The sequence below is a fragment of the Streptomyces sp. NPDC021224 genome, assembly GCF_044332905.1.
Classification (GTDB): domain Bacteria; phylum Actinomycetota; class Actinomycetes; order Streptomycetales; family Streptomycetaceae; genus Actinacidiphila.
Genome location: NZ_JBIRPW010000006.1, coordinates 113,831 through 229,173 on the forward strand (window position 1 = coordinate 113,831; position 115,343 = coordinate 229,173).

The window sequence follows — 115,343 nt, forward strand, 5'->3', positions numbered from 1 at the left end:
GGCGTGCAGTGGGAGCAGTGGAAGAGCAAGCGCTACACCGCGCTGGTGCACCAGGAGCAGGGCCACACCACGGTCGTGCTCGGCACCGGCTCGCTGTCCCAGATCACGTCGGTGGCCGCCCTCGTCAAGGAGAGCGGCGGCGCGCAGGCGCAGTAGGCACCGGGAACGACGAAGCGCCGCCCGCGCGGGGGAACGCGGGCGGCGCTTCGGTGCGGGGCCCCGTACGGATACGGGGCCCCGCGGCACGTGGGACGGCGCGGTGCGTCGGACGGTGCCGTCCGCCAGACGGTGCGGTACGTCAGACGGTCGTGACGACCTGGTCGTACTCCAGGCGCGGGTTGCGCGGGAACCAGGCGTCCTCGCCCGGCTTGCCGATGTTGACCACGGCCAGCACCGTGTGCTCGCCGTCGGCGAAGAACTCCTTGTTGATGCCCTCGGCGTCGAAGCCGGTCATCGGGCCGGCCGCCAGGCCCGCCGCACGCACGCCGATGATGAAGTAGCCCACCTGGAGCGACGCGTTCAGCGCGGCGGAGGCCTCGCGCACCGGGCGCTCGCTGAAGAAGACGTCCTTGGCCTGCGGGAAGTGCGGCAGGACGGTCGGCAGCTCCTCGTGGAACTCGTTGTCCGCGGCCAGGATCGCCACCAGCGGGGCGGTGGAGGTCTTCGGCTGGTTGCCCTCGGACATGTGGCTCACCAGGCGCGCGCGGGCCTCGGTGGAGCGGACCAGGACGACACGCAGCGGCTGCTGGTTGAAGGCCGTCGGGGCGTACTTGACCAGGTCGTAGATGGCCTGGACCTGCTCGTCGGTCACCGGTTCGTCGGTGAAGGTGTTGGCGGTGCGGGCCTCACGGAAGAGCAGGTCCTGGGCGGCGGAGTCGAGTGCGAGCGTCATGGTTTACCTCTTGGGGGGAGAGTCGTTCTGAGCAGTCGGTACGCGGTGTCCCTGGGCGGGACACCGGATCCAACATGTGTGAACACTCAACCATTCCGCGTTCAACTGTGACGCCGGTCACGTCCTCCGCGGGTGTGACCAGGCCTTTTGTGGCTCAGCGGGCCCCCCGAGCCGGCTGCGGCTCATCCCTCGCCGGACTCCGGGTCCTCCCCGCCGTCCCCGGCGCCTCCGGCACCCCCGGCGTCCTCCGCCTCCTCGGCGGCGAGCGCCGCGTCCAGCCGCTCGCGGGCCCCCTCCAGCCAGCGCCGGCACACCCGCGCCAGCTCCTCGCCGCGCTCCCACAGGGCGAGCGACTCCTCCAGCGTGGCGCCGCCCGCCTCCAGCCGGCGTACGACGTCGATCAGCTCGTCCCGGGCCTGCTCGTAGCCCAGCGCGGCGGTGGTGGTGTCCTGGTCAGCTCCCATGCGCCCAGCCTAGGGGCGCCCACGGACAGCCCCGCCCCGCCCGGGGCCCGCGGCCCCGCGTCCGGCCCCGCCTCAGCCGGCCGCCGCGTCCCGTCCGCCGTCCGGGCCCGTCACCCGTACCGCGAACTCGCCCTCCGCGACCCGCGCCCGCAGCGCGTCGCCCGCCGCGACCTCCGCCGGGTCGCGGACCGCCGCGCCGTCCGGGCGCTGGAGCACCGCGTAGCCGCGGCGCAGCGTCGCGGCGGGGGAGAGGGCGACGACCCGGGCCAGGGTGTGCGAGAGGTCGGCGTCCGCGCGGTCCAGCGCGTGCCGCAGCGAGCGGCGGGCCCGCTCCAGCCGGTCGGCCACCTCGTCCGCCCGCTCGTCGATCATCCGCTCGGGCCGCGCCATCACCGGCCGGCTCAGCGCCGCCGCGAGCCCGCGCTCCTCGCGGTCCAGCAGCCCGCGCATCACCCGCAGCGCCCGGTCGCTCACCAGCCGCACCCGGGCCAGCTCCTCGCGCACGTCGGGCACGACCCGCTTGGCGGCGTCCGTCGGCGTCGAGGCCCGCACGTCCGCGACCAGGTCCAGCAGCGGGGAGTCCGGCTCGTGCCCGATCGCCGAGACGACGGGCGTGGCGCACTCCGCGACCGCGCGCACCAGCTGCTCGTCGGAGAAGGGCAGCAGGTCCTCGACGCTGCCGCCGCCGCGCGCCACGACGATGACGTCCACCTCCGGATGCGCGTCCAGCTCCCGTACCGCGGCGATGACACGCGGCACCGCGGTGGCGCCCTGCACCGGCACGTTGCGCACCTCGAAGCGGACCGCGGGCCAGCGCAGCCGCGCGTTCTCCCGTACGTCCCGCTCGGCGGCCGAGGCGCGGCCGGTGACCAGGCCGACGAGCTGCGGCAGGAAGGGCAGCGGGCGCTTGCGGTCGGCGGCGAAGAGCCCCTCGCCGGCCAGCTGCCGCTTGAGCCGCTCCAGCCGCGCCAGCAGCTCGCCCACGCCCACCGGGCGGATCTCCACCGCGCGCAGCGACAGCGTGCCGCGCGGCCCGTACCACTCCGGCTTGGCGTGCAGCACGACCCGCGCGCCCTCCCCGACGACGTCCGCGACCTGGTCGAAGACGGCGCGGAAGCACGTCACGGTGAGGGAGATGTCGTGCGAGGGGTCGCGCAGCGTCAGGAAGACCACGCCCGCGCCCGGACGGCGGCTGAGCTGGGTGATCTGCCCCTCGACCCATACCGCGCCGAGCCGGTCGATCCACCCGCCGATCAGCCGGGACACCTCGCCGACCGGGATCGGCGCTTCCGCCGAGGTGCTGAGAGCCATTCCCCGACCTTAGCGCCGCCCTCCGACACCCCGGCCTGAGCCGGGGAGCGCGGGAGCGCGGACGGCGGCCGGCCGGCGCGCGGGAGCACGTGGGTCGGCCCGCGAAACCCCGAGCGCCCACGTGTCCGCCAAGAGCACCCCCGTACGATGGTCGGCATGACGACCGAAGCCAGCCGCCGCGTCCTGCTCGCCGCCCCCCGCGGGTACTGCGCGGGCGTCGACCGGGCCGTGATCACCGTCGAGAAGGCGCTCGAGCAGTACGGCGCCCCCGTCTACGTGCGCAAGCAGATCGTGCACAACAAGTACGTCGTGCAGACCCTGGAGAAGAAGGGCGCGATCTTCGTCGACGAGACGGAGGAGGTGCCGGAGGGCTCCATCGTCATCTTCTCCGCGCACGGCGTCGCGCCCGTCGTCCACGAGGAGGCCGGGGCCCGCCGCCTCGCCACCATCGACGCGACCTGCCCGCTGGTGACCAAGGTCCACCGCGAGGCCGTCCGCTACGCCGACTCCGACTACGACATCCTCCTCATCGGCCACGAGGGCCACGAGGAGGTCATCGGCACGATGGGCGAGGCACCCGAGCGCACCCACCTCGTCGACGGCCCGGCCGACGTCGCGGGGCTCACCGTCCGCGACGAGAACAAGGTCGTGTGGCTGTCCCAGACCACGCTCTCCGTCGACGAGACGATGGAGACGGTCGACGCGCTCAAGGACCGTTTCCCCAACCTGCTCTCGCCGCCCAGCGACGACATCTGCTACGCCACGCAGAACCGGCAGGTCGCGATCAAGCAGATCGCGGCGGACGCCGACCTCGTGATCGTCGTCGGCTCGCGCAACTCCTCGAACTCCATCCGGCTCGTCGAGGTCTCGCTGCAGGCCGGCGCGGACGCCGCCCACCTGGTGGACTTCGCCGACGAGATCGACGAGGCCTGGCTGGAGGGCGTCGGCACGATCGGCGTCACGTCCGGCGCGTCCGTGCCCGAGATCCTCGTCGACGGGGTGCTGGAGTGGCTGGCCGCGCGCGGCTACGGCGACGTGGAGGTCGTCACCTCGACCGAGGAGCACATCCAGTTCTCGCTGCCCAAGGAACTGCGGCGGGATCTGCGTGCGGAGGCCACCGCCGGGGAAGCCTCGTAAGGACTGCGGCTGTTTTCCGCCGCGTCCGCTGTTCGCTTGCTGCTGTTCGTTCGCTCGCTGCTGTTCCGCCTCCCGCGGGGGGAGCCACGAGAGGTGAGGTCCGCGGCCCGCCTCTAGCCTGGAGGTCATGAACGTGTTCGGTGTGGACATCGGCGGTACGGGCATCAAGGGCGCCCCGGTCGACCTCGACAAGGGCGACCTGGCCGACGCGCGGTACAAGGTGCTCACCCCGCACCCGGCCACGCCCGACGCCGTGATCGACGGCGTGGCCGACGTCGTGCGGCACTTCGGCTGGTCCGGCGCGCTCGGCGTGACCTTCCCCGGCGTGGTGGTGGACGGCGTGACGCGCACCGCCGCCAACGTCGACAAGGGCTGGATCGGCGTCGACGCGCGCGCGGCCCTCAGCGACAAGCTCGGCCTGCCGGTCGTCGTCATGAACGACGCGGACGCGGCCGGCGTCGCCGAGATGACCTTCGGCGCCGGACGCGGCCGCGGCGGCACGGTCATCGTCCTCACGCTGGGCACGGGCATCGGCAGCGCCGTCTTCGTCGACGGCCGCCTCGTCCCCAACACCGAGCTGGGCCACCTGGAGCTGCACGGCCACGACGCGGAGTCGCGCGCCTCGGTCAAGGCGCGCGAGGACGAGGACCTGAGCTGGGAGCACTGGGGCCACCGGCTGCGCAAGTACCTCGCGCACGTCGAGATGCTCTTCTCGCCGGATCTGTTCGTGCTGGGCGGCGGGGTGAGCCGCAAGGCCGAGAAGTTCCTGCCCTACCTGCACGGACACGGGCTCACCGCGGAGATCGTTCCCGCGGAGCTGCAGAACAACGCCGGGATCGTCGGCGCCGCGATGGCAGCCGCAAAGCTCTGACGGCGACGATCACGGCCGCGGCGACGGTCCCGGTGTAGAGCCAGCCCGTCATCAGGGCCAGCCCCGTGAAGAGCCCGAGCAGGTGGCCGACGAAGCTGCCGTCACCGCTGTCGGCGGTCAGCGCGATCCCGACGGCGAAGGCGATCGGCGCCGACACCGGGGCGGCCACCAGGTCGTACGGCCGTACGTACACCGCCGCGGTCATGCTCACCAGGACGAAGACGACCCCGAAGAAGACACCGGGCCCGTCGAAGAGCAGGGCGTCCAGGCCACCCGCGAGGACGGTCACGAGGGTGGTGAGCACGCCCGTGCCCAGGCCCGTCAGGCGCGGGCGGGGGCGGCGCAGGGCGCGCAGCCGGCGCAGGAGGGCGGCGGCTGCGGCCGCGCCGCCGCCCCTGCCGGGTCTGCGCGGTCTGCCGTCCCCACCGCCGCCCTTGCCGTTCTTGCCGCCTCCCGCCTGGCCCCTGCCACCCTTTCCGCCCTTTCCGCCGCCCGCGGGGCGTGCGGGAGCGGGCCGCGGGGCGACGGGTACGTTGGCACCGCCGCCGGGCCCGCCCGTGCGCGCGCTGTGTTGATCCACCTACTCAGCGTATTTGTATCCCGTCCGGAAATCCGGCAGCGTACGACGACATTCCCCCGCCTGGGCGCCGGTGTTCGAAGCGGGGGCGGGCCGCCCGGCCCGCGCCCCGTAGACTGGCGTGGCGCCCGCCCAGGGGGCGCGCGGCCCGTCACGGGGCCGCCGCGGAAGCAACGGGAAGTCGCCAGTGTCGCTCACCATCGGAATCGTCGGCCTGCCGAACGTCGGCAAGTCGACGCTCTTCAACGCCCTCACCAAGAACGACGTGCTCGCGGCCAACTACCCGTTCGCGACGATCGAGCCCAACGTCGGTGTCGTCGGTGTCCCGGACCCGCGCCTGACCACGCTCGCCGAGGTCTTCGGCTCCGCCCGCGTCCTGCCCGCCACGGTCGACTTCGTCGACATCGCCGGCATCGTCCGCGGCGCCTCCGAGGGCGAGGGCCTGGGCAACAAGTTCCTGGCGAACATCCGCGAGTCCGACGCGATCTGCCAGGTCATCCGGGCCTTCAAGGACGAGAACGTCGTCCACGTCGACGGCAAGGTCTCGCCCAAGGACGACATCGAGACGATCAACACCGAGCTGATCCTCGCCGACCTCCAGACCATCGAGAAGGTCCTCCCGCGGCTCCAGAAGGAGTCCCGCATCAAGAAGGACGTCGCCCCGAAGGTCGCCGCCGTCGAAGAGGCCCAGGCCATCCTGGAACGCGGCGACACCCTCTTCTCCCAGGGCATCCTCCAGGGCACCGAGCGCGCCGCCCTCCTGCACGACCTGCACCTGCTCACCACCAAGCCCTTCCTCTACGTCTTCAACGTCGACGAGGACGAGCTGACCGACGACGCCTTCAAGGCCGAGCAGCGCGCCCTGGTCGCCCCCGCCGAGGCGATCTTCCTCAACGCCAAGCTCGAAGCGGATCTCGCCGAGCTCGACGAGGCCGACGCCCTCGAACTCCTCGAATCCGTCGGCGCCACCGAACCCGGCCTGGCCACCCTCGCCCGCGTCGGCTTCGAGACCCTCGGCCTCCAGACCTACCTCACCGCCGGCCCCAAGGAATCCCGCGCCTGGACCATCAAGCGCGGCGCCACGGCCCCCGAAGCCGCCGGCGTCATCCACACGGACTTCCAGAAGGGCTTCATCAAGGCCGAGGTCATCTCCTTCGACGACCTCACCGAAGCCGGCTCCGTCACCGAAGCCCGCGCGAAGGGCAAGGCCCGCATGGAGGGCAAGGACTACGTCATGCAGGACGGGGACGTGGTGGAGTTCCGCTTCAACGTGTGAGCGAGCACCTACGGGTGCCCTGACCTGCGGGGAAGCGATTTGTGCTGCCTTGCAGTCCGCAGCGGTCCGCAAGATTTCAGATCCGACTTCTCTGCGGGTGCTGTCCGACTGTTCCCTGCTCGACTGACCCCGAGAATGGTACGTTATTCGGTACCACTCGGCGAAGGGTTTCCTGTCATGTCCATCACCGCGAGCGAGGCCCGCAGGGATCTGTTCCCGCTCATCAAGAAGGTCAACGACGATCACGAGGCCATCGAGATCGTCTCCAAGCACGGGAATGCCGTGCTCGTCTCCGCCGAGGATTACGCCGCCCTGCGTGAGGGCTCTTATCTTCTGCGCTCGCCTGCGAACGCCCGCCGCCTCCTCAAGGCCTACGAGAACGCTCTCGGTCGCATCAATCTCTCCGAGCGTGAGTTGATCGACCCTGACGCGGCGGATGCGGGGTAGGGCGCCGCGTGAGGCTCGTGTTCGAGGACCAGGGCTGGGAGGACTACACGTCCTGGCTCAAGAACGACCGCAAGATGCTCGCCCGGATCAACAAGCTCATCGAGGACATCAAGCGTGATCCCTTCACGGGAATCGGCAAGCCCGAGCCGCTGAAGTACCACCTGGCCGGCGCCTGGTCGCGGCGGATCGATGACGAGCACCGCCTCGTCTACCTCGTCACGGACGAAGAGGTCATCATCCTCGCCGCCCGCTACCACTACTGATCGTCCTCTAACGACTGCCCCGGCTCTCGGTCCACCCGCAGGGAGCCGCGAACGCCTGTCGAGGCCCGGTGAGGGCGGTGGGAGGATGCGAGGGGGTCGGAGAGGGGCGGGGAGCGTGGGGCGTGGCGAGCGGGACACGGTTGCGAGGGGAGCGCGACTGCATGAGGCGGTTCAGGCCGTGGTCGGTGATCACGGAAGGGCAGTGGAGGCGGTACGGGCGGCACTGAAACCGATGCACGACGCGGCGGTGAAGCGGGAGCTCGACACCATTCCCGTCGCCCGGTTGCAGGACGTCACCGAAGGGCGGCTGCGGCTGGGGAGCGTCGAGAAGAGCGGACTGCGCACCCTGGGCAGTGTTCTCGACGCGGGCCCCTACCGCTTGCGGCAGATTCCCGGTGTCGGGCAACGCACCGTCGACCAGATGCTCGCCGCTGCCCGCAGGCTCTCGGAGGCTGTGCACGAGACCGTGGCCGTCCACATCGACGTGGACCAGCCGGAGCCGCGCACCACCGCGCTCGTCATGGCCCTGCACGTCCTGGTGGAGGCCGGCCCGGACGCCCGGCGCGCGGTCGACAGGGCCACCGTCCTGGCAGAACGGCTCGGTCCGTTGCTGGCCGACGCGAGGCCCGCCGCCGGAAGGGTCAGGATGCTTCTGGCCGGCCGGGAGAAGAAGGCTCGCGCGTGGGCGGCGGTCGCCGGGATCCGGTCGCTGGTGGACGAGGCGGAGCGGGCCGGTCTTCCTGAGCTGCTCGCCCAGGCGTCGGTGGACCTGCTCCGGGGGCTCTCGTCCGACGTCGCGGCCTGGGTGGACTTCGAACTCCGCTCCGCGGAGTACTACAGCCTGCTCGCCGAGATCTCCGGGCGGCTGCCGGACGCGGCTGCCGCGGAGGGCTTTCTGCCGGACGAGATTGCGGAGCGGGTGCGGACCCAGCACCTCGACGACCGGCACCGGCGGGTCTCCCTGCGCGGTTACCAGGCGTTCGGCGCACGGTTTGCGCTTGTGCAGCGCAAGGTGATACTCGGCGACGAGATGGGCCTCGGGAAGACCATCCAGGCGATCGCCGTCCTCGCCCACCTGGCTGCCGAGGGACAGAGTCACTTCATGGTCGTGTGCCCGGCGAGCGTCGTGGTGAACTGGACTCGGGAGATCGAGGACCGCAGCGCCCTGCGCGTCACGGTGCTCCACGGTCCTGACCGGCACTACGCGTTCGCCGACTGGAAGGGGCGGGGCGGGGTGGGGGTGACCACGTTCGACGCACTGAGCGGATTTCCGGCGCCGGGCGGCGGGGAGGTCGGACTCCTCGTCGTCGACGAAGCGCACTTCGTGAAGAACCCGAAGACCAAGCGGTCCCAGTCGGTCGCCCTGTGGACGGAGCGTTGTGAGCGCAGCCTCTTCATGACCGGGACCCCGATGGAGAACCGGGTCGTGGAGTTCCGCAACTTGGTCCGGATGCTCGATGGCGACGTCGCGGACTCCCTCGGTGAACGGGACGCCTTGGCCGGATCGGTCGCCTTCCGCAAGGCTGTGGCCCCGGTCTACCTGCGGCGCAACCAGGAGGACGTCCTGACGGAACTCCCGAGCCTTCAACAGACCGACGAGTGGGAGGAGCTGAGCGCTTCGGACGAGGAGGCGTACCGCGAAGCCGTGCGCGCGGGCAACTTCATGGCCATGCGGAGGGCCGCGTACATGCGCCCTGAGAAGTCGGCCAAGCTGGAACGGCTCCGGGAGATAGTTCAGGAGGCCGGCGAGAACGGGCAGAAGACAGTGGTCTTCTCCAACTTCAAGGACGTACTGGGCGTGGTGAAGGAGGCCCTCGTGGCCGGCACCACCGGTGCCACTCCGGTCTTCGGTCCGCTGACCGGCGGCGTCCCGGCCCAGCGTCGCCAGGAGATCGTCGACGACTTCGCCGGTGTCCAGGGCCCGGCTGTGCTCCTGGGGCAGATCCAGGCAGCGGGTGTCGGGCTCAACATGCAGGCCGCCTCCATCGTCGTCATCTGCGAACCCCAGATCAAGCCGACCATCGAGCATCAGGCGGTGGGCCGGGCCCATCGTATGGGCCAGGTCAGGCCGGTTCGCGTACACCGTATCCTCGCCACCGGAGGCGTGGACGAACGCATGGTGAAGATGCTGGAGACCAAGGCGCGCCTGTTCGACGCTTACGCCCGCCGCAGCGCCGTGGCCGAAGCCACCCCGGACGCGGTCGACGTGTCGGACACCGAGCTGGCACGTCGCATCGTCGAGGAGGAACAGGCACGCCTGGGTATGACGGACGAGAGGCCCACGTCGTCCGAGTGAGGGTGTCCCCGGTCCGCAGCCAGTCCGCAGGACACTCGTAAACGCCTGTCGAGAGCCAACCCGTGCCAACGACGAAATTCCAGGTCAGCGACACGTGGGAGGCTCCGCCGCAGGTCAGATGGGGTCGGCCCGAGTGGGGCCGGCCCGTCGGCGTGCCGCGCGCTGGATCTGCGCTGGATCCGTGGCGGATGAACTGACGTCTCGTCATCTGTCGTCATCCGTGGTTATCGGTACGGATGCTGGGTTGGTGCAGGATGACGGGTGGGTGTCCGCGTGGTGTCGCCCCGTCTTTCTGCCCAGGTGAGGGAGCTGGGCAGAACCCAGTTGGTGCGGCATGCCCGCGAACGTGACCGAGTGATCGGCGCGGGCCGTGCAGGGGCATGCCGTGCAGATCCGAACTAGGGTCTGTCAAACGAGCGGTGTAACTTGGGTTGTTGAGGGCTACTGTCGGGCTGCGGAGAGCCGGCCGTCGAAGGTGATGTCGAAAGCGTTGAGGGCGGTTTTCCAGCGCATGGTCCAGCGGGCCTGGCCCTTGCCGGTCGGGTCCAGCGACATGATCGCCATGTAGACGCACTTCAAGGCGGCCTGCTCGTTCGGGAAGTGGCCGCGGGCCTTGACTGCCGTCGGATCCGCGCGTTGACGTACTCGATCGCGTTCGTGGCGCAGACGATGCGGCGGATCTCGGTGTCGAAGCGGAGGAACGGGGTGAACTCCTCCCACGCGTTCTCCCACAGCTTCACGATCGCCGGGTACTTCTTGCCCCACGTGCCGGCGAACTCGGCGAACCGATCGAGTGCCGCGTCCTCGGTCGCCGCCGTGTAGACGGGCTTGAGGAGCTTGGCGATCTTGTCCCAGTCCTGGCGGGCGGCATAGCGGAAGGAGTTCCGCAGCAGGTGGACCACGCAGGTCTGCACGATCGTCTTCGGCCATACGGTCTCGACGGCGTCGGGCAGGCCTTTGAGCCCGTCGCAGACGAGCATGAGGACGTCGTTCACGCCGCGGTTCTTGATCTCGGTGAGGATGTGCATCCAGTGCTTGGCGCCTTCTCCGCCATCACCGGCCCACAGCCCGAGGATGTCCCGCCGGCCCTCGGTCGTGACGGCCAGAGCCACGCAGACGGGCCGGTTCGCCACGGCGCCGTCGCGGATCTTCACGTGGATCGCGTCGATGAAGACCACCGGATAGACGGTGTCCAGGGGCCGGTGCTGCCACTCGGCCATGCCGTCGAGGACCTTGTCGGTGATCGTGGAGGTCGTCTGGCGCGACACCTCGGCGCCATAGACCTCCGCGAGGTGGGCCTGGACCTCACCGGTCGTCAGGCCCTTCGCGGCGAGCGAGATGACCATCTCGTCCACGCCGGACAGCCGCTTCTGCCGCCTCTTGACGATCTTCGGCTCGAAGGTGCCCTCGCGGTCGCGAGGCACGGATATCTCCACCGGGCCGACATCGGTCAGCACGGTCTTGGCCCGGGTCCCGTTGCGGCTGTTGCCGCCGTTCTTCCCGGCGGGATCGTGCTTGTCATAGCCGAGGTGGTCGGTGATCTCACCCTCAAGGGCGGACTCCAGGAGCCGCTTGGTCAGCTGCTGGAGCAGCCCGCCCTCGCCGGTCAGCTGCAGGCCCTCGGCCTGGGCCCGAGTCACGAGCTCGTCGATCAGCCGTCGTCCATGGACGTCGGCACCACGGCCTCAGACAGCTCGACGGTCTCGGCCTCGTTCACGTTGTTGCTGGTCATCGATGCATCTTCCATGATCGGGAGTTACACCGAACGTTTTACAGTCCCACCTGTCCGTCCACACCCGCGAGCACCTCGACGCCGTCGCCGCACAACTCAGCGGTCGACCACGCAAAACGCTGGACTGGGAAACCCCAGCCGAGCGCCTGCACAAACTACTCGCCGTCTGAGCAGCCCCGACCGCGCATCGCGACGCTCGCAAGAACTACGCTCGCCCCTGCCGCCCTGCCGCCCTGCCGCCCTGCCGCCCTGAAGGCAAGGGTTCGCACCGAACCTTGGTGTCCCGGAGGCCGACCTACCGCAACGTGAGATGCTGCGATTCCTCGTTCGCGGCGGCTATCCGGAACTGCAACCAAGATCCGGAGTACGCGACATCAGGGGGATGACGGTCTTCGCGGAGAATTGGGCCGTCCGCGGCGCTGGCGACCACGCCGGGCCAGAACATAGCGGCGCTGTGGTTGGCATGGTCGAAGGCGAGTGTCCATCGGCCGGGGTGCCGACGGAACATGAGGCAGGCAGCGGTCCGGCCCGCACCCAGCCGGCGGTGCCGGCGCAGGACGAAGAACTCGCTCACCTCCCGGACGCCGTCATCGAGCCCTCGCGTCATAGTGAACCCGGCCAGGGCGCCGTTGATGCGGATGAAGCACGCTTCCCTGTCGTCCTCCGTGAAGTAGTGGTCCAGGAAGCGATAGACGAACGTGCCGTGCGCCGTCACGTCGTATCCCCGCACGTCGGAGAAGTCGTACTGGTAGAGCTGCACCAGGTTCCCCAGGACGGTCTTGTCCTCCGCCGCCACTGGAATCATCTCGATCACCATGGACGACAGTGTTCCGCAGACCGAAGCGCTCTCCCGCGGGGCCGCAGCCGCCCGGCTGCGTGATCGCAACCGAGCGACTGCTTAACTGCCTGTGCAACACGTCAGAGATCACGTGTCGCGACGACCACTGGAATCCGCCGCCCGAAGAGGCTCCGGGGCTTCGTGCACGTTGAGCCGTACCTACCGACCAGTCCGTTTCACCTTTCACCACAGGATGAGGGGGCTCACGGCTCAGGCTGCGGTGTCCCGTGACAAGAGCGATGTCACAGCGGAGGGGGTACCGCGAGGAAGTTCTCGCCGCCGTAGAGCGACTCGTAGCTGATCTCGATCCGCAGGCGGTGGGCGACCACGTCCCAGAACCATGCGTCGGCGGCGTCATCGTACGAGTCGAGGAGCAGGAGATAGTCCTTCTGACCGGCAAGAAGTGTGGAGCCGGTGAAGAGAGCCGAGATCACTGGCTCCTTCGGTGCGCCCGTGAAGATGTGGCGAAAGGCCGTGAGGTTCCACTGCCCCAGGTGCGCGCCGTCGAAGTAGACCTCGGTGCGGACGACCAGAGCGGGTCCAAGTCCCGCGTTCACGGCCAGGAGGCCGGCTCGGCGCTGAGGGGTAAGGCGCACTTGGCGCAACTGAATCAGTGGTCGCACCGATTCCCGGTTGTGCCGGATGGCGCTCCGCGACTGCACCACGGACACCCACAGCGAACCTAGTGCGATGACGGTGGCGGATCCGGCCGTCAGCGTCTCAGCGTTCATAAGCCCCCCACGCTGCCTTTCGATCGTTCATTCCCCGCTTGAGGCCAGTTGATTCGCACAGGTGCCCGGGTGTGATGAGAGCTGCGCCTTGTGATCACCTGCCCTGACCTTGCGTGCCCCGGCGGCGTATCGGTGTGCGCGGGAGGAGGAACTGCGACGATCTGAGCTGCTGGTCAAGCTTGCTGCTCCCGGAAGGGGCGAGCGTGCGCCCGGCTGTCAGTTGCCGGAGATGCCGGGACGGGGTCGGTGCTGTTGGGAATACTGGGGACAGAGTCGCATGGAGTGACTCCCGAGATCTCGGGGTCAAGGCCCAACCTCACTCGGCCGACTCACACCCGTCGAGTACGAGACCGTCATGACCACACCGGGCCTCCCAGGCCGCGTGGTCAAACCTGTCACCCAACCCTGCGCCGGACCCCATGGGCCCACCGTGGATCCAGGGCATACCGGACCCTGGCTGTTACGAGCAGGTTCGGGGCCTGGGCTCAAAGGTCGAGGTGGATCGGAACCGGGAGCAGGCTCTTCGGTGACTTGTACCGACCAGGAGGGCGTTCCGGTATCTTCAACCCGCTGGGGGTAAGGCCGGTTTCGGCTGGAGCGCTCGCAACTTCAAAAGGTTTGGGGCCTGAAGATGCCGCGGACCGTGTTCCGGTTGAAGGTCGGGAGGTGGCTCTTCGACCTCCTCCACGGAGGGATCGTGTGACAGATCAAGAATCGCTCCTCTCCTGGCCGGTGGAGATCGCCGCAGGGCTGCGTGAAGTCGATTCCAACCCGTCTGCTGTCACCCACCGCGAAATTAATCTGGGCGGAATGATGGCTGAATGGGATGGAGGATTCGAAGGCGAGGAGTTCTTCGTCCAGGTTTTCTACGGGAGTCCTGAAAACGCCTTCTGCGAGGTCCGTCTGGATGGCTGGATCTTCGAGGCAGTTCGCCTGGAAGACGTGCGCGAGTTGCTCGCCACCTTCTTCGGCGGTGACGTCGCACTCCACAAGTCGCTGCTCGGTGCCTGGACGCTGACCGCTTCTGGACCGGACGTCTCCCATACCAATTCCGGCAGAGACCGAGGGCCGGTGCCCAGTTCCGAGTGGGAGCGGAGAGCAATCGCACGAGGGAAACGCAAGAGGTAGAACGAGGGAAGCTGGGGCACTCCGGCATGCCATGCCGGAGTGCCCCATGCCGTCGCCGGACGCACTTCCGTCGGCGCTGGTCGCGGGCACCGAAGTCCTGGTGGCTGCGCTGCGCCTCGACGAGCGAGACGCAAGTTCGCTCCGCACGCGGGAGTGGGCCAGGAAGCGCCTGGCCGGAGCCGTGATCGGCGCACCGCCGCAGTTCAGATCCGGCCCGGATGCGTTCCGCTTCAACGTGTAGCGGGTGCGCGTGGCGCGGGCAGCGTCGTTGCGCAGGGCCGCAGGTCAGATGGGGTCGGCCCGAGTGGGGGTCGGCCCCGTCGGCGTGCCGCGCGCTGGATCCGCGGATCCGCGGCGGGCCAACTGACGTACCCTCACCTGTCGTCAGTTGTGGTCATCGGTACGGGTGCTGGATCCGCGCCGGACGCCGCGCGGGCGCCCGCGTGGGGGTCTGACCAGCCGGCGGTGTACATCGTCTGGTGTGGGTCAGGGCCTGTCGTGTGGATCTCCGTGGCGGAAGGAGCGGGGTCCGGCGCTCCCCCAGAGCTTCGCCCGGGAGGTACCCCCGGACGCAAGGCGGAGGAGGAAGACAACGCGGCGGGGCCCCATGGCGAAGCTCTGGGGAGTTGTCGACCGACGACAACGCCGGGGGCACCTCCCGCCGATGGCAGGCGGAAGATGCCGTGCCGGGGCACGCGACGCCGCGGAGATCCACACGACAGGCCCCGGCGGCAGCCGGTGGTGAGTCCGCCGGTGAAGGCGATGGCGAAGGCCTGAAGTGCGGGTCTCCCTCTGACACCGGCCGGCCGCGATACCGCCGTCAGAAGACGAACGGGCCGGGGTTCTGCAGCGAGGTGGCCGTGCAGTGCATGGTGAATGTCCCGTACGTGCTCGTGAGGGATTCGACCTCCAACGCCTCGCCCGGGGTGACGGTGCCCGTCAGCGGGCCGGAGTTGTAGCTCTGCCCGAGTAACGTCCAGGCCGGGTTGGACTGTCCGGTGAAGGTGACCTCGGCGCCGTGCGCGTCGGACAGCGTCAGCGTCGTCCGCATCGAGTTGGCCGGGAAGGAGTGGGTCGCCCACACCACGGGTGTGGAGAAGGTGATGGCCGCCGCCGTGCCGTTCTGCCGGACATCGAGCCCGGCCTGGCCGGAGCCCCAGTCCCCGCAGTTCACCTGGACGGTGGCGGTGGTGGGCACGACCGCGGAGGCCGACGGCGCCACGAGCAGCGCGCCCATGGCCAGGGCCGCTGCCGCGCCTGCCACGCTGGTGCCGAAGGTGCTGAGTTTCATGTCGGCTGCCTTTCTGTGTGGGGGTCCGTCGGCCTGTCGCCTCCAGCGTGGCCGCACATCCCCGCACCGGCGTCGGCGAGACCCGTCGGGGCGGCAGCGCGGCGCAAGGGGAGGCCGCAGGTGCGGTGGCGGGTACTTCGCCGGGGCCGGCTCCGCAGGGTCGGTCCCGGTGCGGCGCGCGGGCGCAGACCCCTCGGGCGGACGGGACGGGCGTCAGGCCAACGGCTAGTGATTGACGCTTGAAGTATATGGAGGGGGGCGGAACACCCGCGGTCTGGTTCGAGCCATTTGCGGCACACCGACGGCGCCGCCCTCGACACCGCGGCCGGCACCCGGCCCGCTGTCCGCGGCCCCGCCGTTCCCCTGTCGACGACGCACCCGCCGTGGAGCGCCGGCGCGGAGTGCACGGCCACGACGGCCGGAGTTCCGCGTGACCGTCCGCAGAGGTGAGCACCTGTATTCGCCCGGCACGGACGCCCGGACAACGCCTTCTGCGAGGTCCGCCTCGACGGCTGGGTCTTCGAGGCAATTCGCCTCTGGGAGACGTGCGCGAGATCCTCGCGACCTTCTTCGGCGGTGATGTTGCAGTTCGCAGGTTGCGCTTCGCAGGTCGCTGCTCGGTGCGTGGACGCTGACCGCTTCAGGGTGTTCCGGCGGCGCCACCACGCCTCATTCCGGTTCGTGGTCCGGGCCGCCCAGGTCGGGGGTGGCGAAGTCCGGGCTGGTGAACCGTGGTTCGGTGGGACGTCGATGCGGGTCCTGCGGCGCGGAGAAGTCGGGTCGTGAGTAGCCCAGACGAGGGCTGCGCGGTGCGGAGGACGGTGTCGCGGGGGCGGCGGGGTCGTGCAGGGCGTCGTCGAGGAAGGGCAGCAGCCCGCGGTCGAGCAGCGCCTGGTGCCATGCCTCGCGGGCTGCGTGTACGTCGGGGGGCATGTCGTCCGGCGCCACGTGGATCGTGGTGGGGCGGTCGCGTAGCGCGGTCACCAGTAGTCCCACGGCGCCGAGCAGGATCGAGGCCCCGGTGACGGCGGCGAAGAACCACCCTGTGGTGCGCAGGGGTGCGGCGACGCCCGGCTGGGGGTGTACGGCGGACATGGCGTAGCCGGTGATCAGGAAGATCAGTGCCACCGTTCCGGCGAGAAGCGGCACCAGGACCGCTACGACGGCGACGAGTCCGGCGCCGAGGTCGGCGCTTGCGGCGATGCCCGCCGCGGCGTAACCGCGTGCGCTGTCGTCCCGGGTATGCGCGGTCTCCCGAAGCGTGCGGTACGTGTCGTACTCGGCGGCGGCCCGCACGCTGATCGGATCGGCGGCCGACAGCGCGAGCGCACGCAACTGCTCGGCGTCGAAGGGCGTTGCTCCGGACGCCGAGCCGTCGTCGTATCTCAGGCCCGTGCCCGTGGCCCTCCCGGTGTGACCCCGGCCGAGGACGATGCGCAGAGCCTCATCGAGCACGTTCTCGAAGTCAGGACGGTCTTCGTCCAGCAGGTGGGGCACCGCCCCGAGTGCGGTGGCGGGGCGGGTCCGTGTGGAGACGGCCCGCGGTGCGGGGTGCCGGTACGGCGGGCGGAACCCAGGGGAGCGGCGGGAGAAGGCGGCCAGGACGCGGCCCGTGAAGGACTCCGCGGTGAGCGTCATCCCGCACCTCCTGGGTTCGTCGTGCCTTCCTGGGGCGCTGGAGCAGTGTTCGCGGGTGGTTCGGCCTGCTGTGGCGGTGCTTCCTCCACTATGCCGCTCAAGGCGGCGCGACCTATGCTCTTGACCGCCAACGGGACGAAGCTGACCGCCTGCTGGATGATGGCGAGGGATCCGAGGCCGACGAGGTAGGCCACGAGGGCGTTCATACGATGCGGGTACGCAGCGGTGACGACGCCGGTCAGGGTTCCGCTGACAAGGAGACGCAGGACTCCGGCGACGCAGTATGCCTTCCATCCGGGAGCAGGCAGTTCTTCCTCGCCTGGGCGCAGTTCGGGGCGGTGCCGGGGCGGGTCGACGCTGTCGGGCCGTACGTCCCAAGGCATCTTCTTGTGCCATTTGACGGCCTTGATCACATCGATGGCCTCCATGGAGGCCCCGCCGGCTGCTCCGATGACGGCGGCCGCTAACCAGTGCATGGACCGAGGCTAGTTGGGGTGGACGGTGCGGGAGTGGGCCTTGCGTGTTTTCGGCCCGCGCTGCGCAGTCGGCCTTCAGCGCGCAGCCGCGTCGGGCGGCGGCCCCCGGCTTCCCCTTTCCTGGACAGGCTGAACCCCAACGGCAGTGGGTGACGGCTCGGACGCCGTGCCGGTTCCCGCGGGGCAGGCCGTGCCGGTCGGGATGCCGGGTGGATGCACGTCGAGCAGGCCGGGGGAGGTGGATCCCGCTGGAGCGGTGTGCGAGGTGCGGCTGGTGGGCCGAGCCCGCCTGCAGGCGTTACCGCGCCCGCGACGACCGTCCCCCTTCGTCGCCACCGGTCACGAACCTCAGCAGGCCCTGTCGGCGGCGTGGAGTGCGGTGGTGCGAGCCGGGGCCGGGAGGCTCTTGACGAGGTGGGTCGTTCCCGGATCGCCACCGGGTACCGGGCGGTAGCCCTCGCTTTCGTAGAGGGCGATGTTGTGGCGGCTGGCGGCGCCGGTGGCGAGGACCACGCGGTCGCACTCGCCCGCTGCGGACTCGGCGGTACGCAGCATCCACCGGCCGAGGCCGCGTCCGCGCAGGTCGGGGGCGACGGCGAGCCGCCCGATGTGCCACTCGTCGCCGTCGCGCCGGGCACGCACCATCGCCAGCAGCCGGCCGTCGAGGAAGAGGCCGGTGGCCTGCCATTCAGCCAGCCCTGCGCGTACCTCGTCGAGCGATTCGCGGAGGGCGGGTACGGCCAGGGTGTCGTTGGCCAGGGCCTCGTCGACCCAGCAGCACCGCTGCAGCACCGTGACGTCGGGAGCGTCGGCGGTGGTCAGGGGACGTACGTAGGACCCCGGCAGCGGCCCGGGCGACGTGCCCGCTGCGGCGCGTTCGCGCATCGGCCGCAGGGCCTGGGCTGTCCGCACCACCTCGTCGAGGACGCCGACGGCCGCTCCTGCGAGGGCGTCGTCCCCCTGGACCTGCCCGTCGTGCACGGTGTCGGCGAGGCGGATCGCGACGGTGGCGCCGACGGGCACCAGGCGGAGCGTGGTCACCACCTGTTTGGCGTGCTGGACTGCCCGGGTGCCCGCCGAGGTGTTGCCGTAGCTGACGAAGCCGACCGGTTTCCAGGCCCATTCGGGGCCCAGGTAGTCGAGCGCGTTCTTCAGCGTCGCGGGCATCCCGTAGTTGTACTCCGGCGTCACGATGACGAAGCCGTCGGCGGCCTCGACGGTCGCGCTCCAGCGCCGTGTGTGCGCATGCCGGTAGATGCCGGTGGACGGGTGCGCCTCCTCGTCCAGGAAAGGCAGGCCGAGGTCGCCGAGGGCCAAGGACATCAGGTCCACGCCGAGGTCGCGGGCACGGGGGGCGATCGTCCGGGTCAGCCAGTTGCCGATCGCCGGGCCGAGGGCGCCGGGACGGGTGCTGCAGACGACGACGAGGATGAGCGGCCTTTTCGTTGACATGTAAACGAGACTAGCTGCTAGATTGGTTACATGTCAACGAGATCGTCGGGGCGGGGCGACGCCCGGTGGCTGGCCCCCGAGGAAGAGCGCGCCTGGCGGGCGTACCGTCGCATGGCGACCGCGGTGCAGGTGGGCACGTCGCAGGACCTCGCCGACCACGGACTGTCGGAAGCGGACTACGAAGTACTAAGCACGCTCTCGGAGCGGCCCGGGAACGCCAGTCCCCTGCATGAGCAGGCGGCGAAGATGGGGTGGTCGCGCAGCCGGCTGTCCCGCCACGCCACGCGCATGGAGTCACGCGGTCTCCTTGGGCGGACGCCGGATCCGGCGGACGGGCGCGGGTGCATCCTGGTGCTCACCGGCCAGGGCCTGGAGGTGCTCAAGAGTGCCGCCCCCGCCCATCTGGCTTCCGTGCGGCGCCACTTCGTCGACCGGCTCGCCCCCGAGGATCTCGCCGCCCTGGAGCGCATCGCCGCCAAGGTCGACCCCATCGCGGACTGAGCGGTTCGCGGAGCGGAGCGCGCAGCGGGCGACGGTGCCGATCGGGCCGACGTCCGGCGCGCCCGGCCGTCCACGCCGGCGGAGGGCCGTCCGGTACGGGTCCCTGGGGGAGGAGTGGGTGGCGGGCCGTGACGCGTACGGCGCCGCCGCCAGGGCCGCCTGGCCGCCGGGCCGCACGGACCGCGGCCGGTGTGCCGCGGTAGGCCGCGGAGCACCGGCCGGGTTCTTCTCCGGGACGGGGTCAGACCTGCCCGCGCCACGCCCCGGTCTCCAGGCCTCTGGACTCGATGTACTGCTTGAACCGGTTGAGATCGCCCTTGGCCTGCCGCCGGACGAAGCCGAGCTTGTCGCCGACCGTGTCGGTGATGCCGCGCGGGTCGTGCTCGAGCTGCAGCATCACCTTGGTGCGGGTGGCGTCGAGCCGGTGGAAGGTGACCACGCCGGCCTGGCGTGCCTCGCCCGCGACGGTCGTCCAGGCGACCCGCTCGTCCGGTATCTGCTCGGTGATCTCCGCGTCGAACTCCCGCTTGGCCCCGGCGACCTCGGTCACCCAGTGGGTGAGGGTGGCCGTGCGCTGCTCGATGCGCTCGACGCCGTCCATGAAGTGCGGGAACTCCTCGAACTGCGTCCACTGGTTGTACGCGGTGTGGACGGGCACATCGACTTCCACCGATTCCTCGACCGTGGACATGGCCGAACTCCTCCCTGTCGTCGGATCGGTACTCCGGTGCGAGTGCCCGCTCGGCGGGGATCGACACATATGCGTCCGCAGCCGGCTGCTCGGCGGCCGGACGCAGTCGCCCGGCTGTCGGCCGCGCACGGCGGCGTCGCCGCCGACGCGGCAGGGGTGCCCACCGCCGGCGCCGGGCGCGCCAGTTGATCCGCCTGGCGGGCCCGCCGGGTGCCGGCCGGGCGGGTGCGATCCGCGCTGCTCGCCATCGGCCGTGCTGCTGGGCCGCCTGCTGCGAGGGGACCGCGAGCGGTGTGGTCGGACGTGCCGGGTCAGCCGAGCGGGATGAGGATCTCAGCGCGGTGCGCAGGCGCCTCCGCCTCGTCGATCAGGAGGGCCGCGAGCGTGTCGCGGGTGATCCGGGGAGGGAGGAAGGGCCGCGGGTAATCGGCCAGGCGCAGGATGCGTCGAGTCGGGCTGACGGGTCCCTTGGTGACGTCCGGCGCGTGGAGGACGGTGGCCCCCCCGGCCAGTGCGATGCCGTCGGCAGCGGCCTTCTCGGCCAGCTCCTTGCCCACGAACATCCGCATCACCGCTTGGTAGATCGCTCCGCCTGCGCCGGTGGAGACCCCGGAGCCGAGGGCGCCGAGCCAGATCGTGCGGACCTTCGCGGCGACAAGACGTTCCGCCCCCGCCTCCAGGACGCCGGGGCCCTCGCCCTTGCTGACGCCGAGGGCGGAGATGACGACGTCCACGTCGGAGAGGTCGGGGAACGCAGCCGGTGCGGCGACGTCGGCCCGCCTGATCCCGACCCGATGGGCGGCGCCGGGATCGGAGACGGTGAACGCTTCGGGCCGGCGAACCAGAGCGACCACCTGGTGGCCACGGGCGAGGGCTTGTTCCACGACGGTGCGGCCGGTCCTGCCGGTGGCCCCCAATACGGCGATGCGCATGACTTCCCCTCTGACCGAACAACTGTTGGTGACATGAGTGAACAAGTGTTGGTTAAGGATGTCAAGCCGGTGCGGCGGGTAAGGTGAACAGGTGTTGCTCTGGAATTCGGGCGGACCCGGGAGGGACGCGCATGGCTGCTGGTGACCCGGCGCCGGTACGCCGCCGCAACCCGCGCGGGCAGGGGCAGGTGCTCAGGGCGCAGCTGATCGAGGCGGCCGCCCACCTGCTGGCGACCCTGGATCGGCCCGAGACCTTGACACTGCGACGGGTCGCACGTGAAGTCGGGGTGGCTCCGGCGAGCATCTACAGCCACTTCCCGGACCTGGGTGCCCTCGTCGACCACGTTCTGCGCCAGCGGTACGAGGAGCTGGCGCGTCTGATGGACTCGGCCGAGGCTTCGGCCGCGGACCCGCTGGATGCGCTCGTCGCCCGCTGCGCCGCCTACGTCCGCTGGGGCGTGGAGCAGCCGGGCCACTACCGGACGCTCTTCGGCGGACGGATGCCTCGCGATCCGGCGCCCCACCCGGACGCAACGCCCGGTACCGGCGCGGAGGCCGAAGCGGACGGCGGCTCCGTCCACGAAGCCGGGGCCGGCCTGCTGGAGGCGCTGATCGCCGCACTGGCAGAGGTCACCGGCACGCCCGGCACGCCCGGCACGTCCGACGCGCCCGGCACGTCCGACGCGCCCGAGCGGCGATGGCAGGCCGGGCTGCTCCTGTGGATCGCCATGCATGGCCTGATCGGCCTCTACAACGACCACGGCGACCTTCCCTGGCCATCGCTGGACGACCTGCTCGCCGACCTGCTCGCCCTGCACACGGCGCGGTCCGTGAAGGAGATCGCAGCCGCACTCGTCCGCGCAACGGAGCAGTCCCTCACGGCCTCACCTTGACCGTGGCCTCGGTGGGGCGGTCGGTGCCGGGACAGCCCGACGCCCTCGGCGCACGACGACGGCGGCGGCCGATGGCGAGCGGACGGCTGACAGGGGTCCTGGTCGTCGACGACGACCCCGGTGCCCGGCAGTTGCTGATCCCGGCGCTCGGCTTCGCCGGGTTCACCGTGGACGCGGCGGGCGACCTGACCATGTCCCGCCAGGGGCAGGTGCTGTCCCGCCCGCAGATCCTCGAAGCGGCCTGGCAGTACGACTTCGGCGGCGACTCGGTCGTCGTCGAACGGTTCGTCACCACCTCCCGCCGCGAGATCGGCCACGGCCGATCCGCGCTCCTGCGCACTGCCTGCGGCATCGGTCGCACACTCCGGCAGCACGGCGGCCGGTGAACCTCGCAGGGCCCACGGCCGCCTGCGGGTGATCGGCCGAGCGGACCGCGAGCGCCTGACCGGGTGTCAGGTCGCCCCCTGCCCGTCTTCCGGGTAGTAGACCTCACGCGTGTCGTCATCCGGATGTTCGCGGCCCACGATGGCGGCGAGTTCGTATCGCACGGAATCGAGGATCCTCAGGGCCTCTGTCAGCAGATGCTCCGGTACGGCCTCCGGTCCCGCGTCCGGGTAGGCGGCGGCGAGCTGGTCGCTCCGCTTCCGCAGCTCTGCCCGAACGCCGGAGAGCGCCGAGGCCAGTTCCTGATGCTCCCCCACGGTCAGCCCCGGGTTCATCCGGCCCCTCCTGCGGTGTGCGTACGGGTGGTTGCCGGCCCATGATGCCCGTCCCGGCACCTTGTGCGGGTGCCATATGACGCTGCGGCGGGCAGCCCCCGCAGCTCGGCAGGCGGCTCGGGTGCGGCCGGCGGTCGCACGGAGGCCGACACCACGGGTCCGGTGTCCAGATGACGGTGGCCAGGCAGAGCCAGCCCTCGTCGGTCGGAAGGTGGGTGATGTGACGCCGCCGCGCCTGGAGGGCGGCACGGAACGCGCGGGGCGCACCGTGGCCGCGGATCGCACGGGGGCGGTGCGGAGGGTTGTAGCAGACGGCTCGGAAGACCTGCCTTGGCTGACAGGCGTCAGCCCCCGTCCGCTCGGAGCACACCCTTCCCGCAGCTCTGCGCATCATGGACGGCCCCACCCGCAATCAGAAGAGGGTGTTGTAGATGTTCCAGCCGTGTCCGGCCTGGGTGCGGGCGCGGTAGGGGGAGGTGGCTTGGCCGGTGCCCTGGTAGTACCAGAGGTTGCCGGTGGTGTCGGTGGCGAGGAGGTCGGGGTGGCCGTTGCGGGACATGTCGCCGATTCCGACGATGCGGGTGTAGATGTTCCAGCCGTTTCCGACCTGGACGCGGGCGGCGTAGGGCGCTGTGGGGTTGCCTGTTCCGCGGTAGAGCCAGAGTTTTCCGTCGTGGTCGACGGCGAGGAGGTCGGGGTGGCCGTCGCCGGTGATGTCGCCTGCTGCGGTGATGGTGGTGTAGGTGTTCCAGCCGCTGCCGACGCGGGTGCGTGCCGCGAAGGGTGCGTAGGGGTTGCCGGTTCCGCGGTAGTACCACAGGACGCCGGTGGTGTCGCGGGCGAGGAGGTCGGGGTGGCCGTCGCCGGTGATGTCGCCTGCTGCGGTGATGGTGGTGTAGGTGTTCCAGCCGCTGCCGATCCAGTTGCGCGGCGCGAAGGGGGAGGCGCTTTGGCCGGTGCCCTGGTAGTACCAGAGGTCCCCGGTGGTGTCGCGGGCGACGAGGTCGCCGGTGCCGTCGGCTTTCAGGGTTCCGAGCGGGCTGATCGCGGTGTAGGCGTTCCAGCCGCTGCCGACCCGGTATCGCGTGCTGAGGCGGCCGGGGGCGGCGGTGGGGTCGGAGGCGGCCTCGTACTGCCACAGCACTCCGGCGGTGTCGCGGCCGTAGAGGGCCGGCAGCAGGGCGCCGGGTACGGAGTCGGCGGTGAACGTGAAGGTGACGTGGTCCTCGGTGTAGGGCCTGTCGTCGTTGCCGTACGTCTGGATGAGGGCGGGCAGCGTTCCCGCCGGCAGGCCCCAGTCGGTGGTGATCCCGATGTACTCGTATGCCGCTCCGTTCACGCTCCACGGGTGTGTGGGCAGCTGGGCGCTCAGCGACCCGTCTGGGGCGGTCTTCCAGGTTACGGGGCTGAAGGTGTCGTCGTCGGCGGAGGAGCCGATGTGCAGGGCCTGGGCCAGTTGCTGGGAGGTGTAGCCGGACGCGGCGATCGAAGCGGCGGTCAGCGTCAGCCGGGTCGAGGTTCCCCCGGGTACGGGGACGCGCCCGTCGTTGGTGTACACGTAGCCGGTCGTGAGCCGGGGGTCCCCGGTCTTGATCGTGACGGTCGACATCGGGGATGCGATGCCGGCGTCCGGCGACTTCCAGTCGATCGGTCCGATGGTCGGCTCTTGGACGAAGAGGTGGCCGGTGGTGCCGAGGCCGCTGTGGGCGACGACGTTCCCGGTCGCGCCGTCGATGACCTGCGCGCTCATCTGGAAGCCTGCGGCAGGGATCGGGGCCTGGGCGGACACGTGCAGGTGCACGGTGCCGGCGGGCAGGGGCGCGCCGGGTATGCCGTTGTGGTCGCTGTCGTCCTCACCGAAGGTGAACAGCGGCAGGAGGTTGCTCGTGGTCGTCATCGGCAGCGGATTGCCCGCGTCGTCGGTGACGGTCATCCGGTTCCCCGCCGGGGCAATGAAATACACCTGGAGGTAGGCGTCGCCCGCGGTGGGCTCGGCCAGGGTGACGTCCAGGTCCCCCGTCCCGTAGAGGGGGACGGTCACGTTGCTCACGGTCACCCCGTACGAGGGCGGGGCGGCCGCCTGGGCCGCGGACGGCACGGTAGCGGCAGCTCCCGCGGCCAGCACGACGGCTGCCGCCGTCGCGACCCGGTGAGCGGACAGCTTTGACGAGATCTTCTTCACGCGTGAATCCTTATGGGGAGCAGACGGATCGAGGGGCCCGATCCCCAGGGGTGTCAGACCTGTATGCCGCAGGTGATCGGGTCGATCTCCGGGAGAAGCGATCAACCCGGAGTGTCGGCTGCCCGAAAGAGTCTGTCCGTGCCCGCGCCTGCTGGACGGAGGATCGCAGGACAGCGCCTCACCAGACGCCTTCCGCAGCTTACCGTCGTACGTCAGCGCGTACTGACAGGGGCGGCGCGCGTACGGCACGCCGCCGGTGGTGGTGCGACCCGGGTCAGAGGTGATTGCACGGAACGCTTTCCGGGGGCGTTTTCCTGGTCGTACGCGGCTGGGCCCCGGCGGAACGTCGGTGCGTGGGTTTGCGCGTTTGTAGGACTGGAGTTCGGTCCACGGTGGTAGCGTTCGTCGGCTTGTGCGCGGAGCGGTTACCGGGGTGGGGGACATGAGGGAACACGGGCAGTCGGGGCGCTTGGGGCGCAGTTGGCTGGCGGCTTTGGCGCTTACGGTGTCGGCCGCCGTGTTGACGGCGGGAGCGCCGGAGGCGGCGGGGACAGCCGCGGGCACGGACTCGCCGCAGGACAGGGTCCTGCAGCCCGTTCCGCGCTATGCGCCGACCGAGGAACAGCTGGTGGCGGCCGGGACCACCGGATTTCTCAGTTCCACGCCGGGATGGCAGCCGTACGGCTGCAACGTGGCGAACGACGTCACGTGGACCCGGTACGACGGGGGGCCGGGCGCGGCGCTGAAGGTGTCCGGCGGATCGTTCTGCGGGACGAGCGCGGTCGGCGACAGTGTGTACGTCCAGCAGCAGCTCGCGGACGGGGCGTACCGCCGCACCGAGATGAGTTCCGGGACGTCGGTGACGTACCGCATGCCTGCCGGATACCAGGACCTCGGCCTGGCCGGGGACCGCGTCGTCGCAGGGGAGCTCTCCGCGGACGGCCTCATCTATACCCGGCTCCACCTGCTGACACCGGACGGGACCGCGGGCATCGCCGCCGACGTGCCGGTGACCGGATGGCCTGCGGGGGCCGTGCTGCCGACGTCCTACGCAGCAGCCGTCGAGGCGTCGGACGGACAGCGGGGCGCGGTGTTCTTCCGGATGCCGGACGGCACCGCCCGCCTCGGCGTCGTCGATCTGAGCACGGGTGTGCTGCGCGGCACGGACGCCCCCGTACAGCTCGGGGGGCAGGTACAGATCGACGGGCAACACGTCATCTGGCTGACCGACCGGACCATCGTCCACGTGCTGTCGACGCCGGACCTGTCCGTGCCCGAGCGGCAGCTCACCCTGGAAGCGGTGTCCTCGAACGGCTACGCCGTCGCGCTGGACGGTGACGCCGTGCTCGCGGCCGGATATCGGCAGGACGACGCGGCGCCTGACCCTGTCGGTCCTGTGCTGGAGGCATACCCCCTCGACGGCGGGGAGCCGCAGGGCGTCGCGCGGGACGGCGGCGGGCAGGACATGCGTGTGGCACCGACCTTCGCGCCGGTCCCCGGTGGCGGCACGCTCGTCGTCGGCGGCGGCTCGGCGGCCAACTGGTGGGTGCAGCGCGTCGTTCCGGACGGGGCGGGCGGGTACGCGGGCGAGCACGTCGTGCAGGTCCCGGCGACCCCCGCGACTCTGGAGTCGGTCAGCGTGGCCGGCGGTGTCGTGGTGGCGGCCTACGACAACACCAACTTTCTCTCCAAGGCCGGCGGCTTCTACCGCTCCTACGCCTCCACCTCCTCGCTCGGCCTGATGAGCAACGGGTTGGGCACGTATCCGTGCGGCAACTACCGCGACTGCCTCACCCAGCAGGTCTGGGCCACCGACACCGCCGGCGTGGCCTACACCAACGGCGGCATGACGGTGGCCCAGTGGCCGGGTGGTACCGCGAGGATCGCTCCCGCGGTGGACGTGGGCGGCGTCAAGGGCGCCTTCGGCCAGTGGGTGCTTCGGACGTCCTCGCCGGGGCAGTCGCCGCAGTCGGAGGTCGACTCCCTGCCGGGGACGGACGAACCGCCGGGCAACACCGTGCAGTTGACGCAGGCGGCCGCGCCCGCCGCGCTGTGGGGCCATCTGCTGTACGCGACCGGGACGGAGCCCGGCGTGGTCACGGTGACGGACGTGCGGGCCAAGGCGCCCGCAGGGACGGTGGACGTAGGCGCCGGTTGCACACCCGATCGCCTCCAAGCGGTGGGGCACTGGTTGTGGCGCAGGTGTGCGGGGACGTCGGCGACGGTGCCGGTCGGGGTCGTCGACCTGTCGGACGGGCGTCTGATCGCACTGCCCGCAGGATCAGCGGGCGGGCAGACGATGCTGGGCGACGGCTTCGTCGTCAACCAGGACGCGGCGGGCTCGCTGCACCTGACCGACTTCCACTCGGGTACCGCCGTCGGCACGGACCTCGGCATCCACCCCCGCCAGGACGGGGTGAGCGAGCAGCGCAGCCCGTGGACCGTCGACCAGTACGGTGGCGGCCTGGTCTACCGCGCCGATGACGACACCCTGCACGTCACCCCGCTGGGCGTGCCGACATCGCCGCTGTCCGCCCCCGACAGTTCCGTGAGCGGCAGCTACGACCGCAACGGCGCGTCCTACTGGCGTCCCGTCTGGTGGCTGTCCAAGCCCGCCGCTTCCTGGCAGCTCACCGTCTCGGACTCGTTCGGGCGCGCCGTGCGCACCTTTTCCGGCGGGCCGACCGACGGCGCGAAGATCGCCGTGACGTGGAACGGCACGACGGATCTCACCGGCGTGAGCGTGCCCCCCGGCGCGTACACCTGGAAGCTGACCGCCCAGCCGGCGGACGGGCAGGGACCGGCGGTGACACTGGGCGGGAGCGTCGCCGTCTCCGGCGGGCCCGACGGCCCTTACACGGTGTTCTACGGCCGCGACAGCACCGGCTGTCTGCGGGCGTTCACGGGCACCGGGAGTGTCGACGGATACCCCTTCCAGGCCCCGCGCGTCGTGGGATACGGGTGGGGGCAGTACACCGCTATGGCGTCCCTGGCCGGCCAGACGACGGCCGACACCGGCGACCTCGTGGCACGGGACGCCTCCGGCGTGCTCTGGTACTACGAGGGCACCGGAAACGTCACCGCCCCCTTCAAGGCCCGCACCAAGGTCGGCACCGGTTGGAACGCCTACGGTCAGCTCGTCGGGGCGGGGGACCTGACCGGGGACGGTCGGCCGGATCTGGTGGCGCGGGATGCCTCGGGTGCGCTGTGGCTGTACCGGGGCACGGGCAGCTCGACGGCTCCCTTCGCGGCCAGGACGCGGATCGGTGCCGGCTGGGACGCCTACGGTCAGCTCGTCGGTACGGGGGACCTGACCGGGGACGGTCGGTCGGATCTGGTGGCGCGGGATGCCTCGGGTGTGCTGTGGCTGTACCGGGGCACGGGCAGCTCGACGGCTCCCTTCGCGGCCAGGACGCGGATCGGTGCCGGTTGGAACGCCTACGACCTGCTGCTGCGGGCCGGCAACTGGGACGGTGACCATCCCGACCTCATCGCCCGCGACCCCGCCGGCCATCTGTGGTTCTACTCCGGCACAGGCATCGCCTCCCAGCCTTTCGCTCCCCGTGTCGAGATGAAGCAGACCGCCGGCTGGGACGCCTACAACCCGCTGCTCTAGCCCGCGGACGGCGGCCGCTCAGCCGGTGACCACGAGGGCTTCGGGGCGTCCGAGGTGGGCGGCTCCTCGTGGGGTGGCTTCCAGGCTGCCGCGCACAGGGACTCGGTCACCGCCGTCGTGTAGCGGGCGGCGGTGAGCCAGTAGGTGGCGAAGGTGTCGGTGTCGGCGGGGAGGAGGCGGCCGAAGGGGTCGCGGTCGCGTTGGGACGCCGAGGTGCACAAGGTGGTGAGGAGTGCTGCTGCCGTGGGGAGGCCCGCGCGGCGGAGGCGGGTGGTCTCGGGGGTGACGTCGGCGAGCATGCCGAGGGCGGCGCGGCCTGCCAGGACCGTCTGTTCGACCCGGCGCTCCAGGAGGTACAGGGGTGAGTGCGCGCCGGGCTCCTCGTGCCGGGGCGGGGCGGGGTGCACGGGGGCGGCCGGGTCCGGGAGGTCGGCGCGGCTCAGGCGGTCGAGGCCGAGGTCGATCGTGCCCTCGCCGGTGGGGTGGGAGCAGGCGAGGAGGGCGAGCCGGGGGTGGGGGGCGGGCAGCAGGCGGCCGATGATCCTCAGCCGTGTGCCCGGCGCCGTGGCCAGCAGTGTCAGGTTGTCGCGGTGGGCCAGCGCGGGGTCGTCGTCGGCGGCGGTGAGCCGGACGGGGATGCCTCCCGCGCCCAGTGCGAGCAGGCAGGTGCTGCCCGGCTCCCGTACGGCGCCGAGGAGTTCGACGTCCAGGAAGAGCAGGTCGCTGCCGCTGCCGTCCGGGCCCGCGTGGTCTGTGTGGTCCGCGTGGCGGGAGGCGGACCGCAGGGCGCGGGCGGCCTGTTCGGACGGTGGCGTCTGCCACAGGGCGGCGAGCGGCGGCTCCGTCCACGCCGCGCCCCGGGCGGTGACGGCCTTGACGCCCTTGCCCGCGCCGAGTCTGCCGTCCGGGGAGACCGTCGCCCCCGAGACCGCCAGTCCGGCCCGGCCCAGCTCCCGGTGGGTGAGCGCGCTGTCCCCGAGGCGTACGGCCCGGTCGGCCACGCCGAGGGCGCGCCCGACGCCGCCGGGCGCCACGTCGTCCACCGTGCAGAGGCGGCCGTCGGTTGCGGCGACCCAGGTGCGGACGCCGCCGTGCCCCGAGTCGGTGACCACGGGTTCGGTGAACAGGCCGTACAGGCGCAGTGAGCCGTCCGGGCGGTACGGGCGGCGCGCGCGGCCCTTGACGGCGGCCAGCTCCGCCCCGGACGCCGTGCCCACCCGGCGTGCGGTGCCCAGCAGTTCGGTCAGGGCGGTGACCAGGTCGGCGGTGCGGTAGGACGGGGTCCCGGCGCGGGCCGCGCGCAGCAGTGTGACGACGGACAGCGCGGCGCCCGCGGCGCGCGGCAGGTGCCGGAGCCGGGCGGTGTGCGCGGCCCGGAGGAGGGCCGACTGGGTGACGGCGCCGGCCCCGCCGACACCTGCCTCCAGCACGGCGGTGCCCGCCGACCACAGGGCGTCGGCCGCGGCACGCTGGGCCGGGTCGGCCACTTCGGGTGGGGAGGCAGAAGCGGGGGCCGTGGCCGGGGCGGGTTCGGGCACGGCTTCCGGTGCCGGTTCGGCCATCGGCGCGGCGCAGGCGGCGGCCGCGCGGTGCACGCACGCCGGGGCGAGGAGGCAACCGCAGGTGATGGCGTCCGCCGTCGCCACCACGCCGCCCGGGGCGTGCAGGCGCAGCTCCGTCTCCTCGTCGAGCGCGATCGTCACCGTGTCCCCGGCGCGGTGCGTCGGGAGGGCGCCGAGCTTGGTGACGGTCGCGTCCAGCCGCTTGCGCAGCCGGGGCGAGAGGTCCTCCACCAATGTGGCTGTGACCTCCGGTGCGACAGGCGGCAACTGGGCGGCGGTCACGCGGTCTTCTCCCCTATCCAGCGGGCCAGTTCGAGTGGGCTGAGCGCCGCCACGGGCATGCCGGCGGCCACGAGCTGCCCGGCGACGCCCGTCGAGTAGCGGGGGCGGCCGGCGTCGTCGAGGCTCGCGCACCCGAGGACGTGGCAGCCGGTGTTCACCAGGGCCCGCACTTCGGCCAGCAGTCCGCCGAGCGGTGCGCCTTCCTCGAAGTCGCTGACGACGACCACGAGGGTGCGGGCGGGCACCGCGATCAGGTCGCGGGCGTGCCGCAGCCCGGCGGCGATGTGCGTGCCCCCGCCGACGCTCACCTCCAGCAGGAGGGAGAGGGGATCGTGCACATGGCCGGTGAGGTCGACGACCTCCGTGGAGAAGGCCAGGAAATGCGTGCTCAGGGTCGGCACACCGGCGAGCACGGAGGCGGTCAGCGCCGACCAGATCGTGGACGCCTCCATGGATCCGGAGACATCGGTGACCAGGATCAGGCGCCAGTCGGCCGACCGGCGGACGCGGCTGCGGAAGACCGGCTTGTCGGGGACCACCTGGACCGTCCCGTCGGCCGTCCGGCGGGCGGTGGCCAGGTTGGCGCGCAGCGTGCGCGGCAGGTCCAGCCGGCCGCCGGGGCGTCGGGTGGGCCGGCCCGACACCGTGCCGGTGAGGGCGGGGCGCAGCCGGGTGGCCAGCTGCCGGGTCAGCTCGTCGACCAGGCGGCGGACCAGGGGCCGCAGCGCCGCGAGGCGGGCTTCGGGGAGGCCGCCTGCGTACTGCAGGATCGTCCGGAGCAGTTCCACGGAGGGGGTGGCGGCCGCCGGGTCGACCTCGGCGAGGACGTCCTGCCGGCCTGTCGCGGCCGCGGCGGCGAGCACCTCCTCGCGGATACCGGGGCCGAACAGCGCGGCCAGTTCCTCGGACCACTCGCGGACGCCGGGGAACGACGGTTCCCGGCCGCCGCGCGGTCCGGAGCCGCCGCCGAAGCCGGGCGGGCCGCTGTGCGACCCCTCGCCGTGGCCCGTGCCGTACAGCTCGTCCAGCGCGGTCGCCAGACGGGCCGCACCGGACGGCAGCCGGTCGTGACGGCGGCCGAGCACGAGCCGCCACCGGTCGGCGGGCCCGAGGGTCCGCGCGGCAGCGGGTGCGGCGAGGGGACGCGTGTCGGCGGCGTGGCCGGACGGCGGCGGGAGCCGGTCGTCGTGCGCGGGCGGCGGGACGGGCAGGCCGAGTCCGGTCAGCAGCTCACGGGCCGCGAGGTCGGCGGCCGTCCGGCGGGCCAGCTCCGCCGGGTCGTCCCCGCCGAGGGTGCCGACCTGTTCGCCGAGCCGTTCCTCGACGGTGTCCAGCAGCCGGTCCCGGGCCGCCGGGCTCAGGGTGTCGAAGCCACCGCGGAGGGCCGGCAGCCGGGCCAGGAACGCGGTGTCGTCCAGCTCGACGACCCGGTCCAGCAAGGGGTCCAGGGCGCCGACGCCGACGGTCAGCAGCGGGCCCGCGACCGTCAGGACACCCGTGAGGCGGGCGGTGAGCGCGGCCCGGGAGCCGCTGTCCACGGCTCCGTCCACCCAGGAGGCGACGCGCACCCCGAAGGTGTCGGCCTCCTCGTGGCCCGTGAGCACCCTGACCGCTCCGGCGGCCGCGGCGATCAGCGGGGTGCCGTCGGCAGCCAGCCGGGCGAGGGCGTCGGTGAGCCGGATGCCGCCCACCCGGTCGGCACGCTGGGCCAGTTCGAGCAGCGCTCGGGCGTCCTCGGGCTCCTCGGATCCGGTCAGGCCGTCGACCTGGCGGACAGCCGCCGAGGTCAGGAGTTCGGCCGCGCGGGCGGTGCGGACGGCACGGGCGGAGGTGGTGGCTTCCGGGGCAGTGGCCGAGGCGGTGGCTTCCGGGTCCGGGGCGGTGGCGGTGGTGTCCGGGGCCGAGGGGCCGTCGGGACCGGCCAGGCCCGGCAGGTGGCCGGCGTCGATACGGTCCAGCAGGTCGAGCCCGGCCAGGAGTTCGGGGAGCGTGCCGCTCGCGGGAAGCACGGCCGCCAGTTCGGTCAGCCGCTCGTCGGCAAGGGCGGGAAGCCCGCACGCGGCGGCCTCCGTGAGGCCGCCGATGACCTGGGCGGCCGTCGGGCCGCCGTCCGCGCGCTCGGCCGCGTGCCGCTGCCGCAGCACGCCCTCGGCCGCCTGGGCGGGGGTGACGCCGCGGGCCCCGGCCGCGGTGAGCGTCGCGGCCGTCGCCGGGGTCCACCGCACCTGCCAGCGCGTCGTCAGTCCTTCCGTGCCCGCCGCGCCGGTCACCCCCTGCTCCTGCGCGTACCGGATGCCGCACACCGTCAGCCTGCGCAGCAGCAGGTCGCGGCGCCGGTCCAGGGCGGAGCGCGCCGGGTCGAGCCGGAGGTCGCGCGGTGTCCTCTCGTGCGTGTCCTGCGGGCCCGGGAGGGAGAGCTCCGCGGCCTCGGCCTCGACGGCGGGGCCCAGGCCGCTGCGAGGAGCGTCGCGCGCGGGCCGTCCGGTGCGGGCTCCGACGAGGACGCGTTCGAGGGCCCGCGCGACCGCGCGGCCCGTGCCGTAGGTCTCGCCGCGCCCCAGCACCGTCTGCACGGCTTCCTGGAGTTCGCCGCGGCCAGGGGCGGGCAGGCCGCGCAGGCGGGCCAGGTCACCGGCCACCCGGACGACCTCCCGGCTGTCCGCCGGGCCGTAGGGGTGGCCCTGTTCGCGCAGGTCGGCACAGATGCGGACCGCGGTGCGGACCAGCGCCTCGTGCAGCGCGGCCGGGTCCCCGGCCGCGTCCAGGACCGTGTGCTGCCACTCCGGATCCCGGATGCCGGCCGGGTAGCCGGAGCGTGAGTCGAGCAACGGGTACGCGTACGGAATCAGGGAGACCGTGCACGCCGCCGGGCCGGCGGTGTCGTCCACGCCCGGCCCGTCGGCGCCAGAAGCGCCCCCGGCGTCCCCGGCGGCCGACGGCAGCAGCGCCGGAGCGTGGAAGGCCCCCACCACCACGGCGGGCCGCCGCCCGCCCGCGAGGGCCTCGGCGACATGTCCGCGCATCCAGGCCTCGCGCACCAGGTCCGTCCCCTGCACCCCGCCCCGCGCCTCGGCCTCGCGGCGCAGCGCCCAGCCGGTGAGCAGGGCGGCGCGGCGCAGCGCCTCGGGTGCCGAGCCGGGCGCGAGTGCCTCGACCAGCCGGTCCCACAGGTCGTCGCCGTCCCGGCCGGTGAGCCGGGACCGCAGCGCGGCGGACAGCCCGTGCCCTTCCTCCGGCAGGGGTGCGGGGTCGGTGCCCGGGGCGGGGGCGTCCGGGCCGACGCCCGCCCACGCCCGGTCGGCCAGCGGCAGATCGCAGGCCACCGCCGGAACCCCGTTCCTCGCCGCCCAGCGCAGGGCGACCAGTTCGGGCGAGAAGTCCGCGAACGGGTAGAAGGCCGGACCCCGTTCGTCCGCCGGGCCAAAACCCGACCCGTGGGCGGGTACGGCGGCCAGCGCCACCGGGGCCTGCGTCTCCTCGTGGGCGAGCCAGCCCAGCCAGGGCTGGAACTCGGCGGGGAGTTCGACGAGGAGGACGTCGGGGGCCGCCGCGTCCAGCAGCGCAGGGAGGGCGGCTGCCAGCGAGGGCGCGTGGTGGCGTACCCCGATCAGGAACGGCATCCCGGGTCCGGCCGCCGCGAGGGCCGCCACCGCGGTTTCCGGGGCGGCGGGCCCGGCCGCCGGGCCCCGCGCCGGGGGAACGGCGGGTGCACCGGCGGCGGATGACACCTCGGCGGCGTCCTGCGGCCCGGGGGTGGTGGACTGGCTCATCCGTCAGTTCTCCAGCACCGCGCGCAGGTCCCACAGGGCACGCCAGGTGGCCGACCCCTGCTCCGCGCGCCTGCGCACCGGCCCGTCCCAGTACCCCAGCAGCCGTGCCGCGTCGGCGGGGTCGTCCTTCCGGACGACGCCGAGCAGATGGCCGGGCAGCAGGGAGAGCACGTCCCGGTCGCCGGGGAAGTACGCGGCGGCCAGGCCGAGCGCGCCCGCGACGGAGACGGCCTCCGCGGTGCTCATCACCGTGGAGGAGCGTTCGACCTCCCAGCCCTCCGCGGAGCGGCCCTGGCGCAGATCCCGGAAGACGGTGACGAGGACGTCGAGCACCGCGTCGTCCACCTGGTAGGCGGCGCCCGCGCGTTCGACGGCGGCCCGCGACTGGCGCCGGACGAGCGCGGTCTCGGCGTCCACGTCCCCGATGGGGCCCACGGTCTCGAAGTTGAAGCGCCGCTTCAGCGCCGCGGACATCTCCGAGACGCCCTTGTCCCGCAGGTTGGCGGTGGCGATGAGGGTGAACCCGGGGGCCGCGTGCACCTGGGCGCCCTCGCTGCCGGCGAGTTCGGGGACCGCGATCCGCCGCTCGGAGAGCAGCGACACCAGGGCGTCCTGGACCTCCGGCAGGCAGCGGGTGACCTCCTCGACGCGGGCTACGGCCCCCCGGGTCATGGCGGCCAGCACGGGGGAGGGCACCAGGGCCTGCTCGGTGGGGCCCTGGGCGAGCAGCAGCGCGTAGTTCCAGCCGTACTTGAGCTGGTCCTCGGTCGTGCCCGCGGTGCCCTGCACGGTGAGCGCGCTGGTCCCGCAGACGGCGGCCGACAGCAGTTCGGAGAGCATGGACTTGGCGGTGCCGGGTTCGCCCACGAGGAGCAGCCCGCGCTCTCCGGCGAGGGTGACCACACACCGTTCGACCAGGGCGCGCTCGCCGACGAACTTCTGCTCGATCACCAGGCGGCGCGGCACCCCGGCCCCGGGCCGGGCGTCCTTCGGCAGGCCCAGGGCCTCGCCCGCGCTGCCCATGACGAAGGTGACCACGGCGCGCGGGGTGAGCAGCCAGCCGGGCGGGCGGGGCCCGGGGTCGTGGGCGGCGAGGAAGGCCAGCTCGGTGGCGTACCGGTCCTCGGGCGGGGTGACCTGGCGGTGCTGCGGGCCGGAGGCCGCCGCCCGGTCCGGGGCGCCGCCCGGGACGGCACTGTCGGTGAGGGGCGTGGTGTCGGTCGTCATCGGCGGCGGCCCTTCCGGGGTGCGCGGGTGTCCAGCTCTTCGAAGGCGGGGGCGTCGCCGCCGCGCACCCGTGCCCAGGCGGCTGCGAACAGCGCGGGGACGGGCAGGTCGGGCAGGATCCGGGCGGACCCGGCCACGGGGTGGAGGCGTTCCTTCCAGGTCTCCAGCGGCAGCCCGGGGGCGCCGCGTTCGAGCCAGCCGCAAGGGAGGAACAGGGTGCGGCCGGCGCGGGAGCGCTTCGCCTCCACGACGAGGCCGGACGCGGCGAGTTCCGCCCGGGCCTTCTTGACCCGGACCGGCTTCCACTCGGTCCAGCGCACGCAGTTGCGGTCCGTCGGGTCGGGCAGGGCGAGCAGCATCAGGTAGAGGGCGGCGGCGTCCGCGCTCAGGCCGAGGGCGTCGACGGCCTCGGCCAGCAGGTCCGGCACCGTACGGGCCGGGTCCTGGGCGGGGTGGTGCGGGGAGCCGTCCGGGGCACCGGCCGTGGCCAGCGCGTCGATGCCGTCGCCCAGCAGGGTGCGCAGGGCGAGCAGGTCGCCGGTGTAGTGCGGGCCGACCGTGCCCTCGACGAGGCCGAACGCCGGGTCGTCGGGGCCTGCCAGTCCGGCCGGGCGTATCAGCAGCTTCTCGTTGCTGCCGTGGCCGGGCGCGAGGAGCAGCGCCGCACCGGCCCGGACCAGGCCGTCGGCCTCGGCGCCGCCGGTCTCGGGGAGGCCGTGGGCGGCGCGGACGGCACGGCCGACCGACTCCCCCGACCCGGTCCACTCCAGGCCCAGATCCAGCAGCAGGTCCGGGTCGGCGAGGCGGCCACGCAGGGCCGCGAGGCCGACGGGCAGCTCCGCTCGCAGGGGGTGCCGGTACGGCAGCGTGTAGGCGAGGGTGCGCAGGGCGGTCAGGGCCGAGGACACCGCACCGTGGGCGTCCACCAGGCGCAGGCCCGTACGGCCGGTGCCGTCCTGGACGGCGGTGCCGTGGGCGAGCCAGGCCCGGGAGCGCGCGTTGAGGATCAGGTCGACGGCGCCCGGGGCGGAGCCCGACAGGTCGAGGTCCAGTTCCTCGGGGACGCGGACGAGGCGGGCCAGGCGCTGCTGCCAGACCTCGGCGGCGGCCCGGACGTCGGGGCCCGTGGACCACAGCTCGGCCGGGTCGGCGGGCAGCAGTGCCCGGAGCAGGGCGTGCCGGTCGTTGCGGGGCAGGGCGTTCAGCCGGGCCTGGGCCGCCACGAAGGCACGCGGCTTCAGCCCGAGCAGCGCGAGCGCCTCGGCGCCGGGCTCCTCGACGGCCGCCGACAGCAGGGCGGCGGACTGGAGGGGGCCGATCGAGGTGGCCGTGTGGAACGCCTCGGCGGCCTCCGGACGCCAGGGTGCCGGGCCCTGCTCCCGTACCAGGGCGGTGAGCCGGGTGAGCCGGTCGGGGGCGATGCCCTTCCGGTGGAGGTGCTCGTGCTCCAGGGCGAAGCCCGGAACGGGGCCGAAGGCGCCGGTCGGGTCGTGGTCCAGGGCGAGCCAATGTGCGGCGTCGTACCGGGAGTTCCAGCCGCGGTCGGCGATGACCACGACGGTACGGGCGCCCCTGCGCAGCACCTGGCCGAGGCGGGGTACGGCCTTGTGGCGTCCCGGCCCGGAAGCCCCCGCGCTGAACGGCTCGACGAGCTCCACCTGCCGGACCGTGCCCGCGGGGTCGGCGAGCGGGCCCGCGGCGAGGGCTTCCAGCAGTACGAGGAGCCCGGCGCGGTGCTCGGGGGAGGTGGTCGCGGACGCCGCCCGGTAGGCCAGTTCGGGCAGCGTGTCGAGGAGGGAGGTCCAGGACAGGGCGTCGCCGGGCACGGTGTGCTCGTCCCGCTGCCAGCCGTCGGCGGGGGTGAACGGGGCCCCGGACGGCGTGGGCGGGCCGAACGCCGGTTCGCCGCCGAGGACATGGTTGACGGCGAGGATCTGCCGGACCACGGTCCACCGGCCCTCGGATCCCCACCAGTTGCCGTGCATGCGCTCGGAGCCCCAGGCGGAGGCGTTCCGCAGGGTCGTGTCGTCGCCGTGCTCGGGCTCGTGGTCGAAGAACATGCCCTTGGTGCGCGCGGTGTTCCGGGGAGTGGCCGGTTGTGCGGGCTCGGGCGGTTCCAGATACCGCGCCGCCTCGGCAGCCCGGTCCACCGCGTTGCGGACGAGCGCGGTGACGCCCGCGAGGAGCCGTGCGTCGGACACCTCGGGCAGCACCCGGGCGACGGCCTCCTGGCTCAGCTCCTGTGACGAGGGCCCGGTGTACTCCTTGACGGCCCGGAACGCCTTCAGGTGCTGGGCGACCGCCGCGGCGACCTCCTTGAACAGTTCCCCCGCCCGGGAGTCCGTCAGCGCCCGCAGGGCGGAGGATCCCCGCTCGTCCCGCGGGCGCAGGGCGTGCCAGTAGGCGACTGGAGGCACGTAGGGCGTGCCCGCCGCGTCCTTCCCGCCGGAGGGGCCGGGGAGGACGGACCACAGGCCGCCACCGGTGCCGTCGGTGTCCGCCGGGCGCGCTTCGATGCGGCCGTGGCGCAAGGTGATGACCGGCCGTGATCCGCCGGGCAGGGTGAGGGCGCCGAGCGGCACCGCGGAGCCGCCGCCGGGCAGCGGGTCCGGCAGGGTGACCGTGTGGCCGTCGGGGGTGCCGACCGAGATCCGGTGCCCGTCGGCAGGGGCTGCCGTGCCCGGCTCGGCGACCGTGCGGCGGACCCAGCGGCCGAGGACCGCGCCGTCCGTGCCGAACGGGGTGGTCTCCAGGCCGGGTTGCAGGGGCAGTACCTGGCAGTCCTCGGTGAGCAGGCGGGTGCCGTCCTGCACCGCGGAGCGCAGGAAGGCGGGGAGGGACGCGCGGCCGTGCGTGCCGCTGACCGGGTCGTACTCCAGCCACACCGCTTGCGTGCCCTGGTGGCCCTCCCGCCAGTGACCGGTGCCGTCGGAGATGACGGCGCGCTGGGGCGGCAGGGAGGTGTCGCCCGCGTGCAGGGCCTTGCCGCCGGTGGCGCGGCCGCCGGCGGGCAGCGGCAGGCAGACCTCGTCCGAGGCGCCGGAGCCGCCCCACCGGGAGATCTGCTCGCCGCCGACGGTGAACACCTCGGCGGGGCGGTGCGACCAGTAGCCGCGCTGCGTCCCTTCCTCCCACCAGATCACCAGCAACTCGCCGTCGACGTAACGGAAGGCGAGCGGCCGCCAGGGGTCGACGGCGGGGGGCACCCGCAGGGTGTGCTGCAGCAGAACGCCTTCCGGGCCGACGACGACGGCCCGTTCGGAAGTGTTCAGGATCAGGGCGGGCCAGGCACCGGTGACACCGACACCCTCCGACCTGTTGTGCCGCTGACGCGCGGCAGCGGCTTCGGCGGCCAGTTCGGCGTAGGTCTCGTCGAGTGCGGGCCAGCCCAGTTCGTCGAGGACCCCGGTACGCAGGGTGGCGGCGAGCAGCGGCACGACATCGTGGCTCTTGAGGAGCCGTACGGCCTCGGGGGCGACGTCCGCGGCCACGGCGCGGAACCCCGCGATCTTGTGGAGAGCGGTGTACAGCTCGGGGAGCCCGCGCGCGGCCGCGTACTCCTCGGCGCCGGCGGTCAGCCACTCCCGCAGGATGCCGGAGAGCACCGGGTGCGCCGCGAGCTTCGCCGGCACACCGTCGCCCGGCTGCTGGTGACGCTCGCCGAGGCTGCCGACGTTCTGCCGCAGAAGGGCGCGGAAGAGGGGCTGTTCGGCGACGGCGGCGAGATCCCGCGCGCCCGGCGCGGTGTCGGTGAGCCACGGGCCGACCTGGACGGCGGACCACGCGCGGCTCATGGCCTCGTCGTCCGGCTCGGCGACGGGGACGCCGCAGGCCAGGACGAGGTCGAGAAGGTCCAGGTCGGCGTTGCGCTGCCAGCGGCCCTGGAACAGCTCGACGGGGTGTCCGTCGGCGCGCAGCCGGTCGGCCATCCGTGCGGCCAGGTCGAGGGTCTGCGGGCTGCGGCCCGGGGTGACCCGGTGGCGCCGGCGGTGTGCCTCCCAGCGGGCGATCCAGTCCGCCGGGGAGACGGACGGGGCGCGGGGAACGCCGTCGGTGGTGTCCGGGAGAGCGGTCAGCAGGTCCTCGGCGCCGGACTCGGCCAGGAACGCCAGCCATGCCGGTTCGCCGTCCGCGTCCCGGCCGCTCTCGCTGAACGTCTCCGGGAAGAACCCGAGGAGCCGGACCCGTACGGCCGCGTCCCGCCGGGCGAGGGCGAGGAGCGCGGAGCGGTAGGCCGCCCAGAACGAGGCGGGGGCCCGGACGACCCCCGGGGAACCGATCAGATCGGCCACCAGCTCGTGTTCGGCGGCCTCGCGGTCCAGCCCCGCGGCCTTGACCAGCGCGCGCACGTCCTGCGGCAGCGCCGCGTACGGCGGCATGCCCGCCGCGCAGCGCTCCACCAGCAGACGGCGGAACTGCACCCAGGCGTCCGCCGGTGCCAGCCGGGCCGCCAGGTCCCGCACGTACTGCCGCAGCGCCTTGACCGTCAGCGCGCCGGCGAAGGCGAACTCCAGGAAGACGGCCCGCTGCCGGTCCTCGTCCACGACCAGCCCGTGCACCCGCTCGGCCTCGCGGGCCTTGCCGAAGAAGGAGGCGGCGTAGGCGGTGTTCTCGGCCTGGAGGAACAGACGCGCCACCTGCTCGTAGTAGGTGGGGAGGAAGTGGGGCACGGCCCGGCCCAGCCGGGTGCCGAGCGCGTCGAAGCCCTCCTTGGCCGCTCCGGCACGGGTCCTGGCCTGCCGTCCCAGCCGCTCGATGTCCTTGACCAGGGCCAGGGCGTGGTGCCCGTTGGCCGGGTCGTTGACCAGCGCCCAGGCCGGGAAGCCCAGCGTCTCGCGGCGCACCTGGCCCACGACGGGGGCCTCGGCCGTCCGGGCCAGCCCGAGGAACTCCAGGGCCAGGTCCTCGGCCTCGCCGAGAGTGCCGGGTACGAGCCGGACCACGGGGCGGTCGCCCAGGGCGGTGTGCGCGTACGTGCGGGCGGTCAGCGCGTCGGCGTCGTCCCGGTCGGTGGCGCCGACCGGGAGGATCGCGCCCACGTCCAGCAGGGCCGCCGCGCGCGCCGCCGCCGTGGTCGCAGGGGTGTTCGTCGTCGTGGTGTCCGTCGTCGTGGTGCTCATGCCGCCCGCTCCTCGTCCGCCACGTCGCGGCCGGCGTAGAGCGCCGCCGCCATGCGCATGCCCTCGGACCACGCGACGGGGCCGACCTCGGCGGCCGTCAGCGCGCGCCCCGCGGGGTCGGTCCAGCCCAGGGGGCCCGTCTCGGTGCCGTACGCGTCGTACCCGTCGTGCTCGCCGATCCAGATGCGCGCCTCGGCGGTGGCGCAGTCCTCGACGACCGGGCAGACCGCGTATCCGCCGCGCGACCGGTACCCGAGCTGGGTCACCCGGCCGTGCAGGAAGCGCAGCTCCTTGAAGACGCCGCCGGCGTAGGTGGTCACGGAGGTGGTGTCCGGGGCGAGGCCCGGCGGGCGGCGCCACACCTCGCGGAACAACTGCTCCACGTTCTGCCGCACCTCCAGCTCGACCGCGAACTCCCGCAGTTCGTCGAGGTCTTCGAGCAGGACGGGGTGGGGCACGCTGACGACGTCCGGGGTGATGCGGACCGTGTCCCCGTCCAGATCGACGAGGCCGAGACCGCGGTCGGGATCGACGTCGCGCAGGAACCCGGCGACCCCGCCGTCCGCGCCGGTGACGACCACGTCCCGCAGGGCCGCCTGCCACGCCGGGTCGGGCCAGACCCGGGCGAGCACGGCCGTGGGGACGGGCAGCGAACGCACCATCCACTGCTCGACGTCGGCCAGGCACCGGCGTTCGTGCCGCTCCAGCCACTCGGTCAACTGCCGGAGCCCGACGACCGCCGGGTCGTCCTTCAAACCGGCCGGAACCGACTTCAGCCGCCGGCCCTTCCCGTTGCGGCAGACCACCCTGCCCGCCTCCAAGGCGACTTCGTAGCCGCCCGCCGGAACCCACCCCATGCGCTGCTCTCCCGTTGTTCCGGACGGCCGCCGAACCGGCGGCACGCCGATGAAACCCGCCGACGGCAACGCACCGTGACGAGTGGGAGAGACTCTAGGCGCCGCCTGTGACAACGGGTCCTGGCTGCCACGGGACCTGTCGGCGCAACCGGCGGAACGCCGGGCGAATACGCCCGCCGGGAAGCCCGCTCCGGGGACGTCGCGGCCGGTGGCCGGTGGACTGCGGTGCGCGAGGTGTCCGGTGGCGGCGGCCCCCGCCGGTCGTTCCCGTCGAACGTCAGGACGCGCTGGAAGGCGCCCCCTCCGCGCCTTCCAGCGCGTTGTCGACGGCTGGGCGCTCGGGTCGCCGGTGAGGGCGGGGGTTCGAGGTGGCAGCCGTGGGCATTTGGGGCTTCGGCCCGTGCGCGGGGGTGTGTGGGGCCCGTTGTCGTCGGGGGCCCGCCGGGGATGGTTCCCGTGGTGATCACCGCAAGTCTGCGGCGTGCCGCTGTCCCTCGGCTGACGGGTCGCTGCCGGTAGGGGGCCGGTACCCTGGTCCGTCGCCCGACGGCGAGGAAGGCGCGGGGGAGGGGGGAGGGGAGATGGCGGACGAGCCGGTGGTGTCGTTCGGTGTGCAGGTGCGCGGGTACCGGCGGCGGGCCGGGCTCAGTCAGCGGGAGCTGGCCGAGCGGGCCGGGCTCGGCGTGACCACGGTGCGGGACCTGGAGCAGGGCCGTACCCGGCAGCCCCAGCCGCCCTCGGTGCGGGCGTTGGCCGCGGCGCTCGGGCTCGACGGGCCGGAGGCGGCCGCTCTGCGCCGTGCGGCCGTGCCGGAGGAGCCGGCGCGGGAGGACGCGGCGGCCGCCGGGCAGCGGGGCGGGGTGCGGGTCGGCCTGCTCGGGCCGCTGGCGCTGTGGCGCGGACCGGCGGAGGTCGCGCTGGGACGGGGCGGGCGTCGTCTGGTCCTGGCCCGGCTGGCGTTGAGCGCCAACGCCACGGTGCCGGTGCACGAACTCGTCGATCTGCTGTGGGGTGACGACCCGCCCGCCGACAGCCACCAGCTCCTCCAGACCTATGTGTCGCGGTTGCGCGCGGCCCTCGACCCGCCCGGGTCGGAACGGTCGACCGGCGTCGTGGTGCGGCTGGCGCCCGGGGGCTACCAGGTGGCGCTGTCCGAGCAGCAACTGGACGTGGCCGAGTTCCGCGGGCTGATCGGTGCGGCGCGGCGGGCCGACGCGGGGGACGCGCTGGTGCTGCTGGAACGGGCGCTGGGGCTGTGGCGGGGCGTTCCGCTGGCCGATGTGCCGGAGATGTGCGCGCACCCGCTGGCCGTCGCGCTGGCGGACGAGCAGGTGGCGGCCGCGCTGCGGTACGCCGATCTCGCGGCGCGGTCGGGCGGGTACGGGCGGGCGCTGCCCCGGCTGCGGGCGCTGGCCGCGGCCCATCCGCTGCACGAGCCGCTGCACGCCCGGCTGATCACGGCGCTGGCCGGTGCGGGCCTGCAGGCCGACGCGCTGGCGGCGTACGACAGCATCCGGCGGCGGCTGGCCGACGACCTCGGCATCGATCCCGGCGCGGAACTGGCGGCGGCGCACGGGAAGGTGCTGCGGCAGGAGATCACCGCCGTCGGCGCCCCCCCGGCCGACGGCCGCGCGGCGCCGGAGCCGGAGCCGCCGGGCCCGTCACCGTATCCCGCTCCCCGGCAACTTCCCGCGCCGCCCGGGCTGTTGACGGGCCGGATGGGGGAGCTGGCCGACCTGGGGAATCTGCACGACGCGTCCGCGGTGGTCATCACCGCGATCGACGGAATGGCGGGCGTGGGCAAGACCGCACTGGCCGTGCAGGCGGCGCACCGGATGGCCCACCGGTATCCGGACGGGCAGTTGTTCATCGACCTGCACGGCTACACCGACGGGGTGGCGCCGGTCGAGCCGGGGGAGGCGCTGGGCCGGATGCTGCGCTCGCTCGGGGTTGCGGGCGAGCGGATCCCGGCCGGTGCCGACCAGCGGGCCGGGCTCTACCGCAGCCTGCTGGCCGACCAGCGCGTGCTGGTGGTGCTGGACAACGCAGCCACCGAGGCCCAGGTGACACCGCTGCTGCCCGGGGCGTCCGGCTGCCTGGTGCTGATCACCAGCCGTCGCCGGCTGTCCGGTCTCGACCACGCGCAGACCCTGTCGCTGGACGTGCTGCCGCCCTCCGACGCCGTCGCGCTGCTGCGCCAGGCCGCCGGTGAGCACCGGCTGACCGGCCAACGACCCGATCTGGTGGACGAGTTGGCCGAGCTGTGCGGCCGCCTGCCGCTGGCGATCTGGATCGCCGCCGCCCGCCTGCGGTCGCACCCCACGTGGGACCTCGAGCACCTGGTGGCGCGGCTGCGCGACCGGCGGCACCGGCTCGGCGAGCTGACGGCCGGGCAGCGGAGCGTCACCGCCACCCTCGACCTGTCCTACCAGGACCTCAGCACGGACCTGCGGCGCACCTACCGGCGGCTGGGCCTGCACCTCGGCCCGGACGTCGACCGGTACGCGGCGGCCGCGCTGCTGGACGCCGGTGTGCGGGAGACCGGCCGGATGCTGGAGCAACTGCTGGAGGCGCATCTGCTCCAGGAGCCCGTCCCGGGCCGCTACCGCTTCCACGACCTGACCCGCGCGCACGCGGTCCGCACCGCGACCGAGGACGAGACCGCGGCCGACGCGCGCGCGGCGCTGGACAGGCTGCTCGACTACTACCGGCACACCGCGGCGGTGGCGATGGACGCCGCCCATCCGTACGAGCGCGGACGGCGTCCGCAGGTCCCCGCGGCGCGCACCCCCTGCCCCGTCCTGCCCGACCAGGCGGCGGCGCTGCGCTGGCTGGACGACGAATGGCACATCCTGCTGGCCGCCGCGCGGTACGCGGTCGAGCACGACCGGCCGGAATACCTGCTGCACCTGGCCACCATCGTGTCCCAGCACCTTTACACCCGCGACCGGTTCCACGACGCCGAGACGCTCCACGAGCAGGCGTTGGCCACCGCCCGCGCCACCGGCCACCGCGCGGCCGAACTGGGCGCCCTCGCGGGCCTCGGCCAGATCCACTGGAAGCTGGGCCGCTACGACCGTTCCACCGAACGCCACCAGCAGGCCCTGCGGCTGGCCCGCGCCACCGGCGACCGGAGCAGCGAGCCGAACGCGCTGGTCGGCCTCGGTCTCGTCCACCTTGCGAAGGGCCGTTACGACCGGGCCACGGACCACTACGAGCAGGCCCTGGGACTCGCCCGCGACACCGGCAACCGCACCGCCGAACTGGACGCGCTGGCCGGGCTCGGCCACATCCGACGGCTGCTGGGCCGGTACGACCGGTCCACCGACTGCTACGAGCAGGCCCTGCGGCTGGCCCGCTCCACCGCACACATCGGCGGCGAGCTGAACGCACTGGTCGGCCTCGGCCACGTCGATCTCGCGCGGGGCCGGTACGACGAGGCCGCCGACCGCTACGAGCACGCCCTCGAACTCGCCCGCACCACCGGGCACATCAGCCACGAACTCATCTCGCTGGCCGGTCTCGGGCACATCCGCTGCAAGCAGGGCTGGTACGGGCAGGCCGCCGACCTCTACCAGAGGGTGTACGACATCGCCCACGAAAGCGGCGCCCGCAACTGGCAGTTCGAGGCGTGGCAGGGCCTGGGGCGGCTCCAGCACGCCACCGGCCACCCGGACGTCGCCCGCGCCCACCACGAGCGGGCGCTCGCGCTCGCCACCGAACTGGACCACCCCGAGGACCAGGCCCGCGCCCACGACGGCCTCGCCCACGCCCACCGGGCCCTGCACGAGCACGACCAGGCCCGCACCCACTGGCGGCGCGCGCTGGACATCCTGACCCGCATCGGCGTCGACCGGACCGACGGCGAGACCACCCCCGCCTCCATCCGCGCCCACCTGGCCGACTGCGACGCCGCGTCGGGCGGCCGGCCGTAGCCGCGGGCGGGGGCCGGAGGCCCGCCCCACGCCGGTCTACCAGCTGTCGCCGCCCCCTCCGCCGAAGCCGCCGCCCGACGCGTCCGGGGAATCGGCGGAACCTGAGGAGCCGGACGAGCCGGTGTCCGCGTACGAGCCGAAGCGGTCGCCCGACGTGCCGCCCCGGCTCCCGCGGCTCCCGCGCGAGCCGCGGGAGCCGCGGGAGGAGGAGCCGCGCCGGGCGCCCGGGACGGTCCAGCGGCCGTCGGCCGCGCGCCACGGGCGCTGCCCCGGCGGGGTGAACAGCCAGGGCTGCAGCGCGAACCGGGCGGCCGCGCCCTCGGCGTCGCCCCGGTCGTCGTACCAGTCCAGCTCGCCCGTCCGGCCGGTGACGGCCTGTTCGAGACTGCCCGGTGTCAGGTGCAGCAGGACGAAGGGGAGGTACGGCAGGGGTCGGCGGCACGGCGCGGGACGACGGATCCGCCCCGGGTCCGCTCCAGTGGCGGCGGGACGAAGCGCCGGACGCGCCGGGTGAGCGCGTACCGGACGTCGTAGTCGAGCAGGTAGGTGTGGACGCCGGTGACGGTGCTGCCCGCCGTGCCGACGCGGACCGTCCAGGTGCCGCCGTCCCGGGTGAGTTCGGTGCGGGCCGGGGCGTCCGGGCTGCTCGCCGTGAGGTGCTCCAGACCGTATGTGCGGCGCCCGGTGCGGTACGGGATGTCGCGGACGAGGCCGTGCCGGTCGCGGGCCGTGCCGAAGTCGTACGTGATGGCCTCGTGGACGTGGAGCGGGCCGTCGCGCCGGACGGTCAGCACCACGCGGTTGGCGCGCACCTGCTCGGCCGGGGGCGCGCTCGGGGCCGCCTGCGCCACGGGCCGGGCGAGGGCGAGGAGTACGAGGGCGAGCAGCGCGCCGGCCACCGTCGTCCGTACGACCCGCCCATGCGGGGGCCTCCCTCCGCCGTCCCCCGAGGGGACGTGACGGGCGCCGGGCGCGGTTCCGGCCCGGCCTCCCCCGGCGCGATTGTTGCCCGTACATGAAATCTGCCGCTGCAACGTTGTCCGCGTCGGTGCCGGGAGAGACGATCGCAGGGCCCTGGCCTGCGATTTCCGGCGGCCTCCGATGGTCCGTCGGCGGGCCGGGGCGTTCGGACGACCCCTCACGGAGCGGTGGACATGACCTCGGACAAGGCGGAGCACGGCGGGCGTACGACACGGAGGGCGGTGCTCGTCGGCGGCGCCGCCGTCGCCGGGGCGACCGTGCTCGGGACCGCACCGGCGCGGGCGCAGGGCGGCGGGCTCGGGGGCTCGCTGTACTCGGTGGTCGAGGGGTACAGCCGCTGGGTGCACCGGACCGGGACACCGGACCAGTCGGCCGCACTGGTGTGGCTGGAGCGGCGGCTGCGGGCCCTCGGGGCCGTCACCGGGCGGTGGGAGTACAGCTACCCGCACTACACGTGGAAGGCCGAGGTCCGCGTCGGGCGCGAGCGGGTGCCGGCGCTGCCGCTGTACTACGAGGGCACCGGCCGGGTGCGCGGCCGCGCCGACTTCGTACGGCCGGTGACGACGAGCAAGGACGGCAGCGACCCGGCGGTGCTCGCCGCGCTCGCCGAGGCCGCGCGGGGCGGGGCCACGGTCGCGGTGCTGCCGACCACGAGCACCACCGCCACCTACGCGCCCTACGACGGGCTGGTCGGCTACAACAGCGACCCCGAGGCGCCGAAGACCGGCATCCCCACGCTGCTCGTCCCCGGCGACACGGCCGACCGCGTCGCGCGGTACGGCGCCGACGTCGACTTCTCGGCGCGGACCGTGCGCGCCCGGACGTACTGCCTGACGGGCTGGTTCGGCACCCGCCGCCCGGTCAAGGACCCGATAGTCGTCACCACCCCGCTGACGGGCTGGTTCACCTGCGCCGCCGAACGCGGGACGGGAGTCGCGCTCGCACTGGCCCTGGCCGCCGAACTCTCCCGCGAGCACCCGGTGTTCTTCCTCGGCAACACCGGCCACGAGCTGAACAACTACGGTGCCCGCGCCTACCTGGCCCAGGAGTTCGACCTCGCGCCGCGCGCCGTCTTCCACCTGGGTTCGGCGCTCGCGGCGGCGGCGAAGGGCCCCGACGGGCGCTTCGCGCTGGCGCCCCGCGGCGCCGCGAGCAACCCGGCCTTCGACGCGGTGCCCGGCCTCGCCGCCGACCTGGCCGCTGCCCGCTTCAACCAGGCCGCCAAGTTCCCCGGCGAGGGCGCGGTGTGGAACGCGGCCCTGGGCCCTGCCGTACCGCTGCTGTCCGTCGCGGGGAACTTCCGGCAGTTCCACACGCCCGACGACGTCCCGTGGGTGACGACCTCCCCGGACGTCCTGGCGCAGGCGTACACCGCGCTGCGCGCCGCGGCGGGCGACCTGCTCGCCGCGACCTGACACGCCGGTGCGGGCCCGCCACGGGGGGCGGGCCCGCACCGGGCACCGGGCGGTCAGCGCGTCCCGCCGCGCCGGGAGCGGAGGAAGAGGACGGGGATCGCCGCCGTCAGCAGGACGAGGGCGGTGTTGGCCGCGACGGCCACCGTCACCCCGTGGTGGAGGGCGGCGGGGCCGGCCACGGCGGGGGTGGTGGCGGTGACGACGGTGGACATCAGCGGGGTGCCGAGGGTGATGCCGACCTGCTGGCTCATCGACGCCAGGCCCGTCGCCAGGCCCTGGGCGGAGTCGGGGAGGCCGGAGGTGGCGGTGAGCATGAAGGCGACGATGACCAGCATGTTGCCGACGCCGCCGAAGAAGGTCGCCGGGAGGAGCAGGGCCAGCGCCGGGCCCGTCGTACCGCCGAGCAGCAGCAGGGACGCGGTGAAGACGGCCTGGACGAGGGCGCCCACGGTCACGGCGGTCACCGTCGAGGTCGCCGCGACGACCCGCGGGGCGAGCAGCCCGCCGACGACGGTGCCGAGGCCCAGCACGCCGAAGGACGCGCCCGCGGCGAGCGGGGAGAAGCCCAGGGTCTTCTGCAGGTAGAGGGTCAGCAGGTAGACCAGCGACGTCTCGGTGACGAAGGCCAGCAGGCCGATCACGTTGCCCCACGCCACCGACCGCAGCCGCAGCACCGCCAGCGGCACCAGCGGCTCCGCGACCCGCCGCTCCACCAGCACGAACGCCACCAGCAGCAGCGCGCCCAGGGCGAAGGCGACGAGCGCGGGGGCCGACGTCCAGCCGTGCGCGCCCGCGTGGGTCAGGGCGTAGACGAGGGAGAGCAGCGCGCCCGTGACCGTCAGGGCGCCGGGAAGGTCGAGCCGGGGGCGTACGGCCGGGCGGGACTCGCTGATCACGGCCGGGGCGACCGCGACGACCGCGAGCGCGACGGGCACGTTGACGAAGAAGGCCCAGCGCCACGAGAGCAGGTCGGTCAGGACCCCGCCGAGGATCGCGCCCGCGGTGAAACCGGCCGACATCAGCGCCCCGTTGACGCCCAGCGCCTTGCGCCGCAGCGGGCCCTCGGGGAAGGACGTGGTCAGCAGCGCCAGGCCCGCCGGGGTCGCGGCGGCCGTCGCCAGGCCCTGCGCGACGCGCGCCGCCAGCAGCACCGCGGGCGAGGTCGCGAGCCCGCCGGCCAGCGAGGCGAGGCCCAGCAGCGCGACGGAGCCGACGAAGATCCGCTTGCGGCCCACGAGGTCGCCGATGCGCCCGAAGAAGAGGGTGAAACCGGCGGCGGCGAGCGCGAACGCGGTCGCGATCCACTGGAGGTCCGGCAGCGCGAAGCCGAGGCCCTCGCCGATGTCGGGCAGCGCGACGTTGAGGATCGAGAAGTCGACGGCGAGCGTGAACTGCGCGGTCAGCAGCACCGCGAGGACGAGCTTGAGCCGCCGGGTGAGGCGGTCGGGCGGCGGGCCGGAGGGCTCCACGGCCCGTGGGGAGGGGGTGGCCGGGGTGGCGGGGGTGGAGGGAGCGGACATCGCGGGGAGTCCCTTCGCGGGGCGGGGTGAACGCGGGCCGGGGCGTGCGGGGGTACGCCGGTGTACCGCCCGGAGGCGCTTAACGGGTCTGTCGTTCCGTTACGTCTCAGACGGTAGCACCGGGCGGCCCGTAAGGGAACTCCAGTTCCGATACGCTGGAGGTAGTCGCCCTGACCGGCAGGTGGGCGGCCGCACACCGTACGAAGGAGGGCTCCATGTCCGGCACCACCGACACCGGCACCCCCGCCGCGGACCCGGGCGCGTCACCCGGGACGGCGCAGGGCCCCGACCCCGTCGATCCCGCTGACCCCGCCGCGCCCGGCACGCTGCGGCCCGGCGGCCGTACCGCCCGGGTCCGTACCGCTGTGCTGCGCGCCGCGGGGGACGTCCTCGCCGCGGGCGGCTTCGAGGCGCTCGACCTCGGCGAGGTCGCCCGCCGCGCCGAGGTCGGCAAGACGACCGTCTACCGGCGCTGGGGTACCCCCGGCGCCCTCGCCGCCGACCTGCTCGGCGACATGGCCGAGCAGTCCTCGCCGCGCAGCGACACCGGCACCCTGGACGGCGACCTGCTCGCCAACGCCCGGCTCGTCGTCAGCACGCTCGCCGACCCGCGCCAGGGCCCCCTCTTCCGCGCCCTCATCGCCGCCTCGCTCTGCAACGAGCAGGCCGCCGACGCGCTGCACCGCTTCTACGCCGTGCGCATCGAGGAATGGGCCGGGTGCGTGCGCGACGCCGCCGGGCGCGGCGAGGTGCCGGACGGCACCGACCCGCACGCCGTCGTCGCCGCGGTGTCCGCGCCGCTCTACTACGCCCTGCTCAACTCCGGTCGCGCGCCCACGGACAGCGACGCCGCGCACGCCGCCCGCGCCGCCGCGACCGCCGCCCGCGCCGGGGTGTGGGCCTGAGGCCGGAGCGGCGCCCGGGGCACGCCGGCAGGCCCGTGACGGGTGCGGCCGGAGGCGCCGGGAGCGGCGTCTTCACCATTCCGCCACCAGGTCCGGCGGGGGGCGGCGGCTAGTATGACCCGCGCCGCGGGGCGGGGCACATGTGGCGTGCGCACATCTGGCTGTCGCGGGGCGCAAGGCGCAACCTGGTGTCGACGAAAGGTGCGACATGGCCGAATCGGACCCGGCGGTACCCGAGCCGCAGTCGCAGACACCTCCGCAGACACCTCCGCGGACACCTCCGCGGACCCTCGCCGCGAAGATCGACGCCCTCTTCCGCGCCGTCCGCCGCCCCAACCGCGAGCAGTACAGCCACGAGGAGGTCGCCAAGGCCTGCCGCGAGGCCACCGGCGAGAGCTTCTCGGCCACCTACCTGTGGCAGCTGCGCACCGGACGCCGGGACAACCCGACCAAGCGTCATCTGGAGGTCCTGGCGCAGTTCTTCCAGGTTCCGGTTGCCTATTTTTTCGACGACGCCCAAGGTGCAGCCATCACCAAGGAGTTGGAGCTGCTGACAGCCCTGCGGGACGCCGGTGTGCGCAACATCGCGCTGCGGGCGGTCAACCTCTCGCCCGAAGCGGTGGGTACGATCAGTGACATTATCGACGTACTCGCCCGTCGGGAGCAGGGGAGCGATCCGCCGAGCACTCCGGGCTGACCCGCCCGGGACGGCCCGGGGACAACGGGGAGAATCGGGAAGTGGGGTGCCTCCAGGTGGCGCGTGACCGGAGCCAGCGGAGCTTATGGCAGCGGTGCCGGCGCCTCGTGGCGGCCCTGAGCCTGCCCGATCCGTTCGACATCGCGGACTTCGTCGACACCCTCGCCGACTGCCGGGGACGCCCCATCGCCCTCGTCCCCGTCACCGGCCGCCCCAACCTCCCCTGCGGGCTGCTGCTCACCACCGCGGACGCCGACTACATCCTCTACGCCGCCGACACCTCGCCGCTGCACCAGCAGCACATCCTGCTGCACGAGGCCGCCCACCTGCTGTGCGGCCACCAGGACGACAGCGCGGGCGCCACCCTGGACGCCGCCGCCCGCACCCTCATGCCGGGCCTGTCACCCGCACTCGTCGAACGCGTCCTCGGCCGCACGATCTACACCGAACCGCAGGAACGCGAGGCCGAGATCGTCGCCTCGCTCATCCTCTCCCGGGTCTCGCACTGGTCCCCGCCGCCCTTCGCCGCGCGGGCCCGCAGCCTGGAGGCGCTCTTCGACCGCCGCGAACGGCCCGGGGATCCGCCCGCACCCGGCGTCGGTGGCGCGCCCCGGGGCGCCGGTGACGCGTCGCCGGGCACCGGCAACCCGCCGCGGGACGGCGGCAGATGACCGCCGTCACCGACATCACCGCGTACGCCGCCGCCGCCGTCTTCCTGGTCTTCGCCGTCTACCGCTTCTCCGCGGCCGGCGGGGACGCGACCCAGCGCTACATCTACGCCTTCTCGCTGTGCGTCGGCAGCTCCCTCGTCCTCAACGCCCCCAGCAGCATCGACGTGCTGGGACGGCTGCTCGCGGCGCGCGCACCCGTTGTCGCGCTCGTGCACGGGCTCAAGATGGGCGCGTTCACCTGCATCGCCCTCATCGCGCTCACGCTGCGCAACTCCACGGAGGACCGCGGGCCCGTCTACCGGCACATCGCCGCGGGCGTCGTCGTCCAGACCGCCTCCGCGTGGATGTTCGCCGCGTCGTTCGTGACCGTCAGCCCGGACGCGGTGACCGTCGGGGACGGCCGCAGGCTGCTCTTCGCTGGATACGAGCTGCTGTTCGCCGTGTACGGCATCGGGTGCCTCGCGATGCTCGTCGGCGCGCTCACCGGGCACATCCGGCGCGAGGCCAACGGGGTGCTGCGCACCGGGCTGCTCCTCATGGCCCTCTCCGCCGCGATGGGCATCGTCTGGACCGGCTGGTCCGCGCACGACATCACGCAGGTGCTGCGCACCGGGCACCAGGGCGTCGGGGAGGACCTGCCCTCCACGTCGCTCTCGGTCGCCGTCGCCGTCCTCGCCGCGGGGGGTGCCTCCGCCACCCGCTGGCCCGTCCTGCTCGGGGGGCCGCTGCGGTGGTGGCGGGCGCAGCGCTCCTACCGTGCGCTGGAACCGCTCTGGGCCGCGCTGTGTGCGGAGCTTCCGGAGATCGCTCTGGCGGGCTCGGGCCCGTCCGCCGCTGCCGCCTCCTCTTCCGGCGTTGCCGGGCGGCGGCGCAGGCCGCCTGTGCGGCGGGCGACGTTCGCGCTCTACCGCCGGGTGATCGAGATCCGGGACGGGCACCTTGCGTTGCGGCCGTACTTCGAGAGGGACGAGAACGCGGTGGCGTACGGGGCCGAGGACGGGGGGCCCGCGCGGGCCGCCGCGCGGGAGGCGGCCGCGATCGCCGCGGCGCTGGCGAACCGCCGGGCGGGGCGGCGGCCCGGTGCGGACGCGTCCCTCCCCACCTGGCCGGTGGCGGGCACGCTGGACGCGGAGACGGCATGGCTCCTGGAGGTCACTCACGCGTTCGTGGCTTCCCCGGGGTGAGGTGGTCCCTCCGGGGTGGGGGTGGCCCTGTCCGCGGGACCTTGCGGTGGGTGGGGGTTGCTCGCGCCGTTCTCCCCCAGGGCTTCGCCTGGGGGTACCCCCACGCGCCCCTGGCTGTTGCCCGGCGGGGCATCGCGCTTTCCCTCCGGTGGGTGGGTCGGGTGCCGCCACGGGGCACCTCCTCGGAATGCGCCTTCGCCCTCTTCCCGAGTTGGTGAGGGACTGGGAAGCGCATTCCTGCGGGGGCACCCCGCACCGTCCCCCTCCAGGCCGGTTCAGCGCTGCCTGCCGGTGGGGGGTGATCAGTACGGGGCGAGAGCACCCGTTTTTCAGGGGCGCGTGGGGGTACCTCCCAGGCGAAGCTCTGGGGGAGAACGGAGCGACAAGCCACGACGGTGGGACGATCGCGAACACCACCGCAACAGGCAACCCGGGGCGTGGGCCCCGGCCGGGAGAGGGGCGGGTCAGAGGGGGAATTCCGCCGCGGAGGCGAAGGCCGCGCGGTCGGGGTGGCCGGTTTTGCGGAGGATGCTCGCGACGTGTTTTTCGACGGTGCGCGGCGAGATGTGCAGCCGCCCCGCGATGTCCTTGTTGCCGATGCGCGCGGCGAGCAGGCGGGCGACCTCGAATTCGCGCACCGTCACCCCGTGGCGGCGCAGGGCCGCGGGGACGCCTTCGATGCCGGTGCGCCGCTGCCGCACCTGCGCGCCCATGCCGCGCAGCAGTCCGCGGCAGGCGGCGGCGACGGCGGGGATGCCGGTGGCGTGGAAGTGTTCCTCGGCGTCGCGGAGCCAGGTGACGGGGTCGCCCCAGCCGTCGTGGTGGGCGGCGGGGGCGACGAGGCGGAGGGCGAGGTGGCGGGCGGGCGGGTAGGGGGTGGCGGCGTCGAGGGCGGCGCGGGCGGCGGCGTCGGCTTCGGTGGTGCGGCCTTCGCGGCCGAGGAGGACGGCGTGGGCGAGGCCGGCGAAGGGGCGGTGCCAGCGGTCGCCGGTGGTGTCGGGCTGGGTGCAGTGCTGGAGGCCGACGCGTCCGGCGAGGGCGCCGAGGAGGAGGACGAGGCCGTGGCGGCCGATGTCGACGGCGGCGGGGTTCTCGGCGTCGTACGCGATGGCCTGGGCCAGTTCGCGTTCGGCGGTGTCGCGTTCTTCTTCGAGCAGGGAGCAGTGCGCGCGGGCGAGGCCGTAGGACATGGCGCGGACGCCGGGGGCCTCGGCCATGAGGGGGGCGAGGCGGTCGAGCGCTTCGGTCATGGCGGCGCGGTGGCCCTGGTGGGCGTGCCGGACGGCGTCGGCGAGGTGCAGCAGGGGGAGGGCGCGGCCGAGGCGGTCGCGGGTGGCGGCGGGGAGCGCGGCGGTGATGCGGTCGTCCGCGGCGGTGAGGTCGCCGCGCCGGATCTCGTCGAGGGCGAGGGCGAATCCGGCCTCGTACGCGGGGGGCAGGACGCCGACGTGCAGGGCTTCGCGGCGTGCGGTCTCGACGGCGGCCCAGTCGCCGTGGTGGCGGGCGGCGTCGAGGGCGAGGGCGAGTTCGGCGGTGACGCGTTCGGCGGGGAGCCGGTGCTGGCGGGCCAGCGCGCACGCGGTGAGCAGGTGTCCGGTGGCGGCGGGGTCGCCCGCGTGGGCGGTGAGCCGGCCGAGCTGGACGAGGGCGCGGCATTCGGCCTCGGGCACCCCGGCGGTGCGGGCGGCTTCCAGGGCGCGGCGGGCGGCGTGTTCGGCGGTGCGCAGCCGGTCGGGTGCCAGGCGGTGGGGTTCGACGCGGGCGGCGGCGGCTTCGACGGCGGCGGCGTCGCGGGCGGCGGGGTTTTCGCCCAGCAGCCGCCGGGCGAGATCGAGTTGGTGCAGGGCTTCGGCGGGGTGCCCGGCGAGGGCGGCCAGTTCGGCGAGGGCGGCGTAGAGGGCGGCCCGCCGTCCGGGTGGGACCTGGCCGTCCAGCGCGGTGATTCCGGCGGTGAGTTCGGGCAGCAGGTCGAAGCGGGCGGCGCATCCGGCGGCGTAGAGGAGCAGTTCGAGGACGGTGGCCCGTAAGGAGGTGGGTGTGCCGGCGCTCGTGGGGCGGTGTGCGGCGGCGAGCAGGGTGACGGCCCGTTCCACCGTGCCCTCGGCGAGGGCCCGGCGGCCGGCCTCGCAGGACAGCCGTACGGCCTCGGTGGTGTCCCCGGCGTAGGCGCACAACTCGGCCGCGCGGGCGCACCATTCGCCGGGCAGACCCGGATGCAGTTCGGCGAGGACGGCGGCGGCCTGCCGGGCGCAGCCGGTGCGTTCGGCGGGGGCGAGCGCGTCGCGTACGGCGCGGGCGGCGAGGGGGTGCCGGAAGGTGTACCAGTCCGGTTGCTCCGGATCGGGTTCCAGCAGGTAGGAGGAGGTCGCCGCGCGTAGCACGGCGGCGACGTCGTGGCCGCGCCGGTCGGCGGTGCGGCGCAGGACCGGCAGTGGGAAGCGGCGGCCGAACAGCGCGGCCAGGCCCAGGACTTCGCGGCCTCCGGCGGGCAGCCGGTCGATCCGGCGGGCCACGCTGCGGGCGACGGCGGGCGGTACCGCGCCGGTGCATCGGCCACGGGCGGCGGGGGCGACGGCCTCGCGGGTCAGCTCCCGGATGAGGAAGGGGTTGCCGGAGCCCGCAGCCAGTACCCGGTCGAGCAGCGCGGCCTCCACCTCCGCGGGCGCGACGCCCGACTCCGCGGCGACCAGTTGCCGTACGTCCGGGGTGCGCAGCGGCGCGAGGTCGATGCCGACGGCGGTGCCGCGCTGGCAGGCGCGCGCGGCCAGGTCGGCGGCGGGCCCGGCGAGCAGTCCGGTGGTGAGGAGGACGGCGACGGGCTGGTCCGCGAGGTTGTCGAGGAGGTATTCGACGACGGCGAGGGTGCGCAGGTCGGCGTCGTGCAGGTCGTCCAGGACGACCAGGCATCCGCGCCGCCGCCCGGCCTCGGCGAGCACCCGTAAGAGGGCTTCCCCGACGAGCAACGGCCCGCCGGGACCGTCGAGTTCGACCGGTCCGGCGGCGTCGGAGGCCGTCCCCGGCGGGTCGGCCGCGTCCGGCCCGTTCCCCCCGTCCGGGCGGACCCTCGGCACCGCGCCCGGGACCGCGCCGGGGACCCCGCGCGGTCCCGCGCCCGGGACCGGGTCCCACTGCGGGCCGGGTTCCCCCGGTGGGCGGACGGGCACCCCGAGGGACGGCAGCAGCGCGGCCAGCACCCCGGCGTACGGGCCCAGGGCGGCCGGGCCGGGGAGGGGGGTGGTGCGGGTCAGGGAGAGCAGCGCCTCGATCAGCGGGCGGTAGGGGACCGCGGGGGAGACCGTGCTGACGCCGCCGCGGGCGGTGGCCAGGCCCGCGGCGGTCGCGGCGGCGAGGGCCTCGGCGGCGAGCCGGGTCTTCCCGGCGCCCGGTTCGCCCGTCACGGCGAGGGCGCCGCCCTGTCCGGCCCGCGCGGCCGCGAGGACGGCGGCGACGCGCTCCATCTCCGCTTGCCGGCCGACGAGTTCGGCGGACCGCAGCGCCGCGGTGTGCGGCGGTAACGGCCTCACGGGCGACCCATGACGCGGTGGCTGCTGCTGGCGTACGGCGTGTTCATCGGCTCTCCCGGGACGCGGCTGGCGCGGCGGGCAGTGCGTCCGCGCGGCGGGCGTGCGCTCGGGGCGGCGGGCAGGACTGCACGGCCGGCAGGCTGGCAGGACAGGCGGTACGGGCAGTACGGGCGGAGCAGGCGCGTCCCCCGCCGGCGCGGCCGTACGGCGGCGCGGGGCGGTGCGCGCCGCCCGGGGGCGGGTGGTGCGGCCGGACCGGTCACACGCAGCCGGGCCGGTCGTACGTGGCGTATCCGGGCGGGGCCGTGGCGGCTGCCGGCCCGCGCAGTTCATGAGCTGAGGTGAATGACGCGGGGGTCGTCATCCGCCTCAGCTCGCGCACCACCATGACGCATCGTGCCGGGAGCGTCAACCACGCCGGGTGCTCCGCGCGCCCTTTCGGCCGCCCCGCCCGACCCCCGAACTGGGGGATCGTGCAAGCGAATTATGGGGGCCGGCTACGGATGTGCGGGTGTTCACGGGCGCGGTTGGCTGGATCCGCCGTTCGGCACATGCGCGTCCCACCATCCCGAGCGCGCCCCGCGCTCCCGACCCCACACCGGGGAGGTGACACGGATGAGCGTCCTCCGGCTGCAGAGCCTGGAGCCGACCGTGGCCAACAACGCGGTCGCCATCCTCAGCACCACCAGCAGCGGCAGCAACTGCTGCAAGAACCAGAACCGCTGAGCAGTCCCGCCCGGCCGCCGGCCGGGGTGTGTGTCCGCGGTGGTGGGGCCGCTCGGGAGACACCGGGAATCACGGGAAACCAGAAGGAGACAACGCCATGAGCATCCTCAACCTGCAGAAGCTCGAGCCCGTCGCCGTCGAGAGCGCGGTCGCGATCCTCAGCACCACCAGCTCCGGCAGCGGCTGCTGCACCACCGCCCCGAAGAAGCCGTCCCTCTGACGGTTCTCCGGTCGGTACCGGAAGGCGGCCCCATGAGCATTCTCAAGCTCCAGGAGCTGCGGCCGGTCGGGCAGGAGAGCCTGCTGCCGGTCGTCAGCCACACGAGCAGCTGGCTGAACTGCTGCACCGACCCGCCGGACGACGACTCCTGAACCCCGGTCGTACGCACGGCGCGTGTCACCGCCGGGCGGGTGACCCCACCCGCCCGGCCACCCCGCCACCCATCCCTCGTACGGAAAGGACGACTCCATGAGCATCCTCAAGCTCCAGACGATGGCGCCCATCGCCACCGAGAGCGCGGTCGCGATCCTCAGCACGACCAGCTCCAGCAGCGACTGCTGCAAGTCGACCAAGCCCGTCGTCAGCTGACCTGCCGCTTCAGGCACCGGACAGCCCCGCACACGATCCGCGGAAGGAGTTGACCAGATGAGCATCCTCAACCTGCAGACGATGACGCCGATCGCCACCGAGAGCGCGGTCGCGGTCATCAGCAGCACCAGCTCCAGCAGCGACTGCTGCAAGAAGCAGCAGAAGCCGCCGACCGCCTGACGGTCGCGCCGTGCGGGGGCGCGCCGCCCCCGCACGGCATCCGCGCGCCCGCGCCCGTACACGCACCCCGCGCGTACCCGCCGCACCCGACCCGCGCCCGCACCCGGACCCCGCCGCGCCGCGGCCGCCCGGACGACCACACCAAGAGGCAGACATGCGCGACGAACGATGGGTCAACCGCTTCCTCTTCGCCTGGAACGACACGCTGTTCTTCGACCCGCTCGACGTCTACTACGAGCCCCGCGAGGACAACTTCATCGCGTCGGTCGACCCCGAGGTGCGGGCCGGATTCCGGCGCAGCGGCATCTGGTGGATGTACCGCCACGACGAGCAGCTGCCGGCGCAGGGCTGGAAGATCCACGTGTCGGCGAGCCTGCGGTCGGTGCGCCGGGTGGCGGCGGACGTGATCGGCTATCTCGCCGGGCGCGGGATCGACTTCAAGGTCGCCCTGGACATGAACATCTTCGAGATGCTCAACTCCAAGGCGATGTCGCGCGGCAGCGCGGGCAAGCTCATCACCGTCTACCCGGCCGACGAGGACGTCTTCCGCGGCTGCCTGGCCGATCTCGCGGAGCTGCTGGAGGGCGTGGAGGGCGCGTACATCCTCTCCGACATGCGCTACAAGGACAGCAGGGCGCTCTACTTCCGCTACGGCCAGTTCCTGTCCACGCACTCCGTGGACGTGATGGGGCGGCCGGTCCCGCACATCATCGGCCCGGACGGTCCCGTGCCCGACGAGCGGCAGATCGGCTACGCCCAACCGCCCTGGCAGCCCTGGCCGTTCACCGACTGGAAGGCGGGCGACTACGGCGCCGACGAGGAGGACGACGGCCTGCTCGGCGGGCGCTTCCGGGTCACCGAGGCCATCCAGTTCTCCAACACCGGCGGCGTCTACAAGGCCCAGGACACCGCGCGCGACGACCGGATCGTGGTCGTCAAGGAGGCCCGCCCGCACACCAACATCAACCCGCGGCGCGGGCACGACGCCCTCGACATCAGCGCCCGCGAGTGGACCTTCCTCACCCGGCTCGGCGACCTGGACTCCTTCCCGACCCCGATCACCACCTTCCGGCACTGGGAACACCACTTCATCGCCGAGGAGTTCATCGAGGGCAAGGACATCCGCTCGGTGCTGCTGGAGCGCAACCCGCTGGCCCGGCCCGGCCGTTCGACCGAGCGGTCCAGGGAGTTCCTCGGCATCTACCTGTCGGTCTTCCGCGGGCTCACCCGGGCGGTGCGCGACGCGCACAGCCGGCAGGTGATCCTGGGCGACCTCAGCGCCGCGAACCTGCTCGTCGACACCGACACCTTCACCGTCACCGTGATCGACATGGAGTCCTGCCGACTGGCCGAGGCCGCCGAGGCGGAGGCCCATCTCGCCGAACCCGTCGAGCTGTTCACGCCCGGATTCAGCCACTCGCGGCGGCGCTTCAACGCCTCGCAGTACGCCGACGACCTCTACGGGCTCGCGACGACCATGGCGTACTTCATCTTCCCGATCGCCGCGATGTCCTTCCTGCGCGAGGACGTGCTCGGCCTCTACCGGCTCTTCACCGAGCGGCTGGGCTGGCCCGCGAGCATCCACGAGCTGCTCATGGGCATCGCCGACGGGCGGGTCACGCTCGACGAGGTGCTGGAATTCCTGGACGGCGAGGACGAGTTGATCGCCTCCGTGGTGGACGCGCCGCCGCCGGTGCTGGACGAGAGCACGCTCGGCCTCGCCGCGACCGAGGCGGGCGTCGCGGCCTTCGTCACCGCCGTCGCCGACCAGGAGCGCGACACGCTCTTCCCCGTCGACCCGTTCGCCCACATCACCAACCCGCTCAGCCTCGGCGTCGGCGCGAGCGGCGTGCTGCGCGCGCTGAAGGCCTCCGGGATCCCCGTCCGCCCGGAGTGGACGCAGTGGCTGGAGCGGCAGATCGCCGCGATCGACATCACCGAATACGCCGACGGCCTCATGAACGGCCTGGCCGGTATCGCCTGGGCCGCCGACGAACTCGGCCTGCACGCCCCCGCCCGACGGCTGCTCGCGACCGCCAACGAGCGCGGCCTCGCGGTCGACGACCACACCTTCTACTACGGCCTCGCCGGGCTCGGCATGACCAACCTGGCCTTCCACCTCGCCCACGGGGACGCCCGCGACCTGGAGGCCGCCCTCGCGTGCGCCCGGCGGCTCACCGACCTCGCCCACCACGAGGGCGAACACGCCTACTGGCTCAACGACTTCTCCCCGGACAAGCCCTTCACCGGCCTCGGCTTCGGACAGGCCGGCGTCGCCCTCTTCCTGCTGCGCATGACCCAGGCCACCGGCGATCCGCAGTACGCCGACCTCGGGCGGCGTGCGCTGGCCTGGGAGATGGCGCACACCGAGCCCCTGGAGGACGGGCTCGTGATGTTCCGCCACGAGGGCACGATGGAGCCGTACGTCGAGGTCGGCTCGGCGGGTGTGCTCCAGGTGCTGCTGCGCTACGGCTGGACCGACGACGCCCGCGAGATCGCCCGCGCCATCGACGCCTGCCAGTCCGTGCTGCCCGGCTACGCGTTCGGCCTGACCGGTGTCGCCGACGCGATGCTGGACGCCGCCGAACGCACCGGCGACCCTGCCTACCGCCAACTCGCCTTGCGGCAGATCGACTTCGTCCGGCAAATCTTCGTCTTCGAACCCGCCGAGAAGTTCGGGCTGCCCCGCGAGGAGGGGGCGCCGCTGCTCGCGGTCGCCGGCGAGGGGCTGCTGCGCAGCTCGTGCGACTACCTGACGGGCGCCGCCGGGGTGCTGCGCGTCCTGCACCGCTTCACCCACGGCGGCGGCGTCGACTTCCTGCTCGACGAACTGGAGCCCCGGCAGGACACGGCGCAGGCCCCGCGGCAGACGGCGGGCGAGGTGGCACCGTGACCGAGCTGTGGCGCACGCTGGTCGGTCACCGTGCCCGCTTCGCGACGATCCTCGCCCTGGAGGCCCTGGTCAGCGGCGTCGAGGCGCTCGTGCACCCGCTGCTGCTCAAGGCGCTCTTCGACCAGGCCATCCTCGCCGGGCACTTCGCGAAGTTCATCACGCTCGGCCTGTTCTACCTGCTGCTGGGCCTGACGCTGAACATCGGCGGCTACTGGATCTCCCGCTGGCGCAAACGCTGCGAGAACACCTTCGTGCTCCAGCTGGAGATGGAACTGCTGGACCGCACCCTCGACCAGGACGGGCGGCGGCTGTCCGAGGCCGGCAACGCCTCGTACGTCAGCCGTGTGCACAGCGACGTCAAGGACGGTGTGCTGCCCGCGATCGACGTGTGCGTGCGGATCGCCAAACAGGCCCTCGCCTCCCTGGTGTTCATCGGGGTGCTGCTCTACCTGTCGTGGCAGGCCAGCCTCATCCTGCTGGTGATCGTGCCGCCGCTGGTGCTGGTCAGCAACCGCATCGCCAAGCGCATCGAGGACAACACCGACCCGGAGCGGGAGGGCGAGGCCCGCTACATCAACACCCTCACCCGCACCCTGGAGGCCTTCCACGCGCTGCGCGGCATGCGCACCCTGCGCCCCGGCACCCGCACCGCCAACCGCCGCGCGCTGGACGGCTACCTGGACATCACCTTCGTCAACTACCGCCTCACCCAGAAGCAGAACACGCTCAGCGACCTGGTGATGAACCTGTCCGACACCGCCTCGATGGTCGTCGGCGCGTACTTCGTCTTCGCCGGGCGGATGACCTTCGGCAGCTTCCTCGCCTTCGTCAACTCCCTGTGGCGCGCGGTCACCGGCATCTTCGACCTCATCAACATGATCCCGCAGGTCCGGCGCAACACCGCCGTCCTCAAACGCATCGACGCCCTGCGCTCGTCCGCCCCCGCGCCCTACCACGACGAGGGCCCCATGGTCCTCGTGCACGGCGCCCGCGTCCGCTACGGGCCTGGCAAGGGCGAGGAGGACGGGGGCGGGAGCGAGAGCGAGGGCACGACCGTCGCGATCGAGGACTTCGAGCTGCGGCCCGGAGAACACGTGCTGCTGCGCGGCCCCAACGGCTGCGGCAAGACCACCTTGCTGCACATCATCTCCGGCACCCTCGCCCCCGACTCCGGCGTGGTCACCCTGCCCCCGCGCGTCGCGAGCCTCACCGCGCCCGTCAACCTCCCGCCGCTGCCGGTGCGCGAGCTGGTCCCGGACCCGGAGCTGCGCGCGGCCCTGCAGCTCACCGCGCTCGCCGACCAGCTGCCCACCGACCTGTCGTCCGGCCAGCGGCAGCGCACCGGTGTGGCCACGCTGCTCGGCGAGGACGCCGACGTCTACCTCGTCGACGAGCCCTTCGCCAACCTCGACCGGGACGGCCGCGACCTCGTCCTCACCGCGATCGAGGCCCGCACGAACGGCCGCGGCCTGCTCGTCGTCCACCACGGCGACGACGACCTCGACACCCGCTTCGACCGCGTCGTCACCCTCTCCGCGGCCACCGCCCGCCCCTGACCCGGGACCCCGCCGCCCCGCCCGCGCCGCGCACCCTCACCGTGCCCGGGGAACGCGGGCGAGGGCGGCGCGGACGGTGACGGACCCGGCCCGCCGCCCTACGCCGGGCCCGCCGCCCGGCATGCCGCCGCGTAGGCGCGGGTCAGGGGAGCCGTGGACGTGCGGGGCCAGGCCAGGGCGAAGCGGCTGGGGGACAGGCCGTGGACGGGGCGGGTGGTGACGCCGCCGAGGGTGATCAGCGGGGCGTTGCCCGCCGCGACCAGGACCAAGCCGAGGCCCGCGACCAGCGCCTCGTAGGTCTCCTCGGTGCTGGCGACCTCCGCGCCGATCCGCACGCTCCGGCCGTCCCGCTCGTCCGCGGCGAGCCAGTAGTCGCGCAGCGGGCCCGCGGCCTGCGGGATGGCGAGGAAGGGCTCGTCCAGCAGGTCCGCGAAGGCGACAGGGCCGGTGCCGGCCGCGAGGCGGTGGGTGTCGGGGAAGGCGACCAGCCGCGGTTCCTCGGCGACCACCAGGGTGTCGTAGCGGTGCTGGTCGGGCAGCGGCAGCCACACGTACGCCACGTCGCTGCTGCCGTCGGCGAGCCCGGCGGTGGGGTCCTGCCAGCCGACCTGGCGCAGCCGCAGTTCCGCCTCGGGGTGGGCGGCGGTGAAGCGCGAGCGGACCGCGGGCAGCAGGCCGCCGCGCCCGGGGCTGGTGCTCATGCCGACCACGAGCGTTGCCCGCTGCGCGGCCTTGGCCTCGTCCACGGCGGCCCGCGCGGCGTCCCACTGCTCCAACATCCCCCGCGCGTACGGCAGCAGGGCCGCACCGACCGGGGTGAGGGCGACGCCCTGCCGGTCGCGGACGAAGAGCTGTGCGCCCAACTGCCGCTCCAGCGCCCGTATCTGCTTGCTCAGCGCGGGCTGCGAGACGAACAGCCGCTCGGCGGCGCGGGTGAAGTGCAACTCGTCGGCGACCGCGGCGAAATACCGCAGGTCCCGTCCGTGAACGTCCATAACCATCGGCTATCACGAGGGGTCTTGGACGGGCAAGGGGCGCCGCCCGCAGTCTTGGACGCAGCGGGGGACACGACCTCCGCAACGGACACGGCAGGGAGTCGGCGATGAACAAGGTGTGGCTGGTCACGGGTGCGAACAGCGGCTTCGGCCGGGCGATCACCGAGGCCGCGGTGGCGGCGGGCGACGTCGTGGTGGCGGCCGCGCGGCGGGTCGGCACCCTGGAGGACCTGGTCGCGGCCCACCCCGACCAGGTGGAGCCGCTCGCGCTGGACGTCACGGACCTCGCGGCGGTCGACACGGCGGTCGCGGACGTCCTCGCCCGGCACGGCAGGATCGACGTGCTGGTCAACAACGCGGGCCGCGGGCACGTCGGCGCCTTCGAGGAAACTGGCGACGCCGAGTTGCGCGAGCTGTTCGAGGTGCACGTCTTCGGCCCGGCCGCGCTGGTGCGGGCGGTGCTGCCGTCGATGCGCGAGCGGCGCTCGGGCGCGATCGTCCAGATGAGCAGCATGGGCGGGCAGATGTCCTTCGCGGGCTTCTCCGCCTACAGCGGCACGAAGTTCGCCCTGGAGGGTATGACGGAGGCGCTGGCCGCCGAGGTCAACCCGCTGGGCATCAAGACGCTCGTCGTCGAGCCCGGCGCCTTCCGCACCTCGCTCATGGCGAACCTCACCGCGAGCCCGGCGATCGGCGACTACGCGCCCACCGTGGGCGCGACCCGCACCAACAGCGCGGCCAGCGACGGCGTCCAGCCCGGCGACCCGGCGAAGGCCGCCGCGCTCATCCTCGCCGCGCTCGACGCCGAGGTCACCCCGCTGCGGCTGCCGCTCGGCGAGGACGGGGTGGAGGCCGTGCTCGGCCACCTCGACCAGGTCCGCGGCGACATCGAGGCCTGGGAGAAGCAGACCCGCGCGACCTCCTTCGACGCCTGAGCGGCAGTCCGGTGGACGCGCGGACGTACGGTCAGGAGCCCTGCCTCCCCCCGTGGAGGCAGGGCCCCGGCCGTACGGGACCGGAAGGGCTCAGCGGCGGGTGAGCCCGTGGTGGACCGCGGAGACCAGCTCACCGTCGGACGTGTCGCCGTCGAGCGACCACATCATGGCGCCGCCCAGGTGCGCGCCGCGGATGTACGCGGTCTTGGCGGCGATCACCTGCGGGTCGTCGTAGGTCCAGAAGTTGGTGCCGTCGTAGAGCCAGGCGAAGCCGTTGCGGGTGTCCCGGTGGACGGTGTAGGTCCCGGACTGCGCGAGGACCTTGAGGGCGTGGTAGTCCTCGTTGCCGGCCTGCCAGGTGGCGGGCGCCGGGCCCGTGGAGGACTGGAAGAGACCCGCGGTGCCGCCGTCGGGCACGCCGGTCCAGCCCTGGCCGTAGAAGGGCACGCCGAGCACCAGCTGCCGGGCCGGGGCGCCGCGCCTGAGCCAGTCGCCGACCGCCTGGGTGTCGCTGAAGTCGTTCGGGACGGGCGAGGTGCGCGGGGCGCGCAGCGCGGACTGCTGGTTGGTGGTGGCCTCGTAGGGGCCGTGGAAGTCGTAGCCCTGCACGGTGCCGAAGTCGAGGTACTTGAAGATCTTCCGCGCCTCGAACCCGGCGTCGATCTTCGCGGGCGCGGCGGGCAGGAAGGCGCTCAGGTCGTAGTGCTTGTGGGTTTTGCGGCCGTACGCGTCGAGCTGCTCCCGGAACTCGGCGGCGAGCGCGGTGAAGTTCTTCTTGTCCTCGGGCCGGTAGACGGTGTCGGTGTCACCGGAGGAGCCGGGCCACTCCCAGTCGATGTCGACGCCGTCGAAGAGCCCGGCGGCCGAGCCCGGACCGCCCTTGCCGTCCAGCAGCGGGAGGTTGCCCTTGATGAAGATGTCCAGGCACGAGGCGACAAGTGCCCTGCGGGAGGCGGCGGTACGGGCCGCGTCCGAGAAGTGCGTCGACCAGCCCCAGCCGCCGATCGAGATCAGCACCTTCAGCTTCGGGTTCTTGGCCTTGAGTTCGCGCAGCTGGTTGAAGTTGCCGGCCAGTGCCTGGTCGGCGGTGTCGGCGGTGCCGTCGACCGAGGTCGCGGCGTCCACGGGGTGCTGGTAGTCGGCCCAGGCGTCGCCCTCGCCCGCGACGTTGGCCTCGAAGCACTTGCCGTCGGCGCCGATGTTGGCGAACGCGTAGTTGAGGTGCGTGAGTTGGGCGGCGGCGCCGGAGGTCTGGACGTTCTTCACCTGGTAGTTGCGTCCGTAGATGCCCCACTGGGTGAAGTAACCGACGCTTTTGTAGGTCGAGTTGGAGGAGGGGTGGCCACTGTGGGCCTGTGCGGTGCTGCCACCGGTGACGGCGGGCAGGACGGCGACCAGCGAGAGGGTGGCGGCCGCGGCGGCCATCCGGCCGAGAGTTCGTCGACGCATGGCGTGAAGTTATTGGTCTGGACCATTAGCGTCAAGAGGTGGACCACCCCTTGGTGCCCGACACAGGCCGGGCGGCACACCCCCGGAGGCGGAACGGATGCCTCCTGGTGGTACCCGCACCCGCGGCGGGCGCGGCCCGTAAACTCCCCGCGTGGACATACCCCCGCCGCCTCCGCCCCCGCCGTCGCCCGACGACGCGCAGCCGTCCGGCGTGCCGCCGTACCCGGGTGCCCCGGGCCAGCAGCCGCCGCAGAACCCGTACGCCGCTCAGGCCCAGGAGCCCACGCAGGCCGCGATGCCCGGCCAGCAGTTCCAGCAACCGCCGGTTTCCGGCCAGCCGCCGCACAATCCGTACGCCGCCCCGGCCGACAACCCCTACGCCGCTCCGGGCGCCCCGGCCGGCAACCCGTACGCCGCCCCGGCCGACCCGTACGGCACCTCCGCCGGCCAGCCCGCGTACGGCTACCCGGGCGCCCAGCCGCAGACCGGCTACGGCTACCCCGGACCCGCGATGCCCCCGCCCTACCCGGGCCAGCCCGGCTGGTACGGGCAGGAGCGGCGCACCAACGGGATATCCATCGCCGCGCTGGTGACCGGCATCATCCCCTGCACGTTCTTCCTCGGCATCATCTTCGGCCTGGTCGGCATCAAGCAGGTCAAGCAGCGCGGCGAGCGCGGCAAGGGCATGGCGATCTCGGGCGTCGTCCTCGGCGGCGTGTGGGCGGCGCTGATCGCCGTCCTCGTCACGCTGGGCGCGATGGGCAAGCTGGACGACGGCAACACGCAGGTCATGGACCTCAAGTCCGGCCAGTGCTTCAACACCGTGAACGAGAAGCTGTCGGACTTCGGCAAGACCCCCGACGACAGCAAGGTCACCACGGGTGTGGACGTCGTCGACTGCGCGAAGGAGCACGACGCGGAGGCGTACAACGTCTACCAGATCCAGGCCGCCGACGACGCCCCGTACCCGGGCGTGGAGAAGGTGAGCGCGGAGGCGCGGACCACCTGCCTGAAGTACGCCGGCACCTACCTCGACGGGCGCGAGCCCAAGGCCGGGACGGGCATCTTCTACTACATCCCGCCCGCCTCCAGCTGGGCGCAGAACAAGCGCCAGGTGATCTGCTTCTTCGGCTTCCCGAACGGCAAGCAGGCCGGAACGGTCAAGGACCAGGTCGGCGGCGGCGACACGACGAGCGACGACCAGGAGAACGGGGACGACCGCAGCGGCGTGGGCGTCTGACGTCTTGGGCGGCCGGGCAGTCGGGCAGTCCTGTCCGTGTGCGGGCGAGTCCGCGGAACGAGCCGGGTGTGCGCGGGGGCGCGCGCCCGGCTCGTTTGCGGTGCGTCACCAATAAGCGGAGGGTGAAGTTCAGGGGAGAGGTTGCGGACGGGTACCGAGGGTTGTCAAGCTGTCGCGGACAGTCAACCCCTTGGGAGGGGCAGCCGTGGCATTCGGTGAGCAGCCCGCATACCTGCGCGTCGCCGACGACCTGCGCCGCAAGATCCTCGACGGCACGCTTCCACCGCACGCCCGGCTTCCCTCGCAGGCCAGAATCCGCACCGAGTACGGGGTCTCCGACACCGTCGCGCTCGAAGCGCGCAAGGTGCTGATGGCCGAGGGATTCGTCGAGGGCCGCTCCGGCTCCGGCACGTACGTGCGCGACCGGCCCCGGCCGCGGCGCATCGTCCGCAGCGGCTACCGCCCCGCCGGGCCCTCCACGCCCTACCGGCAGGAGCAGGCGGACGAGGGCTGCAAGGGCAGCTGGGAGTCACGCAGCGTGCAGGAGGGCGCGAGCCTGGACGTCGCCGAGCGGCTGCGCATCGAGCCCGGCGAACGCGTCATGCGCACGCAGTACGTCTTCCGCACCGAGGGCGAACCGACCCTGCTGTCCACTTCCTGGGAACCCGTCGCCCTCACCGGGCGCACGCCGGTGCTCCTCCCCGAGGAAGGCCCGCTCGGCGGGCAGGGCGTGGTGGCCCGGATGGCCGCGATCGACCTCGTCGTCGACCACATGGCCGAGGAGGTCGGCGCCCGGCCGGGCCTCGCCGCCGAGACCGCCGCGCTCGGCGGGGTACCCGGGCACGTCGTGATCGAGATCCGCCGGACGTACTTCGCGTCCGGGCGGCCCGTCGAGACCGCCGACGTCGTCATCCCCGCCGACAAATACCGGGCGGTCTACCACCTGCCCGTGCGCTGACCCGGGCCCCGCGCCCGCCCCCGGCACCCCGCCGCGACCTGCGGCCGGGTGCCGGGGTCCGTTGTGCCGCCGTCGCCCGCGGGGCCTCGAACTCCTGGCCGGATCGGTACCTCTTCGTGTCATTCCGTACCCGCGCTGTGAACCTCGGGCGTAGGGTCGGGCATATGCGCATCGCCGTTTCCTCGGACATGGACGAGCCGGCCGCCCGGCTGCTCGTCGACGAACTGCGGCGCCGCGGGCACGACGTCGCACTCCACGGCGCGCTGCGCGACGGCGACCGCGCCGACTGGGCCTGGAGCGCGGAGGCGGCGGCGCGCGCCGTCGCACGCGGCACCGCCGACCAGGCGGTCGTCTGCTGCTGGACGGGCGCGGGCGCGTCCATCGCGGCGAACAAGGTCCCCGGCGTCCGCGCCGCCCTGTGCGCCGACGCGTACGCGGCGCACGGCGCGCGCGTCTGGGCCGACGCGAATGCGCTGGCGCTGAGCCTGCGCACGTTGTCCGGGGGGATGCTCGTCGAGGTTCTCGACGCGTGGTTCGCCGCGGACGCGGCCGGCGCCGCGGGGGAGCGGGACGATGCGGACCGGGCGAACATCGCGCACGTCGGTGCGATCGAGAACGAATCCGACGCCGAACTCGAAGGAGCTTGAGGGACATGACGTCCGACCTCGTATGGGCGCTCATACGCCAGGACGACGGGACGAACCGCTACCGCGTGGGGCGCTACGCCACCCGGGCCGAGGCGGAACGCGTCGGCGACCTCCTGGACGGGTGCGGGCGCGAACACGGTACGGGTGACTCGCGTCGGCGGTATGTGGTGGAGCGGATCGCTCCGCGGGTGGTGCAGGTCTGAAAAGGGGGGCGCTCCGTTGTGCGTGGTGCGGTGCGGTGCGGTGCGCTGTGCTGTGCGACCTTCTGCCCGTGGGGGCTGAGCGCGCAGTTCTCCCCCAGGCTCCGCCTGGGAGGTGCCCCCACGCGCCCCTGTCGCGGCGCCGCCGTTGGTGGGTCGGGGGCCGCCACGGGGCACCTCCTCGGAATGCGCGTTCGCCCTCCTGCCGAGTTGGTGAGCTACTCCCAGCGCATTCCTGCGGGGGCACCCCGCACCGTCCCCCTCCAGGCCGGACTGGCGGCTGCCTGCCGGTGGGGGTGAGCGTTTTCAGGGGCGCGGCTGCGGGGGAGGGTTCTCGTTCTCAGGGGCGCGGGGCGTCCCCGGCAGGTAACGCGCAGCTCGTTCTCTGACTAAGGTCAGGGAATGGAGAGCGAGCAGCGGCGGCAGGTGCGGCGGTTCAGTCGGGTGGTCACGGCCAGGGTGGGGGTGCTCGGGGAGGGCTATTTGGGGAGGGCGCGGGCGTACGGGGAGTCGCGGGTGTTGTGGGAGATCGGGGTGGAGGGGCGGGACGTGCGGGAGCTGCGGGAGCGGCTCGGGCTGGATTCGGGGTACATGAGCCGGTTGCTGCGCGGGCTGGGGGCGGCCGGGCTGGTGGTGGTGGAGCCGCGGGCGGGGGACCGGCGGGTGCGGACGGTGCGGCTCACGGAGGCGGGGAGGGTGGAGCGGGAGGCGCTGGAGGAGCGCAGTGAGGAGTTCGCCGGGAGTCTGCTGGCGCCGCTCAACGAGGGGCAGCGGGAGCGGCTGGTGGCGGCGATGGGGGAGGTCGAGCGGCTGCTGACCGCGGGGCTGGTGACGCTTGACGAGGTGGATCCGGAGCATCCGGACGCGCGCGCGTGCCTGCTCGCGTACTTCGCGGAGCTGGGGGAGGCGTTCGAGACGGGGTTCGACCCGGCGCGGAGTCTGCTGCCCGACGCGGGCGGGCTGCGGCCGCCGCACGGGGTGTTCCTGGTGGCGCGGCTGTACGGGGAGGCGGTCGGGTGCGCCGGGCTGAAGCTGCCGGTGGGGCGGCCGGCCGAGGTCAAGCGGATGTGGGTGGCGCCCGGGGCGCGGCGGCTGGGGCTGGGGCGGCGGTTTCTCGCGGAGCTGGAGGCGCGGGCCGCGCGGGCGGGGCACGACAGGTTGCGGCTGGACACCAACAAGGCGCTGGGCGCGGCGATCGGGCTGTACCACGCGAGCGGTTTCCGGGAGGTCCCGGCGTTCAACGACGAGCCGTACGCGCATCACTGGTTCGAGAAGGACGTGGCCGCACCGCGCCCGTAAGGCCCCCGCCAGGGAGCGCGAGGTGCGGGGTGTGGGGGAATATCGGGGGGAAAGGGATGAATCCCTCTGAGTGGCCGGCGGATCCGGCCTGACCCGGTCGGGGGTGTGAGCCATGAGCGCCAGCGGCGACACCCCTGCCCCCGACGGCCCCGCGCCGGACCGGGCGCACGCCCCGCCGCAGGGGGCGGGCGGGGGCGGCCGGATGCCCGCGACGGGCACGCTGCTGGACACGCTGCGGGTCGCGGTGGTCATGCTCGACACCACCGGCCGGGTGCTGCTGTGGAGTCCGCTGGCCGAGGAGGTGCTCGGGTGGGCGGGCGAGCACATCGTGGGGCGCCGGGTCGGCGGGCTGTTCGGGCCGGGCGGGCACACCCCGGAGGGCGAGCCGGTCTCCCCGCCGGTGCAGACCGCGGCCGAGGCCGAGCGGCTGCTCGGGGAGCTGCTGCGGGAAGGGCGCTGGGAGGGCATCCTGTCGCTGCGGCACCGCGACGGGCACACCGTGCAGGTGGAGGCGCGCGCCTCGCTGCTGGTGGACGGGGACGGGCGGCCGTTCGTGCTGGCCTCGCTGGTGGAGACGAGCCGGCTGCGCACCCTGGAGCACGATCTCGCGGCGCTGGACTCGCTCTTCGACTCCTCGCCGCTGGGTGTGGCGATCTTCGACAAGGAGCTGCGGTACGTCCGTGTCAACGACGCGCTGGCCGGGATGAACGGTGTGCCGGCCGCCGCGCACATCGGCCGTACGGTGGCCGAGGTGATGCCGGACGCGCGGACGGCCGAGTCGCTCACCGCGCTGCAGCGGGACGTGCTGGTGACGGGGCGCCCGGTGATCGACCTGGTGTCGCCCGCGCCGGTCGGGACGGGCCACCGCTCGGTGTCGTACCACCGGCTGGTGGACCGGGCCGGGCGGGTGCTGGGGATCAGCGCGACCGTCATCGACGTCACCGAGCGGGTCGAGGCCGCCGCGAAGGCGGAGCGGGCGCGGCGGCGGCTCACGCTGCTCAACGACGTCGGCTCGCGCATCGCCGGGCAGCTGGACGTGCGGCGCAACGCCGAGGAGCTGGCCTCCGCGCTCGTACCGGACTTCTGCGACTACTCCGGTGTGGTGCTGCACTCCCAGCTCGCCGAGGGCGGTGAGCTGCCCTCGGCGACGTACACCGACAACACCCCGATGCGGCAGACCGGCGTCGGCGCGGTCAACTGGAACTCCGACGTGGTGCGGATGATCCGGCCCGGGCAGGCGATGTCCTTCGACCGCAGGTCGCCCTTCGGGCAGGTGCTCGCGACCGGGCGGCCCAAGCTGCTGTCGTCCAGCGACGAGCTGGCCGGCATGACCTTCCCCGACGACCCGAAGGTGCGCGCGACCTTCGCCGTCGGCATCCGCTCGCTGCTGGTGCTGCCGCTGCGCGCGCACGGGGCGGTGCTGGGGCTGCTGATCGTCAGCCGGGCGGAGGGCCGCGAGGGCTTCGACCAGGAGGACATCGCGCTCGGCATGGAACTGGCCGACCGGGCGGGCGCGGCGCTGGACAACGCGCGGCTGTACGTGCGCGAGCGGGAGGGCGCGCTGATGCTCCAGCGGTCGCTGCTGCCGCGCTCGACGCCCGCCGCGCCCGGCGTGGACGTCGCCTACCGCTACGTGCCCGGCAGCAGCGTCGCCGAGGTCGGCGGCGACTGGTTCGACGTGCTGCCGCTGGCCGGCGGCCGGGTCGCGTTCGTCGTCGGCGACGTCATGGGCCACGGCCTGGGTGCCGCCGCCACCATGGGCCGGCTGCGCACGGCCGTCCGCACCCTGGCCGCGCTGGACATGAAGCCCGACGAACTGCTGCGGCGGGTCGGCGAGCTGGGCGAGGACCTGGCGCAGAGCCCCTCCGAGGGCTGGATGGCCACCGCCGTCTACGCCGTCTACGACCCCTCCACGCGGCGCTGCGCCATCGCGCAGGCCGGTCACCCGCCGCCGGTCGTCGTCGAGCCGTCGCAGGACGGCGGGCAGCGCGCGGCGCGGCTGCTGGACCTGCCGCCGGGGCTGCCGCTCGGCGTCGGCGGGGGCGGGTTCGAGACCACCGAGCTGGACATCCCGGACGGCACCGTGCTGGTGCTCTACACCGACGGCCTCATCGAGTCGCGGCGGCACGACATCAGCACCGGCCTGGAGCGGCTGCGCGCCACCCTGAGCCGCCCGCTGGACTCCCTGGAGGACGCCTGCGACGGGCTGCTGGCCACCATGGAACCCGGCCGTGAGCCGGACGACGTGGCACTGCTGATGGCCCGCCTCGGCACCCTCCCGAGCGGCTCGACCGCCGCCTGGTCGTTCCCCGCCGAGGCCAGCGCGGTGCGGCTGGCCCGCCGCCGGGTGCGCGACACGCTCGCCGAGTGGGATCTGCCCGAGCTGGTGGACGTCACCGTGCTGCTGGTCAGCGAGCTGGTCACCAACTCGCTGCGGTACGCGCACGGGCCGATCGGGGTGCGCATGGTGCGCGGCGGCTCGCTGCTGGTGGAGGTGTCCGACCCGCTCCCGGACCCGCCGCAGGAGCGGGTGGCCACCGCGGAGGACGAGGGCGGGCGCGGCCTGCAGCTCGTGGCCGGGGCGTCCCGCCGCTGGGGGACCCGGCACGGGCCGCTGGGCAAGACCGTATGGTTCGAACTTGCACTACCGTGACGGGTGGGGCGGACCGCCGGTACGGTGGCCGCGGCCACCGCAGGTCACAGGCGTACGGGGGGCGTGGGAACGCTCCCAGCGTGCGCTGGGCGCCCACCCGCCCGCGATCACCGAAAGGGTTCACCCGGCGCGTGCCGGGTATTCCGAAGAGACGAGAGCGAAAGGCGAGGCCGCGGTGGTCAGGGGAGGGCCCCCGTACCCCGGGAGCCGAGATGATGCTGTGATCGACAAGACCGTGTGCTGGACGGTCCGCATGCTGAATACTCAGCTCCAACCGGTCCATGTGTGCTGAGCTGGAGGGGTCGGGCGAGTGAGCGACATGCCAGCAGGGGCGGTTCCGCCCCGGGCGGACGACGCGGACGCGGCGACGACCGCGGTCTGGCAGTCGAGTCCGCCCGGTTCCCTCTACGACTACATACGCGTCGCGTCGTTCTCGCTCGGGCCCGACGGCCGGATCGACCAGTGGAGCGACCGCGCGGCCGAGTTCTTCGGCATCTCCGCCGACGACGCGATCGGCCGCGACCCGGTCGCCGCCTTCGCCCCGCCGCACGTCCAGCGGGCCGCCCACGAACGGCTCGGCGAGATCCTCGACGGCCGCGAGTGGACGGGCCTGGTGCCCTACACCGACGGCGCCGGCGGTGAAAAGCTCGCCGAGGTGTACGTCATGCCCGCCGACCGCGGCGCCCTGTGCATCGCGGTGGACGTGGCCACGCTGCGGCAGATCGAGACCGACCTCGCCGCCTCGCAGGCCGTCTTCGGGCAGTCCCCGATGGGCTTCGTGCTCTTCGACACCCGGCTGCGGCTGATCCGCGTCAACGACCGCTTCGCGACCGTCTTCGGCCGCCCCGCCGAGGAGCACCGCGGGCGCGGCCCGCACGACTTCCTGTCCCGCGTCGAGGCCGACCGGCTCACGGCCGCGCTGCGCCAGGTGGTGGAGACCGGCGAGCCCGTCCTCGACATGCCGCTCGTCGGCACCGTGCCCGGCGACCCCGGCCGCCGCCGCTGGTCCATGTCGCTCTACCGGCTGCACAGCGCCAGCGGCCGCGCGATCGGCGTCGCGGGCCTGGCCATGGACGTCACCGGACGCCAGCGGGCCGAACGCGAGGCCGCCCACGCCCGGCGCAACCTGGCACTGCTCAACGAGGCCGGCTCCCGTATAGGAACCTCCCTCGACCTGGAGACCACCGCCCGCGAGCTGCTCGGCGTGGCGGTGCCGCACTTCTGCGACCTCGCCTCCGTCGACCTCTACCAGGCGCTGCTGGTGGGCGCGGAGGATCTGGGCGGCACCACCGACGGCAGCGGCGAGCTGCGCCGGGTCGCCTTCGCCAGTTCGGTGTCCGACGCGCCCGTCGCCATGGCCGGGGACGACGACGACACCTCCGCCGAGGAGGGCCCCGTCTCCGTCGGCGCCGTCCACCGCTACCGCTTCAGCTCCGCGAGCGCCCGCGCGCTGCGCACCGCCCAGCCGCAGGTCCTCGACGGCGACGGCGGGCAGGACCTGGGCGGCGCCCTGGTGCAGTCCACCCTCGTCGTCCCGATGGTCGCCCGCGACACCGTCCTCGGTCTCGTCCAGTTCTCCCGCGCCAAGGGCAGCGAGCCGTTCGCCGAACGCGACCGCATGCTCGCCGAGGAACTGGCCGCGCGCGCCGCCATCTTCATCGACAACGCCCGCCTCTACCGGCGCGAGCACGAGCGCGCGCTCATCCTCCAGCGCAGCCTGCTGCCGCCCGACGACCCCGAGGCCGCCGGTCTCGACATCGCCTGCCGCTACCTGCCGGGCAGCATGGAGACCGAGGTCGGCGGCGACTGGTTCGACGTCATCGAGCTGCCCGGCCACCGCACCGCCCTCGTCGTCGGCGACGTCATGGGCCGCGGCCTGCGCGCCGCCGTCGCCATGGGCGAACTGCGCACCGCCGTACGCACCCTGGCGATGCTCGACCTGGAACCCGGCGAGGTGCTCAGCGCGCTCGACGAGGTCGTCCGCGGCCTCGGCGCGCCCACCCCCGGACGCACCCGGCGGGCCGCCGCCAAGGAACGCGGCGACTCCGACCTCACCGAGGTCTACCTCGCCACCTGCGTCTACGTCGTCTACGACGCCGTCACCCGGCGCTGCACCATCGCCAACGCCGGCCACCTCCCGCCCGCCGTCGTCGAACCCGGCGAACAGCCCATGCTCCTCGAACTGCCCCGCGGGGTGCCGCTCGGCGTCGGCGGCGAGCCCTTCGAGGAGAGCGAGGTCGAACTCGGCGAGGGCGCGCTGCTCGCCCTCTACACCGACGGCCTCGTCGAATCCCGCAACCTCCCGCTGGACGAGGGCCTCGACGCCTTCCGCAGCTCCCTCGACGGGCCCGAGCGCCCCCTGGAGGACATCTGCGACCACGTCCTCGCCACGCTCGACACCGCCCACGGCGAGGACGACATCGCCCTTCTCATGGCCCGCATCCAGGGCCTGCCCGCCGAGCAGGTCGGCGACTGGTCCCTCAAGCCCCAGCCCACGTCCGTGGCCCGCGCCCGCGAACTCGCCCGCGACCAGCTCCTCGCCTGGGACCTCGGCGACCTCGTCGACACGACCGAACTCCTGGTGAGCGAACTCGTCACCAACGCGCTCCGGCACGGCTACGGCGACATCCGCCTGCGGCTGCTGCTGGACCGGACGCTGGTGTGCGAGGTGTGGGACAGCGCGCTCGTCCAGCCCCGGCGGCGCCGGGCCCGCGACACGGACGAAGGAGGCCGCGGCCTCCAGCTCGTGACGATGCTCAGCGAGAGCTGGGGCTCCCGCCGCACGCACCGCGGCAAGACGGTGTGGTTCGAACTGGCCCTCCCCGGACGGGGGTCGCCGCTGGCGACACCGTCGGTGGACGAGCTGCTCAGCATGTTCTGAGAGCCCCGGTCAGGCCAGCCCGGCGGCGATCGCGCGGCGCACCGCGTCGGCACGGTCCCGGATGCCGGCCTTGGCGAACAGGTTGTTGATGTGCGTCTTGACGGTCGCCTCGCTCACGAAGAGCTTCTCGGCGATCGCCCGGTTGGGCAGGCCCTGGCCGATCAGGGTGAGCACCTCGCGTTCGCGGGGTGTGAGATCCGCGGGCAGCTGCTGCCCGGATCCCGTCGGCCGGGCGCGGACGGTGGCCAGCAGCCGGTCCTGGACCTCGCGGTCCAGCACGGACTGGCCCGCGGCAGCCGCGCGGATCGCCCGGACGATGTCCTGGCGCCCGGCGTTCTTCGTCAGATAGCCGCGGGCGCCCGCGCCGAGCGCGGCCAGGATCGAGTCGTCGTCGGCGAAGGTGGTGAGCACGACGACGGCCACCCCGGGGTGGTCGTCGCTCAGTCTGCGGGTGGTCTCGATCCCGTCGAGCACGGGCATCCGCAGATCCATCAGCACCACGTCCACCGGACCGGCGGCGACCGCGGCAAGGACGCCGTTGCCGTCCGCGGCCGCCGCGACGACGTCGATGTCCTCGGTCAGATCCAGCACCGCGGCCAGCGGTTCGCGCACGGCGGCCTGGTCGTCGGCGACGACCACGCGCAACGGCCGCGGGCTGTCGGTGGGTTCGCTCATCGCGGGATCACTGCCTCCACGTGCCAGCCGCCCCGGTCCGGTCCCTCGGTGACCGGTCCTGCGGTGAGGGTGCCGCCCAGCAGGGCGACGCGTTCGCGCATGCCGATCAGCCCCATGCCGCTGCCGACCCCCGCGTCCACCGCACGGGTGGCGGGCCGGTTGCGGATCGTCAGCGCCGTCGAGGACACCCCGAAGACCAGCTCCACCCGCACCTCACCGCCCGGGGCGTGCCGTGCCGCGTTGGTCAGGGACTCCTGGGCGATCCGCAGCAGATTCTGCGTCACCCGGGCCGGTACGTCCCCGGGCGTGCCGGAGACGGTCAGGGCGCCGCGGTGACCGGACGACTCCAGCATCGCGGTGAGGCTCTCCACCAGCGGCAGCGCGTCCTCGCGCAGCGCGTGCACGGTCCACTGCGCCTGCTTCAGGCTCTCCTTGACGAGGCTGTGGGCCTTGTCGTTGGCCGCCCTGACCTTCTCCAGGTCGCCGGTGTCGAGCAGCGCGTCGGCCAGTTCCAGCTGCATGTTGATCCCGGCCAGGGTGTGCGCCAGGACGTCGTGCACGTCCCGCGCGATCCGGCCGCGTTCGGTGAGCACGGCGGCCTGCGCCTCGGCCCGCGCCGCGCGCTCCGCGCTCTCGGCCGCCGACAGCGCGGCGTCCACGGCCTGGTGCTGGGTGCGGTTGAGCATCCCGATCATGACCGGGGCGCCGGTGGTGAGCCCCACCGCCCACGGCAGCAGGTCGTGGCCCGGCCCGAGCTCGAAGTACAGCACCCCGCCGCACAGCAGGCCGCAGGCCACCGCCAGGACGACGGCCTGCCGGGCCGGCAGCCGGTATCCGATGTGGCCGCAGAGGAAGTAGGCGAACAGATACCCCGTCCCGCTGCGCTCGGCGCCGATCAGCGCGGCCGCCGCGAGGACACCCAGCGACAGCCAGACCAGAGCGGCCCGCGGCGGGACCCGGCCCGGGGGCAGCCCCCGGGCCAGCAGCGCCGCGCAGTTCAGCACGAACAGGACCGCGACCAGCAGCCCCCGCCCGCTGACGCCCATCGGCCGGATCGTCAGGGCCCCGCTCACGACGACCGCCGCGGTCAGGGCCCACTGCACCCGGGGATCCCGGCCCGGGACCGGCCGCGGGGCGGATCCGGAGGACGGGGCGATCTCGGCGGTGGGCACGGCCAGACGATAGCTCACGGCCGGACCGCGACACGGTGCGAGGCGGCGGGCCGCCCGGCGGTCAGCATCCGGCTCCGGACGAAGATCGTGGCCAGCCGGGTGACGACCTCGGTGAGCGCCATCAGGACGAAGGCCGCCACCCACGCCTGGTCGCTGGTGATGTGGTGGGCGACGCTGAACCGGGCGACGTCGTCCGCGCCGCCGCCGTGCTCGGTCCACAGCTGGAAGCCCATCCGGGCACCCATACCGAGCACCCACAGGATCGCGGAGACCGCGCCCGCCTTGATCAGCACGTGCTCACCCGAGGTCCGCACCCGCGTGTAGACGCCGCCCGCCACGCCGAGCACGGCGCCCGCGCCCACGAGCGCCCCGATCAGCACCAGGTCGTTGCCCCCGGTGGGGACGGAGCCCAGATACGCGTGCGCCACGAAGGCCACGATCCCCAGCGGGATCAGGAAGGTCCTGAGGTCCAGCCGGCCCTCCCGCAGCTGCCGGAAGACGACGAGGAGAAGGGCGATGTCGGTGATCCACTCGGTCGTTGTCATGCCCCCAAGCCTGTTCCCGCACGGCCCGCGACGCCTGGACCCACGGGTGGAACCCCGGGTGGAGAAGGACGCCTACCCGGGGCCGCCGAACGTGCCGGGGGTGGGGTGCTCGCCCGAGGCGCCGCTCGTCGCGCCGAAGGCACCGTGCGCGGGACGCAGCAGCCCGCCGAGGGCCGCCGGGGACAGCGGGGCGCGGGCGGCGACGTCGTCGAGAGCCAGGCGCTGGGCCGCGCGGGCCAGACGGTCCGCCTCGCCCGGTGGGAGCCCGGACCGCTCGGCCCCCGCCAGCTGCGTACGGGCCGCGCAGCCGATCGCCCCGCGATGCGTGGCGACCAGGTCGCGCGCGGCCGCGACCTCGCTGCGCGCCGCGAACGCCGCGGGCGGCCCGTCGTCGGCCTCCCGCCGCAGTTCAGCCAGCGGGTCGTACGGGCCGGACGCGGGCCGCGCCGCGCCGAGCAGGGCGTCCGCCTCCCGCAGATCCGCGGCCCGCCGCGCGGTCGCCTCCGCGAGGGTCGCGGCCTGGCCGAGCGCGCCCTCGGCCGTGCGGACGAACACCGCGGCCCGCCCGTGGTCCGCCCCCACCGCCGCCCGCGCCAGGTCCAGCCGCTCCCGGGCGTAGTCCAGCAGCGCGCGGGCCTGCGCCGGGTGCCCGGCGACCGGGGCGAGCGGCTCCGTGCCGTACACCCCGGCGAGCGGCGCCAGCTCGTGCTCGGCCGCCGCGATCCGGCCCGGCAGCGCCATGGCCCGCGCCTCCGCCTGCTCCAGCAGCTCGGGGACGTCCCGCTCCAGCGCGCGCAGCCGGTCGAAGGCGTCCGCCTCCGCGTCCAGGCGCCGGTTGGCCTGCGTACAGCGGGAGAGGATCTCGTCCAGCAACTCCCGCCGGGTCGCCTCGTCGGACGTGCCCTCGTCGAGCCGCGCCCGCAGCCGGAAGGCCGCGGCCAGCTCCTCCCGGGCGTACTCCACCGCCTCCGCGAACGGCTTGACCGCCGGGGCACCCGCCTGCGCCGCCGCGAACCCCACGTCCTCGTGGCTGGTACGGACCGCGTCGTCCGTCGCCACGAGCTGCCGGCTCGCCTCCGAATCCAGCTCCGCCAGCGGAGTGGGCCGCGGCCCATGACGCCGCGGCCGCACCCCCGTCCCCCCACCCGCCGCCCGCGGCCCCGTACGAGCCGCCGCGGACGGACCCCTGCGGCGTACGGCGACCAGCGTCACCAGCGCGACCGCGCCCAGCGCGACCACCGGGATCCACAGATCGGCTCCGCCGTTCTCCGACCCGGTCGAGGCGTACGCCCGCGTGGGCGCCGCGAACCCTGCCGCGGCGCCGAGGGCGAGGAGCGCGCCGCGGGCCGCGCACCGCCGGGGGACTCGCCGCCTCATGCGCATCGCGCCTTTCGCCGCGCCACACCACCGCGGGTGGCTGTTCTGGGAGGCTATGCGCGTCCGCGCGGTCCCGCGAGTCCAGTCCGCTCCCCCGCGCGGTCGGGGCTTGCGCCCCGGGGTGCGTCTTGCTGTGCGGTACGCGACCGTCCGCCGGTGGGGGCTTGTCGCTCCGTTCTCCCCCAGAGCTTCGCCTGGGAGGTGCCCCACGCGCCCCTGAAAAACGGGTGCTCTCCCACGCGCCGGTGCCCCGCGTCTCTGAAAAACGGGTGCCCTCCCACGCGCCGGTGCCCCGCGCCCCTGAAAACGGGTGCTCCGCAGCAGTAGCCCCACCGGCGGAAAACGAGGACCCTCCCCCCCCGTAGCCATCCGCCCCCACCGGCGGGCAGCCGCCAGTCCGCCTGGAGGGGGACGGTGCGGGGTGCCCCCGCAGGAATGCGCTGGGGGGTGGCTCACCGACTCGGTAAGAGGGTGAAGGCGCATTCCGAGGAGGTGCCCCGTGTCGGCCCCCGACCCACCCAGCGGCGCGCTGCGCAAAGGGGCGCGTGGGGGTACCTCCCAGGCGAAGCTCTGGGGGAGAACTGCGCGACCAGCCCCCACAAAGGGAAGGTCGCACAGCGCACCGCACCACCCAGAACGGAGCGCCCCCCGAGCGCACCGCAGAGCTAAGCGCGGCGGCGGATCTTGGAGCCGAGCCAGACGAGCGGGTCGTACTTGCGGTCGACGGCCCGCTCCTTGAGCGGGATGAGCGCGTTGTCCGTGATCTTGATGTGCTCCGGGCACACTTCCGTGCAGCACTTCGTGATGTTGCAGTACCCGAGCCCGTGCTCGTCCTGCGCGGCCGCGGCCCGTGAGGGTCCGCCGTCCTCACCCGCCGCGTCCAGCGGATGCATGTCGAGCTCGGCGACGCGCATCAGGAAGCGCGGCCCGGCGAAGGCCGGCTTGTTCTCCTCGTGGTCGCGGATGACATGGCACGTGTCCTGGCACAGAAAGCACTCGATGCACTTGCGGAACTCCTGCGAGCGCTCGACGTCCACCTGCTGCATACGGTACTCACCGGCCGCGACGCCCTTGGGCGGCACGAACGCGGGGATCTGCCGGGCCTTCTCGTAGTTGAAGGAGACGTCCGTGACGAGGTCCCGGATGACCGGGAACGTCCGCAACGGCGTGACGGTGACCGTCTCCTCGGGGGAGAAGACGGACATCCGGGTCATGCACATGAGCCGGGGCCGGCCGTTGACCTCCGCGCTGCACGACCCGCATTTGCCGGCCTTGCAGTTCCAGCGGACGGCGAGGTCCGCGGCCTGGGTGGCCTGGAGGCGGTGGATGATGTCGAGGACGACCTCACCGTCGTTCACCTCGACCTCGTAGTCCTGGAGGCCGCCGCCTTCCGCGTCGCCCCGCCAGACCTTGAAGTGCGCTGTGTGGGTCACGCGTCAAGCTCCTCGTCGGTCAGGTATTTGCCCAGCTCGTCGCGTTCGAAGAGGGCGAGCAGGTCGGCCCGGATGGGCGGCATGGCGCGCGGCCGCAGGGTGATGCCCGCGGGGTCGGCGGCGCCGTCCGGCGCCGCCAGCTCGCACACGAGGTTGACCTTGCGCCAGGCGCGGTCCATGCCGGGGTGGTCGTCGCGGGTGTGGCCGCCGCGGCTCTCGGTGCGTTCCAGGGCGGCGCGGGCCACGCATTCGCTGACCAGCAGCATGTTGCGCAGGTCGATCGCGAGGTGCCAGCCGGGGTTGAACTGCCGGTGGCCCTCGACGCCGACGCGTCCGGCGCGCTCGCGCAGGCGGCCGAGCCGTTCGAGGGCCTGCTGCATCTCGGGGCCGCGCCGGATGATGCCGACCAGGTCGTTCATGACCTGCTGGAGTTCCTGGTGCACGGTGTACGGGTTCTCCGGCGGGGAGCCCGCGCCGTTCGTGGAGGAGCCGTCCGTGGAGGAGCCGTCCGCCGAGGACTCCGCCCCGAAGGGCCGCAGCACCTCCGCCGCGGCGGCGTCGATCTGCGCCTGGTCCGCCACGGGACGCGCGTCGCCGAGGCCCGCGGCGTACTCCGCGGCGTGCAGGCCCGCGCGGCGGCCGAAGACGAGCAGGTCGGACAGCGAGTTGCCGCCGAGCCGGTTGGAGCCGTGCATGCCGCCGGCGACCTCGCCGGCCGCGTAGAGGCCGGTCACCCCGGTGGCCGCGGCGGTGTCGGGATCGACGTCGACGCCGCCCATCATGTAGTGGCACGTCGGGCCGACCTCCATCGCCTCCGCGGTGATGTCGACGTCGGCCAGCTCCTTGAACTGGTGGTGCATGGACGGCAGCCGGCGGCGGATCTCCTCGGCGGGCAGCCGGGTGGAGACGTCGAGGTAGACCCCGCCGTGCGGGGTGCCGCGACCGGCCTTGACCTCGGAGTTGATCGCGCGGGCCACCTCGTCGCGGGGCAGCAGCTCGGGGGGCCTGCGGTGGGTGTCGGGGTCGGAGTACCAGCCGTCGGCCTCCTCCTCGCTCTGCGCGTACTTCTCCTTGAAGACGTCGGGGACGTAGCGGAACATGAACCGCTCGCCCTCGCTGTTGCGCAGCACCCCGCCGTCGCCGCGCACCGACTCGGTGACGAGGATGCCCTTGACGGACGGCGGCCAGACCATGCCGGTCGGGTGGAACTGGATGAACTCCATGTTGATCAGCGGCGCCCCGGCCAGCAGCGCGAGCGCGTGCCCGTCCCCGGTGTACTCCCAGGAGTTGGACGTCACCTTGAAGGACTTGCCGACTCCGCCGGTGGCGAGCACCACGGCGGGCGCGTCGATCACGAACAGCCGCCCGGACTCGCGGACGTAGCCGAAGACCCCGGCGACGGCGTCGCCGTCCTTGAGGACGCGGGTGACGGTGCACTCCTGGAAGACCTTCAGCCGCGCCTCGTAGTCGCCGGTCTCGGCGAAGTCCTCCTGCTGGAGCGAGACGATCTTCTGCTGGAGGGTGCGGATCAGCTCCAGGCCGGTGCGGTCACCGACGTGCGCGAGGCGCGGGTACTCGTGGCCGCCGAAGTTGCGCTGCGAGATCCGGCCGTCCGCGGTGCGGTCGAAGAGCGCGCCCCACGTCTCCAGCTCCCACACCCGGTCGGGGGCCTCCTGGGCGTGCAGCTCGGCCATCCGCCACTGGTTGAGGAACTTTCCGCCGCGCATGGTGTCGCGGAAGTGCACCTGCCAGTTGTCGTGCGCGTTGACGTTGCCCATGCTGGCGGCGATGCCGCCCTCGGCCATCACCGTGTGGGCCTTGCCGAAGAGCGACTTGCAGATCACGGCGGTGCGCAGGCCCTGCTCGCGGGCCTCGATGGCGGCCCGCAGCCCGGCGCCGCCCGCGCCGACCACGACCACGTCGTACGCGTGCCGTTCGACTTGTGTCATCTCAGAAGAACCTCGGATCGTCGAATACGCCGCTGGCCACCAGGTACACGTAGAAGTCGGCGACGGCGACGCTGATCAGCGAGGACCACGCCAGCAGCATGTGGCGGCCGTTCAGCGCCCCCACCCAGCCCCACAGCCGGTAGCGCACCGGGTGGGCCGAGAAGTGCCGCAGCTTGCCGCCGATGATGTGCCGGCAGGAGTGGCAGGACAGGGTGTACGCCCAGATGAGCGCGATGTTGACGACGAAGACCAGGGTGCCGAGCCCGGCGTGGCCCCAGCTCCCGTCCGTCCCGCGGAAGGCGAGCACCACGTCGTAGGTGAGGATCCCGGCCACCACGAGGGCCAGGTAGAAGAAGTAGCGGTGGAGGTTCTGCAGGATCAGCGGGAAGCGGGTCTCGCCGCTGTACTTCTCGTGCGGCTCGGCGACCGCGCAGGCCGGCGGCGACATCCAGAAGCCGCGGTAGTAGGCCTTGCGGTAGTAGTAGCAGGTCAGCCGGAAGCCCAGCGGGAAGATCAGCACCAGCAGCGCGGGGGACAGGCCCCACCAGCTGCCGAACAGGTGCCAGTCGGCGCCGCCGTCCATGTCCGTGCAGTTCGAGGCGAGGCACGGCGAGTAGAAGGGCGAGACGTAGGGCGCGGTGTAGTAGTCGCCGTTCGCGAAGGCCCGCCAGGTCGCGTAGACCACGAACAGGCCCAGCACCGTCGCGGTGACCAGGGGGGAGAGCCACCATTTGTCGGTGCGCAGGTGGCGGGCGGGGATCGCGGCGCGGCCGGGTGTGAAGACGCCGCGGCCGGGCGGAGTGACGGGAGTGGTTCCGGTGGCCAAAGGGGGACTCCGTACGGGAGGGGGCGCGCGGCGGGGCGGCGCGCACGGGCGTGACGCGGGGCGGGGCGGGGCCCGCGGGCGTCAGGGCGCGTGCCGGTGCGGCGAGCCGAGCCCCTCGTCCTCGGCGTCCGCCCACAGCCCGCGGTCGTACGGCGCGTCCGGCACGGTGATCATGTCCACCGGCCGGCCCTGCGCCGCGGCGGGCGCGGCCTCGCGCAGCAGGGACAGGCTGTCCCGCAGGTGGTCGGCGGCGGAGCGGACTCTGCGCAGGTCGAGGGAGTCGCCGCAGGGCTCGTCGAGGCGGGCGACACAGCGCATCAGGTCGTCGAGCCGGCGCTGGACCGACGTCAGGTCGTCGTGCAGGGACATGCTGTGCCCTCACCGTCCTTCACCATCTGCCGCCATCGGCATCGCGGTGCTGCGCCAGCGAGTGTCGCGCGTCACACCACTCCTTGTGAAGACGCGTGCACGGATTCGATCAGCGCGCGGCGGGTGGGCCGGACGGGTGGAGTGCGCCGGTGCCGTCGGCGGGTCGGGGGCGCGGCGCCGGTGGCGTCGTCTGGAGTGGGACTGCGAATAACCGGACCACCGGTAAAGCGGCCCATTCGATCATCGGAAAAAGTCCCCGGCGGAACCGACCGTCTCCGGCCGGCCGCCAGGGTCGCGGAGGAGCGACCTCATGAACCGCAGTGCGGCCCCGACCGCCATCCCCCCGGTGCCACGGGCGCGCGCGGTGCGAATCGCCGTGGCGCTCACCGCGGGCGCCACCCTCACGCTCAGCGCGGCCTGCTCGTCGGGCGGCGGCAACCACGCGGCCGGCACCGCGGGCACCGACATCGCGAGCGTCGCCCGCTCGGGCGTACGTGACGGCGGCACCCTTCGCTGGGCCACCGCGAGCGTGCCGCGCACCCTCAACGCCTTCCAGGCCGACGCGGACGCCGACACCGCGACGATCGCCGGCGCCACCCTGCCGACGATGTTCCGCCTCGACGCGCACGGGCGGCCGCACACCGACCCCGACTTCGTCACCAAGGCCGACGTCACCAAGACCGCGCCGAAGCAGGTCGTCACCTACCAGCTCAACCCCAAGGCGAAGTGGAGCGACGGGCGGGCGGTCGGCGCCGCCGACTTCAGCGCCCAGTGGAAGGCCCTCAACGGCTCGAACTCCGCGTACTGGACCTCGCGCAACGCCGGGTACGACCGGATCGCGTCCGTCACCGAGGGCGAGGACGCGCAGCACGTCCAGGTCACCTTCAGCACGCCGTACGCCGACTGGCGCTCGCTGTTCAGCCCGCTCTACCCCAAGTCCGTCACGGGCGACCCCGACGCTTTCAACGACAAGGCCCGCACCGCCCTGCCCGCCGCCGCCGGACCCTTCGCCGTCAAGGACGTCGACACCAAGGCCGGCACGGTGACGCTGGAGCGCAACGCCTCCTGGTGGGGGCGGCGCGCCAAGCTCGACAGCATCGTGCTCACCGCAGTGCCGCAGGGCAAGCGGGCCGCCGCCCTGGCCGCGGGCAAGCTCGACCTCGCCGACATCGAGCCGGGCGCGCTCGGCGCCGTCACGAAGACCAGGGGCCTGGCCGTACGCAAGGCACCCGACGCGGCCTACGCGCAGCTCGCCCTCAACGGCAGCGCGGGCCCGCTCGCCGACGAGCGCGTCCGGCACGCCGTGGCCCGCGCGGTCGACCGCAAGGCCATCGCCACCGCCGTCCTCAAGCCGCTCGGGCTGCCCGCGGAACCGCTCGGCAACCACCTCGTCCTGCCCTCGCAGGACGGCTACGCCGACCACAGCTCCGCCCTCGGCAAGGCCGACATCCAGCAGGCACAGGCGCTGCTCACGGGGGCGGGCTGGAAGCGGTCCGCCGTCAAGGGCGGCGACCAGGCGGCGGCGCCCGCCGACGGCCACGACGCCGCGGCCGGCGCGCTCACCGTCGTCGAGCCCGCACGCGCGGTCACCAAGAGCGGCAAGCAGCTCAGCCTGCGGTTCGTGCTCCCGGCGGACTCCCCGACACTCGACGACGTCGGCTCCCGGATCGCCCGCATGCTCTCCGCGATCGGCATCCGCACGGAGATCACCAAGGTCGACGGGGCGAGCTACTTCCAGGACCACATCGCGGCCGGCGACTTCGACCTCGCCCTCTACTCCTGGCCGGGCACGGCCTACCCCGCGACCGACGACACGCCCATCTACGCCAAGCCCGTCCCGGCGCCGGACGGCTCGCTGAGCGTCGCCCAGAACTACACGCGGGTCGGCACCGACCAGATCGACCAGCTCCTGGACCGCGCCGGCTCCGAACTCGACGCCGGCACCGCCCGCTCCCTGACGGCCCAGGCCGACTCCCGCATCTGGGCTGCCGCCGGCTCGATCCCCCTCTACCAGCGCCCCGCGGTCGTCGCCCTCCGCACGACCGTCGCGAACGCGGGCGCCTTCGGCTTCCAGACCCCCCGCTACGAGGACATGGGCTTCCGCAAGTAGCCCGTGAGAGCGCCCCCGGGCCCGCCCCGGGGTGCGCCTTGCGGTTCGCCGCGCGACCTTCCGCCGGTGGGTGGTTGCGCGCTCCGTTCTCCCCCAGGCTCCGCCCGGGGGGTGCCCCCACGCGCCCCTGAAAACGCTCACCCTGCGCGGTAGGGGCTCGCTTCTGCCGCGCAGGGCGACAGACAAGGGGCGTGGGAGAACTGCGCGACAAGCCCCCACCGGGCGGAAGGTCGCGCGGCGAACCGCAAGGGGCACCCCGGGGCGTACCCGGCGGCCCCCGGACGGGTCAGACGCGGAGGAGCGCCGCCGCCCGGGCGTAGGCGCGGGCCGCCTCCGACTGCCGCCCCGCGGCAGCATGCACCGCGGCCAGCGTGTCCAGCGCCCCGGCACGGGCCAGCGCCTCCGGCGCGTTCGCCGCGGCCCGCGCCGCGAGCTTCGCGGCCAGCGGCAGCCGCCCCTGGAAGTACGCCTCGCGGGCCGCGAGGTCCGTCCGCCGCACGGCCGCGGGCGCCGTCGCCCGCAGCCCGTTCATCGCCGCCGCGAAGTACGGCAGCCCCTGCTCGGCGGGGATGCTCCCGGCGCGGACCCCGTCGCTGACCGCGGCGGCGTAGAGGGAGAGCGCCCCGGCCCGCAGCGAGGGCGCGGTGGACCGCGCGTGGAGGTCCACCGCCGTACGCGCGGCCTCCGCGGCGCGGCCCTCGGCGAGGGCGAGCACCGCGGTGAGGTGGAGCCGCCGCGGTGCGTCGGACGGCGGCGCGGCGGCGAGCGCGTCCCGCATGAGGTCGATCCGCCCGGCGCCCGCCGCCCGCGTGGCGGCGAGCGTGGCGTCGTCGACCCGCCATTCGTCGAGCTTGGCGTCCTCCGTCCCGAAGGGCAGCCGCAGCAGCCGCCAGGCGGGGCTGGTGACCCGGCCCGGGGCGAGGACGTGGATCAGGACGGTGAGGAAGGCGATGCCCCAGCCGATCGCCGCGGCGGCGCCGCCCGCGGCGACGAGCGCGACGGCCACCGCGGCCTGGACGAGCAGCTGGACGAGGGCGCCCCACCACAGCCTGCGCCGCAGTCCGGGCCGGTCGGTCACGACCATGCACGGGCTGTAGAGGAGGAGCGGCAGCGGCCGCAGGACGAGCTGCCGCCCGCCCACGGTGGTGGCCAGCAGCCACCGACCGGCGCCGATCGAGGAGTACACGGGCGCGAGCCCGGTGAAGGGGCCCAGCAGCCGGGTGAGCACGTTGTGCAGTGAGACGGTGAGCAGCACCCCGGCGGCGAAGACCACGAAGTAGCGCTCGGGGAAGGGCAGCGCGTCGGCGCTGCCCGCGACGCCGACGGCGGCGCCCACGACGGCGGCGACGGCGAGGGTGACCTTGCGGCGTCCGTCCGGGGGCGCGGCGGAGGGCCCGGGCGGGGGCGGGGGCGGCGGCACGGTGGCGTCGTGCGGCGGCGCGGATGGCGTGTACACGTCCCGGATCATGGCACCCCCGGGACGCGGCCCGGCACCGCCCCCCGCCGTCGGCCCGCTCGTGCCCCCGCGTCCCCCGTCTCGCGGGGACGCGGAAGGGCCCTGCGGGACGGCCCTCACCGCGGGCGCCGCGCAGCGGGGGTGCTCCGGCGGGCGGCATCAGGTGGGGCACGTACCATGGGAGGTGGCCGTGGCGTGAGTTCTGCCCGGCGAGGCGAGCGCGTCATACCGGAACGCGACGCCATCCACGATCCGGGAGAAGCCCCCCAGCATGTCCACGCGCCACGATATCCGTAACGTCGCCATCGTCGCCCACGTCGACCACGGCAAGACGACTCTCGTCGACGCCATGCTCAAGCAGGCGGGCGCCTTCTCGGCGCACCAGCAGCTGGACGACCGGATGATGGACTCCAACGACCTGGAGCGCGAGAAGGGCATCACCATTCTCGCGAAGAACACCGCGGTGAAGTACCACCCGAAGGACGGCTCCGACCCGGTCACGATCAACATCATCGACACCCCCGGCCACGCCGACTTCGGCGGCGAGGTCGAGCGCGGCCTGTCGATGGTGGACGCGGTCGTGCTGCTGGTGGACGCCTCCGAGGGCCCGCTGCCGCAGACCCGCTTCGTGCTGCGCAAGGCGCTGTCCGCGCGGCTCCCGGTGATCTTGTGCATCAACAAGACCGACCGCCCGGACGCCCGGATCGACGAGGTCGTCAACGAGACCTACGACCTCTTCCTGGACCTGGACGCCGACGAGGACCAGATCGAGTTCCCGATCGTCTACGCGTGTGCGCGGGACGGCGTCGCCTCGCTGACCAAGCCGGCTGACGGCACGGTCCCGACGGACAGCACCAACCTGGAGCCGTTCTTCTCCACGCTGCTGGAGCACGTCCCGGCCCCGACGTACGACGAGCAGGCCCCGCTCCAGGCGCACGTCACCAACCTGGACGCCGACAACTTCCTCGGCCGTATCGCGCTGCTGCGCGTCGAGCAGGGCCACCTGAAGAAGGGGCAGACCGTCGCGTGGATCAAGCGGGACGGCAGCATCTCCAACGTCCGCATCACCGAGCTGCTGATGACCGAGGCGCTGACCCGCGGGCCGGCCGAGAGCGCGGGCCCCGGTGACATCTGCGCGGTCGCGGGCATCCCGGACATCATGATCGGCGAGACCCTCGCCGACCCGGACAACCCGGTCGCGCTGCCGCTCATCACCGTCGACGAGCCGGCGATCTCGATGACGATCGGTACCAACACCTCGCCGCTGGTCGGCAAGGGCGGCAAGGGCCACAAGGTGACCGCGCGGCTGGTCAAGGACCGGCTGGAGCGCGAGCTGGTCGGCAACGTGTCGCTGCGGGTGCTGCCGACCGAGCGCCCGGACGCCTGGGAGGTGCAGGGCCGCGGTGAGCTGGCGCTGGCCATCCTGGTCGAGACGATGCGCCGGGAGGGCTTCGAGCTGACCGTGGGCAAGCCCGAGGTGGTCACCAAGGACGTCGACGGCAAGGTGCACGAGCCGATCGAGCGGATGACCATCGACTCGCCCGAGGAGCACCTGGGCGCGATCACCCAGCTCATGGCGTCCCGCAAGGGCCGGATGGAGACGATGACCAACCACGGGTCCGGCTGGATCCGGATGGAGTGGATCGTGCCGTCCCGCGGCCTGATCGGTTTCCGGACGGAGTTCCTGACGCAGACCCGCGGCACCGGCATCGCGCACTCCATCTTCGAGGGCCACGAGCCGTGGTTCGGCGAGCTGCGCACCCGTAACAACGGCTCGCTCGTCGCGGACCGCGCGGGCGTCGTGACGGCCTTCGCGATGACCAACCTCCAGGAGCGCGGCGTGCTGTTCGTGTCGCCGACCACGGAGGTCTACGAGGGCATGATCGTCGGCGAGAACTCCCGGTCGGACGACATGGACGTGAACATCACCAAGGAGAAGAAGCTCACGAACATGCGGTCCTCGACCGCCGACGTGACCGAGTCCCTGGTGCCGCCGCGGCTGCTGTCGCTGGAGCAGTCGCTGGAGTTCTGCCGGGACGATGAATGCATCGAAGTCACCCCGGAGACCGTGCGGATCCGTAAGGTGGTTCTCGACCAGAAGGAGCGGGGCCGCGCCGCGTCCCGCGCCAAGCGCTGACGACTGCTGACCGCCAACTGAACGGTGAGGGGTCCAGGGCTTCCTGGGCCCCTCATTCGTGCCCGGGAAGCGTCCGCTTTCCGGACGCCAATCACCGTTAGATATGTCACACCGCCCAATTCGCCGGTGTCTGTCTACGTTCCATAATGTCCGGATTCTGGAACGAGTTCGCTGGTGATGTGACCAAAGCGAGACCAACCCTGTGTCGATCCGACTTCAAACGTGCCCGATAGTGGGACGAAGTTGAGCTCGGGTCAATGGGTCACGCGCTGATGGGGAGCGCCGACTCACGAGCACAGGAAGGCCGTAGTCGCTGTCAGGGGTGTCAGTGAGCGTCCGGCCTTCCTTTCACGTATCGACAGTGACTCCTGAGGAGGCAAACCCATGCGCGGTGCCAAGAGCGCCAAGTGGGTCGTAGGAGCGGCCGTGATCGCCCTCGCAGCGACCGCCTGCAGTTCGAGCGACGACTCGGGCGACAAGAAGGGCAGCGGCGACAAGGCGAGCAGCTCGTCCGCCGGTGTGATCCGGGCGTGGTGGGGCGACCCCCAGAACCCGCTCGAGCCCGCCAACACCAATGAGGTGCAGGGCGGCAAGGTCCTTGACATGATCTTCATGAACCTCAAGGAGTACGACCCCAAGACCGGCAAGGCGATGCTGGAGGCGGCCGACTCGATCACGAGCACGGACCAGCAGAACTTCACCATCAAGATCAAGCCGGACCTGAAGTTCTCGGACGGCACCCCGGTGACCGCCAAGTCCTTCGTGGACGCCTGGAACTACGGCGCGCTGGTTACCAACAAGCAGCTCAACGCGTACTTCTTCGCGGACATCCAGGGCTACGACGCGGTGCACCCGTCGGACGACCCGAACGCCAAGCCGACCGCCCAGACCATGTCCGGGCTGAAGGTCGTGGACGACCACACCTTCACCGTCGCGCTGAAGCAGAAGTTCTCGACCTGGCCGGACCGCCTGGGCTACAAGGCCTTCGCTCCGCTGCCCACCGAGTTCTTCTCGAACCACGCGGCCTACCTCGCCAAGCCGATCGGCGACGGCCCCTACATGATCGACTCTTACAAAAAGGGTACGAGCATGAAGCTGGTGCCGAACCCGAACTACACCGGCCCGAGCAAGCCCAAGAACAAGGGTGTCCTGCTCAAGGTCTACACCAGCAGCGACACCGCTTACGCGGACCTGCAGTCCGGCAACCTGGACGTCCTCGACGACATCCCGGCCGCGGACCTGTCGCACGTGAAGAGCGACCTGAGCAACCGCTACCTGAACCAGCCGGCGGGCATCATCCAGACCTTCTCGTTCCCGATGTACGAGAAGGAGTGGAGCAAGCCGGGCATGGAGAAGGTGCGTCTGGGCGTCTCCATGGCGATCGACCGCAAGACGATCACCGACAAGATCTTCCAGGGCACGCGTACCCCGGCAGCCGACCTCACCTCCCCGGTGCTGGGCGCGGCCGGCGGTTACAGCGACACGCTGGCCGGCGACTCGGTCAAGTACGACCCGGTCAAGGCCAAGCAGCTGATCCAGGAGGGCGGCGGTCTGCCCGGCGGTCACATGACCCTCGGCTACAACGCCGACTCCGGCTCGCACAAGGAATGGGTCGACGCGGTCTGCAACAGCATCAACAACGTGCTGGGCGACAACAAGGCCTGCGTCGGCGCCCCCACGGGCACCTTCGCGGACTTCCGCAACCAGATCACCAAGGGCCAGATGAAGCAGCCGTTCCGTTCCGGCTGGCAGATGGACTACCCGCTGATCGACGACTTCATCACCCCGCTGTACGCGACCGGTGGTAGCTCGAACGACTCGAAGTACAGCAACAAGACGGTCGACAACCTGATCAACCAGGCCAACGCCGAGGCTGACACGACGAAGTCCACGCAGCTCTACCAGCAGGCCGAGACGCAGATCCTCAAGGACATGCCGATCGTCCCGCTGTGGTACCAGAACGCCCAGTGCGGCTGGTCCGACAAGGTGTCGAACGTGACGGTGAACGCCTTCAGCTACCCCGTCTTCACCGACATCACGGTCAACTGACCTGCGAAAACTGAACCACTCGCAGTGAGCGGGTCCGGCAGGGGAGACGTTCGGGCACGCTTGCGGGGGAACTGACAAACAACCGCTCGCGGTGTGGATGTCGGCCGGGGCCACAAGCCCCGGCCGACGTCTGCCCGATCCCTGGAGGGCAGATGGGGCGCTACGTCATCAGGCGACTGCTCCAGATGGTTCCCGTGTTCATCGGGACCACATTGTTGATCTTCGTCATGGTCTACGGGCTCGGTGATCCCGTGGCCGCCATGTTCGGAGACCGCACGCCGGACCCCGCTACGGCAGCGCAGATCAGACACGATCTGCACCTGAACGACCCGCTGATCCAGCAGTACTGGATCTACATGAGCAACGTCTTCACCGGCGACTTCGGCAAGGCGTGGAACCAGCAGCCGGTCACCGACCTGCTGAAGCAGGCGTACCCGGTCACGGTGCGTCTGACGCTGGTCGCGTTCGTGATCGAAGCGGTGATCGGTGTCGCGCTGGGCCTGTTCGCAGGTCTGCGCCGGGGCCGGATCTTCGACACCGGCGTGCTCGCCATGACGCTGATCGTGGTCTCCATCCCGACCTTCGTCACCGGCTTCGTCCTCCAGTACCTCGTCGGCGTGAAGTGGAACATCCTGAACCCCTCGGTGGGTGACGGCGCGCCGTTCAAGGACCTGATCATGCCCGGCCTCGTGCTGGCCGGCGTCTCCCTCGCGTACGTGGCCCGGCTGACGCGTACCTCGGTCGCGGAGAACACCCGCGCCGACTACCTGCGCACGGCGGTCGCCAAGGGCCTGCCGCGGCGCCGCGTCATCACCAACCACATGCTGCGCAACTCGCTCATACCCGTGGTGACCTTCCTCGGTACGGACATCGGCAACCTGATGGCCGGCGCCCTCGTCACCGAGCGCATCTTCAACATCCACGGCGTGGGCTACCAGATCTACCAGGGCATCGTGCACAACAGCCCGGCGACCGTCGTCGGGTTCGTGACGGTCCTGGTGATCGTCTTCCTGCTCGCGAACCTGCTCGTCGACCTGCTTTACGCGGTCCTGGACCCGAGGATCCGGTATGCCTGAGAACACCGACGCCGCGATCCTCGACGGTGTCCCGACCACCCAGGACGGCACCGCCCTTCCCTCGCCCGAGGCCCGGGACAAGGCGCGCAGCCTGTGGAACGACGCCTGGTACGACCTGCGTCGCAACCCGGTCTTCTACATATCGTCGCTGGTCATCCTGTTCCTGGTCTTCATCTCGATCTGGCCGGGCGCCATCGCGCACGCCGACCCGCTGCAGTGCGACCTGATCAACTCGCAGAACGGTCCCAGCGGCGGCCACTGGTTCGGCTACGACCAGCAGGGCTGCGACGTCTACAGCCGCACCATCCACGGCGCGCGCAACTCCGTCGAGGTCGGCCTGCTGTCCACGGTGGGCGTGGCCGTACTCGGCTCCGTCCTCGGCGGCCTGGCCGGCTACTTCGGCGGCTGGCTGGACGCGATCCTCTCCCGGATCAGCGACATCTTCTTCGGTATCCCGATCCTGCTCGGCGGTGTGGTCTTCCTCTCCGCGGTCAAGGGCGGTTCGGTGACCACCGTGTCGCTGTTCATCATCCTGCTGGGCTGGCCGCAGCTCGCCCGTATCGCCCGCGGCGCGGTGATCACCGCGAAGGAGCAGGACTACGTGCTCGCGGCCAAGGCGCTCGGCGCCGGCCACACGCGCATGCTGCTGCGGCACATCGGCCCGAATGCCCTGGCGCCGATCATCGTATGGTCCACGATCGCGCTCGGCACCTTCATTTCGCTGGAGGCCACGCTGTCGTTCCTCGGCGTCGGTCTGAAGCCGCCGGCCGTCTCGTGGGGCATCGACATCTCCTCGGCCTCCGAGCAGATCCGCAACGCGCCGCACATGCTGCTCTTCCCGGCCGGTGCGCTCAGCATCACGGTGCTGGCCTTCATCCTGCTCGGCGACGCGGTCCGCGACGCTCTCGACCCGAAGCTGCGCTAGGAGGGCGTACGTTGACTGTCATCGACGATGTTTCGAACGTCCCGGCACCGGACGCCAGTACGGCGCCGCTGCTGGAAGTACGCGACCTGCACGTGGAGTTCCACACCCGTGACGGTGTCGCCAAGGCCGTGAACGGCGTCAACTACTCGGTGAACGCCGGGGAGACGCTGGCGGTGCTCGGCGAGTCCGGTTCCGGCAAGTCGGTGTCCGCGCAGGCGATCATGGGCATCCTCGACATGCCGCCGGCCCGGATCCCGAAGGGCGAGATCTTCTTCCAGGGCCGCGACATGCTCAAGATGTCCGGCGAGGAGCGGCGGAAGATCCGCGGCCGGAAGATCGCGATGATCTTCCAGGACGCGCTGTCCTCCCTCAACCCGGTGCTGAGCGTGGGCTACCAGCTCGGCGAGATGTTCCGGGTGCACCAGGGCGCCTCCCGCAAGGAGGCCAAGGCCAGGGCCATCGAGCTGATGGACAAGGTGCGCATCCCGGCCGCCCGGGAGCGGGTGGGCGACTACCCGCACCAGTTCTCCGGCGGTATGCGGCAGCGCATCATGATCGCCATGGCGCTCGCCCTGGAGCCCGACCTGATCATCGCGGACGAGCCGACCACCGCGCTCGACGTGACGGTCCAGGCGCAGGTCATGGAGCTGCTCGCGGAACTCCAGCGCGAGTACAACATGGGCCTGATCCTCATCACCCACGACCTGGGTGTCGTCGCCGACGTCGCCGACAAGATCGCGGTGATGTACGCCGGCCGGATCGTCGAGGACGCCCCCGTCCACGACATCTACGCCAAGCCGGCCCACCCGTACACCAAGGGCCTGCTCCAGTCGATCCCGCGGCTGGACCAGAAGGGCCAGGAGCTGTACGCGATCAAGGGCCTGCCGCCCAACCTGACGCGTATCCCGTCCGGCTGCGCGTTCAACCCGCGCTGCCCGATGGCGCAGGACATCTGCCGTACCGATGTGCCGGCGCTGCACCCGGTCGGCACGGCGCGCGGCAGCGCGTGCCACTTCTGGAAGGAGACCCTCGGTGACTGAGCTGACTCCCGAGCAGCCCGCCGCCCAGGACGCCCCGGCTGAGCTGGTCAAGCCCGCCGAGGCCGTGGCGGTGAAGCCCGCCGACCGCGAGCCGATCCTGTCGGTGCGCAATCTGGTCAAGCACTTCCCGCTGACCCAGGGCGTCCTCTTCAAGACCCAGGTCGGCGCGGTCAAGGCCGTCGACGGCGTGTCCTTCGACCTGTACGCGGGCGAGACGCTCGGCATCGTGGGCGAGTCCGGCTGCGGCAAGTCCACGGTCGCCAAGCTGCTCATGAACCTGGAGCAGGTCACCGCCGGTGAGGTCTTCTACAAGGGCCAGGACATCACCAAGCTGTCCGGCAAGGCCCTCAAGGCCGTCCGGCGCAACATCCAGATGGTCTTCCAGGACCCGTACACCTCGCTGAACCCGCGCATGACGGTCGGCGACATCATCGGCGAGCCGTTCGAGATCCACCCGGAGGCGGCACCCAAGGGCGACCGCCGCCGGCGGGTGCAGGACCTGCTGGACGTCGTGGGTCTGAACCCGGAGTACATCAACCGCTACCCGCACCAGTTCTCCGGCGGCCAGCGTCAGCGCATCGGCATCGCCCGCGGCCTCGCGCTCAACCCGGAGATCATCATCTGCGACGAGCCGGTCTCCGCGCTCGACGTGTCGGTGCAGGCGCAGGTGATCAACCTGATGGAGAAGCTGCAGGACGAGTTCAACCTGTCCTACATCTTCATCGCGCACGACCTGTCGATCGTCCGGCACATCTCCGACCGCGTCGGCGTGATGTACCTGGGCAAGATCGCCGAGATCGGCAGCGACGCCGAGATCTACGAGCACCCGACCCACCCGTACACGCAGGCGCTGCTGTCCGCGGTGCCGGTGCCGGACCCGGAGGCGCGCGAGCACCGCGAGCGCATCATCCTGTCGGGCGACGTGCCCTCGCCGGCCAACCCGCCGTCCGGGTGCCGTTTCCGCACCCGCTGCTGGAAGGCCGAGGAGCGGTGCGCGGAGGAGGAGCCCGTGCTCGCGATCCCGACCCGGTTCGCCGATTCCGGCACCCCGGCGGCGCACGAGTCCGCGTGCCACTTCGCCGAGGAGAAGGACGTGGTCGGCGCGGCCTGAGCCGCCGCCGGGCCCGTAGCGCAAGCAGCAGGGGCGTCCCCGTTCGGGGGGCGCCCCTGCTGGCGTTCCGTCATGGTATGGCCAAGGCATTGCCGGATATTACGGCGTATTGGGGGCGCGACACGCAATCCCAGAAGTGCGGGTTTGCCCCGATTGCTGTGTCATGGGTAACGAAGTGTCATTTGTGACCCATGAGGAGGCACACGATGCGCGGAGCCACGCGCGTGAGGTGGGCCGTCGGGGTGACGGTCGTAGCCCTGACCGCCGCCGCCTGCGGCAGCAGCAGTGACAGTGGTGGCAGCGGCTCGTCGGGGGGCAGCTCCGGCGGCATCGTTCGGGCCTCCTGGGGCGACCCGCAGAACCCGCTGGAGCCGGCCGACACCAACGAGGTGCAGGGCGGCAAGGTGCTGGACATGATCTTCCGCGGTCTGAAGATCTACAACCCCAAGACCGCCAAGGCCGAGAACATGATCGCGGACTCGATCACCAGCTCGGACGCGCAGAACTTCGACATCAAGCTCAAGTCCGGCTGGACGTTCAGCAACGGCGAGCCGGTCAACGCCGACTCCTTCATCAACGCCTGGAACTTCGACACGCAGCTGAAGAACGCCCAGCTCAACGCGAGCTTCTTCAGCTACATCGACGGCTACGACAAGGTCCACCCGGACGCCCCGGGCGCCAAGGCCACCGCGACCACGCTGTCCGGGCTGACGAAGGTCTCCGACACCGAGTTCAAGGTCAAGCTCAACCAGAAGTTCGCGCTCTTCCCGGACACCCTGGGCTACGCCGCCTTCTACCCGCTGCCGAAGGCGTTCTTCGACAACCGGCAGGCGTGGCTCGCCAAGCCGATCGGCAACGGCCCGTACGCGATCTCGTCCTACTCCAAGGGCTCCAAGATGGAGCTGAAGAAGTGGGACGGCTACAAGGGCCCCGACCCGGCGCAGAACAACGGTGTGGAGCTGCGGGTCTACACCGACAACAACACCGCCTACACCGACCTCCAGGCCGGCAACATCGACCTCGTCGACGACATCCCGGTCTCCCAGCTGCGCAACGTCAAGGCCGACCTCGGCAGCCGCTACATCAACCAGCCCGCCGGCATCATCCAGACCATCTCCTTCCCGCTGTACAACCCGCGCTGGTCGTCGGCGAACTCGGCGAAGGTCCGGCAGGGTCTGTCGATGGCGATCAACCGGCCGCAGATCACCAAGACGATCTTCCAGGACACCCGCACCCCGGCCACCGACTGGACCTCCCCGGTGCTCGGCTCGGCGGGCGGCTTCAAGGAGGGCCTGTGCGGTGACGAGTGCACGTACAACGCCTCCAAGGCCAAGCAGCTCATCCAGCAGGGCGGCGGCCTGCCCGGCGGCGGCATCACCATCTCGTACAACGCCGACACCGGCTCCCACAAGGAGTGGGTGGATGCCATCTGCAACAGCATCAACAACGCCCTGGGCAACAACAAGGCGTGCGTCGGCGCCCCGGTCGGCACCTTCGCCGACTTCCGCAACCGGATCACCAGCAAGCAGATGAACAACCCCTTCCGGGCCGGCTGGCAGATGGACTACCCGCTGATCCAGGACTTCCTGCAGCCGCAGTACTACACCGGCGCCTCGTCGAACGACTCGCACTACTCCAGCCCGACGTTCGACAAGCTCGTCAACGAGGCGAACGCGGCCTCGTCCACCTCCGAGTCCGTGTCCAAGTTCCAGGACGCGGAGAAGGAGCTGGTCAAGGACATGCCGGCGATCCCGCTGTGGTACCAGAACGGCAGCGCGGGCTACTCGAGCAACCTCTCGAACGTCGCGCTGAACCCCTTCAGCGTCCCGGTCTACAACGAGATCAAGGTCAAGTGACCCCGCGGCCGGGAGCCGCCGCGCCCGCCGGTACGGCGGCGGCGGTCCCCGGCCCCCGCCCCGGCCCGAACCCCGGCCGGCACGCTCGGCGGAACTCCCCGGAAGGCTCCGTATGGGACGCTATGTGATCCGGCGGCTGCTCCAGATGATCCCGGTCTTCATCGGCAGCACGTTCCTGATCTTCTTCATGGTCTACGCGCTCGGCGACCCCGTCGCCGCGCTCTTCGGCGACCGCGCGCCCGACCCGGCCACCGCCGCGCAGATCCGCAACGCGCTGCACCTCAACGACCCGTTGTGGAAGCAGTACCTGCTCTACATGAAGAACATCTTCTCCGGCAATTTCGGCACCGCCTTCAACGGGGAGTCCGTCACCAGCCTGATGGGCAGCGCCTTCCCGGTCACCATCCGGCTGACGATCGTCGCGATCATCTTCGAGATCATCATCGGCATCACACTGGGCGTGATCACCGGCATGCGGCGCGGCAAGCCCGTCGACACCGGGGTGCTGCTGCTCACCCTGATCGTCATCTCGGTGCCGACCTTCGTGACCGGCTACGTGCTCCAGTACCTCTTCGGCGTGCAGCTGAAGTGGACCAGCCCGTCGGTGTCGCCGGAGGCGCCCTTCAACGAGCTGATCCTGCCCGGGCTGGTGCTCGCGCTGGTGTCGCTGGCGTACGTCACCCGCCTGACCCGCACCTCGATCGCCGAGAACACCCGGGCGGACTACCTGCGCACCGCCGTTGCCAAGGGCCTGCCGCGGCGCCGCATCATCGTCCGGCACCTGCTGCGCAACTCGCTCATCCCGGTGGTCACCTTCATCGGCACCGACGTCGGCTTCCTCATGGGCGGCGCCATCGTGACCGAGCGCATCTTCAACATCCACGGTGTCGGCTACCAGCTCTACCAGGGCATCCTGCGCAACAACGCGCCGACCGTGGTCGGCTTCGTCACCATCCTGGTGCTGGTCTTCCTGCTCGCGAACCTGCTGGTCGACCTGCTCTACGCGGTCCTGGACCCGAGGATCCGTTATGCCTGACAGCAATCCGATCGACCCCGAGCAAGGCCCCATCGCCCCCGGCGGCGGCTACGGCGGCGGCATGGACCTGGCCGCCTCCGACGCCGAGACGCTGGAGCGCGCGCCCGGCGAGGGCCAGGAACCGGGCGGCCCCGGGGGCAAGCCGCGCAGCCTGTGGTCGGACGCGTGGCGCGACCTGCGGCGCAACCCGATCTTCATCATCTCGGTGCTGATCATCCTCTTCCTGGTCTTCATCTCGCTGTGGCCCGGCACCATCGCCACCCAGGACCCGCTCGCCGCCAACCTCCAGCGGGCGCAGGCCGGTTCGGCCCCCGGCCACCCCTTCGGCTTCGACCAGCAGGGCCGTGACGTCTACACCCGGGTCGTCTACGGGGCGCGCGCCTCGGTGACCGTCGGTGTGTGCGCGACGCTCGGCGTGGTGCTGCTCGGCAGTGTCCTGGGCGGCCTCGCGGGCTTCTTCGGCGGCTGGTGGGACGCGATCCTCTCGCGTATCAGCGACATCTTCTTCGGTATCCCGGTGGTGCTCGGCGGCCTGGTCTTCCTGTCCGTCGTCACCAACAGCACGGTGTGGCCGGTCGTCGGCTTCATGGTGCTGCTGGGCTGGCCGCAGATCGCCCGTATCGCCCGCGGCTCGGTCATCACCGCGCGGCAGAACGACTACGTGCAGGCCGCCCGCGCGCTCGGGGCCGGGAACTCCCGGATGCTGCTGCGGCACATCGCGCCCAACGCCGTCGCGCCCGTCATCGTCGTCGGCACCATCGCGCTCGGCACGTACATCGCCCTGGAGGCGACGCTGTCCTACCTCGGCGTCGGCCTCAAACCGCCCACCGTCTCCTGGGGGATCGACATCTCCGACGCGTCCAACCAGATCCGCAACGCCCCGCACATGCTGCTGTGGCCCGCCGGAGCGCTGAGCCTGACGGTCCTGGCGTTCATCATGCTCGGCGACGCGGTGCGCGACGCCCTCGACCCCAAGCTGCGCTGAGGAGCTGAGCGACAACACCATGGCCACCAGTGTCGAGATGACCAAGGAGCCCGGCGGGACCGAGAGCGGCCCGCTGCTGGACGTGCAGAACCTGCACGTGGAATTCCGTACCCGGGAGGGCGTCGCCAAGGCCGTCAACGGCGTGGAGTATTCCGTCGACGCCGGGGAGACCCTCGCGGTGCTCGGCGAGTCCGGGTCGGGCAAGTCCGTCACCGCCCAGGCCATCATGGGCATCCTGGACTCGCCGCCGGGCTTCGTCACCCAGGGCAAGATCGTCTTTCGCGGGCAGGACCTGCTCACGATGGGCGGCGAGGAGCGCCGCAAGGTCCGCGGCGCCCGGATGGCGATGATCTTCCAGGACGCGCTGTCCTCCCTCAACCCCGTGCTCACCGTGGGCGAGCAGCTCGGCGAGATGTTCACCGTCCACCGCGGTATGTCCCGCAAGGACGCCCGCGCCAAGGCCGTCGAGCTGATGGAGCGGGTGCGCATCCCGGCCGCCAAGGAGCGGATCCGCAGCTATCCGCACCAGTTCTCCGGCGGTATGCGGCAGCGCGTCATGATCGCCATGGCGATGGCGCTGGAGCCCGAGCTGATCATCGCCGACGAGCCCACCACGGCGCTCGACGTCACCGTCCAGGCCCAGGTCATGGACCTGCTCGCGGAACTCCAGCGCGAGTACAACATGGGGCTCATCCTCATCACCCACGACCTGGGCGTCGTCGCCGACGTCGCCGACAAGATCGCCGTGATGTACGCGGGGCGGATCGTGGAGACCTCGCCCGTCCACGACATCTACCGGGCCCCCGCGCACCCGTACACCAAGGGCCTGCTCGACTCGATCCCGCGGGTCGACCAGAAGGGCCAGGAGCTGTACGCGATCAAGGGACTGCCGCCCAACCTGCTGCACATCCCGCCCGGCTGCGCCTTCAACCCGCGCTGCCCGATGGCGCGGGACGTGTGCCGCACCGAGATCCCGCCGCTCTACCGGGTCAGCCAGGACCGGGCCAGCGCCTGCCACTTCTGGAAGGAGTGCATCGGTGACGACCGCCCCGCAGCCGACAAGGCCTGAGCCCTCCGCGTCCGGTTCGCCGGGCCGTGAGCCGATCCTCCAGGTCCGCAACCTGGTCAAGCACTTCCCGCTGACGCAGGGCATCATCTTCAAGAAGCAGGTCGGCGCGGTCCAGGCGGTCGACGGGGTGACCTTCGACCTCTACCCGGGCGAGACACTGGGCATCGTGGGGGAGTCCGGCTGCGGCAAGTCGACCGTGGCCAAGCTGCTGATGAACCTGGAGGAGCCCACCAGCGGCGAGATCGTCTACCGCGGCGAGGACATCAGCAAACTGTCGGGCCGCGCGCTGAAGTCGGTGCGCCGCAACATCCAGATGGTCTTCCAGGACCCCTACACCTCGCTCAACCCGCGGATGACGGTCGGCGACATCATCGGCGAGCCCTTCGAGATCCACCCCGACGTGGCCCCCAAGGGCGAGCGGCGCAAACGCGTCCAGGAACTGCTGGACGTCGTCGGCCTCAACCCGGAGTACATCAACCGCTATCCGCACCAGTTCTCCGGCGGCCAGCGGCAGCGCATCGGCATCGCCCGCGGGCTCGCGCTGCGCCCGGAGATCATCGTGGCCGACGAGCCGGTCTCCGCCCTCGACGTCTCGGTGCAGGCGCAGGTCATCAACCTGATGGAACGGCTCCAGGACGAGTTCGACCTGTCGTACATGTTCATCGCGCACGACCTGTCGATCGTCCGGCACATCTCCGACCGGGTCGGGGTGATGTACCTCGGCCGGATCGTCGAGCTGGGCGGGGACGCGGAGATCTACGAGCACCCCACCCACCCGTACACCCAGGCGCTGCTGTCGGCGGTGCCGGTACCCAACCCCGAGGCACGCGAGCACCGCGAGCGGATCATCCTCGCCGGGGACGTGCCCTCGCCCGCCGACCCGCCGTCGGGCTGCCGCTTCCGCACCCGCTGCTGGAAGGCGCAGGAGCGCTGCGTCGTGGAGGACCCGCTGCTGGCGGTGCCGGAGGTCTTCCGCGGCACCGCGGGCCCGGCCGAGCACCCGTCGGCCTGCCACTTCGCGGAGGAGAAGATCGTCGTCCCGCCGGAGCACCGGGAGTGACACCCGCCCCGCGCGGGGCGGGGCGCGCAAAGCCGTACGGACCGCGCCGGGGCCGTGCGGCGCGGTCCGTACGGCGGTCTGCGGTCCGTACGGGTACGGGGGTCGGTCAGGGGCGCTCGGACTGATCCTCCAGCGCGGCCAGCGACGGATCCATCACCACGTCCGTGCGGCCGGTCACCGTCGGGTCCTCCGGGTGGTGGCAGGCCGTCAGATGCCCCTCGTCCGCCCCGTCCAGGCGGACCAGCGGCGGCTCCTCCGTCCCGCACACCTCGGTGGCCTTCCAGCAGCGGGTGCGGAAGTGGCAGCCGGACGGCGGGTTGAGCGGCGAGGGCACGTCCCCCGCCAGCCGGATCCGCGCCTTGCGCTCGGGCCGCGCCGCGCCCTCCTCGGCGGTCTCCCACAGCGGCTCCACCTCGGGCACCGCCGACAGCAGCGCGTGCGTGTACGGGTGCCGGGGGCGTACGTAGATGGACTCACGGTCGCCGACCTCGACGATCTTGCCGAGGTACATCACCGCGATCCGCTGCGAGAAGTGCCGCACGATCGCCAGGTCGTGCGCGATGAACAGGAACGCGATGCCCAGCTCGCGCTGCACCTTCTGGAGCAGGTTGACCACCTGCGCCTGGATCGACACGTCCAGCGCCGACACCGGCTCGTCGGCCACGATCAGCTTGGGCTCCAGCGCCAGCGCTCGGGCGACGCCGATACGCTGCCGCTGCCCGCCGGAGAACTCGTGCGGGAAGCGGTTGTAGTGCTCCGGGTTGAGCCCGACCGTCTCCAGCAGCTCGCGCACCCGCTGGTCCCGGCCGCCGGGCGGGTTGATGCCGTTGATCTCCATCGGGCCGCGGATGATCGTGCCGACCGTCTGCCGCGGGTTCAGCGACGAGTACGGGTCCTGGAAGATCATCTGGATCTCGGACCTGACCGGCGCGAGCTGCTTGCGCCCGGCGTGCGTGATGTCCTGCCCGCGGTAGCTGATGCTGCCCGCGGTGGGCTCCAGCAGCCGGGTGATCAGCCGCCCCGTGGTCGACTTGCCGCAGCCCGACTCGCCGACCAGGCCGAAGCTCTCGCCCGCCCGCACCGTCAGATCGACTCCGTCGACCGCCTTGACCGCGCCGATCTGCCGCCGGATCGGGAAGCCGCCCATCACCGGGAAGTGCTTGGCCAGCCCGCGGACCTCCAGCAGCGTCTCGCGCGCCGCGCTCTCCGCGGCCCCTTCGGCGTCCTTGGTGTCCTCGGTGCCCTCGGCGTCCTTGGACAGTGAGATGTCGTTGCTCATGTGGATGCCTGCCCTGGTGAGTCAGCCGAGCCGCGGCTGAATCGTCTCGATGAACACGGACCGCTTCTGCTCGTCCTTCAGATGGCACGCCGAACCGCGCCCGGCCGGCAGGTCCGGCCGCACCGAGGCGCACCGCCCGCCGCCGACCAGGTCGGTGAAGCCGCACCGCGGGTGGAAGGGGCAGCCCGGCGGCGGCGCCAGCAGACTGGGCGGCGAGCCCGGGATGGGCGTCAGCGGCTCGGAGACGTCCGACTCCAGCCGGGGCATCGAGCCCAGCAGGCCCCAGGTGTACGGGTGCTGCGGCGCCGTCAGGATCTCCCGCACCGAGCCGCGCTCCACGGCCCGGCCCGCGTACATCACCAGCAGGTCGTCGGCGACCTTGGACACCACGCCCAGGTCGTGGGTGATCAGGATGATCGCCGAGCCGAACTCCTGCTGGAGGTCCTTGAGCAGGTCCAGGATCTGCGCCTGCACCGTCACGTCCAGGGCCGTCGTCGGCTCGTCGGCGATCAGCAGGTCCGGGTCGCACACCAGCGCCATCGCGATCATGGCGCGCTGCCGCATACCGCCGGAGAACTGGTGCGGGTAGTCGTCCACCCGCATCCGGGGCTGCGGGATGCCGACCTTCTCCAGCATCTCGATGGCCCGCTCCCGGCCCTCCCGCTTGCTCGCCCCGCGGTGCTTCATGAACGGCTCGGCGATCTGCCGGCCGATCGTGTAGTACGGCGACAGCGCGGTGAGCGAGTCCTGGAAGATCATCGCCATCTTGTTGCCGCGCAGCTTCTCCAGCGTGCGGTTGGACGCCCCGGTCAGCTCCTGGCCGTCGAGCACGATCTCGCCGGCCACCTCGGTGGTGGACGGGTTGTGCAGGCCGAGCACGGTCAGGTTGGTCACCGACTTGCCCGAGCCGGACTCGCCGACGATGCCCAGCGTCTGGCCGCGCTCCAGGTCGAACGACAGCCCGTCGACGGCCTTGACGACGCCGTCCTCGGTGGAGAAGCGCACGTGCAGGTCGCGCACCGACAAGAACGCGTCGGTGCCGCTCGCCGGGACGGCGTCCTCCGGTTTGGTCAAGGTGGTCACTGCCGGTCTCCTAGGACAGCCGGATGCGCGGGTCGATGTACGCGTAGACGGCGTCCACGACGATGTTGAAGAGCACGATCATGAAGGCGCTGAAGAGCATCACGCCCATGAGCATGGGAAGGTCCGTCTGCTGCACCGAGCGCAGCGCCAGCTGCCCGAGCCCGGAGAGCTGGAAGGTGTACTCGGTGATCATCGCGCCGCCCAGCAGCGAGCCCAGGTCGATGCCGAGGATCGTCACGATCGGGATGAGCGAGCCGCGCCAGGCGTACCGGAAGAAGACGTATCTGCTGGACATGCCCTTGGCGCGGGCGGTGCGGACATGCTCCTCCTGGAGCTGCTCCAGCATCGTCGAGCGCGCCATGCGCGTGTAGTTCGCGGTGAACAGGATCGACAGCACGCACCACGGGATCAGCAGCCCGTTGAACCAGGACACCGGATTCTGCGTGAGCGGCGTGTACTTGGGCTGGTCGAAGATGTGGTTGTTGTAGACCACGAGCGCCAGCACCAGCGGCCCGACGAAGTAGATCTGCATCGAGCTGAGCACGAGCGAGGCGGAGCTGAAGGTCTTGTCGACCAGGGTGCCGCGCTTCCAGGCGGCCAGCATGCCGGTGCCGAGGCCGAAGATCAGGAAGACCACCATGGAGCCCAGGGCGAGCGAGAGCGTGGTGGGCAGCCGGTCCATCAGCGTCGGCCACACCGGCTCGCTGGTGGCGAAGGAGTAGCCGAAGCACGGGGCCGGGCAGTTGCCGGCCGGGAAGTGGTGGCCGGTGAACATCCGCACCATGAACAGGTAGTACTGCACCGGCACCGGATGGTCGAGGCCCAGGTTGTGGTGAATGATCTTCAGGTTGTCCGGCGTGCAGTTCTTGCCGCAGGACAGCAGGGCGGGGTCGTGCGGTATCGCGAAGAACAGGAAGAAGGTGAAGGCGCTGATGAACAGCAGGATGACCACAGCGCCGAGCGTCCGGCGGACGAGGAATCGAAGCATGGCGGTCGCAGCTCTCTGAGGACGGGCGGCGGTGGACCGGAAGACCGGGGGCGGGGGCGCCCCGGTGGGGCCGGGCGACTGCCCGGCCCCACCGCGGCGGTGCGCCGGACGGCTGCGCGCAGCCGTCCGGGCTCACGGCCTTACGGCTTGAGGAAGAGCTTCGTGCAGTCGATGCCCGACCACATGTTGTTGTAGACGGCCCCGCCGATCTTGGAGCCGAACAGCTGGAGCTGCTTGTAGTAGACGGTCGGAACGGCCGGGATCACCTTGGTGACGATGTAGGTGTTCAGGTCGAACCAGGCCTTCTGCGCCGCCGCCGGGTCCGTCAGCGCCGAGATCCGGTCGATCTCGCTGTTGATGTGCGGGTCGTTGACGTGCGAGTAGTTCGGCGCCTGGTCGGCGATCGTGCGGCCGTCGAAGACCGGCGGGATCACGGTCAGGGCGCTCGGCCAGTCCGCGCCCCACGCCGAGGCGTAGATGTCGTACGGGTTGTCGACCTTGCCGATCAGGTCGTAGTACGTGTCCGACGGGAGTTCCTTGCGCTGCACGTCGAAGCCAGCGGCCTTCAGCGCGGCGGCGATGGCCACCGAGTACTGCTGGCCCGCGGTGGTGTTGACGTACGCGTAGGTGATCTTCGTGTTGAGCTTGCCCGCGTCGGTGAGGATCTTCTTCGCGGCCGCGGCGTCACCGTTGGGGTTGGCGATCTTGCCCAGCGGGTCCGACTTCTGGTAGCCGGCGAGCGTCGGGCTGAGGAAGCCGCCCGCGTACTCCGCGCCGTACTCGGCGCCGAGCGCCTGGTAGGTCGGCTTGGTCGGGATGGCCAGCGCGAGCGCCTTGCGGACGTTGAGGTCCGTGAGCCGCTTCATGTTGAAGTTGATCTGCCCGGTGAAGGGCTGGTAGCCGGCCACCGTGCGCTTGTAGATCGCCGGGGTGCCCACCACGGTCGGGGTGTTGTCGGTGTCGACGGCGTTGGCGAAGCTCACCGACGTCTGGTTCTCACCCGCGTCGGACATCAGCCGCTTGGTGGAGTCCTCGTACTGGTGGTTGAACGTGATCGCGAAGGAGTCCACGTACTGGTGCCGCGCCGAGTCGGAGTTCGGGTCCCAGTTGGTGTTCTTCACCAGGGTCATCGACTTGCCCTGGTTGAAGTCCTTGATCATGTAGGGACCGGAGGCGACCGGCGCCTTGTCGTACGCCTGCTTGGTGTCCTTCGCGGAGTCCACGGCCGCGTAGCCGGGCAGCGCGAACAGGTAAGGGGTGTCGGGCTCGGCCTTGGCGAAGTGGAAGACGATCGTCTTCTCGTCCGGCGTCGACAGCAGCGTGTCCGGCAGGTGCTGGCCGTTGTAGGGGCCGGCCGGCAGCAGCTTGCGGTAGTCGGTGCCGCTGGTGTTGGCCAGCCACTGCTGGAGGTAGGCCGGGCCGTTGGTGATGAACGGCGCGAAGAGCCGCTCCACCGACCAGCGGATGTCCTTCGACGTGATCGGCGTGCCGTCCTGCCACTTGATGTTGTCCTTCAAGTGGAAGGTCCAGGTCTTGCCGCCGTCCGACTGCTCGCCGCTGTTGGTCGCGAGGTCGCCGACGACGGTGTACTTGCCCTGGTTGTCGAGCTTGTACGTCGTCAGGCCGCGGTGGATCAGCGTCGCGAGCTGGTACTCGTTCTGGACATATATCTGGCCCGGGTCGAGGTGCGTGTAGCTGTCCCGCTCCAGCACGTTCATCGTGCCGCCGCTGACCGCGCCCGGAACGGGTTCGGCCGGGCCCTTCGACGCGGCGTCGTCGCCGAAGGTGATGGCGCCCGCGAGCTGCTGGGCGCTCTTGCTCTGCTTGGCCTTGGCGTCCTTGTTGTCGACGCTCTTGTGCCCACCGCCCCCGCCACTGCTGCACGCGGTCAGGACCAGTGCGCCGGCGGCGACTGCCACCAGCGCGGCCCGCGTTCTACGCATGTAGACTCTCATATCGGTTGTGCACCCCTGTCTCGTAACGATGAGCTGCGATGAGCTGCAAAGCGGTCCAGTGCGGGGCGACGCCGCCCCCGCAGCGGCGTCCCTAACGTGCGGCCTTCGGGTCGAAGGCGTCACGGACCGAATCCCCGAGCAGGTTGAAGGCGACGATGAAGATCACCATCGCGACGCCGGGGAAGAACATGTACGTGATGTCGTTCTGGTAGACCTCCGCCCCGCGGGCGAACATCCGTCCCCAGTCCGGCGTCGGCTCGACGAGCCCGACACCCAGGAACGACAGTCCGGCTTCCGCGGTGACGAAGGTCGGCAGCATCAGCGTGCTCTGGACCAGAATCGGTGTCACCAGGTTGGGCAGCAGCTCACGGCGCACGATGCGCCAGGGGGAGGCCCCCGTCACCCGGGCCGCCTCGATGAACTCGCGCTCCCGCAGGCTCAGCACCTGACCGCGCAGCAGCCGGGCGAGCCCCATCCAGCCGAGGATCCACTGCACCGCGATCAGCGCCACGACCCGCAGATACGTCGGGGTCTCGTCGCTCGGGCTCACGAAGAGCGCGGTGACGACGGGCATCACGGCGACGAAGAACAGCTGCGCGGGGAAGGCCATCAGCAGGTCGGTGGCCCGGCCGATGAAGTAGTCGGTCTTGCCCCCGAGGTAACCGGCCGTCACGCCGAGCACGATCGAGGTGATCGTCACCACGATCGTCACCGCCACGGCGATGAACAGCGAGGTGCGGATGCCGTAGAGGAGCTGGGTGAAGACGTCCCGCCCGAGGCCCGGCTCGATACCGAACCAGAAGTGACCGCTCATGCCGCCGTTCGGGGCGACCGGATAGCCGAAGTCGTCCAGCAGGCCCGGGTCGTTCTGCCCGTACAGCGTGTACGGGTCCTTGCCGTAGAGCTTGGCTATGAGCGGCGCGCAGATACCGACCAGGAAGAAGAAGACGACGATGTATGCCGAAATCACCCCGGCGCGATCGCGTTTGAAACGGCGCCACATCAACTGCCCCGGCGACCGCCCCTGGAGTTCGGGGGCGACCGCGGGCACGGCGTCGGTGATCTCGCCCGGTTCGCCGGGCGGTCCTGAGACGGCTGTCTCGGTGGAACTCGTCATCGCGATGGCCCCCGCTGGTGGCGTCACTGATGGAGCAGATGGCTTGAGACTCCCGCGACGGGTGGACGCGTCGTGAGTTGCCGGGACTGTCGCAATGAAAGCAAGTTGCAGTCAAGAGGGCGCGGAGGGAAGAAAGCGTGATCGACTGCTTCTTGAGCGAAGATTGAGCAGATCGTCTTCCGGGCGTGCTTGACACCTTGCCGCCGGGGGAGACATGTCCGACTTGGTCGGACGAAACGCGTTTACGCGCGCGCAACACGGCCGAGGCTTGACCGATATACGGACCGGGTTTCCTGCTCTTCGAAACCCGCGGGGGCGGGGGCGGCCACCGGGACGACTTCTGGGCGCCGTTGCCGACCGCCGGTCGGTGGGGGTTGTACGCGCGGTTCCCCGCGCCTGAACAACACCAGCCCCTTCTGTAACGTGCGGGTGGTCCTACTTCGGGAGGGCGCGGTTCAGGAAGTCCACCTGGAGGCGGAGGAGGTTTTCGGCGACCTCTTCCTGGGGAGTCATGTGCGTGATCCCGCCGGAGAGCGGCAATACCTCGTGCGGCCGTCCTGCGGCCAGAAGCGCGGTGGAAAGCCGCAGCGTATTCGCGACCAGCACATTGTCGTCCGCGAAGCCGTGAATGATCATCAGCGGGCGGGCCGGTTCGGCGAGTTGGGGAATCCCCTCGGACGTCACGACGGAATTCGCGTCGTAGGCCGCGCCCTGCTCCTGCGGGAGTCCCAGATAACGCTCGGTGTAATGCGTGTCGTAGAGCCGCTGGTCCGTCAGGGGCGCGCCGGCGACACCGGCGTGGAAGACGTCGGGACGGCGCAGCACCGCCAGTGCGGCGAGCGTGCCGCCGAAGGACCAGCCGCGGATCGCGACCCGGGACAGATCCAGCGGGAAGGACTCCGCGAGCGCGTGCAGCGCGTCGATCTGGTCCGCGAGGACGACCTCGGCGAGCCGCCCGCCGCCGATCGCCTTCTCCCACGCGGGGGAGCGGCCCGGCGTGCCGCGGCCGTCGGCGACGACCACCGCGAAACCCTGGTCGGCGAACCACTGCGAGACCAGATGCGCGTTGTGCGCCGCGGTCACCCGCTGGCCGTGCGGCCCGCCGTAGGGATCCATCAGCACCGGCAGCGGGCCGTCACCCGTGGAGTAGCCGGTCGGCAGCAGCACCGCGCAGGGGATGTGCCGCTCGCCCGCCTCCGTCAGGCGGATCCGCGTGGTGAGCGACGGGGCTTCCGCATGCGAGGCGATCTCCGCCAGCTCGTCCTCCCCGCGCAGCACCCGGGTGCGGACGCCGGGGCGGTCGGGCAGTGAGGAGCTGAGCACGGTGACCGCGCCCGCGCGGACCGAGGAGTGCACGCCGGGCTCGCCCGTGACACGGACCGGGCCGTCGGCCGTCACCCGGTAGACATGGATCTCGCCCGTCTCCGGCTCCGTGGCCTGCGCTCCCGCCGAGGCGCTGACCAGCACGTCCTCGCCGTCCGCGGCCAGCACGGCACGGACGTGCAGCCGTCCGTCCGTCCACGGCTTCCCGTCGGCGGTCAGGACCCGGCCGCCCTCGGTGTCGGTGATCCGCAGCAGCGTCCCGTCCGGGCGCAGGGCCGGCACGCCGGGGAAAAGATCAAGCCAATCTCGATCTTCCTCGGCGGCCACAAGGGACGTCGCGCCCGATTCCGTATCGACCGTCAGATAGTGCTGGGTGCGCTGCTCGCGCGTCTGGACCAGCAGGACGGGCGGTCCGGCCGCCGTCCAGTGCACGGCCGCGAGGTACGGGAAGCGCTCGCGGTCCCACGTCACCTCGCGGCGGCTGCCGTCCAGGCCGAGCAGCCACAGCGTCACCTCGGCGTTGGGCGTGCCCGCCGCGGGATAGGCCACCTGGACCGGCGCCCGGTCCGGCTGCGCGGGCTCGGACAGCCAGCGCCGGGCCACCCCGGACTCGTCCACCCGGGCCGCCAGCAGCGCCGAACTGTCGGGCGCCCACCAGAAGCCGCGGTGCCGCCCCATCTCCTCGGCGGCGACGAACTCCGCGAGGCCCCACGTCACTTCGTCCCCGTCCGGCTCGGCCAGCGCGCGCCCGTCCGTACCGTCCGCGGCCACCACCCGCAGCGCGCCGCCCGCCGCGAAGGCCACCCGGCGCCCGTCCGGCGAGGGCCGCGGATCCACCACGGGGCCCGGCACCGTCAACTCCCGCGGGGCGCCGCCCTCTTGCGTCAGGTCCACCGTGAACAGCCGCCCGGACAGCGCGAAAGCGGCGGTCGTCGCCGCGGCGTCCACCGCGTAGGCCACGACGCCCGCCGACGACTGGCGGCTGCGCTCCCTGCGGGCCCGCTCGGCGGCGGGCAGCTGCTCCTCGGAGCCGCCCAGCAGCGCCACCGGATCGGCCGCGACCCGCTCCCGTACCGCCCCTTCGGCGCCGGCGGGCAGATCCAGCACCCACAGCAGCTGGGCGGTGTCCGTGCCCGTGCGCGAGCGCAGGAAGACCACCCGTCTCCCGTCCGGCGCCACGGTGAACGCCCGCGGCACCCCGAGGGTGAACCGCTGTGTCCGCGCGTGCTGCCGGGGGAATGAGAGGTACGTCATATCCGTGACAGTAGGGGGTGCCACCGACAACCGCCTCCGGATTTCGGTCCGACACCGCCGCACACCACCCGACCTGCGGTGCTGCGGAAGGGGGCGGACCGGGGGCGCGGCGCCGCGGTGGCTGGATCTGGTCATGCGCCCCCCAGTGCTTCCGTGCTCCGACCTATGCGGTCGCACGGAAAGTTATGATCCGTTGCCATGGGTGGGTAATAAGCATGTGGCAACTGACATGACCCCTGCGTCGTACCTGGAGGTGAGCCGCTGTGGCACTCTCGATTTCGGCGGTGCTGCTGCTGCTGATCATCGTGGTCCTGCTGATCCGACGGTCCGGGTTGAAGTGGGGCCACGCCGTGGCGTGCACACTGCTGGGCTTTTACCTGGCGAGTTCGTCCTGGGCTCCGCAGATCAACGATCTCACCAACAACGTCGCGGGAATGATCTCCGACATCAAGTTCTGAGCGCCCCGGGCGGGAGTCGTAGGCTTCCGCCATGACCGACCGAACCACCCCGTCCGCGCGTCCCGCGCGCCGGTTGCTGCTCGTCCACGCCCACCCGGACGACGAGACGATCAACAACGGCGCCACCATGGCGAAGTACGCGGCCGAAGGCGCCCTCGTCACCCTGGTCACATGCACCCTGGGTGAGGAGGGCGAGGTCATTCCGTCCGAGCTCGCCCACCTGGCGGCCGACCGGGAGGACACCCTCGGCGAGTACCGCGTCGGCGAGCTGGCCGCGGCGATGGCGGAACTCGGCGTCACCGACCACCGCTTCCTCGGCGGCCCCGGCCGCTACCGCGACTCCGGCATGATGGGCGTCGCCCAGAACGAGGTGCCCGGCTGCTTCTGGCAGGCCGACCTGGACGAGGCCGCGGGCCACCTGGCCGAGGTCATCATGGACGTGCGCCCGCAGGCGCTCGTCACCTACGACGACAACGGCGGCTACGGCCACCCCGACCACATCCAGGCCCACCGGGTCGCGATGCGCGGCTACGAACTCGCCGCCGAGCAGGGCCACCGGGTCGACCGGGTCTTCGAGATCTGCACCCCGCGCTCGGCCGTCGAGGAGGGCTTCGCCCGGCTCGCCGCGGCAGGCGAGGACTTCCCCTTCGGCGGCGTCGCCACCCCCGGCGACCTCCCCGGAGTGGTCGACGACGAGCAGGTCAGCGTCGTCGTCGACGGCAGCGCGTACGCCGACCGCAAGGCCGCGGCGATGCGTGCGCACGCCACCCAGATCGCCGTGGACGGCCCCTTCTTCGCCCTCTCCAACGACCTGGGCCAGCCCTTCTTCAGCACCGAGTACTACCGCCAGGTGCACGGCGAGGCGCTCCCCGGCGCCGCGGCCGGCGCCCCGGTGACCGACCTGTTCGCCCGTCGGTCCGGCGGCGGTGCCGCCTCCGGTCCCCGTTCCGTTTCCGTTTCTGTCTCCGGCTCCGACGACGCCGGCCTCGGCGGAGGTGCCGCGTGACCACCCCTCTCTCCCTCGGCCGGCTCCTCGGCTACCTGGGCCTCGCCGTGCTCGGCGCCCTCGTCGCGCTCGCCGGCGCGCTCGTGCAGGGGGGCCTCTTCCCCGGCGGGCTGCTGCTGGGCCTCGCGGGCTGCGCGGCGCTCTTCTACGGCGGTCTGAAGGCCACCGGCAGCCGCGTCGGGGTGGCGGTGCCCGCGGGGATCTGGCTGATCTCGGTGATCCTGCTGAGCACCACCCGGCCCGAGGGCGACTTCCTCTTCGCGGCGGGCGCCGGCTCCTATCTCTACCTGCTGGGCGGCGCCCTGGCCGCCGTGATCTGCGCCACCTTGCCACAACTGATGCCATCCGGGGCGAATAGGGCCTGACTTGGCGGGCAGGGGCGAGGCCATGGTTGGCTGACCCCGAGCGTTCCGCCCGACCAGGGCCGCCGTTGGCGGCCGGTCGGTATGGTGGGGCCCGCCGGCGAGCCGCGAGCGGGGAACCATGTCGGGCGGCGAAGCACACCGGGAGAGCCTGCGTTGACTCGTGAAACAGACAGTTCGTCCTCCGGGGCCCAGGGCCGCGGCGGCGCCGCGTACCCGTCCGGGACGCAGCCGTACGGCAGCCGCCCCTTCCCCTCCCTGCACCCGCAGGAGCGGCCCCGGTCCGCGGACGCGCCTGACGACGGCAGCGGCTCCGCCCCCGGCACCGGCGCACCCTCCGCTTCCGGCACCGGGTCCGAGGCGGGCGCGGGCGAGCCGCCACTCCCGGACGAGCCCAGGACCGAGACGACGCTGACGACCCGGATCCGCATCAACATCCCCGGCTCGCGGCCGATCCCGCCGGTCGTCGTCCGCACGCCCGTCGACGAGGCCGCCGCTGCCGCGCCCGCCGAGGAGGCGCCCGAGGCGGAGCCGGAGGCACGGCCCGAGCCGGAGCCCGAGAAGGCCACCAGCGACTGGTTCTCGCCCCGCAAGCCCGTGGCGGCACCCGACGCCGCCGCGCCCCCCGCCACGGAGGAAGCGGCGGCGCCGCCCCCGTACGCCGGTGGCGTGCCCTACCTGCCGCCGCCGGTGGGCGGCGCGCCCGTCGACACCGAGGCGGCCCGCGGCCCGCACGACACCCCCGCGGAGGGCTTCCCCGCGCCGTTCGCCGAGCCGACCCCGCCCTTCGGCTCGCCCTTCGACACCGGCTCCGCCCCGCGCCCGCCGGTGCCCGGTTCCCCCTACGACACGGCGGCGATGCCCGCGGTGGACGAGGGCCGCTCCCCGTACGACACGGGATCGACGCGGCTGCCGGGCGAGGGTGCCTCCCCGTACGACACCGGGTCCACGCGGCTGCCCGGCGACGGGCCCTCCCCGTACGACACGGGTGCGACTCCGGTCGTGGGTGACCCACAGTCCCCGTACGACACCGGGTCGCAGTCCCCGTACGACACCGGGTCCACGCGGCTGCCCGGCGACGGGCCCTCCCCGTACGACACCGGGTCGCACTCGCCGTACGACACGGGTTCGCGCGCGCCCTACGACACCGGCTCGCAGCCGTTCAGGACCGACGACTTCCCGCCCGGGGTGCCGCGGCCGACGGGGACCGACCCGGCGAGCGCCAGTTACACCGTGCCCGCCTTCGGTGAGACGCTCAGCCCGCCGGACGGCCCGACCGCCGGTCCCGCGACCGGCACCCTCAACGTGCCCCCGCTCACGCCCGACCCCGCGGCCACGCCGCCCGGCGGCACCGGGCGGGTGTCCGGCGACACCCTGGTGAGCGGCATCCCCACGGTGCCGCCCGGCGGCCCGCGCACCCCGCGGCCCGCCGCGCCGCGCAGACCCGAGCCCGACCGTGAGCCGGAGCCCGCCGCCAAGCCCGCCGCACCCGCGCCCGCCGCGGCCCGGCCGGTGAAGAAGGGGCGCTCCAAGCCCATGCTGCTGGGCGCCGGTGTGGTCGCCGTGCTGGTCCTCGCGTACGGCGCGGGCCTGCTCATGAACCACGCCGACGTGCCCAAGGGCACCACCGCCTTCGGCGTCGACATCGGCGACCAGAACCGCGCGGCCGCGGTCAAGGTGCTCGACGACGCGCTCGGCAACCGCGCCAGCGCGCCCCTGCAGCTCAGCATCGGCGGCACGAAGACGACGCTGAAGCCGTCCGTCGCGGGCCTGTCCGTGGACACCGACGCGACCGTGCGGGCCGTCGCGCACGCCGACTACAACCCGGTCTCGGTGATCGGCTCGCTCTTCGGCGGCAGCCGCACCGCGAGCCCCGTCTACGTCATCGACGAGGACAAGCTCAAGGCGGCGCTCCAGGCGCTGGCCGGCAAGGACAACGGCGGCACCGAGGGCATGGTGCGCTTCGAGGACCACAAGGCGATCGCCGTGCCGGGCACCGCCCGCCACACCTTCGACGTGGACTCCGCGGCGCAGAAGGTCGAGGCGGCCTTCCGCACCCGGGTGGAGACCGCGGCCGACCCGGTGGTCGCACTCGACGCCACCACCGTGGCGCCGAAGGTCACCCAGGCCGAACTCGACCGCGCCGTCAACGGCTTCGGCAAGACGGCGATGTCGGGCCGGGTGACGGTGCGGGCGGACGCCGGGCACTTCATCTCGTTCGACAACACGCTGCCGCAGTTCCTCACCATGACGGCCGACGCGGACGGCAAGCTCGCCCCGCACATCGACCTGGCCAAGCTCAAGGACCTGTACGGCAAGGCCTTCCAGAACGTGAAGCTGGAGCGCGGTGACGGCTCCAGGACCGCGGTCACGCCGCAGGACGTCGCGACCGCCCTCGTCCAGGCGCTCAACGCGACGGACCCGGCCGAGCGCACGGTGACCTTCCCGAACGTCGCCGGGTAGGGCCCGGCCCGGCCACTCAGCGCGTCCTGCCCGGCAGGCCCTCGCGGACTTCCGCGAGGGCCTGCCGGCTCACCCGGCGGATGTCGCCGACCTCCTGCGCGGCGCGGGCCGGGGAGGCGGCGAGCATGCGGCCCGCCAGCTCGCTCTTGATCGCGATGAGGGCCAGCGCGTGGCCGAGCCCGTCGTGCAGGTCGCGGGCGCGGGCGACCGCCCGCCGGGCCTCGCGCAGTTCGCGCCCCGCCCGGGCCAGCCGCACACCCGCGACCGCGCCGCCGAGCAGCACCGCGCAGGCCGCCGCGGCCCGTATCCCGGCCGCGGGCGGCGCCGTGGGGAGCGTCATGGCGCCGTCACGCCTTCCGGGTGTCCTTGCGGTACAGCCACGCGGCCGTGCCCGCGAAGAGCAGCAGGTAGACGACCAGCACCGTGACGTCCTTGGCGTGCGGGGCGTCGCCGAACTCGATGGACTGGCCCAGTGCCGCGTACGCCCGGCCCGGCAGGTAACCGGCGATGGTGCGCAGCCAGTGCGGGAAGGTCGTGAAGGGCACCCACAGGCCGCCCAGCATCGCGAGCGCGAAGTAGCACAGCATCGAGATC

91 protein-coding genes and 2 pseudogenes (2 of these 93 running past the window's edge) are annotated in these 115,343 nt (G+C 72.6%); 51 read left to right on the forward strand and 42 right to left on the reverse strand.

The annotated features are described in order from the left end of the window. A protein-coding gene (locus ACH4PY_RS17090; RefSeq protein WP_398182449.1) for a DUF4245 domain-containing protein crosses the window boundary here: on the forward strand, positions 1-156 show its 3' portion. Its footprint begins 399 nt before the window's first position; only the last 156 of its 555 coding nucleotides appear in the window; its start codon lies beyond the left edge, outside the window; it ends in the stop codon at positions 154-156. Between the two features lie 142 nt (positions 157-298). On the opposite strand, the gene ACH4PY_RS17095 is transcribed toward ACH4PY_RS17090, so the two are convergent. The 3 genes from ACH4PY_RS17095 to xseA form a co-directional block, all read right to left on the reverse strand. Continuing rightward, the gene (locus ACH4PY_RS17095; RefSeq protein ID WP_398182452.1) at positions 299-892 is read right to left on the reverse strand and encodes a malonic semialdehyde reductase; all 594 of its coding nucleotides are present in this window, start codon (positions 890-892) and stop codon (positions 299-301) included. Between the two features lie 182 nt (positions 893-1,074). Beyond that, entirely contained in the window at positions 1,075-1,356 is a 282-nt protein-coding gene (locus tag ACH4PY_RS17100; protein ID WP_398182454.1) for an exodeoxyribonuclease VII small subunit, read from the reverse strand. Between the two features lie 72 nt (positions 1,357-1,428). After that, entirely contained in the window at positions 1,429-2,667 is a 1,239-nt protein-coding gene (gene xseA, locus ACH4PY_RS17105; RefSeq protein WP_398182457.1) for an exodeoxyribonuclease VII large subunit, read from the reverse strand. Positions 2,668-2,823: 156 nt separating this feature from the next. Here xseA and ACH4PY_RS17110 point away from each other — a divergent pair, with 156 nt between their 5' ends. Next, the gene (locus tag ACH4PY_RS17110) at positions 2,824-3,804 is read left to right on the forward strand and encodes a 4-hydroxy-3-methylbut-2-enyl diphosphate reductase (RefSeq protein ID WP_398182460.1); all 981 of its coding nucleotides are present in this window, start codon (positions 2,824-2,826) and stop codon (positions 3,802-3,804) included. A gap of 127 nt (positions 3,805-3,931) precedes the next feature. Further along, complete coding sequence (gene ppgK, locus ACH4PY_RS17115; RefSeq protein ID WP_398182463.1) at positions 3,932-4,675, forward strand: polyphosphate--glucose phosphotransferase; 744 nt, start codon at positions 3,932-3,934, stop codon at positions 4,673-4,675. Here ppgK and ACH4PY_RS17120 read toward each other — a convergent pair. Then, positions 4,596-5,255: a DUF6542 domain-containing protein gene (locus tag ACH4PY_RS17120; RefSeq protein ID WP_398182466.1), complete on the reverse strand. Its 660-nt coding sequence runs from the start codon at positions 5,253-5,255 to the stop codon at positions 4,596-4,598. The two genes, ppgK and ACH4PY_RS17120, sit on opposite strands and share 80 nt — an antisense overlap. A 184-nt stretch (positions 5,256-5,439) precedes the next feature. On the opposite strand from ACH4PY_RS17120, the gene ychF reads away from it, so the two are divergent. From ychF to ACH4PY_RS17140, 4 genes are all read left to right on the forward strand, one after another. Continuing rightward, a complete protein-coding gene (gene ychF / locus ACH4PY_RS17125) occupies positions 5,440-6,528 on the forward strand; it encodes a redox-regulated ATPase YchF (protein ID WP_398182469.1) in 1,089 nt (362 codons plus the stop codon). 177 nt (positions 6,529-6,705) lie between these two features. After that, positions 6,706-6,975, forward strand: a complete 270-nt coding sequence (locus ACH4PY_RS17130) for a type II toxin-antitoxin system Phd/YefM family antitoxin (RefSeq protein WP_398182472.1) — start codon at positions 6,706-6,708, stop codon at positions 6,973-6,975. An 8-nt stretch (positions 6,976-6,983) separates the two neighbouring features. Beyond that, a complete protein-coding gene (locus tag ACH4PY_RS17135) occupies positions 6,984-7,238 on the forward strand; it encodes a Txe/YoeB family addiction module toxin (protein WP_398182475.1) in 255 nt (84 codons plus the stop codon). Between the two features lie 85 nt (positions 7,239-7,323). Then, on the forward strand, positions 7,324-9,534 hold the full coding sequence (locus ACH4PY_RS17140; protein WP_398182478.1) for a DEAD/DEAH box helicase: 2,211 nt from the start codon (positions 7,324-7,326) through the stop codon (positions 9,532-9,534). A 441-nt stretch (positions 9,535-9,975) separates the two neighbouring features. On the opposite strand, the pseudogene ACH4PY_RS17145 reads toward ACH4PY_RS17140, so the two are convergent. After that, a pseudogene (locus ACH4PY_RS17145) lies at positions 9,976-11,189 on the reverse strand (IS256 family transposase). A 127-nt stretch (positions 11,190-11,316) separates the two neighbouring features. Between ACH4PY_RS17145 and ACH4PY_RS17150 the strand changes: the two are divergent. Further along, positions 11,317-11,436 (forward strand): annotated as a pseudogene (locus ACH4PY_RS17150) (IS30 family transposase); the annotation flags it as partial. Between the two features lie 125 nt (positions 11,437-11,561). On the opposite strand, the gene ACH4PY_RS17155 reads toward ACH4PY_RS17150, so the two are convergent. Next, positions 11,562-12,083 carry a GNAT family N-acetyltransferase gene (locus ACH4PY_RS17155; protein ID WP_398182481.1) on the reverse strand — a complete coding sequence of 174 codons (522 nt, stop codon included), beginning with the start codon at positions 12,081-12,083 and terminating at the stop codon, positions 11,562-11,564. 263 nt (positions 12,084-12,346) lie between these two features. Then, positions 12,347-12,661: a hypothetical protein gene (locus ACH4PY_RS17160; RefSeq protein WP_398182483.1), complete on the reverse strand. Its 315-nt coding sequence runs from the start codon at positions 12,659-12,661 to the stop codon at positions 12,347-12,349. An 873-nt stretch (positions 12,662-13,534) separates the two neighbouring features. Here ACH4PY_RS17160 and ACH4PY_RS17165 point away from each other — a divergent pair. Further along, positions 13,535-13,963, forward strand: coding sequence for a hypothetical protein (locus tag ACH4PY_RS17165; RefSeq protein ID WP_398182486.1), 429 nt, complete (start codon positions 13,535-13,537; stop codon positions 13,961-13,963). A 46-nt stretch (positions 13,964-14,009) separates the two neighbouring features. Beyond that, positions 14,010-14,204 (forward strand): hypothetical protein, encoded by a 195-nt coding sequence (locus ACH4PY_RS17170; protein WP_398182489.1) that lies wholly within the window; start codon positions 14,010-14,012, stop codon positions 14,202-14,204. Positions 14,205-14,783: 579 nt separating this feature from the next. On the opposite strand, the gene ACH4PY_RS17175 is transcribed toward ACH4PY_RS17170, so the two are convergent. The 4 genes from ACH4PY_RS17175 to ACH4PY_RS17190 all read right to left on the reverse strand — a co-directional run bounded on the left by ACH4PY_RS17175 (position 14,784) and on the right by ACH4PY_RS17190 (position 18,820). After that, entirely contained in the window at positions 14,784-15,254 is a 471-nt protein-coding gene (locus ACH4PY_RS17175; RefSeq protein WP_398182492.1) for a hypothetical protein, read from the reverse strand. A 669-nt stretch (positions 15,255-15,923) separates the two neighbouring features. After that, positions 15,924-16,892 (reverse strand): hypothetical protein, encoded by a 969-nt coding sequence (locus ACH4PY_RS17180; RefSeq protein WP_398182495.1) that lies wholly within the window; start codon positions 16,890-16,892, stop codon positions 15,924-15,926. Then, entirely contained in the window at positions 16,889-17,368 is a 480-nt protein-coding gene (locus ACH4PY_RS17185) for a hypothetical protein (RefSeq protein WP_398182497.1), read from the reverse strand. The genes ACH4PY_RS17180 and ACH4PY_RS17185 overlap by 4 nt, the downstream gene beginning before the upstream one ends. Before the next feature lie 348 nt (positions 17,369-17,716). Then, positions 17,717-18,820: a GNAT family N-acetyltransferase gene (locus tag ACH4PY_RS17190; protein WP_398182500.1), complete on the reverse strand. Its 1,104-nt coding sequence runs from the start codon at positions 18,818-18,820 to the stop codon at positions 17,717-17,719. A 30-nt stretch (positions 18,821-18,850) separates the two neighbouring features. On the opposite strand from ACH4PY_RS17190, the gene ACH4PY_RS17195 reads away from it, so the two are divergent. Beyond that, positions 18,851-19,321, forward strand: a complete 471-nt coding sequence (locus ACH4PY_RS17195; RefSeq protein ID WP_398182504.1) for a MarR family winged helix-turn-helix transcriptional regulator — start codon at positions 18,851-18,853, stop codon at positions 19,319-19,321. A gap of 241 nt (positions 19,322-19,562) precedes the next feature. Here ACH4PY_RS17195 and ACH4PY_RS17200 read toward each other — a convergent pair whose 3' ends face one another. Together ACH4PY_RS17200 and ACH4PY_RS17205 are read right to left on the reverse strand one after the other, a co-directional pair. Beyond that, the gene (locus ACH4PY_RS17200; protein ID WP_398182507.1) at positions 19,563-20,012 is read right to left on the reverse strand and encodes an SRPBCC family protein; all 450 of its coding nucleotides are present in this window, start codon (positions 20,010-20,012) and stop codon (positions 19,563-19,565) included. 311 nt (positions 20,013-20,323) lie between these two features. Continuing rightward, positions 20,324-20,944, reverse strand: a complete 621-nt coding sequence (locus tag ACH4PY_RS17205; protein WP_398182511.1) for an NAD(P)-dependent oxidoreductase — start codon at positions 20,942-20,944, stop codon at positions 20,324-20,326. 131 nt (positions 20,945-21,075) lie between these two features. On the opposite strand from ACH4PY_RS17205, the gene ACH4PY_RS17210 reads away from it, so the two are divergent. After that, positions 21,076-21,837: a TetR/AcrR family transcriptional regulator gene (locus ACH4PY_RS17210; protein WP_398182514.1), complete on the forward strand. Its 762-nt coding sequence runs from the start codon at positions 21,076-21,078 to the stop codon at positions 21,835-21,837. Positions 21,838-21,908: 71 nt separating this feature from the next. Beyond that, entirely contained in the window at positions 21,909-22,223 is a 315-nt protein-coding gene (locus ACH4PY_RS17215; protein WP_398182517.1) for a winged helix-turn-helix domain-containing protein, read from the forward strand. A gap of 66 nt (positions 22,224-22,289) precedes the next feature. Here ACH4PY_RS17215 and ACH4PY_RS17220 read toward each other — a convergent pair whose 3' ends face one another. Further along, positions 22,290-22,556 (reverse strand): hypothetical protein, encoded by a 267-nt coding sequence (locus ACH4PY_RS17220; protein WP_398182520.1) that lies wholly within the window; start codon positions 22,554-22,556, stop codon positions 22,290-22,292. Between the two features lie 412 nt (positions 22,557-22,968). Beyond that, positions 22,969-24,738, reverse strand: coding sequence for an FG-GAP repeat domain-containing protein (locus tag ACH4PY_RS17225; RefSeq protein WP_398182523.1), 1,770 nt, complete (start codon positions 24,736-24,738; stop codon positions 22,969-22,971). A 628-nt stretch (positions 24,739-25,366) separates the two neighbouring features. Here ACH4PY_RS17225 and ACH4PY_RS17230 point away from each other — a divergent pair. Beyond that, on the forward strand, positions 25,367-28,354 hold the full coding sequence (locus tag ACH4PY_RS17230; RefSeq protein WP_398182526.1) for an FG-GAP-like repeat-containing protein: 2,988 nt from the start codon (positions 25,367-25,369) through the stop codon (positions 28,352-28,354). Here ACH4PY_RS17230 and ACH4PY_RS17235 read toward each other — a convergent pair. Genes ACH4PY_RS17235 through ACH4PY_RS17255 form a run of 5 tightly spaced genes read right to left on the reverse strand, consistent with a single transcriptional unit; the run spans position 28,351 to position 41,172 of the window. Further along, the gene (locus tag ACH4PY_RS17235) at positions 28,351-30,198 is read right to left on the reverse strand and encodes a hypothetical protein (RefSeq protein WP_398182529.1); all 1,848 of its coding nucleotides are present in this window, start codon (positions 30,196-30,198) and stop codon (positions 28,351-28,353) included. The two genes, ACH4PY_RS17230 and ACH4PY_RS17235, sit on opposite strands and share 4 nt — an antisense overlap. After that, positions 30,195-33,968 (reverse strand): DUF5682 family protein, encoded by a 3,774-nt coding sequence (locus ACH4PY_RS17240; protein WP_398182532.1) that lies wholly within the window; start codon positions 33,966-33,968, stop codon positions 30,195-30,197. Before ACH4PY_RS17240 ends, ACH4PY_RS17235 begins: the two co-directional genes overlap by 4 nt. A gap of 3 nt (positions 33,969-33,971) precedes the next feature. After that, a complete protein-coding gene (locus tag ACH4PY_RS17245; protein ID WP_398182535.1) occupies positions 33,972-35,195 on the reverse strand; it encodes an AAA family ATPase in 1,224 nt (407 codons plus the stop codon). Then, positions 35,192-40,315 (reverse strand): hypothetical protein, encoded by a 5,124-nt coding sequence (locus tag ACH4PY_RS17250; RefSeq protein WP_398182538.1) that lies wholly within the window; start codon positions 40,313-40,315, stop codon positions 35,192-35,194. The genes ACH4PY_RS17245 and ACH4PY_RS17250 overlap by 4 nt, the downstream gene beginning before the upstream one ends. Beyond that, positions 40,312-41,172: a DUF4132 domain-containing protein gene (locus tag ACH4PY_RS17255; protein ID WP_398182541.1), complete on the reverse strand. Its 861-nt coding sequence runs from the start codon at positions 41,170-41,172 to the stop codon at positions 40,312-40,314. The genes ACH4PY_RS17250 and ACH4PY_RS17255 overlap by 4 nt, the downstream gene beginning before the upstream one ends. 581 nt (positions 41,173-41,753) lie before the next feature. Between ACH4PY_RS17255 and ACH4PY_RS17260 the strand changes: the two genes are divergently transcribed. Continuing rightward, complete coding sequence (locus ACH4PY_RS17260) at positions 41,754-45,107, forward strand: tetratricopeptide repeat protein (protein WP_398182544.1); 3,354 nt, start codon at positions 41,754-41,756, stop codon at positions 45,105-45,107. Between the two features lie 395 nt (positions 45,108-45,502). Here ACH4PY_RS17260 and ACH4PY_RS17265 read toward each other — a convergent pair whose 3' ends face one another. Next, positions 45,503-46,006 (reverse strand): DUF2207 domain-containing protein, encoded by a 504-nt coding sequence (locus ACH4PY_RS17265; protein ID WP_398182547.1) that lies wholly within the window; start codon positions 46,004-46,006, stop codon positions 45,503-45,505. Positions 46,007-46,261: 255 nt separating this feature from the next. On the opposite strand from ACH4PY_RS17265, the gene ACH4PY_RS17270 reads away from it, so the two are divergent. Further along, positions 46,262-47,503: a hypothetical protein gene (locus ACH4PY_RS17270; protein ID WP_398182550.1), complete on the forward strand. Its 1,242-nt coding sequence runs from the start codon at positions 46,262-46,264 to the stop codon at positions 47,501-47,503. A gap of 53 nt (positions 47,504-47,556) precedes the next feature. Here ACH4PY_RS17270 and ACH4PY_RS17275 read toward each other — a convergent pair whose 3' ends face one another. Beyond that, positions 47,557-49,023, reverse strand: a complete 1,467-nt coding sequence (locus ACH4PY_RS17275; RefSeq protein ID WP_398182553.1) for an MFS transporter — start codon at positions 49,021-49,023, stop codon at positions 47,557-47,559. 215 nt (positions 49,024-49,238) lie between these two features. Here ACH4PY_RS17275 and ACH4PY_RS17280 point away from each other — a divergent pair, with 215 nt between their 5' ends. The 4 genes from ACH4PY_RS17280 to ACH4PY_RS17295 all read left to right on the forward strand — a co-directional run bounded on the left by ACH4PY_RS17280 (position 49,239) and on the right by ACH4PY_RS17295 (position 52,480). Next, positions 49,239-49,928 carry a TetR/AcrR family transcriptional regulator gene (locus ACH4PY_RS17280; protein ID WP_398182556.1) on the forward strand — a complete coding sequence of 230 codons (690 nt, stop codon included), beginning with the start codon at positions 49,239-49,241 and terminating at the stop codon, positions 49,926-49,928. Positions 49,929-50,136: 208 nt separating this feature from the next. Next, positions 50,137-50,625, forward strand: a complete 489-nt coding sequence (locus tag ACH4PY_RS17285) for an XRE family transcriptional regulator (RefSeq protein WP_398182559.1) — start codon at positions 50,137-50,139, stop codon at positions 50,623-50,625. A 107-nt stretch (positions 50,626-50,732) separates the two neighbouring features. Then, positions 50,733-51,296: a ParH-like protein gene (locus tag ACH4PY_RS17290; RefSeq protein WP_398182561.1), complete on the forward strand. Its 564-nt coding sequence runs from the start codon at positions 50,733-50,735 to the stop codon at positions 51,294-51,296. Continuing rightward, positions 51,293-52,480, forward strand: coding sequence for an MAB_1171c family putative transporter (locus ACH4PY_RS17295; protein ID WP_398182564.1), 1,188 nt, complete (start codon positions 51,293-51,295; stop codon positions 52,478-52,480). The genes ACH4PY_RS17290 and ACH4PY_RS17295 overlap by 4 nt, the downstream gene beginning before the upstream one ends. A 464-nt stretch (positions 52,481-52,944) precedes the next feature. Here the strand turns inward: ACH4PY_RS17295 and ACH4PY_RS17300 are convergent, their stop codons facing one another. Then, positions 52,945-56,004, reverse strand: a complete 3,060-nt coding sequence (locus ACH4PY_RS17300) for an AAA family ATPase (RefSeq protein WP_398182569.1) — start codon at positions 56,002-56,004, stop codon at positions 52,945-52,947. A gap of 615 nt (positions 56,005-56,619) precedes the next feature. Between ACH4PY_RS17300 and ACH4PY_RS17305 the strand changes: the two genes are divergently transcribed. The 7 genes from ACH4PY_RS17305 to ACH4PY_RS17335 all read left to right on the forward strand — a co-directional run bounded on the left by ACH4PY_RS17305 (position 56,620) and on the right by ACH4PY_RS17335 (position 61,948). Continuing rightward, positions 56,620-56,730, forward strand: a complete 111-nt coding sequence (locus ACH4PY_RS17305; protein WP_398182572.1) for a class III lanthipeptide — start codon at positions 56,620-56,622, stop codon at positions 56,728-56,730. Between the two features lie 97 nt (positions 56,731-56,827). Then, positions 56,828-56,950, forward strand: coding sequence for a class III lanthipeptide (locus tag ACH4PY_RS17310; protein ID WP_398182575.1), 123 nt, complete (start codon positions 56,828-56,830; stop codon positions 56,948-56,950). Positions 56,951-56,982: 32 nt separating this feature from the next. Then, positions 56,983-57,102, forward strand: coding sequence for a class III lanthipeptide (locus tag ACH4PY_RS17315; protein ID WP_398182578.1), 120 nt, complete (start codon positions 56,983-56,985; stop codon positions 57,100-57,102). A gap of 97 nt (positions 57,103-57,199) precedes the next feature. Then, on the forward strand, positions 57,200-57,319 hold the full coding sequence (locus ACH4PY_RS17320; protein WP_398182581.1) for a class III lanthipeptide: 120 nt from the start codon (positions 57,200-57,202) through the stop codon (positions 57,317-57,319). A gap of 57 nt (positions 57,320-57,376) precedes the next feature. Continuing rightward, positions 57,377-57,499: a class III lanthipeptide gene (locus tag ACH4PY_RS17325; protein ID WP_398182584.1), complete on the forward strand. Its 123-nt coding sequence runs from the start codon at positions 57,377-57,379 to the stop codon at positions 57,497-57,499. 154 nt (positions 57,500-57,653) lie between these two features. After that, a complete protein-coding gene (gene lanKC, locus ACH4PY_RS17330) occupies positions 57,654-60,392 on the forward strand; it encodes a class III lanthionine synthetase LanKC (RefSeq protein WP_398182587.1) in 2,739 nt (912 codons plus the stop codon). Next, positions 60,389-61,948 (forward strand): ATP-binding cassette domain-containing protein, encoded by a 1,560-nt coding sequence (locus ACH4PY_RS17335; RefSeq protein WP_398182590.1) that lies wholly within the window; start codon positions 60,389-60,391, stop codon positions 61,946-61,948. Before lanKC ends, ACH4PY_RS17335 begins: the two co-directional genes overlap by 4 nt. Positions 61,949-62,046: 98 nt before the next feature. Here ACH4PY_RS17335 and ACH4PY_RS17340 read toward each other — a convergent pair whose 3' ends face one another. Continuing rightward, the gene (locus ACH4PY_RS17340; RefSeq protein ID WP_398182593.1) at positions 62,047-62,949 is read right to left on the reverse strand and encodes a LysR substrate-binding domain-containing protein; all 903 of its coding nucleotides are present in this window, start codon (positions 62,947-62,949) and stop codon (positions 62,047-62,049) included. 101 nt (positions 62,950-63,050) lie between these two features. Between ACH4PY_RS17340 and ACH4PY_RS17345 the strand changes: the two genes are divergently transcribed. Further along, the gene (locus tag ACH4PY_RS17345) at positions 63,051-63,878 is read left to right on the forward strand and encodes an oxidoreductase (RefSeq protein WP_398182596.1); all 828 of its coding nucleotides are present in this window, start codon (positions 63,051-63,053) and stop codon (positions 63,876-63,878) included. A gap of 90 nt (positions 63,879-63,968) precedes the next feature. Here the strand turns inward: ACH4PY_RS17345 and ACH4PY_RS17350 are convergent, their stop codons facing one another. Further along, positions 63,969-65,327, reverse strand: coding sequence for a glycoside hydrolase family 18 protein (locus ACH4PY_RS17350; protein WP_398182599.1), 1,359 nt, complete (start codon positions 65,325-65,327; stop codon positions 63,969-63,971). A 151-nt stretch (positions 65,328-65,478) separates the two neighbouring features. Here ACH4PY_RS17350 and ACH4PY_RS17355 point away from each other — a divergent pair, with 151 nt between their 5' ends. From ACH4PY_RS17355 to ACH4PY_RS17385, 7 genes are all read left to right on the forward strand, one after another. Continuing rightward, positions 65,479-66,567 carry a DUF4190 domain-containing protein gene (locus ACH4PY_RS17355; RefSeq protein WP_398182602.1) on the forward strand — a complete coding sequence of 363 codons (1,089 nt, stop codon included), beginning with the start codon at positions 65,479-65,481 and terminating at the stop codon, positions 66,565-66,567. Positions 66,568-66,772: 205 nt separating this feature from the next. After that, the gene (locus ACH4PY_RS17360; protein WP_398182605.1) at positions 66,773-67,525 is read left to right on the forward strand and encodes a GntR family transcriptional regulator; all 753 of its coding nucleotides are present in this window, start codon (positions 66,773-66,775) and stop codon (positions 67,523-67,525) included. 164 nt (positions 67,526-67,689) lie between these two features. Further along, a complete protein-coding gene (locus ACH4PY_RS17365) occupies positions 67,690-68,172 on the forward strand; it encodes an RpiB/LacA/LacB family sugar-phosphate isomerase (RefSeq protein ID WP_398182608.1) in 483 nt (160 codons plus the stop codon). Further along, entirely contained in the window at positions 68,169-68,375 is a 207-nt protein-coding gene (locus tag ACH4PY_RS17370) for an SPOR domain-containing protein (protein ID WP_398182611.1), read from the forward strand. Before ACH4PY_RS17365 ends, ACH4PY_RS17370 begins: the two co-directional genes overlap by 4 nt. Before the next feature lie 399 nt (positions 68,376-68,774). After that, a complete protein-coding gene (locus ACH4PY_RS17375) occupies positions 68,775-69,671 on the forward strand; it encodes a GNAT family N-acetyltransferase (RefSeq protein ID WP_398182614.1) in 897 nt (298 codons plus the stop codon). A 112-nt stretch (positions 69,672-69,783) separates the two neighbouring features. Further along, positions 69,784-72,324, forward strand: a complete 2,541-nt coding sequence (locus ACH4PY_RS17380) for a SpoIIE family protein phosphatase (protein WP_398182617.1) — start codon at positions 69,784-69,786, stop codon at positions 72,322-72,324. A gap of 319 nt (positions 72,325-72,643) precedes the next feature. After that, complete coding sequence (locus ACH4PY_RS17385; RefSeq protein ID WP_398183400.1) at positions 72,644-75,205, forward strand: SpoIIE family protein phosphatase; 2,562 nt, start codon at positions 72,644-72,646, stop codon at positions 75,203-75,205. Positions 75,206-75,214: 9 nt separating this feature from the next. Here ACH4PY_RS17385 and ACH4PY_RS17390 read toward each other — a convergent pair whose 3' ends face one another. From ACH4PY_RS17390 to ACH4PY_RS17425, 8 genes are all read right to left on the reverse strand, one after another. Further along, the gene (locus ACH4PY_RS17390; protein ID WP_398182620.1) at positions 75,215-75,880 is read right to left on the reverse strand and encodes a response regulator; all 666 of its coding nucleotides are present in this window, start codon (positions 75,878-75,880) and stop codon (positions 75,215-75,217) included. Continuing rightward, positions 75,877-76,983 (reverse strand): sensor histidine kinase, encoded by a 1,107-nt coding sequence (locus ACH4PY_RS17395; RefSeq protein ID WP_398183403.1) that lies wholly within the window; start codon positions 76,981-76,983, stop codon positions 75,877-75,879. Before ACH4PY_RS17395 ends, ACH4PY_RS17390 begins: the two co-directional genes overlap by 4 nt. Before the next feature lie 83 nt (positions 76,984-77,066). Next, positions 77,067-77,597 (reverse strand): hypothetical protein, encoded by a 531-nt coding sequence (locus ACH4PY_RS17400; RefSeq protein WP_398182623.1) that lies wholly within the window; start codon positions 77,595-77,597, stop codon positions 77,067-77,069. A gap of 72 nt (positions 77,598-77,669) precedes the next feature. Next, complete coding sequence (locus ACH4PY_RS17405) at positions 77,670-78,974, reverse strand: hypothetical protein (RefSeq protein ID WP_398182625.1); 1,305 nt, start codon at positions 78,972-78,974, stop codon at positions 77,670-77,672. 665 nt (positions 78,975-79,639) lie between these two features. After that, the gene (locus ACH4PY_RS17410) at positions 79,640-80,407 is read right to left on the reverse strand and encodes a succinate dehydrogenase/fumarate reductase iron-sulfur subunit (RefSeq protein WP_398182628.1); all 768 of its coding nucleotides are present in this window, start codon (positions 80,405-80,407) and stop codon (positions 79,640-79,642) included. Next, positions 80,404-82,356: a fumarate reductase/succinate dehydrogenase flavoprotein subunit gene (locus tag ACH4PY_RS17415; protein ID WP_398182630.1), complete on the reverse strand. Its 1,953-nt coding sequence runs from the start codon at positions 82,354-82,356 to the stop codon at positions 80,404-80,406. Before ACH4PY_RS17415 ends, ACH4PY_RS17410 begins: the two co-directional genes overlap by 4 nt. Position 82,357: 1 nt before the next feature. After that, complete coding sequence (locus ACH4PY_RS17420) at positions 82,358-83,182, reverse strand: hypothetical protein (protein ID WP_398182633.1); 825 nt, start codon at positions 83,180-83,182, stop codon at positions 82,358-82,360. Between the two features lie 81 nt (positions 83,183-83,263). Further along, positions 83,264-83,551 carry a hypothetical protein gene (locus ACH4PY_RS17425; protein WP_398182636.1) on the reverse strand — a complete coding sequence of 96 codons (288 nt, stop codon included), beginning with the start codon at positions 83,549-83,551 and terminating at the stop codon, positions 83,264-83,266. Between the two features lie 310 nt (positions 83,552-83,861). Between ACH4PY_RS17425 and ACH4PY_RS17430 the strand changes: the two genes are divergently transcribed. Then, positions 83,862-85,661, forward strand: a complete 1,800-nt coding sequence (locus tag ACH4PY_RS17430) for an ABC transporter family substrate-binding protein (RefSeq protein ID WP_398182638.1) — start codon at positions 83,862-83,864, stop codon at positions 85,659-85,661. 286 nt (positions 85,662-85,947) lie between these two features. Here ACH4PY_RS17430 and ACH4PY_RS17435 read toward each other — a convergent pair whose 3' ends face one another. Next, entirely contained in the window at positions 85,948-87,117 is a 1,170-nt protein-coding gene (locus tag ACH4PY_RS17435; protein WP_398182641.1) for a hypothetical protein, read from the reverse strand. A gap of 271 nt (positions 87,118-87,388) precedes the next feature. On the opposite strand from ACH4PY_RS17435, the gene typA reads away from it, so the two are divergent. The 11 genes from typA to ACH4PY_RS17490 all read left to right on the forward strand — a co-directional run bounded on the left by typA (position 87,389) and on the right by ACH4PY_RS17490 (position 101,461). Continuing rightward, the gene (gene typA / locus ACH4PY_RS17440) at positions 87,389-89,254 is read left to right on the forward strand and encodes a translational GTPase TypA (RefSeq protein ID WP_398182644.1); all 1,866 of its coding nucleotides are present in this window, start codon (positions 87,389-87,391) and stop codon (positions 89,252-89,254) included. Between the two features lie 384 nt (positions 89,255-89,638). Further along, on the forward strand, positions 89,639-91,303 hold the full coding sequence (locus tag ACH4PY_RS17445) for an ABC transporter substrate-binding protein (RefSeq protein WP_398182647.1): 1,665 nt from the start codon (positions 89,639-89,641) through the stop codon (positions 91,301-91,303). 152 nt (positions 91,304-91,455) lie between these two features. After that, positions 91,456-92,379: an ABC transporter permease gene (locus ACH4PY_RS17450; RefSeq protein WP_398182650.1), complete on the forward strand. Its 924-nt coding sequence runs from the start codon at positions 91,456-91,458 to the stop codon at positions 92,377-92,379. Continuing rightward, complete coding sequence (locus ACH4PY_RS17455; protein WP_398182653.1) at positions 92,372-93,304, forward strand: ABC transporter permease; 933 nt, start codon at positions 92,372-92,374, stop codon at positions 93,302-93,304. Before ACH4PY_RS17450 ends, ACH4PY_RS17455 begins: the two co-directional genes overlap by 8 nt. Positions 93,305-93,315: 11 nt before the next feature. Then, a complete protein-coding gene (locus ACH4PY_RS17460; protein ID WP_398182657.1) occupies positions 93,316-94,344 on the forward strand; it encodes an ABC transporter ATP-binding protein in 1,029 nt (342 codons plus the stop codon). Then, positions 94,337-95,455 (forward strand): ABC transporter ATP-binding protein, encoded by a 1,119-nt coding sequence (locus tag ACH4PY_RS17465; RefSeq protein ID WP_398182660.1) that lies wholly within the window; start codon positions 94,337-94,339, stop codon positions 95,453-95,455. The genes ACH4PY_RS17460 and ACH4PY_RS17465 overlap by 8 nt, the downstream gene beginning before the upstream one ends. A gap of 206 nt (positions 95,456-95,661) precedes the next feature. Then, on the forward strand, positions 95,662-97,311 hold the full coding sequence (locus ACH4PY_RS17470) for an ABC transporter substrate-binding protein (RefSeq protein WP_398182662.1): 1,650 nt from the start codon (positions 95,662-95,664) through the stop codon (positions 97,309-97,311). Positions 97,312-97,423: 112 nt separating this feature from the next. After that, the gene (locus tag ACH4PY_RS17475) at positions 97,424-98,347 is read left to right on the forward strand and encodes an ABC transporter permease (RefSeq protein WP_398182665.1); all 924 of its coding nucleotides are present in this window, start codon (positions 97,424-97,426) and stop codon (positions 98,345-98,347) included. Continuing rightward, positions 98,340-99,332: an ABC transporter permease gene (locus ACH4PY_RS17480; RefSeq protein ID WP_398182669.1), complete on the forward strand. Its 993-nt coding sequence runs from the start codon at positions 98,340-98,342 to the stop codon at positions 99,330-99,332. Before ACH4PY_RS17475 ends, ACH4PY_RS17480 begins: the two co-directional genes overlap by 8 nt. A gap of 19 nt (positions 99,333-99,351) precedes the next feature. Then, on the forward strand, positions 99,352-100,401 hold the full coding sequence (locus ACH4PY_RS17485; RefSeq protein WP_398182674.1) for an ABC transporter ATP-binding protein: 1,050 nt from the start codon (positions 99,352-99,354) through the stop codon (positions 100,399-100,401). Beyond that, positions 100,370-101,461, forward strand: coding sequence for an ABC transporter ATP-binding protein (locus tag ACH4PY_RS17490; protein WP_398182677.1), 1,092 nt, complete (start codon positions 100,370-100,372; stop codon positions 101,459-101,461). The genes ACH4PY_RS17485 and ACH4PY_RS17490 overlap by 32 nt, the downstream gene beginning before the upstream one ends. A 106-nt stretch (positions 101,462-101,567) precedes the next feature. Here ACH4PY_RS17490 and ACH4PY_RS17495 read toward each other — a convergent pair whose 3' ends face one another. The 6 genes from ACH4PY_RS17495 to ACH4PY_RS17520 form a co-directional block, all read right to left on the reverse strand. Beyond that, positions 101,568-102,740, reverse strand: a complete 1,173-nt coding sequence (locus tag ACH4PY_RS17495; protein ID WP_398182681.1) for an ABC transporter ATP-binding protein — start codon at positions 102,738-102,740, stop codon at positions 101,568-101,570. A gap of 21 nt (positions 102,741-102,761) precedes the next feature. Continuing rightward, entirely contained in the window at positions 102,762-103,823 is a 1,062-nt protein-coding gene (locus ACH4PY_RS17500) for an ABC transporter ATP-binding protein (protein ID WP_398182684.1), read from the reverse strand. A gap of 10 nt (positions 103,824-103,833) precedes the next feature. Continuing rightward, positions 103,834-104,811 carry an ABC transporter permease gene (locus ACH4PY_RS17505; RefSeq protein WP_398182687.1) on the reverse strand — a complete coding sequence of 326 codons (978 nt, stop codon included), beginning with the start codon at positions 104,809-104,811 and terminating at the stop codon, positions 103,834-103,836. 140 nt (positions 104,812-104,951) lie between these two features. Continuing rightward, positions 104,952-106,754: an ABC transporter substrate-binding protein gene (locus tag ACH4PY_RS17510; RefSeq protein ID WP_398182690.1), complete on the reverse strand. Its 1,803-nt coding sequence runs from the start codon at positions 106,752-106,754 to the stop codon at positions 104,952-104,954. A 103-nt stretch (positions 106,755-106,857) separates the two neighbouring features. Further along, the gene (locus ACH4PY_RS17515; protein ID WP_398182693.1) at positions 106,858-107,883 is read right to left on the reverse strand and encodes an ABC transporter permease; all 1,026 of its coding nucleotides are present in this window, start codon (positions 107,881-107,883) and stop codon (positions 106,858-106,860) included. A gap of 435 nt (positions 107,884-108,318) precedes the next feature. Continuing rightward, positions 108,319-110,460: a prolyl oligopeptidase family serine peptidase gene (locus ACH4PY_RS17520; protein ID WP_398182696.1), complete on the reverse strand. Its 2,142-nt coding sequence runs from the start codon at positions 110,458-110,460 to the stop codon at positions 108,319-108,321. A gap of 263 nt (positions 110,461-110,723) precedes the next feature. Between ACH4PY_RS17520 and ACH4PY_RS17525 the strand changes: the two genes are divergently transcribed. The 4 genes from ACH4PY_RS17525 to ACH4PY_RS17540 all read left to right on the forward strand — a co-directional run bounded on the left by ACH4PY_RS17525 (position 110,724) and on the right by ACH4PY_RS17540 (position 114,749). Continuing rightward, positions 110,724-110,918 (forward strand): hypothetical protein, encoded by a 195-nt coding sequence (locus ACH4PY_RS17525; protein WP_031521375.1) that lies wholly within the window; start codon positions 110,724-110,726, stop codon positions 110,916-110,918. 31 nt (positions 110,919-110,949) lie between these two features. Further along, positions 110,950-111,924 (forward strand): N-acetyl-1-D-myo-inositol-2-amino-2-deoxy-alpha-D-glucopyranoside deacetylase, encoded by a 975-nt coding sequence (mshB, locus tag ACH4PY_RS17530; protein ID WP_398182700.1) that lies wholly within the window; start codon positions 110,950-110,952, stop codon positions 111,922-111,924. Further along, positions 111,921-112,289 carry a DUF6113 family protein gene (locus ACH4PY_RS17535; protein WP_398182703.1) on the forward strand — a complete coding sequence of 123 codons (369 nt, stop codon included), beginning with the start codon at positions 111,921-111,923 and terminating at the stop codon, positions 112,287-112,289. Before mshB ends, ACH4PY_RS17535 begins: the two co-directional genes overlap by 4 nt. Before the next feature lie 153 nt (positions 112,290-112,442). Then, a complete protein-coding gene (locus tag ACH4PY_RS17540; protein WP_398182706.1) occupies positions 112,443-114,749 on the forward strand; it encodes a hypothetical protein in 2,307 nt (768 codons plus the stop codon). A gap of 16 nt (positions 114,750-114,765) precedes the next feature. Here ACH4PY_RS17540 and ACH4PY_RS17545 read toward each other — a convergent pair whose 3' ends face one another. Then, positions 114,766-115,089, reverse strand: a complete 324-nt coding sequence (locus tag ACH4PY_RS17545) for a histidine kinase dimerization/phosphoacceptor domain-containing protein (protein ID WP_398182709.1) — start codon at positions 115,087-115,089, stop codon at positions 114,766-114,768. Between the two features lie 7 nt (positions 115,090-115,096). Next, positions 115,097-115,343, reverse strand: partial view of an ABC transporter permease gene (locus tag ACH4PY_RS17550; protein ID WP_398182712.1) — the 3' end only. It continues 494 nt past the right edge of the window; the window shows 247 of its 741 coding nt (coding positions 495-741); its start codon lies off the right edge, out of view — the gene reads right to left on this strand; the stop codon is at positions 115,097-115,099.

Coding starts and splice junctions, on each gene's coding strand:
- ACH4PY_RS17095 (WP_398182452.1), bottom strand. CDS start 892: ATGACGCTCGCACTCGACTCCGCCGCCCAGGACCTGCTCTTCCGTGAG.
- ACH4PY_RS17100 (WP_398182454.1), bottom strand. CDS start 1,356: ATGGGAGCTGACCAGGACACCACCACCGCCGCGCTGGGCTACGAGCAG.
- xseA (WP_398182457.1), bottom strand. CDS start 2,667: ATGGCTCTCAGCACCTCGGCGGAAGCGCCGATCCCGGTCGGCGAGGTG.
- ACH4PY_RS17110 (WP_398182460.1), top strand. CDS start 2,824: ATGACGACCGAAGCCAGCCGCCGCGTCCTGCTCGCCGCCCCCCGCGGG.
- ppgK (WP_398182463.1), top strand. CDS start 3,932: ATGAACGTGTTCGGTGTGGACATCGGCGGTACGGGCATCAAGGGCGCC.
- ACH4PY_RS17130 (WP_398182472.1), top strand. CDS start 6,706: ATGTCCATCACCGCGAGCGAGGCCCGCAGGGATCTGTTCCCGCTCATC.
- ACH4PY_RS17140 (WP_398182478.1), top strand. CDS start 7,324: ATGCGAGGGGGTCGGAGAGGGGCGGGGAGCGTGGGGCGTGGCGAGCGG.
- ACH4PY_RS17155 (WP_398182481.1), bottom strand. CDS start 12,083: ATGGTGATCGAGATGATTCCAGTGGCGGCGGAGGACAAGACCGTCCTG.
- ACH4PY_RS17170 (WP_398182489.1), top strand. CDS start 14,010: ATGCCGTCGCCGGACGCACTTCCGTCGGCGCTGGTCGCGGGCACCGAA.
- ACH4PY_RS17175 (WP_398182492.1), bottom strand. CDS start 15,254: ATGAAACTCAGCACCTTCGGCACCAGCGTGGCAGGCGCGGCAGCGGCC.
- ACH4PY_RS17180 (WP_398182495.1), bottom strand. CDS start 16,892: ATGACGCTCACCGCGGAGTCCTTCACGGGCCGCGTCCTGGCCGCCTTC.
- ACH4PY_RS17185 (WP_398182497.1), bottom strand. CDS start 17,368: ATGCACTGGTTAGCGGCCGCCGTCATCGGAGCAGCCGGCGGGGCCTCC.
- ACH4PY_RS17190 (WP_398182500.1), bottom strand. CDS start 18,820: ATGTCAACGAAAAGGCCGCTCATCCTCGTCGTCGTCTGCAGCACCCGT.
- ACH4PY_RS17195 (WP_398182504.1), top strand. CDS start 18,851: ATGTCAACGAGATCGTCGGGGCGGGGCGACGCCCGGTGGCTGGCCCCC.
- ACH4PY_RS17200 (WP_398182507.1), bottom strand. CDS start 20,012: ATGTCCACGGTCGAGGAATCGGTGGAAGTCGATGTGCCCGTCCACACC.
- ACH4PY_RS17205 (WP_398182511.1), bottom strand. CDS start 20,944: ATGCGCATCGCCGTATTGGGGGCCACCGGCAGGACCGGCCGCACCGTC.
- ACH4PY_RS17210 (WP_398182514.1), top strand. CDS start 21,076: ATGGCTGCTGGTGACCCGGCGCCGGTACGCCGCCGCAACCCGCGCGGG.
- ACH4PY_RS17215 (WP_398182517.1), top strand. CDS start 21,909: ATGGCGAGCGGACGGCTGACAGGGGTCCTGGTCGTCGACGACGACCCC.
- ACH4PY_RS17220 (WP_398182520.1), bottom strand. CDS start 22,556: ATGAACCCGGGGCTGACCGTGGGGGAGCATCAGGAACTGGCCTCGGCG.
- ACH4PY_RS17240 (WP_398182532.1), bottom strand. CDS start 33,968: ATGAGCCAGTCCACCACCCCCGGGCCGCAGGACGCCGCCGAGGTGTCA.
- ACH4PY_RS17245 (WP_398182535.1), bottom strand. CDS start 35,195: ATGACGACCGACACCACGCCCCTCACCGACAGTGCCGTCCCGGGCGGC.
- ACH4PY_RS17250 (WP_398182538.1), bottom strand. CDS start 40,315: ATGAGCACCACGACGACGGACACCACGACGACGAACACCCCTGCGACC.
- ACH4PY_RS17255 (WP_398182541.1), bottom strand. CDS start 41,172: ATGGGGTGGGTTCCGGCGGGCGGCTACGAAGTCGCCTTGGAGGCGGGC.
- ACH4PY_RS17260 (WP_398182544.1), top strand. CDS start 41,754: ATGGCGGACGAGCCGGTGGTGTCGTTCGGTGTGCAGGTGCGCGGGTAC.
- ACH4PY_RS17270 (WP_398182550.1), top strand. CDS start 46,262: ATGACCTCGGACAAGGCGGAGCACGGCGGGCGTACGACACGGAGGGCG.
- ACH4PY_RS17275 (WP_398182553.1), bottom strand. CDS start 49,023: ATGTCCGCTCCCTCCACCCCCGCCACCCCGGCCACCCCCTCCCCACGG.
- ACH4PY_RS17280 (WP_398182556.1), top strand. CDS start 49,239: ATGTCCGGCACCACCGACACCGGCACCCCCGCCGCGGACCCGGGCGCG.
- ACH4PY_RS17285 (WP_398182559.1), top strand. CDS start 50,137: ATGGCCGAATCGGACCCGGCGGTACCCGAGCCGCAGTCGCAGACACCT.
- ACH4PY_RS17295 (WP_398182564.1), top strand. CDS start 51,293: ATGACCGCCGTCACCGACATCACCGCGTACGCCGCCGCCGCCGTCTTC.
- ACH4PY_RS17305 (WP_398182572.1), top strand. CDS start 56,620: ATGAGCGTCCTCCGGCTGCAGAGCCTGGAGCCGACCGTGGCCAACAAC.
- ACH4PY_RS17310 (WP_398182575.1), top strand. CDS start 56,828: ATGAGCATCCTCAACCTGCAGAAGCTCGAGCCCGTCGCCGTCGAGAGC.
- ACH4PY_RS17315 (WP_398182578.1), top strand. CDS start 56,983: ATGAGCATTCTCAAGCTCCAGGAGCTGCGGCCGGTCGGGCAGGAGAGC.
- ACH4PY_RS17320 (WP_398182581.1), top strand. CDS start 57,200: ATGAGCATCCTCAAGCTCCAGACGATGGCGCCCATCGCCACCGAGAGC.
- ACH4PY_RS17325 (WP_398182584.1), top strand. CDS start 57,377: ATGAGCATCCTCAACCTGCAGACGATGACGCCGATCGCCACCGAGAGC.
- lanKC (WP_398182587.1), top strand. CDS start 57,654: ATGCGCGACGAACGATGGGTCAACCGCTTCCTCTTCGCCTGGAACGAC.
- ACH4PY_RS17340 (WP_398182593.1), bottom strand. CDS start 62,949: ATGGTTATGGACGTTCACGGACGGGACCTGCGGTATTTCGCCGCGGTC.
- ACH4PY_RS17345 (WP_398182596.1), top strand. CDS start 63,051: ATGAACAAGGTGTGGCTGGTCACGGGTGCGAACAGCGGCTTCGGCCGG.
- ACH4PY_RS17350 (WP_398182599.1), bottom strand. CDS start 65,327: ATGCGTCGACGAACTCTCGGCCGGATGGCCGCCGCGGCCGCCACCCTC.
- ACH4PY_RS17365 (WP_398182608.1), top strand. CDS start 67,690: ATGCGCATCGCCGTTTCCTCGGACATGGACGAGCCGGCCGCCCGGCTG.
- ACH4PY_RS17375 (WP_398182614.1), top strand. CDS start 68,775: ATGGAGAGCGAGCAGCGGCGGCAGGTGCGGCGGTTCAGTCGGGTGGTC.
- ACH4PY_RS17380 (WP_398182617.1), top strand. CDS start 69,784: ATGAGCGCCAGCGGCGACACCCCTGCCCCCGACGGCCCCGCGCCGGAC.
- ACH4PY_RS17385 (WP_398183400.1), top strand. CDS start 72,644: ATGCCAGCAGGGGCGGTTCCGCCCCGGGCGGACGACGCGGACGCGGCG.
- ACH4PY_RS17390 (WP_398182620.1), bottom strand. CDS start 75,880: ATGAGCGAACCCACCGACAGCCCGCGGCCGTTGCGCGTGGTCGTCGCC.
- ACH4PY_RS17400 (WP_398182623.1), bottom strand. CDS start 77,597: ATGACAACGACCGAGTGGATCACCGACATCGCCCTTCTCCTCGTCGTC.
- ACH4PY_RS17405 (WP_398182625.1), bottom strand. CDS start 78,974: ATGAGGCGGCGAGTCCCCCGGCGGTGCGCGGCCCGCGGCGCGCTCCTC.
- ACH4PY_RS17415 (WP_398182630.1), bottom strand. CDS start 82,356: ATGACACAAGTCGAACGGCACGCGTACGACGTGGTCGTGGTCGGCGCG.
- ACH4PY_RS17425 (WP_398182636.1), bottom strand. CDS start 83,551: ATGTCCCTGCACGACGACCTGACGTCGGTCCAGCGCCGGCTCGACGAC.
- ACH4PY_RS17430 (WP_398182638.1), top strand. CDS start 83,862: ATGAACCGCAGTGCGGCCCCGACCGCCATCCCCCCGGTGCCACGGGCG.
- typA (WP_398182644.1), top strand. CDS start 87,389: ATGTCCACGCGCCACGATATCCGTAACGTCGCCATCGTCGCCCACGTC.
- ACH4PY_RS17445 (WP_398182647.1), top strand. CDS start 89,639: ATGCGCGGTGCCAAGAGCGCCAAGTGGGTCGTAGGAGCGGCCGTGATC.
- ACH4PY_RS17450 (WP_398182650.1), top strand. CDS start 91,456: ATGGGGCGCTACGTCATCAGGCGACTGCTCCAGATGGTTCCCGTGTTC.
- ACH4PY_RS17455 (WP_398182653.1), top strand. CDS start 92,372: ATGCCTGAGAACACCGACGCCGCGATCCTCGACGGTGTCCCGACCACC.
- ACH4PY_RS17470 (WP_398182662.1), top strand. CDS start 95,662: ATGCGCGGAGCCACGCGCGTGAGGTGGGCCGTCGGGGTGACGGTCGTA.
- ACH4PY_RS17475 (WP_398182665.1), top strand. CDS start 97,424: ATGGGACGCTATGTGATCCGGCGGCTGCTCCAGATGATCCCGGTCTTC.
- ACH4PY_RS17480 (WP_398182669.1), top strand. CDS start 98,340: ATGCCTGACAGCAATCCGATCGACCCCGAGCAAGGCCCCATCGCCCCC.
- ACH4PY_RS17485 (WP_398182674.1), top strand. CDS start 99,352: ATGGCCACCAGTGTCGAGATGACCAAGGAGCCCGGCGGGACCGAGAGC.
- ACH4PY_RS17495 (WP_398182681.1), bottom strand. CDS start 102,740: ATGAGCAACGACATCTCACTGTCCAAGGACGCCGAGGGCACCGAGGAC.
- ACH4PY_RS17505 (WP_398182687.1), bottom strand. CDS start 104,811: ATGCTTCGATTCCTCGTCCGCCGGACGCTCGGCGCTGTGGTCATCCTG.
- ACH4PY_RS17510 (WP_398182690.1), bottom strand. CDS start 106,754: ATGCGTAGAACGCGGGCCGCGCTGGTGGCAGTCGCCGCCGGCGCACTG.
- ACH4PY_RS17515 (WP_398182693.1), bottom strand. CDS start 107,883: ATGACGAGTTCCACCGAGACAGCCGTCTCAGGACCGCCCGGCGAACCG.
- ACH4PY_RS17520 (WP_398182696.1), bottom strand. CDS start 110,460: ATGACGTACCTCTCATTCCCCCGGCAGCACGCGCGGACACAGCGGTTC.
- mshB (WP_398182700.1), top strand. CDS start 110,950: ATGACCGACCGAACCACCCCGTCCGCGCGTCCCGCGCGCCGGTTGCTG.
- ACH4PY_RS17545 (WP_398182709.1), bottom strand. CDS start 115,089: ATGACGCTCCCCACGGCGCCGCCCGCGGCCGGGATACGGGCCGCGGCG.